This window comes from Pseudomonas sp. R3-41 (genome assembly GCF_054161485.1).
The window spans coordinates 1,262,943-1,378,285 of the sequence record NZ_CP096421.1; the positions used below are offsets into that span (position 1 = coordinate 1,262,943).

The 115,343-nt window shown below is 61.3% G+C and carries 99 protein-coding genes, 1 other RNA gene and 1 pseudogene (2 of these 101 cut by a window edge); 58 read left to right on the plus strand and 43 right to left on the minus strand.

All coding sequences use genetic code 11. The features are described from left to right. A protein-coding gene (gene norR, locus M1D99_RS05725) for a nitric oxide reductase transcriptional regulator NorR (RefSeq protein ID WP_458131497.1) crosses the window boundary here: on the minus strand, positions 1–1,351 show its 5' portion. The gene continues 206 nt to the left of window position 1, outside the view; 1,351 of the gene's 1,557 nt are visible here — the first part of the coding sequence; its start codon is at positions 1,349–1,351; its stop codon lies off the left edge, out of view. Positions 1,352–1,503: 152 nt separating this feature from the next. On the opposite strand from norR, the gene hmpA reads away from it, so the two are divergent. From hmpA to M1D99_RS05765, 8 genes and pseudogenes are all read left to right on the plus strand, one after another. Then, the gene (gene hmpA, locus M1D99_RS05730) at positions 1,504–2,685 is read left to right on the plus strand and encodes an NO-inducible flavohemoprotein (RefSeq protein WP_434574397.1); all 1,182 of its coding nucleotides are present in this window, start codon (positions 1,504–1,506) and stop codon (positions 2,683–2,685) included. 450 nt (positions 2,686–3,135) lie between these two features. Then, complete coding sequence (locus tag M1D99_RS05735; protein WP_186705087.1) at positions 3,136–3,645, plus strand: disulfide bond formation protein B; 510 nt, start codon at positions 3,136–3,138, stop codon at positions 3,643–3,645. 776 nt (positions 3,646–4,421) lie between these two features. Further along, entirely contained in the window at positions 4,422–5,369 is a 948-nt protein-coding gene (gene cyoA / locus M1D99_RS05740) for a ubiquinol oxidase subunit II (protein ID WP_186705089.1), read from the plus strand. 3 nt (positions 5,370–5,372) lie between these two features. Continuing rightward, positions 5,373–7,403 (plus strand): cytochrome o ubiquinol oxidase subunit I, encoded by a 2,031-nt coding sequence (cyoB, locus tag M1D99_RS05745; protein WP_053187161.1) that lies wholly within the window; start codon positions 5,373–5,375, stop codon positions 7,401–7,403. A 3-nt stretch (positions 7,404–7,406) separates the two neighbouring features. Beyond that, the gene (locus tag M1D99_RS05750) at positions 7,407–8,033 is read left to right on the plus strand and encodes a cytochrome o ubiquinol oxidase subunit III (RefSeq protein ID WP_186705091.1); all 627 of its coding nucleotides are present in this window, start codon (positions 7,407–7,409) and stop codon (positions 8,031–8,033) included. Continuing rightward, on the plus strand, positions 8,034–8,369 hold the full coding sequence (gene cyoD / locus M1D99_RS05755) for a cytochrome o ubiquinol oxidase subunit IV (protein WP_186705092.1): 336 nt from the start codon (positions 8,034–8,036) through the stop codon (positions 8,367–8,369). 11 nt (positions 8,370–8,380) lie between these two features. Continuing rightward, positions 8,381–9,268 carry a heme o synthase gene (gene cyoE, locus M1D99_RS05760; protein ID WP_003178131.1) on the plus strand — a complete coding sequence of 296 codons (888 nt, stop codon included), beginning with the start codon at positions 8,381–8,383 and terminating at the stop codon, positions 9,266–9,268. 314 nt (positions 9,269–9,582) lie between these two features. Further along, positions 9,583–9,812 (plus strand): annotated as a pseudogene (locus M1D99_RS05765) (helix-turn-helix domain-containing protein). Positions 9,813–10,003: 191 nt separating this feature from the next. Here M1D99_RS05765 and M1D99_RS05770 read toward each other — a convergent pair. From M1D99_RS05770 to M1D99_RS05785, 4 genes are all read right to left on the minus strand, one after another. After that, a complete protein-coding gene (locus tag M1D99_RS05770) occupies positions 10,004–10,708 on the minus strand; it encodes a hypothetical protein (protein WP_411385587.1) in 705 nt (234 codons plus the stop codon). Positions 10,709–10,829: 121 nt separating this feature from the next. Beyond that, positions 10,830–11,573, minus strand: coding sequence for a DUF72 domain-containing protein (locus M1D99_RS05775; RefSeq protein WP_434574399.1), 744 nt, complete (start codon positions 11,571–11,573; stop codon positions 10,830–10,832). A 79-nt stretch (positions 11,574–11,652) separates the two neighbouring features. Continuing rightward, entirely contained in the window at positions 11,653–12,666 is a 1,014-nt protein-coding gene (locus M1D99_RS05780) for a sensor domain-containing diguanylate cyclase (RefSeq protein ID WP_250965157.1), read from the minus strand. Positions 12,667–12,910: 244 nt separating this feature from the next. Next, on the minus strand, positions 12,911–13,813 hold the full coding sequence (locus M1D99_RS05785) for a LysR family transcriptional regulator (protein ID WP_458131498.1): 903 nt from the start codon (positions 13,811–13,813) through the stop codon (positions 12,911–12,913). Positions 13,814–13,911: 98 nt separating this feature from the next. Here M1D99_RS05785 and M1D99_RS05790 point away from each other — a divergent pair, with 98 nt between their 5' ends. Continuing rightward, positions 13,912–15,087 (plus strand): acetylornithine/succinylornithine family transaminase, encoded by a 1,176-nt coding sequence (locus M1D99_RS05790; RefSeq protein ID WP_458131499.1) that lies wholly within the window; start codon positions 13,912–13,914, stop codon positions 15,085–15,087. A gap of 153 nt (positions 15,088–15,240) precedes the next feature. Then, the gene (locus M1D99_RS05795) at positions 15,241–15,975 is read left to right on the plus strand and encodes an OmpA family protein (protein ID WP_458131500.1); all 735 of its coding nucleotides are present in this window, start codon (positions 15,241–15,243) and stop codon (positions 15,973–15,975) included. A gap of 238 nt (positions 15,976–16,213) precedes the next feature. Here the strand turns inward: M1D99_RS05795 and ehuA are convergent, their stop codons facing one another. The 4 genes from ehuA to ehuB all read right to left on the minus strand — a co-directional run bounded on the left by ehuA (position 16,214) and on the right by ehuB (position 19,326). Then, positions 16,214–17,083 (minus strand): ectoine/hydroxyectoine ABC transporter ATP-binding protein EhuA, encoded by an 870-nt coding sequence (gene ehuA, locus M1D99_RS05800; protein WP_458131501.1) that lies wholly within the window; start codon positions 17,081–17,083, stop codon positions 16,214–16,216. Beyond that, positions 17,083–17,739 carry an ectoine/hydroxyectoine ABC transporter permease subunit EhuD gene (gene ehuD / locus M1D99_RS05805; protein ID WP_250965161.1) on the minus strand — a complete coding sequence of 219 codons (657 nt, stop codon included), beginning with the start codon at positions 17,737–17,739 and terminating at the stop codon, positions 17,083–17,085. The genes ehuA and ehuD overlap by 1 nt, the downstream gene beginning before the upstream one ends. Then, positions 17,736–18,395: an ectoine/hydroxyectoine ABC transporter permease subunit EhuC gene (ehuC, locus tag M1D99_RS05810; RefSeq protein ID WP_458131502.1), complete on the minus strand. Its 660-nt coding sequence runs from the start codon at positions 18,393–18,395 to the stop codon at positions 17,736–17,738. Before ehuC ends, ehuD begins: the two co-directional genes overlap by 4 nt. Positions 18,396–18,468: 73 nt before the next feature. Next, entirely contained in the window at positions 18,469–19,326 is an 858-nt protein-coding gene (gene ehuB, locus M1D99_RS05815; RefSeq protein ID WP_458131503.1) for an ectoine/hydroxyectoine ABC transporter substrate-binding protein EhuB, read from the minus strand. A 290-nt stretch (positions 19,327–19,616) separates the two neighbouring features. On the opposite strand from ehuB, the gene ehuR reads away from it, so the two are divergent. The 8 genes from ehuR (at position 19,617) to M1D99_RS05855 (ending at position 29,385) form a co-directional block, all read left to right on the plus strand. Further along, the gene (ehuR, locus tag M1D99_RS05820; protein WP_434574405.1) at positions 19,617–21,011 is read left to right on the plus strand and encodes a MocR-like ectoine utilization transcription factor EhuR; all 1,395 of its coding nucleotides are present in this window, start codon (positions 19,617–19,619) and stop codon (positions 21,009–21,011) included. A gap of 363 nt (positions 21,012–21,374) precedes the next feature. Further along, positions 21,375–22,346, plus strand: a complete 972-nt coding sequence (gene eutB / locus M1D99_RS05825; protein ID WP_458131504.1) for a hydroxyectoine utilization dehydratase EutB — start codon at positions 21,375–21,377, stop codon at positions 22,344–22,346. Between the two features lie 22 nt (positions 22,347–22,368). Continuing rightward, entirely contained in the window at positions 22,369–23,361 is a 993-nt protein-coding gene (locus tag M1D99_RS05830; RefSeq protein ID WP_458131505.1) for a cyclodeaminase, read from the plus strand. A gap of 39 nt (positions 23,362–23,400) precedes the next feature. Next, complete coding sequence (gene doeA, locus M1D99_RS05835) at positions 23,401–24,591, plus strand: ectoine hydrolase DoeA (protein ID WP_458131506.1); 1,191 nt, start codon at positions 23,401–23,403, stop codon at positions 24,589–24,591. Positions 24,592–24,594: 3 nt separating this feature from the next. Then, entirely contained in the window at positions 24,595–25,596 is a 1,002-nt protein-coding gene (gene doeB, locus M1D99_RS05840; RefSeq protein WP_458131507.1) for a N(2)-acetyl-L-2,4-diaminobutanoate deacetylase DoeB, read from the plus strand. A gap of 309 nt (positions 25,597–25,905) precedes the next feature. After that, positions 25,906–26,385: an Lrp/AsnC family transcriptional regulator gene (locus M1D99_RS05845; protein WP_434574409.1), complete on the plus strand. Its 480-nt coding sequence runs from the start codon at positions 25,906–25,908 to the stop codon at positions 26,383–26,385. A gap of 130 nt (positions 26,386–26,515) precedes the next feature. Continuing rightward, positions 26,516–28,003, plus strand: a complete 1,488-nt coding sequence (locus M1D99_RS05850; protein ID WP_434574410.1) for an NAD-dependent succinate-semialdehyde dehydrogenase — start codon at positions 26,516–26,518, stop codon at positions 28,001–28,003. Next, positions 28,000–29,385, plus strand: a complete 1,386-nt coding sequence (locus tag M1D99_RS05855; protein ID WP_434574411.1) for an aspartate aminotransferase family protein — start codon at positions 28,000–28,002, stop codon at positions 29,383–29,385. The genes M1D99_RS05850 and M1D99_RS05855 overlap by 4 nt, the downstream gene beginning before the upstream one ends. Before the next feature lie 245 nt (positions 29,386–29,630). On the opposite strand, the gene M1D99_RS05860 is transcribed toward M1D99_RS05855, so the two are convergent. Then, a complete protein-coding gene (locus M1D99_RS05860; RefSeq protein ID WP_434574412.1) occupies positions 29,631–30,068 on the minus strand; it encodes a Z-ring associated ZapG family protein in 438 nt (145 codons plus the stop codon). A gap of 148 nt (positions 30,069–30,216) precedes the next feature. Between M1D99_RS05860 and M1D99_RS05865 the strand changes: the two genes are divergently transcribed. The 3 genes from M1D99_RS05865 (at position 30,217) to zapE (ending at position 33,422) form a co-directional block, all read left to right on the plus strand. Beyond that, positions 30,217–30,846: an alpha/beta hydrolase gene (locus tag M1D99_RS05865; protein ID WP_053124997.1), complete on the plus strand. Its 630-nt coding sequence runs from the start codon at positions 30,217–30,219 to the stop codon at positions 30,844–30,846. A 24-nt stretch (positions 30,847–30,870) separates the two neighbouring features. Then, the gene (locus M1D99_RS05870; protein ID WP_434574413.1) at positions 30,871–32,226 is read left to right on the plus strand and encodes a tryptophan--tRNA ligase; all 1,356 of its coding nucleotides are present in this window, start codon (positions 30,871–30,873) and stop codon (positions 32,224–32,226) included. 101 nt (positions 32,227–32,327) lie between these two features. Beyond that, the gene (gene zapE / locus M1D99_RS05875; RefSeq protein WP_186705116.1) at positions 32,328–33,422 is read left to right on the plus strand and encodes a cell division protein ZapE; all 1,095 of its coding nucleotides are present in this window, start codon (positions 32,328–32,330) and stop codon (positions 33,420–33,422) included. A gap of 213 nt (positions 33,423–33,635) precedes the next feature. Here zapE and M1D99_RS05880 read toward each other — a convergent pair whose 3' ends face one another. The 5 genes from M1D99_RS05880 to M1D99_RS05900 form a co-directional block, all read right to left on the minus strand. Continuing rightward, positions 33,636–34,625: an asparaginase gene (locus tag M1D99_RS05880; protein WP_458131508.1), complete on the minus strand. Its 990-nt coding sequence runs from the start codon at positions 34,623–34,625 to the stop codon at positions 33,636–33,638. A 76-nt stretch (positions 34,626–34,701) separates the two neighbouring features. Further along, complete coding sequence (locus M1D99_RS05885; protein ID WP_458131509.1) at positions 34,702–35,919, minus strand: hypothetical protein; 1,218 nt, start codon at positions 35,917–35,919, stop codon at positions 34,702–34,704. 15 nt (positions 35,920–35,934) lie between these two features. Next, positions 35,935–36,822 carry a nitrilase family protein gene (locus M1D99_RS05890; RefSeq protein ID WP_434574416.1) on the minus strand — a complete coding sequence of 296 codons (888 nt, stop codon included), beginning with the start codon at positions 36,820–36,822 and terminating at the stop codon, positions 35,935–35,937. A 186-nt stretch (positions 36,823–37,008) separates the two neighbouring features. Continuing rightward, positions 37,009–38,955 carry a flavin monoamine oxidase family protein gene (locus M1D99_RS05895; protein ID WP_434574417.1) on the minus strand — a complete coding sequence of 649 codons (1,947 nt, stop codon included), beginning with the start codon at positions 38,953–38,955 and terminating at the stop codon, positions 37,009–37,011. Positions 38,956–39,159: 204 nt separating this feature from the next. Next, positions 39,160–40,056 (minus strand): GlxA family transcriptional regulator, encoded by an 897-nt coding sequence (locus M1D99_RS05900; RefSeq protein ID WP_186705196.1) that lies wholly within the window; start codon positions 40,054–40,056, stop codon positions 39,160–39,162. 244 nt (positions 40,057–40,300) lie between these two features. Between M1D99_RS05900 and M1D99_RS05905 the strand changes: the two genes are divergently transcribed. Continuing rightward, positions 40,301–41,437 (plus strand): acyl-CoA dehydrogenase family protein, encoded by a 1,137-nt coding sequence (locus tag M1D99_RS05905; RefSeq protein WP_434574418.1) that lies wholly within the window; start codon positions 40,301–40,303, stop codon positions 41,435–41,437. Positions 41,438–41,553: 116 nt separating this feature from the next. Here M1D99_RS05905 and M1D99_RS05910 read toward each other — a convergent pair whose 3' ends face one another. Then, complete coding sequence (locus M1D99_RS05910; protein WP_458131510.1) at positions 41,554–42,594, minus strand: NADP(H)-dependent aldo-keto reductase; 1,041 nt, start codon at positions 42,592–42,594, stop codon at positions 41,554–41,556. A gap of 245 nt (positions 42,595–42,839) precedes the next feature. On the opposite strand from M1D99_RS05910, the gene rplM reads away from it, so the two are divergent. The 7 genes from rplM (at position 42,840) to M1D99_RS05945 (ending at position 47,717) form a co-directional block, all read left to right on the plus strand. Continuing rightward, positions 42,840–43,268, plus strand: a complete 429-nt coding sequence (gene rplM, locus M1D99_RS05915; protein WP_003205365.1) for a 50S ribosomal protein L13 — start codon at positions 42,840–42,842, stop codon at positions 43,266–43,268. 14 nt (positions 43,269–43,282) lie between these two features. After that, positions 43,283–43,675, plus strand: a complete 393-nt coding sequence (gene rpsI / locus M1D99_RS05920) for a 30S ribosomal protein S9 (protein WP_003205364.1) — start codon at positions 43,283–43,285, stop codon at positions 43,673–43,675. A gap of 256 nt (positions 43,676–43,931) precedes the next feature. After that, positions 43,932–44,525: a ubiquinol-cytochrome c reductase iron-sulfur subunit gene (gene petA / locus M1D99_RS05925; RefSeq protein ID WP_039591565.1), complete on the plus strand. Its 594-nt coding sequence runs from the start codon at positions 43,932–43,934 to the stop codon at positions 44,523–44,525. Continuing rightward, entirely contained in the window at positions 44,525–45,736 is a 1,212-nt protein-coding gene (locus tag M1D99_RS05930) for a cytochrome b (protein WP_186705118.1), read from the plus strand. The genes petA and M1D99_RS05930 overlap by 1 nt, the downstream gene beginning before the upstream one ends. Further along, positions 45,736–46,518 carry a cytochrome c1 gene (locus tag M1D99_RS05935; RefSeq protein ID WP_186729579.1) on the plus strand — a complete coding sequence of 261 codons (783 nt, stop codon included), beginning with the start codon at positions 45,736–45,738 and terminating at the stop codon, positions 46,516–46,518. The genes M1D99_RS05930 and M1D99_RS05935 overlap by 1 nt, the downstream gene beginning before the upstream one ends. A gap of 151 nt (positions 46,519–46,669) precedes the next feature. Continuing rightward, positions 46,670–47,287, plus strand: a complete 618-nt coding sequence (locus M1D99_RS05940; protein ID WP_003178195.1) for a glutathione S-transferase N-terminal domain-containing protein — start codon at positions 46,670–46,672, stop codon at positions 47,285–47,287. A 16-nt stretch (positions 47,288–47,303) separates the two neighbouring features. Beyond that, the gene (locus M1D99_RS05945; protein WP_053124982.1) at positions 47,304–47,717 is read left to right on the plus strand and encodes a ClpXP protease specificity-enhancing factor; all 414 of its coding nucleotides are present in this window, start codon (positions 47,304–47,306) and stop codon (positions 47,715–47,717) included. A 1,437-nt stretch (positions 47,718–49,154) separates the two neighbouring features. Here M1D99_RS05945 and M1D99_RS05950 read toward each other — a convergent pair. The 4 genes from M1D99_RS05950 to M1D99_RS05965 form a co-directional block, all read right to left on the minus strand. Continuing rightward, positions 49,155–49,733 carry a BON domain-containing protein gene (locus tag M1D99_RS05950; RefSeq protein ID WP_030139689.1) on the minus strand — a complete coding sequence of 193 codons (579 nt, stop codon included), beginning with the start codon at positions 49,731–49,733 and terminating at the stop codon, positions 49,155–49,157. Continuing rightward, positions 49,730–50,323, minus strand: coding sequence for a phosphoheptose isomerase (locus M1D99_RS05955; protein ID WP_007928463.1), 594 nt, complete (start codon positions 50,321–50,323; stop codon positions 49,730–49,732). The genes M1D99_RS05950 and M1D99_RS05955 overlap by 4 nt, the downstream gene beginning before the upstream one ends. Before the next feature lie 102 nt (positions 50,324–50,425). Next, positions 50,426–50,788, minus strand: a complete 363-nt coding sequence (locus M1D99_RS05960) for a YraN family protein (protein WP_186705120.1) — start codon at positions 50,786–50,788, stop codon at positions 50,426–50,428. Further along, a complete protein-coding gene (locus tag M1D99_RS05965) occupies positions 50,788–52,599 on the minus strand; it encodes a penicillin-binding protein activator (protein WP_186705121.1) in 1,812 nt (603 codons plus the stop codon). The genes M1D99_RS05960 and M1D99_RS05965 overlap by 1 nt, the downstream gene beginning before the upstream one ends. A 355-nt stretch (positions 52,600–52,954) precedes the next feature. Here M1D99_RS05965 and rsmI point away from each other — a divergent pair, with 355 nt between their 5' ends. The 18 genes from rsmI to lpxC all read left to right on the plus strand — a co-directional run bounded on the left by rsmI (position 52,955) and on the right by lpxC (position 72,431). Then, on the plus strand, positions 52,955–53,860 hold the full coding sequence (gene rsmI, locus M1D99_RS05970) for a 16S rRNA (cytidine(1402)-2'-O)-methyltransferase (protein WP_434574419.1): 906 nt from the start codon (positions 52,955–52,957) through the stop codon (positions 53,858–53,860). Between the two features lie 74 nt (positions 53,861–53,934). Continuing rightward, positions 53,935–54,288, plus strand: an RNA gene (rnpB, locus tag M1D99_RS05975) — RNase P RNA component class A. 308 nt (positions 54,289–54,596) lie between these two features. Further along, complete coding sequence (mraZ, locus tag M1D99_RS05980) at positions 54,597–55,052, plus strand: division/cell wall cluster transcriptional repressor MraZ (RefSeq protein ID WP_003205355.1); 456 nt, start codon at positions 54,597–54,599, stop codon at positions 55,050–55,052. Then, the gene (gene rsmH / locus M1D99_RS05985; RefSeq protein ID WP_434574420.1) at positions 55,049–55,996 is read left to right on the plus strand and encodes a 16S rRNA (cytosine(1402)-N(4))-methyltransferase RsmH; all 948 of its coding nucleotides are present in this window, start codon (positions 55,049–55,051) and stop codon (positions 55,994–55,996) included. Before mraZ ends, rsmH begins: the two co-directional genes overlap by 4 nt. Next, positions 55,993–56,286 carry a cell division protein FtsL gene (gene ftsL / locus M1D99_RS05990; RefSeq protein WP_003178214.1) on the plus strand — a complete coding sequence of 98 codons (294 nt, stop codon included), beginning with the start codon at positions 55,993–55,995 and terminating at the stop codon, positions 56,284–56,286. The genes rsmH and ftsL overlap by 4 nt, the downstream gene beginning before the upstream one ends. Further along, on the plus strand, positions 56,286–58,025 hold the full coding sequence (locus M1D99_RS05995; protein ID WP_434576361.1) for a peptidoglycan D,D-transpeptidase FtsI family protein: 1,740 nt from the start codon (positions 56,286–56,288) through the stop codon (positions 58,023–58,025). Before ftsL ends, M1D99_RS05995 begins: the two co-directional genes overlap by 1 nt. Next, on the plus strand, positions 58,025–59,488 hold the full coding sequence (locus M1D99_RS06000; RefSeq protein ID WP_434574421.1) for a UDP-N-acetylmuramoyl-L-alanyl-D-glutamate--2,6-diaminopimelate ligase: 1,464 nt from the start codon (positions 58,025–58,027) through the stop codon (positions 59,486–59,488). Before M1D99_RS05995 ends, M1D99_RS06000 begins: the two co-directional genes overlap by 1 nt. Further along, positions 59,481–60,848 (plus strand): UDP-N-acetylmuramoyl-tripeptide--D-alanyl-D-alanine ligase, encoded by a 1,368-nt coding sequence (locus tag M1D99_RS06005; RefSeq protein ID WP_434574422.1) that lies wholly within the window; start codon positions 59,481–59,483, stop codon positions 60,846–60,848. Before M1D99_RS06000 ends, M1D99_RS06005 begins: the two co-directional genes overlap by 8 nt. Continuing rightward, positions 60,848–61,930 carry a phospho-N-acetylmuramoyl-pentapeptide-transferase gene (gene mraY / locus M1D99_RS06010; protein WP_063324484.1) on the plus strand — a complete coding sequence of 361 codons (1,083 nt, stop codon included), beginning with the start codon at positions 60,848–60,850 and terminating at the stop codon, positions 61,928–61,930. The genes M1D99_RS06005 and mraY overlap by 1 nt, the downstream gene beginning before the upstream one ends. 5 nt (positions 61,931–61,935) lie before the next feature. After that, complete coding sequence (gene murD, locus M1D99_RS06015) at positions 61,936–63,282, plus strand: UDP-N-acetylmuramoyl-L-alanine--D-glutamate ligase (RefSeq protein WP_458131511.1); 1,347 nt, start codon at positions 61,936–61,938, stop codon at positions 63,280–63,282. Next, positions 63,279–64,496, plus strand: coding sequence for a putative lipid II flippase FtsW (gene ftsW, locus M1D99_RS06020; RefSeq protein ID WP_411385565.1), 1,218 nt, complete (start codon positions 63,279–63,281; stop codon positions 64,494–64,496). Before murD ends, ftsW begins: the two co-directional genes overlap by 4 nt. Then, positions 64,486–65,556 carry an undecaprenyldiphospho-muramoylpentapeptide beta-N-acetylglucosaminyltransferase gene (gene murG, locus M1D99_RS06025; RefSeq protein WP_186705126.1) on the plus strand — a complete coding sequence of 357 codons (1,071 nt, stop codon included), beginning with the start codon at positions 64,486–64,488 and terminating at the stop codon, positions 65,554–65,556. Before ftsW ends, murG begins: the two co-directional genes overlap by 11 nt. After that, entirely contained in the window at positions 65,549–67,009 is a 1,461-nt protein-coding gene (murC, locus tag M1D99_RS06030) for a UDP-N-acetylmuramate--L-alanine ligase (RefSeq protein ID WP_053124957.1), read from the plus strand. The genes murG and murC overlap by 8 nt, the downstream gene beginning before the upstream one ends. Beyond that, positions 67,006–67,971 carry a D-alanine--D-alanine ligase gene (locus tag M1D99_RS06035; RefSeq protein ID WP_053124955.1) on the plus strand — a complete coding sequence of 322 codons (966 nt, stop codon included), beginning with the start codon at positions 67,006–67,008 and terminating at the stop codon, positions 67,969–67,971. The genes murC and M1D99_RS06035 overlap by 4 nt, the downstream gene beginning before the upstream one ends. Before the next feature lie 3 nt (positions 67,972–67,974). Beyond that, on the plus strand, positions 67,975–68,841 hold the full coding sequence (locus M1D99_RS06040; protein WP_186705128.1) for a cell division protein FtsQ/DivIB: 867 nt from the start codon (positions 67,975–67,977) through the stop codon (positions 68,839–68,841). 15 nt (positions 68,842–68,856) lie between these two features. Beyond that, positions 68,857–70,116, plus strand: a complete 1,260-nt coding sequence (gene ftsA, locus M1D99_RS06045) for a cell division protein FtsA (protein ID WP_003205342.1) — start codon at positions 68,857–68,859, stop codon at positions 70,114–70,116. Positions 70,117–70,213: 97 nt separating this feature from the next. Further along, entirely contained in the window at positions 70,214–71,407 is a 1,194-nt protein-coding gene (ftsZ, locus tag M1D99_RS06050) for a cell division protein FtsZ (protein WP_042729563.1), read from the plus strand. A 112-nt stretch (positions 71,408–71,519) separates the two neighbouring features. Further along, positions 71,520–72,431 carry a UDP-3-O-acyl-N-acetylglucosamine deacetylase gene (lpxC, locus tag M1D99_RS06055; protein ID WP_095106092.1) on the plus strand — a complete coding sequence of 304 codons (912 nt, stop codon included), beginning with the start codon at positions 71,520–71,522 and terminating at the stop codon, positions 72,429–72,431. Between the two features lie 427 nt (positions 72,432–72,858). Here lpxC and M1D99_RS06060 read toward each other — a convergent pair whose 3' ends face one another. The 5 genes from M1D99_RS06060 to M1D99_RS06080 form a co-directional block, all read right to left on the minus strand. After that, positions 72,859–74,352, minus strand: coding sequence for a sensor domain-containing diguanylate cyclase (locus M1D99_RS06060; RefSeq protein ID WP_411387552.1), 1,494 nt, complete (start codon positions 74,350–74,352; stop codon positions 72,859–72,861). A gap of 230 nt (positions 74,353–74,582) precedes the next feature. After that, positions 74,583–75,950, minus strand: coding sequence for a heavy metal sensor histidine kinase (locus tag M1D99_RS06065; protein WP_458131512.1), 1,368 nt, complete (start codon positions 75,948–75,950; stop codon positions 74,583–74,585). Next, on the minus strand, positions 75,937–76,620 hold the full coding sequence (locus M1D99_RS06070) for a heavy metal response regulator transcription factor (RefSeq protein WP_186705131.1): 684 nt from the start codon (positions 76,618–76,620) through the stop codon (positions 75,937–75,939). Before M1D99_RS06070 ends, M1D99_RS06065 begins: the two co-directional genes overlap by 14 nt. Positions 76,621–76,629: 9 nt before the next feature. Next, positions 76,630–79,746 carry a multidrug efflux RND transporter permease subunit gene (locus M1D99_RS06075; RefSeq protein ID WP_458131513.1) on the minus strand — a complete coding sequence of 1,039 codons (3,117 nt, stop codon included), beginning with the start codon at positions 79,744–79,746 and terminating at the stop codon, positions 76,630–76,632. Then, a complete protein-coding gene (locus tag M1D99_RS06080; protein ID WP_458131514.1) occupies positions 79,743–80,900 on the minus strand; it encodes an efflux RND transporter periplasmic adaptor subunit in 1,158 nt (385 codons plus the stop codon). The genes M1D99_RS06075 and M1D99_RS06080 overlap by 4 nt, the downstream gene beginning before the upstream one ends. A gap of 467 nt (positions 80,901–81,367) precedes the next feature. Here M1D99_RS06080 and M1D99_RS06085 point away from each other — a divergent pair, with 467 nt between their 5' ends. After that, a complete protein-coding gene (locus M1D99_RS06085) occupies positions 81,368–81,625 on the plus strand; it encodes a hypothetical protein (RefSeq protein WP_186705134.1) in 258 nt (85 codons plus the stop codon). A 28-nt stretch (positions 81,626–81,653) separates the two neighbouring features. Here M1D99_RS06085 and M1D99_RS06090 read toward each other — a convergent pair whose 3' ends face one another. Further along, complete coding sequence (locus tag M1D99_RS06090) at positions 81,654–82,622, minus strand: LysR family transcriptional regulator (protein ID WP_458131515.1); 969 nt, start codon at positions 82,620–82,622, stop codon at positions 81,654–81,656. A gap of 351 nt (positions 82,623–82,973) precedes the next feature. Between M1D99_RS06090 and M1D99_RS06095 the strand changes: the two genes are divergently transcribed. The 4 genes from M1D99_RS06095 to M1D99_RS06110 are packed head-to-tail and all read left to right on the plus strand — an operon-like array spanning position 82,974 to position 87,828. After that, the gene (locus tag M1D99_RS06095) at positions 82,974–84,551 is read left to right on the plus strand and encodes an efflux transporter outer membrane subunit (RefSeq protein ID WP_434574427.1); all 1,578 of its coding nucleotides are present in this window, start codon (positions 82,974–82,976) and stop codon (positions 84,549–84,551) included. 11 nt (positions 84,552–84,562) lie between these two features. Next, complete coding sequence (locus tag M1D99_RS06100; RefSeq protein WP_458132117.1) at positions 84,563–86,764, plus strand: FUSC family protein; 2,202 nt, start codon at positions 84,563–84,565, stop codon at positions 86,762–86,764. Beyond that, positions 86,754–86,954 carry a DUF1656 domain-containing protein gene (locus tag M1D99_RS06105; protein ID WP_250962872.1) on the plus strand — a complete coding sequence of 67 codons (201 nt, stop codon included), beginning with the start codon at positions 86,754–86,756 and terminating at the stop codon, positions 86,952–86,954. The genes M1D99_RS06100 and M1D99_RS06105 overlap by 11 nt, the downstream gene beginning before the upstream one ends. Positions 86,955–86,964: 10 nt before the next feature. Further along, a complete protein-coding gene (locus M1D99_RS06110; RefSeq protein ID WP_458131516.1) occupies positions 86,965–87,828 on the plus strand; it encodes an efflux RND transporter periplasmic adaptor subunit in 864 nt (287 codons plus the stop codon). Positions 87,829–88,162: 334 nt separating this feature from the next. On the opposite strand, the gene M1D99_RS06115 is transcribed toward M1D99_RS06110, so the two are convergent. The 15 genes from M1D99_RS06115 to yaaA all read right to left on the minus strand — a co-directional run bounded on the left by M1D99_RS06115 (position 88,163) and on the right by yaaA (position 107,901). Continuing rightward, the gene (locus M1D99_RS06115; protein ID WP_434574429.1) at positions 88,163–88,987 is read right to left on the minus strand and encodes an SDR family oxidoreductase; all 825 of its coding nucleotides are present in this window, start codon (positions 88,985–88,987) and stop codon (positions 88,163–88,165) included. Between the two features lie 33 nt (positions 88,988–89,020). After that, complete coding sequence (locus M1D99_RS06120; RefSeq protein WP_434574430.1) at positions 89,021–89,485, minus strand: multidrug transporter; 465 nt, start codon at positions 89,483–89,485, stop codon at positions 89,021–89,023. A gap of 173 nt (positions 89,486–89,658) precedes the next feature. Further along, entirely contained in the window at positions 89,659–91,110 is a 1,452-nt protein-coding gene (locus M1D99_RS06125) for a mannose-1-phosphate guanylyltransferase/mannose-6-phosphate isomerase (RefSeq protein WP_186705139.1), read from the minus strand. A gap of 217 nt (positions 91,111–91,327) precedes the next feature. Further along, positions 91,328–91,993 carry an alginate O-acetyltransferase AlgF gene (locus M1D99_RS06130; protein WP_458131517.1) on the minus strand — a complete coding sequence of 222 codons (666 nt, stop codon included), beginning with the start codon at positions 91,991–91,993 and terminating at the stop codon, positions 91,328–91,330. A gap of 14 nt (positions 91,994–92,007) precedes the next feature. After that, entirely contained in the window at positions 92,008–93,183 is a 1,176-nt protein-coding gene (locus tag M1D99_RS06135; RefSeq protein ID WP_186705141.1) for an alginate O-acetyltransferase, read from the minus strand. Between the two features lie 11 nt (positions 93,184–93,194). Beyond that, positions 93,195–94,760 carry an MBOAT family O-acyltransferase gene (locus M1D99_RS06140; RefSeq protein ID WP_458131518.1) on the minus strand — a complete coding sequence of 522 codons (1,566 nt, stop codon included), beginning with the start codon at positions 94,758–94,760 and terminating at the stop codon, positions 93,195–93,197. A 221-nt stretch (positions 94,761–94,981) separates the two neighbouring features. Further along, positions 94,982–96,118 (minus strand): mannuronate-specific alginate lyase, encoded by a 1,137-nt coding sequence (locus M1D99_RS06145; protein ID WP_458131519.1) that lies wholly within the window; start codon positions 96,116–96,118, stop codon positions 94,982–94,984. An 11-nt stretch (positions 96,119–96,129) separates the two neighbouring features. Next, positions 96,130–97,581 (minus strand): alginate O-acetyltransferase, encoded by a 1,452-nt coding sequence (locus M1D99_RS06150; protein ID WP_186705144.1) that lies wholly within the window; start codon positions 97,579–97,581, stop codon positions 96,130–96,132. A gap of 11 nt (positions 97,582–97,592) precedes the next feature. Next, positions 97,593–99,185, minus strand: a complete 1,593-nt coding sequence (gene algG / locus M1D99_RS06155) for a mannuronan 5-epimerase AlgG (RefSeq protein WP_434574432.1) — start codon at positions 99,183–99,185, stop codon at positions 97,593–97,595. Between the two features lie 26 nt (positions 99,186–99,211). Continuing rightward, complete coding sequence (locus M1D99_RS06160; RefSeq protein ID WP_411387551.1) at positions 99,212–100,702, minus strand: alginate export family protein; 1,491 nt, start codon at positions 100,700–100,702, stop codon at positions 99,212–99,214. A 5-nt stretch (positions 100,703–100,707) separates the two neighbouring features. After that, positions 100,708–102,192, minus strand: coding sequence for an alginate biosynthesis TPR repeat lipoprotein AlgK (algK, locus tag M1D99_RS06165; protein ID WP_458131520.1), 1,485 nt, complete (start codon positions 102,190–102,192; stop codon positions 100,708–100,710). A gap of 15 nt (positions 102,193–102,207) precedes the next feature. Then, positions 102,208–103,377: a PilZ domain-containing protein gene (locus M1D99_RS06170; protein ID WP_434574434.1), complete on the minus strand. Its 1,170-nt coding sequence runs from the start codon at positions 103,375–103,377 to the stop codon at positions 102,208–102,210. A gap of 35 nt (positions 103,378–103,412) precedes the next feature. Further along, positions 103,413–104,894, minus strand: a complete 1,482-nt coding sequence (gene alg8 / locus M1D99_RS06175) for a mannuronan synthase (RefSeq protein ID WP_411385554.1) — start codon at positions 104,892–104,894, stop codon at positions 103,413–103,415. Positions 104,895–104,994: 100 nt separating this feature from the next. Continuing rightward, the gene (locus M1D99_RS06180) at positions 104,995–106,311 is read right to left on the minus strand and encodes a nucleotide sugar dehydrogenase (RefSeq protein WP_053124910.1); all 1,317 of its coding nucleotides are present in this window, start codon (positions 106,309–106,311) and stop codon (positions 104,995–104,997) included. Positions 106,312–107,121: 810 nt separating this feature from the next. After that, on the minus strand, positions 107,122–107,901 hold the full coding sequence (yaaA, locus tag M1D99_RS06185; protein WP_186705148.1) for a peroxide stress protein YaaA: 780 nt from the start codon (positions 107,899–107,901) through the stop codon (positions 107,122–107,124). A gap of 299 nt (positions 107,902–108,200) precedes the next feature. On the opposite strand from yaaA, the gene M1D99_RS06190 reads away from it, so the two are divergent. The 6 genes from M1D99_RS06190 (at position 108,201) to M1D99_RS06215 (ending at position 113,532) form a co-directional block, all read left to right on the plus strand. After that, positions 108,201–109,325, plus strand: a complete 1,125-nt coding sequence (locus M1D99_RS06190) for a polysaccharide deacetylase family protein (RefSeq protein WP_250962857.1) — start codon at positions 108,201–108,203, stop codon at positions 109,323–109,325. A 335-nt stretch (positions 109,326–109,660) separates the two neighbouring features. After that, positions 109,661–111,055: a PhoH family protein gene (locus M1D99_RS06195; protein WP_186705150.1), complete on the plus strand. Its 1,395-nt coding sequence runs from the start codon at positions 109,661–109,663 to the stop codon at positions 111,053–111,055. Positions 111,056–111,322: 267 nt separating this feature from the next. Then, complete coding sequence (moaC, locus tag M1D99_RS06200) at positions 111,323–111,796, plus strand: cyclic pyranopterin monophosphate synthase MoaC (RefSeq protein WP_434574436.1); 474 nt, start codon at positions 111,323–111,325, stop codon at positions 111,794–111,796. Beyond that, positions 111,793–112,035, plus strand: coding sequence for a molybdopterin converting factor subunit 1 (moaD, locus tag M1D99_RS06205; protein WP_186705151.1), 243 nt, complete (start codon positions 111,793–111,795; stop codon positions 112,033–112,035). The genes moaC and moaD overlap by 4 nt, the downstream gene beginning before the upstream one ends. Before the next feature lie 3 nt (positions 112,036–112,038). Then, positions 112,039–112,491 carry a molybdopterin synthase catalytic subunit MoaE gene (gene moaE / locus M1D99_RS06210; protein WP_053124900.1) on the plus strand — a complete coding sequence of 151 codons (453 nt, stop codon included), beginning with the start codon at positions 112,039–112,041 and terminating at the stop codon, positions 112,489–112,491. A gap of 264 nt (positions 112,492–112,755) precedes the next feature. Further along, positions 112,756–113,532, plus strand: coding sequence for an ABC transporter substrate-binding protein (locus M1D99_RS06215; RefSeq protein WP_434574437.1), 777 nt, complete (start codon positions 112,756–112,758; stop codon positions 113,530–113,532). Positions 113,533–113,657: 125 nt separating this feature from the next. Here M1D99_RS06215 and M1D99_RS06220 read toward each other — a convergent pair whose 3' ends face one another. After that, complete coding sequence (locus tag M1D99_RS06220) at positions 113,658–114,284, minus strand: helix-turn-helix transcriptional regulator (protein ID WP_053187036.1); 627 nt, start codon at positions 114,282–114,284, stop codon at positions 113,658–113,660. An 87-nt stretch (positions 114,285–114,371) separates the two neighbouring features. Continuing rightward, a protein-coding gene (locus M1D99_RS06225; RefSeq protein ID WP_458131521.1) for an NAD(P)/FAD-dependent oxidoreductase crosses the window boundary here: on the minus strand, positions 114,372–115,343 show its 3' portion. 156 nt of this gene lie beyond the right edge of the window; 972 of the gene's 1,128 nt are visible here — the last part of the coding sequence; its start codon lies off the right edge, out of view — the gene reads right to left on this strand; the stop codon is at positions 114,372–114,374.

The window sequence follows — 115,343 nt, forward strand, 5'->3', positions numbered from 1 at the left end:
CCACAGGGACGTGGGGCAAATCCAGGTCCTGGGCGCTGAGGCTGAGGATTTTCGGGCGCGCCGGGTAGCGACCCAAGGCCTTCAGGGCGCTACGGCCGATCAGGTGTTCCAGTTCGCGCACGTTGCCCGGCCAGTCGTAGGCCAGCAATGCGGCCTGGGCGTCGCTGGTCAGGCGCAGGCTGCCCAGGCCCATGCGCGAACGATTCTGTTCGAGGAAGAAGCCGCTGAGCAGCAGCACGTCCCGCCCACGCTCACGCAGCGCCGGCACCTGCAAGGGATACACGCTCAAGCGATGATAGAAGTCGGCCCGGTAACGGCCGTTGCGCACTTCTTCGGCGAGGTCGCGATTGGTGGCGGCGATCAGGCGAACATCGACCCGGTGCTCCTTATCCGAACCCAGGCGCTGCAGTTGGCCGCTTTGCAACACCCGCAGCAACTTGGCCTGGACAGTCAGGGACAGCTCACCCACCTCGTCGAGGAACAGGGTGCCGCCGTCGGCTAGTTCAAACTTGCCGCGGCGGTCGTTCATGGCCCCAGTGAAGGCGCCCCGGACATGGCCGAAGAGTTCGCTTTCCACCAGCGTATCCGGCAGGGCGGCGCAGTTGAGGCTGACCAGTGGCTGGCCGGCGCGTTTCGACGCGGCGTGGATGGCCTGGGCGACCAGTTCCTTGCCCACACCGGTTTCGCCGGTGATCAATACCGTCAGGTCGCTGCCGCCCACCAGCGTGATCTCTTCCACCAGGCGCTTGTGGGCCTTGCTCTGGCCGACCATGTCGCGGTGTTGCTGGCCGCTGGCCTGGCGATAGACCTCGGCGCGGCGATGTTCGTCCTCGGCTTTCAAGGCCAGGCGCTCGATGCGCTCGGCGGCGCTGACCGTGGCGGCGGCGAGGCTGGCGAAGGCTTGCAGGGCACCGAGGTCGATGGGTTCGAAGCGCTCCGGGTCCAGCGAATCCAGGGTCAGCAGGCCCCAGGGGCGCTCGTCGATGAACAGTGGGCAACCCATGCAGTCATGAACTTCCAGATGCTTGGCCAGCCCCTCGACCAGCCCGTCGTAGGGATCGGGCAGGTCACTGTCAGCGGCGAAGCGGGTGGGGTGCGGGTTGGCCAGCAGCGCTTCGAAGCGCGGGTGTTCGCTGACCCGGAATCGCCGGCCCAGTGTATCGGTACTCAAGCCATCCACGGCGAGCGGCACCAGGCAATCTCCGTCCAGACGCAACAACGCCGCCGCATCGCAGGGCAGCAGGGCGCGCAGGGTGCCGAGCAGGCGCCGATAACGTTCACCTTCAGGCAGTTCACGGGACAGGTCGGCCACCAGCGGCAGCAGGGAGGTCAGCAGGGCGGTTGCGGTCATAATGACTCCGTGTAGTCGAAACGACTATAAGGTGAGCCGTGTCGATATGACTACATTGTTTTTAACTTGTTGATATTAAAGATAAAAAAATATGGCACGGAAACTGATATGACATAAGCAACTGTTATCGATCATACGCCAGGAGTCACCCTATGCTCAGTCGAGAAGAACGCGCCATCATTCGCTCCACCGTGCCCTTGCTGGAAAGCGGTGGGGAGGCGCTGATCACTCACTTCTATCGCATGATGCTGTCCGAGTACCCTCAGGTCCGCCCGCTGTTCAACCAGGCTCACCAGGCCAGCGGCGACCAACCACGTGCCTTGGCCAACGGTGTATTGATGTATGCGCGGCACATCGACCAGCTTGACCAATTGGGCGACCTGGTGGCGAAAATCGTCAACAAGCACGTTGCCCTGCAGATCCTGCCGCAACATTACCCGATTGTCGGTGCGTGCCTGCTGCGGGCGATTGCTGAGGTGCTGGGCGAAGAAATCGCCACCCCCGAAGTGATCGCGGCATGGGGCGCTGCCTACAATCAGTTGGCCGATATCCTGATCGGCGCCGAAGCCGACATGTACGACAAGAAGGCCGAGGCGCTGGGCGGCTGGCGTGGCGAGCGCGAGTTCATCCTGGCGGCCAAGGTCCAGGAAAGCGCGGAAATCACCTCGTTCTACTTCGAGCCGGCGGACAAGGGCCCGATCCTGATGGCCGAGCCGGGCCAGTACATCGGCATGAAGCTCGTGCTCGATGGCGAGGAAGTGCGCCGCAACTATTCGCTGTCGGCCCTGGCGGACAATGGCCAGTACCGGATCAGTGTCAAGCGTGAGCCAGGCGGGCGGGTGTCGAACTTCCTGCATCATCATTTTGAGGTTGGCAGTCGTATCCAGTTGTTCCCGCCGTCCGGGGATTTCTACCTGAGTGCCAGCGAAAAACCGTTGGTGCTGATCAGCGGCGGCGTTGGTATTACCCCGACCCTGGCCATGTTGCAGGCAGCACTGCAAACCGAGCGTCCGGTGCATTTCATTCACTGCGCACGCAACGGCCGCGTCCATGCCTTCCGTGACTGGATCGACGATTTGGCCAAGCGGCATCCGCAACTCAAGCGTTTTTACTGCTACGACGAAGACGACGGGGTAAGCCCGGCGGCGGACAAGGTGGGGCTGTTGAGCCAGGAGCAACTGGCGCAATGGCTACCGGAGCAGCGTGACCTGGACGCCTATTTCCTTGGGCCGAAGGGCTTCATGGGCGCCGTCAAGCGCCACCTCAAGGCCCTGGGCGTGCCCGACCGGCAGAGCCGCTACGAATTCTTCGGCCCGGCGGCGGCGCTGGAATAAGGTCGCGGCAAGCCGGGAGACCGGGTTGCCTTCATCGCGAGCAGGCTCGCTCCCACAAGGGATTTGCACAGGTCTGACGGCCAGCACAGATCCAGGGTGGGAGCGAGCCTGCTCGCGAAGGCGGTAGTACAGCCAGCTTATTCACTGACTGACCCACCGCCATCGCGAGCAAGCTCAGCTCCCACAGGGATTTGTGATGAGTACGATATCTGTGAACAACCCGCAAACCCATGTGGGAGCCGAGCTTGCTCGCGATGGCGGCCGCAGCTCCACCCCTGTCCAACTGACCCGCATTAATCCCCGCTTAACTTTCTTGCGCTCTATTCCCTTCAATTGTCGACGCCCGCTGCTCGTTCACTGTCATGGTCAGCGTGTAGACTTCGGTACGTCCGATCGCGCGCCGGGTGTTGCGAGGCTGCGCGTCGATCCATACAGACAAAGGGAAACGCAATGAGTGAGGAAATGATGCGGCTGGGCCGCGAGCGGCGCTATCTGGTGCTGCTGGGGCTGATCTGCCTGGCACTGATCGGTGGTGCGCTGTACATGCAGGTGGCCCTCGGCGAGGCGCCGTGCCCGCTGTGTATCCTGCAACGCTATGCGTTGTTGCTGATCGCGATTTTCGCCTTCATCGGCGCCGCCATGCGCACCCGCCGCAGCCTGACGATCTTCGAAGGCCTGGTGGTGCTCTGCGCCCTGGCCGGGGCCGGTGTAGCCGGGCATCACGTGTACACCCAGTTCTTCCCCGCGGTCAGTTGCGGTATCGATGTCTTGCAACCGATTGTCGATGACCTGCCGCTGGCGAAGATCTTTCCGCTGGGGTTCCAGGTCGACGGTTTTTGCTCCACGCCCTACCCACCGATCCTGGGCCTGTCCCTGGCGCAATGGGCACTGGTGGCCTTCGTGTTGACGGTGGTGCTGGTGCCATTGCTGGTGTCGCGTAACCGCAAAACGCTTCGCTGAAACGCCTCAATGAAACGCCCCGGTTTCTCCCTTGGAGAGCCGGGGCGTTTTTCGTTTCACCCCCGAGCCGGAGCGTCCTTGATCCGAGGCAAGAATGACCTGCGACAACGTGCGACACGTTGTCACATATCTTGCGACGCTCAGCCTTTCCGACGGCGATTAAACGCTTATTCCTGTAACAAAAAAACGTCTGGTTTCGCAGCCAGCGTCTCGCTTGTAGCAGGCATTTTTAACAGCGCAGCGTCAGGCGCCCCAGGCCCCTGAAAATGGGCGCTTGCCGGGCAAAAAAGCCCTTGCGAATCGGTCCAAGCTGTCTAAATCGGGCGTAGTAGACCTACGTTTTTTGGGGTTCTTGTTGAGAATTAATTTCGATAAGATGCTGGCCCGTTGCAATATCAGCAAGAGATTGTTGCCGGATCGGATAAAAATTATTTCGGGATGAGACATGGTCTACAGCGCGTCACCTCACTACAATCGCCCGCACCGATTTTCCGACCCGGCTCAAGCTTGAGCACGAGAGTGGTCGAAGGGCGCCAGCGCCCCATGCGACCCCAGGTGTCGGTGCCTCCAACTATCCGCACCAAATGGAATTGGGCTTGAACTAGGCCTTTTGACCAACGAATAAGAACTCACTGCTGGCCCAGGATGTGTCGAACAGCCGCTGACGTTCGACGGGCAGCCCTTATTCAATCCAAGAAAATGCCAACCCTTGGCAGGGTGAAGTGTTGGCGATCAAAACCCAACTGCATTGCGCAAGCTGCTTTAGAGGTCGTGAGATGAGTAAAAACAGGTACCCCCGATTACTAGGCTTGTTGCCGCTGCTCGGCACGTTGCTGCTGGGAGGCTGCAACATGACCTTGCTCGATCCCAAGGGCCAGGTCGGCCTGGATGAACGAAACCTGATCATCACCGCCACGCTGCTGATGTTGCTGGTCGTTGTGCCGGTTATCGTCATGACTTTCCTGTTCGCCTGGAAGTACCGCGCAACCAACACCCAGGCCACCTACACGCCGAAATGGTCGCATTCGACCAAGATCGAAGTGGCGGTGTGGACCATTCCGGTGCTGATCATCATTGCCCTGGGTTATGTCACCTACAAGTCGACCCACGCCCTGGACCCTTATCGTCCGCTTGAATCCGACGTCAAGCCGATCACCATCGAAGTGGTCTCGATGGACTGGAAGTGGCTGTTCATCTATCCGGAACAAGGCATCGCCACGGTCAACAAGATCGTGTTCCCGGCCCACACGCCGATCAACTTCAAGGTCACCTCCGACACCGTGATGAACTCGTTCTTCATCCCGGGCCTGGGCGGCCAGATCTATGCGATGGCCGGCATGCAGACCAAGCTGCACCTGATCGCCAACCAGAACACCGAACTTGAAGGTATCTCCGCCAACTACAGCGGCGCGGGTTTCACCGGCATGAAGTTCAAAGCGACCGCCACCACCCAGGAAGAATTCGACGCCTGGGTCAACGAAGTGAAGAAGGCACCTAAACAGCTTGAAAAAGCTGAATACGAAGCCCTTTCCAAGCCGAGCCAGAACAACCCAGTCGAACTCTACTCGTCGGTTACGCCGAACCTGTTCCAGACCATCATCGACAAGTATGAAGGGATGAATCCGGGCAAGCCGATGCACCACGAGAAGAAAGACAAGGAAGTGGCTCACAACATGGAAGGGATGGACATGAGCTCGCATTCAGCTGCCGGGGCAGAGGAGTAAACGATGTTAGGTAAATTAAGTTGGGAAGCGATCCCGTTCCACGAGCCGATTGTCATGGTGACCCTCGCCATCATCGCGCTCGGTGGTCTGGCATTGTTCGCCGGTATCACTTATTTCAAGAAGTGGACCTACCTGTGGACAGAGTGGCTGACCTCGGTCGATCACAAGAAAATCGGCGTGATGTACATCATCGTCGCCATGGTCATGCTGCTGCGCGGTTTTGCCGACGCCATCATGATGCGTACCCAGTTGGCCATGGCCACCGAGGGTTCGCCTGGCTACCTGCCGCCTGAACACTATGACCAGATCTTCACCGCCCACGGTGTGATCATGATCATCTTCATGGCGATGCCATTCTTCACCGGCCTGATGAACCTTGCAGTGCCGCTGCAGATCGGCGCGCGCGACGTTGCCTATCCGTTCCTGAACTCCCTCAGCTTCTGGCTGTTGGTGTCCGGCGTGGTGCTGATCAACGTATCGCTGGGTGTTGGCGAATTCGCCAAGACCGGTTGGGTTGCCTATCCACCGTTGTCGGGGCTGCAATACAGTCCGGGCGTGGGGGTGGATTACTACATCTGGGCGCTACAGCTATCCGGGTTGGGGACAACGCTGACGGGGGTCAACTTCCTGGCCACCGTGCTGAAGATGCGTACCCCAGGCATGAAGCTGATGGACATGCCGATCTTCACCTGGACCTGTACCTGGGCCAACGTGCTGATCGTCGCTTCGTTCCCGATCCTCACCGCTACCCTGGCACTGCTGACGCTTGACCGCTACATGGATTTCCACATTTTCACCAATGAACTGGGTGGAAATCCGATGATGTACGTCAACCTGTTCTGGGCCTGGGGTCACCCCGAGGTGTACATCCTGATCCTGCCGGCGTTCGGTATTTTCTCCGAAGTCATCTCGACCTTCTCCGGCAAGAAACTGTTTGGCCACCACTCGATGATCTACGCTTCCGGCGCGATCTCGGTACTGGGCTTCATGGTCTGGCTGCACCACTTCTTCACCATGGGCTCGGGGGCCAGCGTCAACGCCTTCTTCGGCCTGGCGACGATGCTGATCTCGATCCCGACGGGTGTGAAGCTGTTCAACTGGCTGTTCACCATCTACCAGGGCCGCCTGCGTTTCACCAGCCACGTGCTGTGGACCCTGGGCTTCATGGTGACCTTCGCCATCGGCGGCATGACCGGCGTACTGCTGGCCATCCCGGGTGCGGACTTCGTGTTGCACAACAGCCTGTTCGTGATCGCGCACTTCCATAACGTGATCATCGGCGGCGCCGTGTTCGGCTACATCGCAGGCTTTGCGTTCTACTTCCCGAAAGCGTTCGGCTTCAAGCTGCACGAAGGTTGGGGCAAGGCAGCGTTCTGGTTCTGGATCTCGGGCTTCTTCGTCGCGTTCATGCCGCTCTATGCACTGGGCTTCATGGGCATGACCCGTCGCCTGAACGCCACCACCAACCCTGAGTGGGTGCCGTACCTGTACGTCGCCATGTTCGGCGCGGTGATGATCGCGGTCGGTATCGCCTGCCAGTTGATCCAGCTGTACGTCAGCGTGCGTGATCGCAAGAAGCCGGAAAACATGTGCGAACACGGTGACCCGTGGAATGCCCATACCCTGGAATGGTCGACTTCGTCGCCACCACCGTTCTACAACTTTGCCGTGCTGCCGAAAGCGGAAACCATCGACCCGTTCACCGAAGCCAAGGAAGCCGGTACCGCGTACCAGGTTCCGGCCAAGTACGAGCCGATCCACATGCCCAACAACACCGCCACCGGTGTGGTCATGGGTGCGCTGTTGACTGTGTTCGGTTTCGCGATGATCTGGCACATCTGGTGGCTGGCCATCGCCAGCCTGGTCGGCACCGTGGCGTATTTCGTGATCCATGCCGCCCGTGACGATCAGGGCTACATGGTGCCGGTGGATGTCATCGAACGCATCGAAGCCGAGCAGCACAAGCGACTGGTCGCGGCCGGGAAAGTCCCCGCCACCGCCACCCGTGTTGAAACCTCGTTGGAACAGGCTTAAACCATGTCGAACTTAGTGACCAATGTTGGACACGCCCATGGTCATGACCATGGGCACGATGACCATCACCACGACTCGGGCGAGATGACCGTATTCGGTTTCTGGCTCTACCTGATGACCGACTGCATTCTGTTTGCGTCGATCTTCGCGGTGTACGCGGTGCTGGTTAACAACGTCGCCGGTGGCCCGTCGGGCCACGAAATCTTCGAACTGCCTTATGTACTGGGCGAAACCGCGCTGCTGCTGTTCAGTTCGATCACCTACGGCTTCGCCATGCTGGCGTTGTTCAAGGGCAAGAAAACCCAGGTCCTGGGCTGGTTGGCCATGACGTTCCTGCTGGGCGCCGGCTTTATCGCCATGGAGATCAACGAGTTCCATATCCTGATCGCCGAAGGCTACGGCCCTAGCCGCAGCGGCTTCCTGTCCGGGTTCTTCACCCTGGTCGGCACCCACGGCCTGCACGTGACCAGCGGCCTGATCTGGATGGCGATCATGATGTACCAGGTCCAGAAAAACGGCCTGACCGCCACCAACAAGACGCGCCTGAGCTGCCTGAGCCTGTTCTGGCACTTCCTGGACGTAGTGTGGATCTGCGTATTCACCGTTGTTTATCTGATGGGGACCCTGTAAATGGCTAACGCACATTCCCATGATGGCCATGACGCCGGCCACGGCAGCGTCAAGTCCTACGCCATCGGTTTCATCCTGTCGGTGATCCTGACCGTCATTCCGTTCGGCCTGGTGATGTACCCGTCGCTGCCCAAGACCCTGACCCTGTGGATCATCCTGATCTTCGCCGTGGTCCAGGTACTGGTGCACCTGGTGTACTTCCTGCACCTGGACCGCTCCGCTGCCCAACGTAACAACGTGGTCGCGTTTGTGTTTGCCGCGATCGTGATTGTCCTGCTGGTCGGCCTGTCGTTGTGGATCATGTTCAGCATCCACACCAACATGATGGCGCACTGAGGAAAGTCCGGATGTCACTGAAGCACTTTATCCAAATCACCAAGCCGGGGATCATTTTCGGTAACGTGCTTTCTGTGGCGGGCGGGTTCTTCCTGGCCTCGAAAGGGCATGTCGATCTGGCCATCTTCCTGGCGGCGATGATCGGCACTTCCCTGGTGGTGGCGTCCGGTTGCGTGTTCAACAACTGCATCGACCGCGACATCGACATCAAGATGGAACGCACCAAGAACCGGGCGCTGGTCCAAGGCCTGATTCCGGTGCAACTGGCCCTGGCCTTCGCCACGGTGCTGGGCGTGGCCGGCGTGGCGCTGCTGTACTGGGTGGCCAATCCGCTGGCGGCGTTGTTCGCGGTGATCGGTTTTGTCATCTACGTCGGCCTCTACAGCCTGTACCTCAAGCGCAAGTCGGTCCACGGCACGCTGGTGGGCAGCCTGTCGGGGGCGATGCCGCCGGTGATCGGCTATGTCGCGGTCAGCAACAGTTTCGACATGGCGGCGCTGACGCTGCTGGTGATGTTCAGCTTGTGGCAGATGCCGCATTCCTACGCCATCGCGATCTTCCGCTTCAACGACTACCTGGCAGCCTCGATTCCGGTGTTGCCGGTCAAGCGCGGCATCCGCGTGGCCAAGAAGCACATCCTGCTCTACATCCTGGCCTTCCTGGTGGCGACCTTGATGCTGACCTTCAGCGGCTACGCCGGCATGAGCTACCTCGCCGTCGCCGCTGCCATGGGCATGTACTGGCTGTACATGGCCTGGACCGGCTACAAGGCGGTGGACGATACGGTCTGGGCACGCAAGCTGTTCGTGTTCTCGATCTTCACCATCACCGCCCTGAGCGTCATGATGTCCCTGGATTTCAAGGTGCCGAGTGAGTTGTTGCTGACTTACGCGCCTTAAGCGCCAGAGCTGCAAAAAAAGCCCCGCCTTCGAGAGAAGCGCGGGGCTTTTTCTTGGGTGTTATTTCGGCTGACGAAGTTCCTGTGGGAGCGGGCTTGCTCGCGAAAGCGGTGGGTCAGTGGAGCTGATGTTGACTGACACGGCGCCTTCGCGAGCAAGCCCGCTCCCACAAGGATTGCTGCGTATCCATTATTGCTTTATGAATGCTGGTCCGCGCAGGATGTTCGCTAAGGGAGAGTTGGGGGAGCCGATCTCCGATCGAGAGAAAATATCCGGCGCGCCATAGAAGCTGAGTTGAAAGTACGAAGTACCTTATGAAAAAGCGCGATCTGTTTGCCGAGATGATGCAAGGCGTCGAGGAGATGGCCGCTCACCGCGAGGGCAAGATCACGCTTAAGCCGTCTTCGCCAAGAGCATCAGGACCAGCCCGGGCACCCTTGGAAACTGGGAGCAGGAAAAGTCCAAGCCTAATGCCCAGGCGGCTTTGTTGATCAAATTGGTCGAGAAGTTTCCGGATATGGTCGAGCGGCTTGGTGCTGTTTGAATCGCCGAAAGCTACGAAAAATCCCCGCCTTCGAGAGAAGTGCGGGGCTTTTTCTTGGGCGTTATTTCCGCTGACGATGTTCCTGTGGGAGCGGGCTTGCTCGCGAAAGCGGTGGGTCAGTTAAGTTGAAGTTGGCTGACCGGACGCATTCGCGAGCAAGCCCGCTCCCACAGGGGAAACTCAACCTGGGCTTATTGCTGGGCGATGCTGTAGCCGTCGAACGCTTTCTGCTGTTGCAGCGCGGTGACGATGCTTTTGCGGGTGACCGGTTGTTCAGTGCCGTCGTTGTCCAGGAAGGTTTCGCTTTCCAGCTCGGCTTCGTCGCCTTCGCCGACGAAGTTGAAACCCAGGAACTCGAAGGCTTCGCGGTCCACGTTCGGCTTGGAGCGCGGCGTGCGCAGGGGCAGGGTGACGCTGATGCCGTCCTTGCTGATAACAAACACTTCGGCTTCCTTCTTGGGCCGCGAGGCCTTGCCCTTGCTGCCGCTCGGGTTGCTGATGGCCTGGTGAGTCTGGTTCAGCACTTTCAGGGCCAGGCCGTAGACCAGCTCCTGGAACGACGGGTCGTCTTTGTAGCTGGAAAGAATGCGGCTGATCGGGAAGCGGCTGCCCAGGTCTTCCAAGGCTGCAAAATCCGCAGCCTCAGCGTCCTTGAGCTGCTTGAGCTGACCCATCAACTCGTAGGCCTTGTCGTCATCGAACGCATCGTGGGCCTGGCGAATGGCGTTGCGCAGTTCGCGGATCTGGTCGCTTTCGCGGTTCGACTGGAACGCATCGAGGACCATTTCGCTGATGGTCTTGGCCTGGGGCAGATGCTGTGAAAGATTGATGGAGTTTTCGTATTCCGCTTTGGACGACAGGGTGACTACGGATTCAGCGGTGTTGGAATCGGACATTGAAATTTCACTACTTCTGTTAGCGGGATGTGGCGAGAAAGGCATTGAGCTTTTTTCCGGCCGCCTAATCTATTGGACGCGGGCGGTGTTGTCACGGTCGGAGCGGTGGCCGGTACGTATTTCATTCGCGCATCAGTTCCATCAGCCGCAATGCGTCCGGCGTTGCGGCGCCGCTGGCGGTGTTGTCGAAGATGCACCAGGTCGGCGTATCCGCAGCGCTCTTCAACTGTTGCGCGAGCTGCTTCAGCCAAGTCTCCTCATAAGGGGAATAGTAGATTCGCGGCGAGCCATGCAAACGGTAATAACGAATGCCAGGCCAGCCTGCCGGTAGATCGCCCCCCGATAAGGGGGACGGATCGGCAGCAACACGACCGATCCGCTCGTTCTCCAGCATCGCCATGGCCTGCGGCGCGAGCCAGCTCGGGTGTCGGGGTTCGAGAACCGCGGGGCCCTGATACCGATCCCGCAAAGCCTCGAAGAAGCGCTCGGCTTGGCTGTTGTCGAAGGCCAGTGATGGCGGCAATTGGATCAACAGGCAACCCAGTTTTTCGCCCAACTGTGAACACTGCCCAAGGAACTCATCCACAAGCCCCTCGCAATCGTGCAGTCGTCGATCGTGAGTGATCTGCTTTGGCACCTTGACCGAGAAGCGAAAGTCCGGCCCCACGCTGTCCGCCCACTTGGCGTAAGTGGCGGGACGATGTGGGCGATAGAACGAACTATTGATCTCCACCGCCGGGAAGCGTGCGCTGTAGCGCTGCAAATGGCTGCCTTCATCGGGAAACGCCGGCCAATGTGCCCTGGGCAACGACCAGCCGGCACAGCCCAGGAAAAGGTTAGGAGAGCAGGGGAGTCGAGTCGGCAACGTGGGAGACCTATCGCGGGGGGGATAAAGCTATGACCGCGACAAACGCCTCATGGATTCATTCCTGGCAATTGCGGCTTCAGTTGCAGATCACGTTTTTGCCGGCCATCTTGGAGCGATACAGCGCCTGGTCCGCCCGATCCATCAGTACCTCTTGCGTCTCGTCGTCGAGCCGCTGCACCACACCAAAGCTCATGGTGATCGGGAAGTCGCCCACCGGGAGCAGGTCGGACAGGCCTCGGCGAATGGTTTCAGCCATCAGGACCGCATCGGCCAACGACGTGTTTGGCAAGATCATGATGAATTCATCGCCGCCCCAGCGCACCAACAGGTCACCGTCGCGCTCGCAGCGTTTGACCGCCTGCACCACCTGCACCAGCGCTGCGTCTCCAAAGGCGTGGCCGTAGCGGTCATTGATGTCCTTGAAGTCGTCGACGTCCATGGCGATCAGCGACAACGGTTCGCGAAAGCGCTGGGCACGCTCACAGGCCAGTGGCAGCGCCTGCTCCAGGCGATAGCGGTTGGCGACCAGGGTCAAGGCGTCGGTTTCGGCGAGCCTGCGGTTTTCGTCGAGTTGGATCTGCAGTTGATGGTTGACTCGAGACAACTCGCGAGTGCGCTCTTCGATGATCGCTTCCAGGGATTTGTTACGCCGTTCGAGTTGCTCGAACAGGCGTTTCTTGTCGTCGATGCTGCGATGGGCACCGATCATTCGAGCGACGCTGCCGTCGGGGTTGCGAGCAATCACGTAACCGCGGTCTTCGATCCAGATATAGGAGCCGTCATGGGCCCGGCAGCGGTATTCGGCTTGGTATTTCGGCGACCGTTGTTCCAGGTAATCGTCGAACAGGGCCATCACCTGGGGATAATCCTCTGGATGGATCACGCTTTCCCAGGTCAGCACGGTATTGCTCAGGGAATGGGGCGTATAGCCGAGCATGGTGTACCAGCCGGGGTTGCGATAGACGAACCCGGTATTGGCGTTCCAGTCCCAGATGCCGTCGCTGACCAGCTCCATGATGGTGTGCAGCACGCTTTCGTCCAGATCGGACAAATCGAACCGCAGCAAATCGATCTTCGAGGCGTCGTCCATCGTTGTTCCCTCAATCAGCCCTGATATCAAAATGCTCTTCAGGGGAGAAGAGTAGCCGATGGGGCTCGGCGTCACTAGCGGGCAGCGCTTCGGGTGAACGCCTGAACTGTGGCGAGAGAGCTTGCTCCCGCTGGGCCGGTCCGACGCTTCGGGCGAAGCAGCCCCAAAGCAGGGCTGCTTCGCGCCCCAGCGGGAGCGAGCTCCCTCGCCACGGGATTTATCCAACACTTATCGAGCACGCCCATCAGGGTTTGCCCCATTTCTCCAGCGCAAACTCGACAAAACTGCGCAGCTTCGGCAAACGGTAGCGATCCTGGGCGTACGCCAGGCTCATTGGCCGATGGGGCAGCTGATAATCCTGCAGCAGCGCCACCAGATCCCCTTCCTGTAGATCCTTTGCCACCAGCGCGTCGGGCAGCATCACCACACCCATGCCGGCCAACGCGGCGCGGTGCAGGCCCGAGGAGCTGTTGATCAGCATCGGCCCGGTCACCGGCACCTTGATTTCGCCTTCTGGCCCGTTGATAGGCCAGAGGTCCTGGGCGAAGCGCCATTCGTCAGCGGCAGAATAGGCAAACGACAGGCAGTCGTGCTGTTGCAGGTCATCGGGTTGTCGTGGCGTGCCTCGCCGTGCCAGATAAGCCGGGGACGCGCAGATGGTCAAGGTGTAGTCCACCAGGGGGCGGGCGATCAGCTTGGGATCGACTGGACCCAGGCGGACGGCGACGTCGAAACCGTGGTCGAGCAGGTCGAGTCGCTGGTTGGTCAAGACCACGTCGAGCTTGACCTGTGGGTAGCGCTGGCTGAATTCGGCCAGGGCTGGCGCCAGGAGCTCCGTGCCGAAGGTCAGCGGCGCGGTGATGCGCAAGGTGCCGGTGGGGTCGCCCTGGGTCTGCTCCGCCAGGCGCTCGGAGTCGGCGACCAGCCCGATGACTTCCAGGCAGCGTTGATAGTAGGTCGCGCCGAACTCGGTCAGGCGCTGGCGCCGCGTCGTACGATTGATCAGGCGCACGCCGAGGCGCTGCTCCAATGCGCGAAGGTGATTACCCACCATGGTGGTGGACATCTCGCAGGCCTGGGCCGCCGCCGTCAGGCTGCCGGCTTCCACGACTTTCACGTAAACGGTCATTGCCTGGAACAGGTCCATTATCAAGCTCAGCTTTTAAATGATTGAAGTAAAGCGATGTTTATCCATTGAGGGTGGCTAACCATACTGGAAAAAACCACCCGATGGAGTTTGATGCCATGACCGCTGCCTGCCTGATGACCACTTACCAACCCCTGCCGTTGAATTTCACCCATGGCTTGGGGACGCGCCTGTGGGACCAGGACGGCCGCGAATACCTCGATGCGGTGGCGGGCGTGGCGGTGACCAATGTCGGCCACTCCCATCCGCGGCTGGTTGCCGCCATTAGCGAGCAGGCCGGCCTGCTGTTACACACGTCCAACCTGTACAGCATCGACTGGCAGCAGCGCCTGGCGCAAAAACTCACCCGGCTGTCCGGCCTGGAGCGAGCGTTTTTCAACAACTCGGGCGCCGAGGCCAACGAAACCGCGCTGAAACTGGCGCGCCTCTATGGCTGGCACAAGGGCATCGAGCAGCCGTTGGTGGTGGTCATGGACAACGCGTTCCATGGGCGCACCTTGGGCACTATGTCCGCCAGTGACGGTCCGTCCGTGCGGCTGGGCTACAACCGCTTGCCGGGGGACTTCATCAAGGTGCCGTTCGGCGATCTCGCGGTGCTGGAACAAATCCAGCAGGTTCACGCCGAGCGCATCGTCGCGGTGCTGGTGGAGCCGATCCAGGGCGAAAGCGGCGTGCAACTCGCCCCGCCGGGTTACCTCAAGGCCTTGCGGCAGCTGTGCAGCCGGCGCGCCTGGCTGCTGATGCTCGACGAGATCCAGACCGGCATCGGTCGTACCGGCCAATGGTTTGCGTTCCAGCACGAGGGCATCGTGCCGGACGTCATGACCCTGGCCAAAGGCCTGGGCAACGGCGTGCCCATCGGTGCCTGCCTGGCGCGGGGCAAAGCCGCCGAGCTGTTTACCCCGGGCAGTCATGGCAGCACGTTCGGTGGCAATCCATTGGCCTGTCGGGTCGGCTGCACGGTGCTGGACATCATCGAGGAACAAGCCCTGGTGGCTAACGCCAGGCAGCAGGGCGAACAATTGCTGGGTCGGCTGCGGGCCGAACTGGCGGACAACCCGAACGTATTGGCGATTCGCGGCCAAGGCTTGATGATCGGCATCGAACTCAAGCAACCGGTCCGCGACCTGACCCTTCGTGCTGCCCAGGACCACGGCCTGCTGATCAATGTCACCCGGGGCCAGACCATTCGCCTGCTGCCGCCGCTGACGATCGATGGGCGCGAAGTGGAGATGATTGTCAGGGGCGTGAGCCGCTGTCTGGCGCAAGGTTGAGGATACTTCGCCCGGACGACGGATTCTTATCCAGCAGCCGGGCGAAGCGCAACGCAGCGGGACGGAATTTTTAACGGTTGTCGCGTTCCAACGCCTGCCAGAGTCGATTGCCTACACTTTGGCAACCAGACTGAAAATCCCAGGAGCATCTTCATGTTCACCTCGCGTCGCTTGATCGTTGTCGCTACTACTGTGGCCTTGTTGTCCGGCTGTGCGTCGCCCAACCCCTATGACAACCAGGGCCAGGCCTCTACCGAATCGTCGGGCATGAGCAAAACCGCCAAGTACGGCGGCCTCGGTGCACTGGCGGGGGCGTTGGCCGGTGCGGCCATCGGTCACGATAACCGTGGCAAGGGCGCCTTGATCGGCGCGGCGGTGGTGGGGGCTTCCGCGGCCGGCTACGGCTACTACGCCGACCAGCAGGAAAAGAAACTGCGCGCCAGCATGGCCAATACCGGTGTTGAAGTGCAGCGCCAGGGCGACCAGATCAAGCTGATCATGCCGGGCAACATCACCTTCGCCACCGACTCGGCGAACATCGCGTCCAGCTTCTACCAGCCGCTGAACAACCTGGCCAACTCCCTCAAGGAGTTCAACCAGAACCAGATCGAAATCGTCGGTTACACCGACAGCACCGGCAGCCGCCAGCACAACATGGACCTGTCCCAGCGACGCGCCCAGAGCGTGGCGACCTACCTGACGTCCCAGGGCGTGAGCGGTGCCAACCTGTCGGCCCGTGGCGCCGGCCCGGACAACCCGGTGGCGAGCAACGGCGACGTCAATGGCCGCGCGCAGAACCGTCGGGTCGAGGTCAATCTCAAGGCGATTCCTGGGCAGCAGTACCAGGCGCCGCAGCAGCAGGGCCAGACTTACCAGCAGTACCCGTAACGGCTGGGCGGCAAATGAAACGGGGGCTCTGGAAACAGGGCCCCCGTTTTTTTGTAGTTGTCAGTTTCTATCCGCCTGATGCCGCCACTTTTGGCGAGGGGATTTGTGGGAGCAAAGCTTGCTCGCGAAACAGGCGCCTCGATTTTTCTGAAAGACCGCATCGCTTTCATCGCGGGCAAGCCTTGCTCCCACAAGTCTCCTGGCCACAAAGGTGTTCACTTGAGTGATGGGGAGGGCCTCAATTCGCCTCTTTCACCGCACTCAAGAACGCACACGTACGCTCCTGCTGCGGATTTTCGAAGATCTGCGCCGGTGTGCCCTGCTCATGAATCTGGCCCTTGTAGAAAAAACAGACCCGATCAGCGAACTCCCGCGCAAACCCCATCTGGTGGGTCACCATCAGCATCGTCAGGTTGTGTTCGGCCCCCAGCTTGCGAATCACATTCAGCACCTCGCCGCACAACTCCGGATCCAGCGCCGAAGTCACCTCGTCAAACAACATCACCTTGGGCCGCATCGCCAGCGCCCGGGCAATTGCCACCCGCTGTTGCTGGCCGCCGGACAACTGCGACGGGTAATGGTCGAGCTTATTGCCCAGCCCCACCAGTTCCAGCAGGTCGGCGGCGCGCTCCCGGGCTTCCTCCGGGTTCATGCCCAGCACCTGCACCGGCGCCTCGATCACGTTCTGCAGCGCGGTCATGTGGGGGAACAGGTTGAAGCTCTGGAACACCATGCCGATCTTGCCGCGCACCCGGCGGATGTGCCGGTCGTTGGCCGGCACCAGTACGCCGTTGCGGTTGGGCATGTGGGTCAGCGAGTCGTCCTCGACGCGGATCTGGCCCTGGTCGATGCCTTCCAGGGTCATCAACACCCGCAGCAGCGTGGACTTGCCCGAGCCGCTGGGGCCGATGATCGCGACTTTTTCACCGGGCGCGACATCCAGGTTCAGATGGTCGAGTACCGTGAAGCTGCCATAGCTTTTGGTCACGTCCTGGAAACTCACAATCGGCCGGGACGGTGTCGGAATTTGCATGGCCGGGGCCTCCTGCTGTGACGCCAGCGTGCTGCGCCGGGACAAATCGGTGGGCGTGGACAGGGGTAAAGTCATTAGCGTAGCTCCATGCGCGTTTCAAGGCGCCGTACCAGATAAGCCAAGGCGAGGCTCAGGGCGAGGAAGAACAGGCCGACCAGGGTGATGGGTTCCAGGTAACGGAAATGCTCGGAACCGATGTTCTTGGCCTGCTGCATGATTTCCACCACGGTGATCGCCGACAGCACCGGCGTGTCCTTGAGCATCGCCACCAGGTAGTTGCCCAGGGGCGGCACGATCGGTCGCAGCGCCTGGGGCAGGATGATGTTGCGGTAGGCGTCGTACGGCGCGATGTTCAACGCCGTCACCGCTTCCCACTGCGCCCGTGGCACCGCGTCGAGGCCACTGCGATAGACCTCGGCGATGTAGCAGGCATAGTGCAGGCCGATGCCGAGGATGCCGACTTGCATGGCCGTCAGGCTCAAGCCGTAGTTGGGCAGCACGTAGTAGAGGAAATACACCTGGATCAGCAGCGGCGTGCTGCGGATGAACTCGATCACCGCCGTGGCCGGCCACGACAGCCAGAACTTGCGACTGCGCCGGCCAATCGCCAGGAACAGCCCCAGCACGATTGCGATCAGGAAACCGATCAGGGTAATGCCCACGGTATTGAGGGAGGCGCGCAGCAGGTCCGGGAGGATCAGTGCGGCGTAGGACCAGTCGAACAGCGTCATGACAGACCTCCACGCATCCGGCCCCGGCTCAGCCGTCGCTCGACGTTGCGCATGCCGAAGTTGATGGCTTGGGCGAGAATGAAATACAGCACCAGCGCCAGGCTGAAGACCTCCAGGGTCTGGAACGTCGCCTGATCCAACTGGCGCGCCCGGAAGCTCAGGTCGGACAAGGTGATCAGCGACACCAGCGAGGTGTTCTTCAGCAGCTCGATCAACAAGTTGGTGCCCGGTGGAATCGCCGCCAGCAACGCCTGGGGCAAGATGATTCGCTTGAAGCGGGCGAAGCCGCTGAAATTCAACGCCGTGCAGGCTTCGTATTGGCCCTTGGCGACCGAGCTGATGGCGCCGCGCATCACTTCGGCCCCGTAGGCGCCGATGTGCAGGCCCAGGCCGACGATGGCCACGGCGTAGGGGCTCAGCTCCACATTGAAGGGCGGCAGCGGCAGCACGAAGAACAGCCAGAACAACTGCACCAGCAGCGACGTGCCTCGGAACACTTCGATGTAGGTAATCGAAAACCAGCGCAACGCGCGCCACGGCGACAGCCGTCCGAGGGCCGCGAGTACCGCCGCGACAATTGCCAGCAGCGAGCCGAAGAACGTTACCTGGAGCGTAACCCAGGCCCCTTGAATCAATAACGGAAGTAATTCGCCCATGGTTCAACCCGATATCCGATGAAGCAGGGAACAGGCATCACGCTCTGCGCGTCATGCCCGTTTCGGCGTGCCATTAGGGCTGAGCGCAAAGCTCGGCCGCGGTCTTGCTGGTGACGTTGGATTTGTCGAAACCGAATGGCGCGACGGCCTTGAGGTGTTCCTCCGAACCCAGCCACTTCTTCAGCTCGGCATTGACCGCGTCGCGCAGGTCTTTGTCTTCGGGGCGGAAGGCCAGCGCACCGTAGCCGATGTGGGACGGATCGTCCTTGAATTCGGTCATCGCCTCTACTTTGTCGCCACCCTTGCTGGCCAGGCCCTTCATGGTCAGTTGGGTGCCGACGGCCGCGTCGGCGCGACCGGCGCGCACGGCTTGCAACTGCGCGGTGGTGTCGGGGACCTGGAGGATCTGATCGTCCTTGACCCCGGAGTCGCGGGCATAGGCCAGGTTCACCGTGCCGGCCATGATGGCCAGCTTCACGTCCGGTTGCTTGGCGATGTCTTCATAGCTGTGGAGTTTTTTCGGGTTGCCCTTGGCCACGAGCAAGGCGTCGGGCAATTGATACTGCGGATCGGTGAACAACACTTGCTTGCAGCGCGCCGGGGTGATGTACATGCCGGCGGCAATCACATCGAAGCGACCTGCGCGCAGGCCAGGGATTAGCGAGCCCCATTCGGTGAGCACGCCATTGACCTGCTTGATGCCCATCCTGGCGAAAATGATCTTGGCGATCTCCGGCGACTCACCGGTGACGGTGCCGTCGGTTTCGGTGAAGGCGAATGGGGTTTCGTTGGCGTAGCCGATCCGGATGCTGCTGTTGCTTTTGACGGTATCCAAGGTGGCCGCTTGAACGCTGCCGGCCAGGCCCAGTGCGGCACAAGTCAACAAGAGTCGGCGCAAGGGTGTGAAAGTGCTGGGAAGAAAATTGCTCATCGATAAAATCTCCTGTTTCTTGTGGATCCGTCAGCGGACGGTTCTGTGTTAGGAGGCAGTGTGACAAGAGCAAAGCGTACAGCGGCGGATCCGGGCGGGGCCTGGAAGCGGTAACGGCGCCGGTACAGGTCGATCCGGCTTTTTATCGGGGCAATGAACCCGCCTGGAGGACGACCTTGGACCGAGCATACAAAAGCCCCGACGCGGATTGTATTGCACTAGGACAATTGCTTTGCCGCCATGGCCGCGCAATGCTGTGCGCCCCCGTTCTCACGCCGGTTGCAGCCGTTATGGATAAGTGGAAATCAGCCTTGGACCTCGCCCGCAGCGGTGAATCCAAATACAAGATCCTGGTGCAGGCCATCGCCGACGATATCGAACAGGGCGCCTTGGCCAACGACCAGCGCCTGCCGCCGCAGCGGCAGGTGGCCGACGCCATGGGCATCAGCGTGCAGACCGTCACCAATGCTTACAAGGAGCTTGAACGCCAAGGGCTGGTCCGTTGCGAAGTAGGGCGCGGCAGTTTTGTTTCGCGGCGCATGAGCGACCGGGTCGCCACCTACATACTCGACAGCCCCGAGCGGGCGCTGGTGGATTTTTCCATCACTCGCATCCTCCACACTCGCGAGCACGACCAGGCCTGGCGGGATACCTGCGCGGCGCTGAGCACTGAAGAGGACCAGCCGTGGATTCACGCGTTTCGGCCCATCGCCGGTTTCGAGTCCCATCGCGAAGCGGCGGCGCAGTGGATTGGCCGGCAAGGGCTGAAAGTCGACCGTAACGATGTGCTGATCACCAACGGCGCGGCCCATGGGATCTTCCTGGCGCTCGCTTCCCTGGCGGGCCCCGACGATGTGGTGCTCTGCGAAGGCTTGACCGACCACGGCGTGATCGGCAATTCCCAGGTGTTGGGCTTCACCCTCAAGGGCCTGGAGATGGATCGCCATGGCATCGATCCCGAACATTTCGAAGACATGTGCAGCAACGAGCGCATCACGGCGCTGGTGTGCACACCGAACCTGAACAACCCCACCACCAGCCTGATGCCCGACGCCCGGCGCCGGGAAATCGCCGAGATCGCCCGGCGCTTCGGTGTGCACATTATCGAGGATGATGTATACGGTCCGCTGCTGGACGAACGCCGCGCGCCGCCCATCAGTCACTATCTGCCGGAGTTGTCGTTCTACTGCACGAGCATGACCAAGTCGGTGCTCACGGGGTTGCGCATCGGTTACCTGGTGGTGCCCAAGCGCCTGGCACTGCGCACCGAGAGCATTTTGCGGGTGAACAGCTGGATGGCCACGCCGATGGTCTCGGAGATCGCCGCACGCTGGATCCGCGACGGGCGCGCCGATTCGTTGCTGCATCTGCAAAGGCGCCTGTTGGCCGGACGCCAGGCGATGGTCAGCGAGTACATGGGCGAACATGTATTGGCCCAGCATCCCCATGCCTTGAACGCCTGGATCGGCATCCCGCCCCACTGGGAAGTGGACAGCCTGGTGCGGGCGCTGCGCCACAAGCACATCGCCGTCACTTCCCCCGACCCGTTCACCGTACGCGGCACTCCCCGGCCGCGCGCGGTGCGAGTGTGTGTCGGCGCCGAATGCAGCGATGAAGAAATGCGCCATGCGCTGATCGGCATGCGCGAGATCTTCAACCAGTATCCGCAGATTCATGATTTCTAAACGCCGAATGTGTGAGCGACTCATCCCTTTTTGTGGGAGCGGGCTTGCTCGCGAAAGCGGTCTGCCCGTCACATCAATGCTGGATGTGCCGCCGCCTTCGCGAGCAAGCCCGCTCCCACAGGGGATTTGCGGCGGTCGCTGGATTTGTGTTTGCCCCCCCAAAAATGTGGGAGCGAGCTTGCTCGCGAAGGCGGTGTGACAGCCAGCAGGGAGGTTAACTGTGAGGGCCTCATCGCGAGCAAGCTCGCTCCCACAGGGGATTTGTGGCGGGGGCAAGTAATCGATTTAAATTGCCCTAGTACATTCATCACCACAATCCAGCCCTCTTAGACTGCGCCCAACACATCTGCTCGGGACGCAGTCATGACAGGGTTGCAGCTTCAGGACATTTACCTCGCCCGCCAGCGCATTGAGTCGCAGGTCAGGCGCACGCCCATGGAGCATTCCCCGAGCCTGTCGCGACGGATCGGCGTGCCCGTATACCTCAAGCTGGAAGCCCTGCAAATCACCGGCAGCTTCAAGCTGCGCGGGGCGAGCAATGCCGTCGCGCAACTCAGTTCCGAGCAGAAGGCCCAGGGCGTGGTCACCGCGTCGACCGGTAATCATGGCCGGGCGCTCGCCCACGCGGCCTCGCAGCAGGGCGTCCGGGCGATTGTCTGCCTGTCGAACCTGGTACCGGCCAACAAGGTGCAGGCGATTCGCGATTTGGGCGCCGAGGTGTGCATCGTCGGCCAGTCCCAGGACGATGCCCAGCGCGAAGCCGAGCGCATCGCCCGAGAGCAGGGGGCAACGTTTTTACCGCCCTTCGATCACCCAGCGATCATCGCCGGCCAGGGCACCCTCGGCCTGGAGATCCTCGAGCAGCAGCCGGACGTGGCCCAGGTCCTGGTGCCGTTATCCGGCGGCGGCCTGTTCGCCGGGGTTGCCCTGGCCCTCAAAGGTGCCAACCCCGCGATCCAGGTCCACGGCATCAGCATGGCCCGTGGTGCGGCGATGCACGCCAGCCTCGCCGCCGGACAACCGGTGGACATCGAAGAGTTGCCGACCCTGGCCGACTCCCTCGGGGGCGGCATCGGCCCGGACAACCGCTACACCTTCGCCATGACCCGGCAATTGCGCGATGACCTGCACCTGCTCTCGGAAGCCTCCATCGCCAATGCCATCCGCCACGCCTATCACCACGAACGCCTGGTGCTCGAAGGCGCCGCCGTGGTGGGCATCGCGGCGCTGCTCGACGGCCTGGTCGAGCCGCGCGGCCCCATCGTCCTGGTGGTCAGCGGGCGCAACGTCGACATCGAACAACATGCCCGCGTGATCGCTGGTGCCAATGCCTGATAACTGTTAACGGAGCCCTGTCATGAGTGACGTCACCCTATTGAGCGAAGCCGACTTGCGCAGTTGCGTGGCCCTCGACCTGGCCAGCATCGACGCTGTCGAGCAGGCCTTCGTGCTCCTGGCCACCGCCGCCGTGGCGATGCCGCCGATCCTGCGATTGGACATTCCCGAGCACAACGGCGAAGTGGATGTGAAGACCGCTTACCTGCCGGGCCTGGAACGCTTCGCCATCAAGGTCAGCCCGGGTTTTTTCGATAACCCCAAGCTCGGCCTGCCCAGCCTCAACGGCATGATGATGCTGCTCTCGGCGCGCACCGGCTTGCTGGAAGCGTTGTTGCTGGACAACGGTTACCTCACCGCCGTGCGCACCGCAGCGGCCGGGGCAGTGGCGGCGCGTTGCCTGTCTCGCGAGGAAAGCCGCAGCGTCGCGCTGATCGGTGCCGGCGAGCAGGCGGCGTTGCAGCTTCAGGCACTGCGCCTGGTGCGGCCCATCGACGAGGTGCGGGTCTGGGCGCGCGATGCGCAAAAGGCCAAGGCGTTCAGCCAAGACTTGGCGCGTGACAGCGGACTGGCCGTCACGCCTTGCGCCTCCATTGACGCTGCCCTGGAAGGCGTGGACATCGCCATCACCTGCACCCCCAGTCGCGAGCCGCTGATCGAAGCCCGCCATTTGCACCCTGGCTTGCACATCACGGCGATGGGGTCGGACGCGGAGCACAAGAACGAAATTTCCCCGCAAGCCCTGGCGGCCATCGATTGCTATGTCGCCGATCGCCTGAGCCAGACCCGCGTACTCGGCGAACTGCACCACGCCCTGGCGGCCGGCACCGTACGCGATGACCTGGCGCTTCTTGAGTTGGGACGAGTATTGGCAGGGCAACGGCAGGGGCGCTCCGATGCGGCGCAAGTGACGCTTTGCGACCTGACCGGCACCGGCGCCCAGGACACCGCCATCGCCAACCTGGCGTTCGAGCGGGCGAGGGCGGCGGGCAAGGGCTTTGCGTTCGGTCGCTAGATCATTTTCTTCATGAGTTATTGAACAGAGGGCAGGTGGATGTCAGAGATCGTCGTCAATCTTCCGTTTAAACGGGAGGAATACGCCCAGCGCCTGGCGAAGGTTCGCGCGGCCATGCAGGCCCAGGGCCTGGAGCTGCTGCTGGTCACCGATCCGTCGAACATGGCTTGGCTCACCGGCTATGACGGTTGGTCGTTCTATGTGCACCAGTGCGTGCTGCTGGCGCTGGAGGGCGAGCCCGTGTGGTTCGGTCGCGGCCAGGATGCCAACGGTGCCAAGCGCACGGTGTTCATGCAGGCCGACAACATCGTCGGCTACCCGGACATCTACGTGCAGTCCCGCGAGCGCCATCCCATGGACTACCTGTCCCGGGAGGTAATCATCGCCCGTGGCTGGGGGGCGCTGAGCATCGGCGTGGAGATGGACAACTATTACTTCAGCGCCGCCGCGTACCTGTCGCTGCAAAAGCACTTGCCCGACGCGACGCTGGTAGACGCGGTGGGCCTGGTGAACTGGCAGCGCGCGGTCAAGTCGCCCCAGGAAATCGCCTACATGCGCATCGCCGCGCGCATCGTCGAGAACATGCACGGCCGGATCCTCGAACGCATCGAACCGGGCATGCGCAAGAACGAACTGGTGGCCGAGATTTACAGCAGCGGCATCCTCGGTGCCGATGGTCATGGCGGCGATTACCCGGCCATCGTGCCGCTGTTGCCCACCGGCGCCGATGCCAGCGCACCGCACCTGACCTGGGACGATTCGCCGTTCGAACGGGGCGCCGGGACCTTTTTTGAAATCGCCGGTTGCTACAAGCGTTACCACTGCCCGTTGTCGCGGACGATTTACCTGGGCAAGCCGCCCCGACATTTCCTCGACGGTGAAAAAGCCGTGGTCGAAGGCATCGCCGCCGGCCTGGACGCGGCCAAGCCGGGCAACATCACCGGGGACATCGCCGTGGCGTTTTTCAAGGTGCTGGAGAAGTTCGGCATCCACAAGGACAGCCGTTGCGGCTACCCCATCGGCATCAGTTATCCGCCGGATTGGGGCGAGCGCACCATGAGCCTGCGCCCTGGCGACAACAGCGTGTTGCAACCGGGCATGACCTTCCACTTCATGCCGGGGCTGTGGATGGACGATTGGGGCCTGGAAATCACCGAGAGCATTTTGATCACCGAGACCGGCGTCGAGACGCTGTGCAACGTGCCTCGTCAATTGTTTGTGAAGGATTGAGCCATGCCCGACTTGCCCAACAATCCCATCAGCGCCACGATCGACTTCAGCCGCGAGGGCGTGCAGCACGGCTTTCTCAAACTGCCGTATTCGCGGGACGATTCGGCCTGGGGCGCGGTGATGATCCCCATCACCGTGATCCAGCGCGGTAGCGGCCCGACGGCGCTGCTCAGCGGTGGCAACCACGGTGATGAATACGAAGGCCCGGTGGCCTTGAGCAAACTGGCCCAGCAGTTGACCGCCGAGGACGTCAGCGGGCGAGTGATCATCGTGCCGTTCATGAATACCCCGGCGTTCCATGCCGGGCGCCGCACTTCACCCATCGACAAGGGCAACCTGAACCGCAGTTTTCCCGGCCGGCCGGACGGCACCGTCACCGAGAAAATCGCCGACTATTTCAATCGCACGTTGTTGCCGTTGGCGGACATTGTCCTGGACATTCACTCCGGTGGCCGGACCCTGGATTTCCTGCCGTTCGCCGCCTGCCACGTCTTGCCGGACAAACAGCAACAGGCCCGCTGCGAGGCCGGGATGCTGGCGTTCAACGCGCCGTATTGCATGCGCATGTTGGAGCTGGACGCCGGGGCGATGTACGACACGGCGGCCGAATCCCAGGGCAAGGTGTTTGTCACTACCGAACTGGGCGGCGGCGGTTCATCAACCGCCCGCAGCGTGGCGATTGCCGAGCGCGGGGTGCGCAACCTGCTGATCCACGCCGGCATCCTGCGGGGCACGATCGAGCTGCAGCCGTCGCTGGTGCTCGACATGCCGGACGCCAGTTGTTTCATCGCCAGCGAACACAACGGTTTGCTGGAAATGTGCCGTGATCTTGGTGAAAACGTCACCCAGGGTGAGGTGGTGGCGCGTATCCATGACACCACCCGCAGCGGCGTCGCCCCGGTCGAATACCGCGCCGCCCGCAGCGGCCTGCTGGTGGCCCGGCACTTTCCCGGGTTGGTGCAGTGTGGCGATACGTTGGTAGTGATTGCGGATGTGTTGGCTTGATAACAGCCAGCCACAAATTTCCTGTGTACATATAAAACCTGTGGGAGCGAGCCTGCTCGCGATGGCGGTATAACAGATGATAGAGGTGCTGAATGTAATGGCCTCATCGCGAGCAGGCTCGCTCCCACAGGGATTTACGGTGATTGCAGGTTGGTGATTCGCCACAGATAAATGTGGGAGCGGGCTTGCTCGCGAACGCGGTGTGACATGCAATGGATATGTTGAGTTTGATGGCCTCTTCGCGAGCAAGCCCGCTCCCACAAAGGCCTGCGTTGAGTCTGAGTTTTTAACCACCCGGAGCCCGGCCCCATGCACAAACTCGATCGCTACGACCTCAAGATCCTGCAGATCCTCGCCGAGGATGGGCGCATCACCAAGTCGAGCCTGGCCGAGGCCATCAACCTGTCGGTGACGCCGGCCTGGGAGCGGGTGCGCAAGCTGGAAGCGGCGGGCTTGATCATCGGTTACCGGGCGCAGATCGATTGGGGCGCGGTGTTCAAGCGCCAGCAGGTGCTGGTGGAGATCACTCTGGCCCGGCACACCGCCCAGGATATGCGTCGTTTCGAGCAACGCATGATCGCCGCGCCGGAAGTGGCATTCTGTTACGCCACCGGTGGCGGTGTGGATTACCTGGCGATGATCCAGGCACCGGACGTTGATGCCTACCAGCGTTTCGTCGATCAACTGCTGCTCGAAGACCTCGGCATCGAACGCTACTTCACCTACATCGTCACCAAGACCATCAAGACTGCCGGTGCCTTGCCGGCGGAGTTGGCGTCCTCTTCCTGAGCACCGCAGAAAACACTGTCCAGCAGGTCGTTTCCAGAAAAAAGCCAAGGTCTGACCACGCGCAAACACCCGAAAGCCCAAGCGCCGCTGCCCTAGCATGGATTCACGCACACGCTCTGGAGTGAACGTCATGCCTTACCAACATCCGCTGCTGTTCAAAGCGCTTTGCTACATCGATGGCCATTGGGTCCACAGCGACAGTGGCCAAAGCATCGCGGTGCACAACCCTGCCACCCGCACGGTTATCGGCCATGTGCCGATGCTCGATCAGCCACAGATCGTCGCGGCGGTGGACGCGGCGCATCGCGCCTTCCCGGCGTGGCGCGAGCAGAGCCTGGAGACGCGCGGCGCGATCCTGCGGCGCTGGGCAGCGTTGATCACCGAACACAGCGATGACCTCGCACACATCCTCAGCCTGGAGCAGGGCAAACCGTTGGCCGAGTCCCGTGGCGAAATCGTCTATGCCGCCAGCTTCATCCCTTGGTTCGCCGAGGAAGCCCGGCGCCTTTACGGCCAGAACATCCCCAGCCATATCCCGAATGCGCACCTGGGCACCATCAAGGAGCCGGTGGGCGTCTGCGCGCTGCTCACGCCGTGGAATTTCCCTTCGGCGATGATTACCCGCAAGGCCGCCGCGGCCCTGGCTGCCGGCTGCACGGTGGTGATCAAGCCCGCCCACGAAACGCCGTACTCAGCGTTGGCCCTGGCGCAATTGGCCGAGGAAGCGGGCTTTCCCGCCGGGGTCTTCAACGTAGTCTTGGGCGAGCCGCAAATGGCCATGGAAACCCTGGTCAAGGACCGTCGTGTACGCTCGGTGAGTTTCACTGGCTCGACCCGGGTCGGCAAGCTGGTGCTGCAAGCGGCGGCCCATGACGTGAAGAAAGTCGCGCTGGAACTGGGCGGCAACGCGCCGTTCATTGTCTGCGCCGATGCCGACCTGACGCTGGCGGTGAAAGTCGCTGTGGAAGCGAAGTTCCAGACCTCGGGCCAGGATTGCTGCGCGGCCAACCGAATCATGGTGCAACGCCCGGTGTACCCAGCGTTCCTCAGTCGTTTCGCCGCAGCGGTGCGTGCCTTGCGCGTCGGGCCGGCCATGGTCGGTCAACAGGAACAGGACGTGGATGTCGGGCCGTTGATGCACCAGGCGGCGTTCGATGCGACCGCTGATCGTGTCGCCGATGCCCTGGCGCTAGGCGCTCAGCGCCTGGTGGGGGGCGAGGCCCACGCCTTGGGCGGGTTGTTCTATCAACCGACCGTGCTGGCCGATGTCACGCCGCAGATGCGCATCTACCGTGAAGAAAACTTCGCGCCCATTGCCGGGGTGATGCCGTTCGACACCCTGGACGAAGCCATCGAAATGGCCAACGACACCGAATACGGACTGGCGGCCTATATTTGTTCGAACCGCCTGGACGTCATCTATCCGCTGATTCGCCGTCTCGACCACGCCATGGTCGCGGTCAACGGCGTCAAGTTCACCGGCCACCCGATCCCCTTCGGTGGCATGAAAGCCTCCGGCCTTGGTCGTGAGGGTGGCAGCGAGGGCTTCGAGCCCTTTGTCGAAACCAAATATTTTTGCCTGCACCATCAAGGCCAGTTCCCAGGAGAGTCCGCATGAGCCAAGAATTCAACACGCTGTTCGAACAAGACCGTGCGCATTTCATGCACCCCTCGACCCACGCCCATGACCACGCCAGCGGCGCGCTCAAGGGCCGGATCATCAAGAGCGCGTCGGGCGTTCGCATTCGCGACCATGAGGGCCGTGAGTTCATCGACGCCTTTGCCGGGCTCTACTGCGTGAACATCGGCTACGGCCGCACGGAGGTGGCTGACGCCATCTATAAGCAGGCCAAGGAACTGGCCTACTACCACACCTACGTCGGCCACTCGAGCGAGGCGATCATCGAACTGTCCCGTCGCATCATGGACTGGGCGCCGGAAGGGATGAAGAAGGTTTACTACGGATTGTCCGGCTCCGATGCCAACGAGACCCAAGTCAAGTTGGTGCGCTACTACAACAACGTGCTGGGCCGGCCGCTGAAGAAAAAGATCATCTCGCGGGACCGTGGCTACCATGGTTCGGGCATCATGACCGGCAGCCTGACGGGGCTGGCGACCTTCCACCAGCATTTCGACCTGCCGGTGGAAGGGGTCAAGCACACCGTGTGCCCGCACTGGTATCGCAAGGCCCCGGTGGGCATGGACGAAGCGGCATTCGTGCGCTATTGCGCCGATGAGCTGGAGAAGATGATTCTCGCCGAAGGCCCGGACACCGTGGCGGCGTTCATCGGTGAACCGCTGATGGGCACCGGCGGCATCATTGTCCCGCCCGCCGGTTACTGGGATGCGATCCAGGCCGTGTTGAAGAAGTACGACGTGCTGTTGATTGCCGACGAGGTGGTCTGCGCGTTTGGTCGCCTGGGGTCGAAGATGGGCAGCCAGCGCTACGGCATGAAGCCGGACCTGATCACCACCGCCAAGGGGCTGACCAGCGCCTATGCGCCATTGTCGGCGGTGATCATCGGCGAAAAGGTCTGGAGCGTGATTGAAAAGGCCTCCCAGGCCGAAGGCGCCATGGGCCATGGCTGGACCTATTCCGGGCATCCGATCTGCGCAGCGGCGGCGTTGGCCAACCTCGACATCCTCGAACGGGAAAACCTCACGGCCAATGCCGAGGATGTTGGCGGCTACTTGAACTGTCGGTTGCGTGAAACGCTGGAAGGTCATCCGCTGGTGGGGGAGGTTCGCGGCGACGGCATGCTGGCCGCCGTGGAGTTCATGGCCGACCGCGAACAGCGCACGGCGTTCGACCCGGCACTCAAAGTCGGCCCGAAGGTCTCGGCTGCCTGCCTGGAGCGCGGCATGATCGCCCGCGCCATGCCCCACGGCGACATCCTGGGCTTCGCCCCACCGCTGATCCTGACCCGGGAGGATGCGGACCTGATCGTCGACATCACCAAAGGGGCTATCGACCAGGTGGCAGAAGAGGTGTTGGCTTAACTGAGATGCCTCAGTACACCGATCCCTGTGGCGAGGGAGCTTGCTCCCGCTGGGCCGCGAAGCGGCCCCAAAACCAGGCAACTCGGTGTGCCAGGAAAATCGAGTTCGCTGCTATAGGGCTGCTCCGCAGCCCAGCGGGAGCAAGCTCCCTCGCCACGGGAGATCAAATTGAAATAGGGAATTGGAACCAATAAAAAGCCCGCCTGATCATGGGATCGGGCGGGCTTTTGGGTGTCGCTTGGAAATTACTTCTTCAAACCGTAATGCTCATCGAGCATGCCGGGCGAATTCGGGGCCTTTGGCGCGTAGTCCCGTGGCGGTTCCTGGATCCCTTTGGGTGGGGTCAGGCGTTCCCGTGGCGTCTGTGCCGTATCGGCTTGCAGGGCAGCCAGCAGGCGCTGGCGAGTCTGCTCGTCCAGGGCCAGGCGATTGGCACCCTCGGACAAATGATCCTGGACTTCCTGGTAGCTCTGGGTGAGTTTTTTCACCAGAGAGGCGGTGCTGTTGAAGTGGGTGACCACTTCATTCTGATAACTGTCGAAACGTTCCTGGATGTCGTCCAGCTGACGTTGGGTGCTGTTGGGCACCGCGTTGGGCAGCAGGCGGGCAAGCAGGAATCCAATGGCGACACCGGCAACCAGGGCAAGAGTCGGCAACAACCAAACTAAGAGCGAGTGTTCCACGAGTCCTTCCTCTATAAACGGCTTTGCTTTACGTTAACGGCTCGGACCTGCGCTGTATACCGCGAAGAACATCGCAATCATGCCAGGCACAGACTTTTAGCTAGACGAGTCGACCCCATTCGGGGTCACGGAGTTCTTTCCCTTGCTTATGCGCGAAACCCCTGTAGTCATCGATGGCCCCGTGGGCCAACTGGAAGCCTTGTACCTGGACAACGAGGCCCCCCGTGGCCTGGCGCTGATCTGCCACCCGAACCCGGTGCAGGGCGGGACCATGCTCAACAAAGTGGTCTCGACCCTGCAACGCACCGCCCGGGACGCCGGGCTGGTTACGTTGCGTTTCAATTATCGTGGCGTGGGCGCCAGTGCCGGCACTCATGACATGGGCACTGGTGAAGTGGACGACGCCCAGGCGGTCGCCCAATGGCTGCGGGAAAAATACCCGCAATTGCCCCTGACCCTGTTCGGCTTTTCCTTCGGCGGATTCGTCGCCGCCAGCCTGGGCGGGCGCCTGGAAGCCCAGGGACAACCGGTCAAGCACTTGTTCATGGTGGCCCCGGCGGTGATGCGCCTGGATGAGCAGTCGCCTTTGCCGACCGGTGGCGAATTGACCGTGATCCAGCCGGAAACCGACGAAGTGGTCGATCCGCAGCTGGTTTACGCATGGTCCGACACGCTCCAACGTCCCCATGAGCTGCTGAAAGTGGCAGAATGCGGACACTTTTTTCATGGCAAGCTGACTGATCTCAAGGATCTGATCCTGCCGCGCCTCTCGAATTGACAGCAGTCTGACAAGCGATAACCCATGACGACGCGTACCCGTATCCTGACCGGCATCACCACCACCGGCACCCCACACCTGGGCAACTATGCCGGCGCCATCCGTCCGGCGATCCTCGCCAGCCGCGACAGCAACGCCGATTCGTTCTACTTCCTGGCCGACTACCACGCCCTGATCAAGTGCGATGACCCGCTGCGTATCCAGCGTTCGCGCCTGGAAATCGCCGCTACCTGGCTGGCCGGCGGCCTGGACGTGGACCGCGTGACGTTCTATCGCCAGTCCGACATTCCCGAGATCCCGGAGCTGACCTGGCTGCTGACCTGCGTCGCCGCCAAGGGCCTGCTCAACCGCGCCCACGCCTACAAGGCCTCGGTGGACAAGAACGTCGAGGCCGGCGAAGACCCGGACGCCGGCGTCACCATGGGCCTCTACAGCTACCCGATCCTCATGGCCGCCGACATCCTGATGTTCAACGCCCACAAGGTGCCGGTCGGTCGCGACCAGATCCAGCACGTGGAGATGGCCCGGGACATCGGCCAGCGCTTCAATCATCTGTTCGGCCAGGGCAAGGAATTCTTCACCATGCCCGAGGCGCTGATCGAAGAAAGCGTCGCCACATTGCCGGGCCTCGATGGCCGCAAGATGTCCAAGAGCTACGACAACACCATTCCGTTGTTCAGCAGCGCCAAGGACATGAAGGACGCGATCTCGCGAATCGTCACCGACTCCCGCGCCCCGGGCGAAGCCAAGGACCCGGACAATTCGCACCTGTTCACCCTGTTCCAGGCTTTCGCCACTGCCGAGCAGTCCGCCGAGTTCCGCAGCGAACTGTTGCAGGGCCTGGGTTGGGGCGAAGCGAAGAACCGCCTGTTCCAGTTGCTCGACAGCGAGCTGGGTGAGGCCCGCGAGCGTTATCACCAGTTCATCGAACGTCCATCGGACCTCGAAGACATCCTGCAACTGGGCGCGAGCAAGGCCCGGGCCGTGGCAACGCCGTTCCTCAATGAACTGCGCGAGGCCGTTGGCTTGCGGTCCTTCGTCAGCCAGGTCCAGGTGGCCACCCAGACCAAAAAGAAAGCGGCCAAGGCGGCACGTTTCGTCAGCTTCCGCGAGGAGGACGGCAGTTTCCGTTTCCGCCTGCTTTCCGCCGAGGGTGAGCAACTGTTGCTCTCGAACAATTTTGCCGACGGCAAGACCGCAGGGCAGGTGACCAAGCAATTGCAGGCCGGCCAACCCCTGGACGTACGCAGCGACGAGCTGAGTTTCAGCGTCTGGCTCGAAGGCGAATGCGTGGCGAATAGCGCAGCGTTCACCGACAGTGCCGCCCGGGACGCGGCCATTGATGCCTTGCGCATTGCCCTGACGCCTGCCCAGGACTGATCCGGCACGTCACCCGACCATCGGCCCGAATAAGGGCCGATTGCCATTCTTCTGGGCCATCGCTACAGTGACGGCCCGTTTTTGTTGCCTTGCTAACGAATATGACGCCCCTAGAACGATATCAAGCTGATCTGAAACGCCCGGAGTTCTTCCACGACGCAGCCCAGGAAACGGCGGTGCGGCATTTGCAGCGCCTGTACGACGACCTGGTCGCGGCCTCGAACAACAAGCCGGGCCTGTTGGGCAAACTGTTCGGCAAAAAAGACCAGGCGCCCGTCAAGGGCCTGTACTTCTGGGGCGGCGTTGGCCGTGGCAAGACCTACCTGGTGGATACCTTCTTCGAAGCGCTGCCGTTCAAGGAAAAGACACGCACGCACTTCCACCGCTTCATGAAGCGCGTGCACGAGGAAATGAAGACCCTGGGTGGCGAAAAGAACCCGCTGACCATCATCGCCAAGCGTTTTTCCGACGAGACCCGGGTGATCTGCTTCGATGAGTTCTTCGTTTCCGACATCACCGACGCGATGATCCTCGGCACCTTGATGGAAGAGCTGTTCAAGAACGGCGTGACCCTGGTCGCCACCTCGAACATCGTGCCGGACGGCCTGTACAAGGACGGTCTGCAACGAGCGCGTTTCCTGCCGGCCATCGCGCTGATCAAGGAACACACCGAAATCGTCAACGTCGACAGCGGCGTCGACTACCGCCTGCGCCACCTCGAACAAGCGGAGCTGTTCCACTTCCCGTTGGATGCGGCCGCCGAAGAAAGCCTGCGCAAGAGCTTCCGCGCCCTGACACCGGAATGCACCCAAGCGGTCGAAAACGACGAGCTGATCATCGAAAATCGCAAGATCCGCGCCATTCGCACCTGCGACGACGTCGCCTGGTTCGACTTCCGCGAACTGTGCGATGGCCCACGCAGCCAGAACGATTACATCGAACTGGGCAAGATCTTCCACGCTGTGTTGCTCAGCGGCGTCGAGCAGATGAGCGTCACCACCGACGACATCGCCCGTCGCTTCATCAACATGGTCGACGAGTTCTACGACCGTAACGTGAAGCTGATCATTTCGGCTGAAGTCGAACTCAAGGACCTCTACACCGGCGGTCGCCTGACCTTCGAATTCCAGCGGACCCTGAGTCGCTTGCTGGAGATGCAGTCCCACGAATTCCTGGCGCGGGCGCATAAGCCTTAGAAAATTCGGAACACCAAAAAAAGGCCTGCGATTGCAGGCCTTTTTATTTATTGATTCCCCACCGGACCCTGTGGGAGCTTGCTCGCGATAGCGTCCTGCCAGCCAACGTCCATGCTGCTGAACCACCGCCATCGCGAGCAAGCTCGCTCCCACAGTGGATCGGTGCCAGCCTCCGAGCTAACGCCGCAATGAATCGGTAAATTCTCAAAGCTACTAAAACCGGATGTCCTCTTTCAGATAACGAGCCAAATCATCCTGTCGCTGGCAGCCAATCAGCAGCCACAGGAGAATCCTGGCTTTGCGTGGGCAGAAAAAGCCAGCCATCGATGCGCCTCTGCGAATCAAATCCATCTCGCCACCCTTGAACCCGTAAGTTGAACGAGCCGTGGATCCTGAGCCGCAGCGAGTTGCAATAATGACCGGGATTCTTTTGGCAATGACATCAACCAACGCTGTCCAGCTTTCAGAAAGATGTCCTGCACCGAAACCAGCGATCACTAACCCGTCGTAGCCCAGCGTGACAATGTTTTCCAACAACTGGGTGTCGGCAGACAGTGACGCTTGTAGCAAGGCAACTTTCTGTGTCGTTTGCTTCGGTAACGGCAAAACGTTGCGTCGCAGCGTGGGATGAGAGTAGTGAACGCTGCTTTCCAATAACAGACCGTTTGGGCCCACAATGGGCGACGAAAAAGCCTGCATTGCCATCGCATCGGTTTTGCGAACAGCCTGCGCCGAATGAATCTGCCCGTTCATGACCACTTGGACGCCACGCTGCCGGCTGCTCCTGGCCAGGCCAACCCGGCAGGCGTCCAACAGATTTCCCGGCCCATCGGCGCCTGCCTGGGTTGCCGAGCGCATTGCTCCCGTCAGAACCAATGGTTCGTCGTGGTCCCACAGCAGGTCGAAAAAAACCGCAGTTTCTTCCAACGTATCCGTACCTTGTGTGATGACAATACCCACCGCACCTTGCTCGATCTGATCGTTCGCCCAGCAGAGAACGCTCAATAAAAACTCGAAATCCAATGAAGCGCTGGGCAACATCCCCAGTGTTTCAACAGTAATGCGTGCCAGCTTCTTCAGTTCCGGCACCGAAGCCAGCAGGGTTGCGCCACTGATGGTCGGGACCACTCCTTCTCCTGCAGCCCGGGCCTGCATGCTTACGGTGCCGCCGAGTGACGCGATGGCCAGTTTGGGCAAGTCCATGTGGATCACCTCGCTTTTTAATAGGAATTGGCTGTACGCGCCTCAGGGGCGGCAATACAGCCATGGGATGGAAGGCTCAGCTGATCATCAGAAATCCGATAAACGGAACGACTAGCAGGGTGCTGATGGCCATGGACAGGACATTGGCGATGTAGGCATGCATGTCAGCGGGTAACCGTTTGGCAATTGCGCACGCCAGCGGCGGCGCAATCAATGCGCCCAGCAAAGCGCTTGAAGCAATGACCAGCCAACTGCCGCCGTAGGTCAAAACCGCCGCCGGTACGACGGATACCAACGGTATGTAGGTGGGGTACCACCCGCGTAGTATCCATTGTCGACGCCAGATGATCACGCCCAGAGCCGAGGTCAATGCTTGGGCACCGATCAGTTGAAGGAGCAAGCCCGAGCCGTAGGCAGGGCTCATAGGGTTCAAGCTATAAGCCAGTAATGCACCCACTATCAGCCCGAGGCTGGCCCACTCATTGCCGAAAAACGGCGCCTCCGAAAAGTCCGCCAAGACCCGGCGTAAGCTCCAGACGACACCGTAGTCAGGTTTCTTCGTGAGGGTGAGGGCTGGTTGTGGTTCTGATTCCGATGACTCTGCTTGAGCCTGCGACTGCATAAGGCTTGGCACGTAGCGACAGAGCAGGAAGGCAATGACGCTGGCGACAGCCATTCCCGAGACATTGCCAATCACGACGGGCAAGCCGAGCGGATTGCAGACGTAGTTGACGATCAATAGACATGCAGGGGTAACCAGCAGGGCACCCATGATTGCGCCATTTATCGCGATCTTCCAGCCGCCGCCAAACATCAGCACCATCGCCGCTGGCAATGAAACGAAAGCCGCAAATGTGGGCTGCCAAGTCGTGGCTGTCACTGTCCAGCCCCACAAAAGGTTACTCAGCAAGAGCCCCAGCAATGAGCTGGTGACCAGCCACGGCCACAGGCCGCTGCCATAGCAGATGGAAAAACCTTGCCAGGCTTTTCCGGTCCAATTGGCCCGGTACGCCAGGTAGGCCCCGGCTAGTAATCCAATAGAGGCGAACTCATGTTTGTAAAAGGCAACCTCGCTGATATCGCCCAATACCCAGCGTAACCAGGCAGTGGGCTGTGGCAGGTTCGATACCATGTGGCTGTAGTCTGGCCAATGGGCAGGCCAGGAAGCGCTGTGGGTGAATGAAAGCCAGATGACCAGCATTATCGTGCCGAGCATCAGCAAAACGATGGCAACGTCCAGTAGTGATCTTGCAGTCTGCTGGGGTTGTTCGAGCTTTTCGCTTGCAGTTTCCATCGGGTCGCTCTCTTATCAACGTGGCAGACAAGGGTGCTGGGTATAACCGAGCATCTGATCGTATAGGTCAGATCGACGATCGCGGTGTAGATCATTCAAGTCGTTCCAGATGGCCGCGCTACGGGAGCTGGTCAGGTCGATATCGGCAAACAGGACTTCTTGCTGGTCAGCGGAAGCTACCGCGCCAATCGGCCAACCGTTGGTGCCCGCGATTAGCGAACAGCCTAGGTAGCGAGCACCTCGCTCTTCCCCTATGCGACTTGCCGCTGCGATAAATACATTGTTCACGTGAGCGGCTGTCATCGTCAGGTAGGACGCCATGCATTTGCCGGCATCATCAAACAGAGGCGGTGGCGTCCAGACCCAATTGTTCAAGCTGCATATGATGTCTGCGCCTTGCTGGCTGAGAATTCGCGGCACTTCCGGAAACCAGATGTCCCAACAGATCAACAACCCGATGCGACCTATAGCTGTTTCAAACACTGGAAAGCCCAAATCACCTGGCGTGAACCAGAGTTTTTCCAGATTCCACAGATGTGCCTTTCGGTATTTGCCGATGAAGCCGTCAGGCCCCACCAAGACGCCAGTGTTGAAGAGCCGCATGCCTTCGCGCTCCGTCAAACCGGCTACCAGGTAGATCTGGTGCTGGCGGGCGAAGTCCATCCAGGCCTGCACGCTTTGCCCGTCGGGGATCGACTCGGCGTGTTCAAACGCATCCTGTCGGTTGTGGAAGAAATAGCCAGTATTCGATAGTTCGGGCAGGACGATGAGATTGGCACCGCCGTCGACCGCTTTCTGCGCCAGTGCAAGGCTGCGATGCAGATTGGTTTCTCGATTGGTGATGCCTACCTGTGGGTCGAATTGCACGACGGCGACACGAACAGGGCTGGTTGGCTCGCTCATTGGGGTAACCTCTTTTTATTGTTATTCACGCTGTGTAGTGGCGTGTATATGAGAGGCTAAACAGGCAGGGGTGTAAGTCGGCCGTTTCCGTACAGGTTGTAGGCAGCTTCTGAAGATGAGTAATTGAAAGGATTGGTGAATCGGCAGCGCCATGCACAAACGTGCATGGCGCTAAGCGGACCAGGATCAGGTTCCAAGCTTATAGTGCGGGTAGTCGTTCAGGGAGAATCCGCCATTGAAGATCGCAGCGGTTTTGTCGCAGATGTGGATGACGGCATCGACGGCGCCTCGAAAGCAAGGTTCTGTCCAGCCGGCGTCCACGGAAAACGATTCTCCGGAAAAATACAGGCCCGAATGATGGCCAAAATCCCTGTTGTACTTCATCAGGCTCACAGCGTCGTAGTAGGTACCTGGTCGGTATAACTTTGCACAACCCAGCGAGTTTTTATCGGTTATCCACCGTTGGACCACGGCTTGGTCGAGTCCGATGTAGGGCGAAATCCTCTCTTGGATATTGGTACATTTCATGAGTATTCGATCCAGCTCCCTGGCGCACTTGCTGACAAGCTCCTTGTCGCTGAATGACGCGAGTTTGGTGGCATCGTCTTCCCACGTATAGCTCAGCAGAATGCAGTCGTAGCTGTAGTGGTCGTTGTAGCGATAGGTGTAGACGTCGTGAATGAAGCTGTCGGTGACGATGGCCTGTGGAATTTTGCTGTTTTTCGAAAGAAATGACTTTTTCAATGGCGCAAAGACTTTGCAACTGGTCTCCCAATGAGCGGTTTTATAGGCATTGATTGTCTCGAAGGGAAGCATTTTGGGGGTGAAGTTTTCAAGCTCGATACGAGTTTCAATCAGCCACGAGGGCAGCGTCATGATGACTGAGTCGAAATCCTCGAAACGGTGTTGGGTCTGTTCGGGCTGGCTGTATTTCCACTCGAAGTGGACGCGCGTCTTTTGGTTGGCCAGTTTTACCAGTTTTGTTACGGATGAATCTGTAAGCAGACCGTCGTTTCCTTCGAGGCAGTGTTCATAAAAAGACTTTCGAGTTTCATCGGTTTTCATGAATAACAGGCACTCGTTCAGCGCCCCTAGCCCGATGTAGCGGGGGCTGTCGAAAATCAGGCCCTTGGAGTCAAACACGGCTTCGCTATGCAGGTAGGGCGAAGCGAGCGGGTCCCCCGTCGAATCCACCCGACCATGAATCAGCTGCAGGTGGCTGCTGAATCCGAAGATGGCGGTACGCAGGGGATAAAGCGAGCAGACGTCATAGAAGGCACCCCAGCTGCCATCGCCTATGCCGATCGCATAGAAAATCGCGGACTCTTCCAGGGACATTCCCATCCCGCCAAAGTCCCCCGGTGAGCGTTCATTCCAGGTTTTTAAGGCCGGCATAGTCACCAAGTCGCGAAACGAAACGCCCTCGTACCTTGAAACAATAGCGGCCCACATGGTTTCCCACCCATCGCTGGCGTAAACCTCCGCGACGTGTCGAGTCATACGGTCGGCAAAGGTTTTCCACTTGGAATAGACCTTTTGCAATTCTCTGCCGGGAGGTGGTGTATGGCCGTCTTCATTTTTCCAGATTTGCATTTGCGGAGTCGATTCGCCGCCAATGCTACCCTCGCGCAGGTAAATACCCGTCGAGCGGACCCATTGGCTTCCTGGATTGGCGAAGTCCGAAGTCGATAAATCAAACGTTTTTGCGTAATAAGCCAACATCGACCGCCCTTCTGTCGGCGGCTCACCCGTCCGGTTAAAGAAAGGCATGCGCATCGCGCCCATCTCAAAGGGGGTATGGCTCGCGGTGGAGTGTTTGCTTCCGGGTACGGTCAGGTGCCTGCCGCCTATGCGCCTGGATTGCTCTATTAAGGTTATATGGGTGAATCCGCAACGATAAAGCTCTCTGGCGGCAGTCAATCCGGTGATGCCGGCGCCTATGATGCAAATTCTGTGTTGTGGATCAGTGGCCTTGGCGATGCCATTTTTCTGCTCGACCAACGCCCTGTAGTCGAAGCATAAATCGGGTGGGTTTGGAAAGCGAGCCGCCCATTTTCTGCCACCCGAACGCTTAGTCCGAGCGATTTCCCTAGCTGCGGAGGCGGGGTAGTCATAGCTTGATCCGATGGTCATTGTTGCTCTTCCCTGATGATGTTGTTCAGGGAGTGATGTTGCGGTGTTCACACGGCAGTGTATGTGAGCGAAATCCAGTGCTTAGGCGCTCCGCGTTCCGCTTTTTATGTAGGAATGTGCAAGAAGGTCGGCCTTGCGTCGTGCGCACGATCAAAGGCAGCGAGCAAGCTCGCTCCCACAGTGGATCGTTGCCAAACCCTCGGCCTACGCCGCCTGCTGAAACTGCTGCCGATACTGGTTTGGCGACAAGTCGGTGTGTTGCCGGAACAGCCGCGCAAAAAAACTCGCATCGTCGTAGCCGACTTCGTAGCTGATGGTCTTGATGCTCTTGCGGCTGCCGGAGAGCAGGCCCTTGGCGGTTTCGATCCGCAGCCGTTGCAGATAATGCAGCGGTTTGTCGCCCGTGGCGGTCTGGAAGCGGCGCATGAAGTTGCGGATGCTCATGCCATGCTCCCGGGCAACGTCCTCAAAGCGGAACTTATCGGCGAAGTGCTCTTCGAGCCATTGCTGGATCTGCAGGATGATCACGTCCTGGTGCAGTTTCTGCCCGCCGAAGCCGATCCGTCCTGGCGAATAGCTGCGTTGCACTTCATACAGGATGTCCCTCGCCACGGCCTGGGCCACGTTGGCGCCGCAGAAGCGTTCGATGAGGTAGATGTAGAGGTCGCAGGCTGAGGTCGTGCCGCCAGCGCAGAACAGGTTGTCGGCGTCGGTCAGGTGCTTGTCCTGGTTCAGGTGCACCTGGGGGAAGCGCTCCTTGAAGGCATTGAAGAAGCGCCAGTAAGTGGTGGCTTCCTTGCCGTCGAGCAGCCCGGCCTCGGCCAGCCAGAACACCCCGGTGGCTTCGCCGCAGAGGACTGCGCCGCGAGCGTGTTGTTCGCGCAGCCAGGGCAAGACCTGGGGATAACGTTGGCAGAGGCCGGCGAAATCATCCCAGAAGGCCGGCAGGATGATGACGTCGGTATTTTCCAGGCCACCGTCCACCGGCATGATCACATCGCTGAAACTGTTCACCGGTTTGCCATCGGGACTGACCAGCCGGGTTTCAAACGCCGGCGTCAGGCCGTGGCCCAGTTGTTTGCCATAGCGCAGGCTGGCCAGGTGGAAAAAATCCTTGGCTTGCATGAGGGTAGAGGCGAAGACCCGGTCGACTGCCAGGATGCTGACGCGCCGCAAGGGCGTGGAGGCGTGCATAGACATAATTCATCTTTATTTTTATAGGGGAAAGTGGTCAACAGACGGCTGGATCGTCTTATTTTTTGTCGGATGTGTCCAGTGTCCTGTCGTACGTCGCAGGCTTAGGCTCTGTCGGATAACCACGCCCAACAATAACCAAAGGTGCGCCATGATCCCAAGAACCCTGTTCAGTCCCGAGCACGAATTGTTTCGCGACAGCGTACGAACCTTCCTCGAAAAAGAAGCCGTGCCGTACCACAGTCAGTGGGAAAAACAGGGGCATGTCGACCGTCAACTCTGGAACAAAGCGGGGGAGGCGGGCATGTTGTGCTCGCACCTGCCAGAGGCCTATGGCGGCCTCGACGCGGATTTCCTCTACAGCACCGTGGTGATCGAGGAGATCGGCCGCCTGGGGCTGACGGGGATCGGCTTCTCGCTGCATTCCGACATCGTCGCGCCGTACATCCTGCATTACGGCAGCGAAGCGCTGAAACACAAGTACCTGCCGAAACTGGTGTCTGGCGAAATGGTCACGGCCATCGCCATGACCGAGCCGGGCGCCGGTTCCGACCTGCAAGGGGTGAAGACCACGGCGGTGTTCGACGGGGATGAATACGTCATCAACGGCTCGAAGACATTCATCACCAATGGCTTCCTGGCGGACCTGGTGATTGTGGTCGCCAAGACCGACCCCAAGGCCGGCGCCAAGGGCACCAGCCTGTTCCTGGTGGAGGCGGGCACCCCGGGCTTTGAGAAGGGCAAGCGCCTGGAGAAAGTCGGCATGAAGGCCCAGGACACGTCGGAACTGTTCTTCCAGGATGTCCGCGTGCCGAAGGAAAACCTGCTGGGGCAGGCCGGAATGGGCTTTGCCTACCTGATGCAAGAGCTGCCCCAGGAACGCCTGACCGTCGCCATCGGCGGCCTGGCTTCGGCCGAAGCGGCGCTGCAATGGACCCTGGACTACACCCGTGATCGCAAGGCGTTCGGCAAATCCATCGCCGACTTCCAGAACACCCGTTTCAAGCTCGCGGAAATGGCCACCGAAATCCAGATTGGCCGGGTCTTCGTCGACCGCTGCCTGGAGTTGCACCTGCAAGGCAAGTTGGACGTGCCGACGGCGGCGATGGCCAAGTACTGGGGCACCGACCTGCAATGCAAGGTGCTCGACGAGTGCGTGCAGCTGCATGGCGGCTACGGCTTCATGTGGGAATACCCGATTGCCCGGGCGTGGGCGGATGCGCGGGTGCAGCGGATCTATGCCGGGACCAATGAAATCATGAAGGAGATCATTGCGCGGTCGCTTTGATCATGGGGTGAATTCAAGATTGCTTTCGCGAGCAAGCCCGCTCCCACATAGGATTTGTGTCGATCACAAATCCTATGTGGGAGCGGGCTTGCTCGCGAAGGCTTTTTACTTGGCGATCAGGGCGCCGGGTTCGGCTGATCCTTGTGAATCGCCTCGATCCCCGCCAGCACTTCATCCGACAGCTTCAGATCGAAGCTGGCGATGTTGCTGTCCAACTGCTCCAGCGTGGTGGCGCCAATGATGTTGCTGGTCACGAACGGCTGCTGGGTGACGAACGCCAGGGCCATCTGCGCCGGGTCCAGGCCATGTTCACGGGCCAGGGCGACATAACGGCTGCAGGCGGCCTCCGATTGCGGGTTGAAGTAACGCATGAAGCGGCTGTAAAGGGTCAGGCGGCCCTTGGCGGGCCGTGCGCCGTTTTCGTATTTGCCCGACAGGAAGCCGAACGCCAGTGGCGAATAAGCCAGCAGGCCGCATTGTTCGCGAATGGCGATTTCCGACAGGCCGATCTCGAAGCTGCGGTTGAGCAGGTTGTACGGGTTCTGGATCGACACCGCCCGCGGCCAGCCACGGGCCTCGGCCAGGGCGAGGAATTTCATGGTGCCCCAAGGCGTTTCGTTGGACAGGCCGATGTGGCGGATCTTGCCGGCGCGGACCTGCTCGTCCAGGGCTTCGAGGGTTTCCTCCAGCGGGGTGAACGTTTCGTCGGTCTTGTGCTGGTAGCCCAGTTGACCAAAGAAATTGGTGCTGCGCTCGGGCCAATGCAGCTGGTAGAGATCGATCCAGTCGGTCTGCAGGCGCTTGAGGCTGGCGTCCACCGCTTCGACGATGTGGCGGCGGTTGTGCTTGAGGTTCTTGTCGCGGATGTAGTCGATGGTGTTGCCGGGGCCGGCGATCTTGCTCGCCAGGATCCAGTCGGCACGGTCGCCACGGCTCTTGAAGTAATTGCCGATGTAGCGCTCGGTGGTGGCGTAGGTCTCGGCCTTCGGTGGCACCGGGTACATTTCGGCGGTGTCGATGAAATTGATGCCGGCACCCTTGGCGCGTTCGATCTGGGCGAAGGCCTCTGCCTCGCTGTTCTGCTCACCCCAGGTCATGGTGCCGAGGCACAGGGCGCTGACATTCAGATCGGTACGGCCTAGCTGGCGATAGTCCATCGGGAACTCCTTGGGCAAAACAATCATAAAAGCAGGTTGAAATATTTTTCGCAATCTGCATAATTGCGCACCTCTTTCTGCAGTGGAAGTGATGCGCCGCCGCCGAAGAATCTTGCCGTTGAACGGACGCGCCGACCCGAGCCCCCGAAAGCGTCTGTATCCGGCTGCCTTTGACTTGTCAAAGTACGCACTATTCAGTAAGATCCGCCGTCTAATTTACAGGGCGGCCCCTGAGGCTATAAAGAATGAAAACTTTTACTGCTAAACCGGAAACAGTAAAGCGCGACTGGTTTGTCGTCGACGCTGCTGGTCAGACCCTGGGTCGTCTGGCCACCGAAATCGCGAGCCGTCTGCGTGGCAAGCACAAGCCTGAGTACACCCCTCACGTTGACACCGGTGACTACATCGTCGTGATCAACGCTGAGCAAGTACGTGTTACTGGCGCTAAAACCACTGACAAAATGTACTACTCCCACTCCGGTTTTCCTGGCGGCATCAAGTCGATCAACTTCGAAAAGCTGATCGCCAAAGCCCCTGAGCGCGTGATCGAGACCGCGGTTAAAGGCATGCTGCCTAAGAACCCACTGGGTCGCGACATGTATCGTAAGCTGAAGGTTTATGCGGGCGCTGCTCACCCTCATACTGCTCAGCAGCCCCAAGAACTGAAGTTTTAACGGAATAGTTCATTATGTCGGCGACTCAAAATTACGGCACTGGCCGTCGCAAGACTGCAACCGCACGCGTTTTCCTGCGTCCGGGCACTGGTAACATCTCCATCAACAACCGCTCCCTGGATAACTTCTTCGGCCGCGAGACTGCCCGCATGGTAGTTCGTCAGCCGCTGGAACTGACCGAGACCGTCGAAAAATTCGACATCTACGTCACTGTTATCGGTGGTGGTGTAAGTGGTCAAGCTGGCGCAATCCGCCACGGCATCACTCGCGCCCTGATGGATTACGACGAGACTCTGCGTGGTGCTCTGCGCAAAGCCGGCTTCGTAACTCGCGATGCTCGCGAAGTTGAACGTAAGAAAGTCGGTCTGCGTAAAGCGCGTAAGCGTCCGCAGTACTCGAAGCGTTAATTTCGCTTCCGCTTTCAAAAGGCGCCCAGTTCCTCACGGAGCTGGGCGTTTTTTTATGGGCAAAAGAATTGCTCTGTGACAACTTGCCACATTCGTAGAGCCCCTATACTACAAGGCTTGGCGGTTTGGCCGCTTGGTAATTACCTTGTCAGAATTGGGGCTTTTCATTACCATTCGGCAAAATTTTTATAAGTTCAGATTTTTACTTAGTAGACGCCTGATCTAACAGGCCACAAAGCTGATGGGAGAGGACTGAATGAGCAATGACGGCGTGAATGCAGGCCGGCGTCGCTTCCTGGTAGCAGCCACATCCGTGGTGGGTGCTGCAGGAGCGGTGGGGGCTGCGGTCCCGTTCGTGGGGTCATGGTTTCCCAGCGCCAAGGCGAAAGCCGCAGGTGCACCGGTGAAAGTGAATGTCAGCAAGATCGAGCCAGGCCAGCAGATGATTGCTGAGTGGCGCGGCCAGCCGGTGTTCATCGTCCGCCGTACAGAGGAAATCCTGGGGAATCTGAAAAAGATCGAGGGTCAGTTGTCCGACCCGTCCTCCAAGAACTCGGTCCAACCGGAATACGTCAACCCTGAAACGCGTTCGATCAAGCCAGAGGTTCTGCTGCTGATCGGTATCTGCACGCACCTGGGTTGCTCGCCAACGTTCCGTCCTGAAGTGGCCCCTGCCGATCTCGGCAAGGACTGGGTCGGTGGCTATTTCTGCCCATGCCACGGCTCCCACTACGACCTGGCCGGTCGCGTCTACAAATCGCAGCCTGCACCTCTGAACCTGCCAGTTCCCCCGCATTCCTATGAGACCGATGACATCATTGTCGTTGGCGTCGATACGGAGAAAGCGTGATGAGCAAACTTATGGATTGGGTTGATGCGCGCTTTCCCGCGACCAAAATGTGGGAAGACCATCTCAGCAAGTACTACGCCCCGAAGAACTTCAACTTCTTCTACTTCTTCGGCTCCCTGGCGCTGCTCGTTCTGGTCAACCAGATCGTCACCGGTGTCTGGCTGACCATGAGCTACACCCCGTCGGCGGAAGAAGCGTTCGCCTCCGTCGAATACATCATGCGCGACGTCGAGTACGGCTCGATCCTGCGTCTGCTGCACTCCACCGGCGCTTCGGCGTTCTTCATCGTGGTCTACCTGCACATGTTCCGTGGCTTGCTCTACGGTTCGTACCAGAAGCCTCGTGAGCTGGTGTGGGTCTTCGGCATGCTGATCTACCTGGCGCTGATGGCCGAGGCCTTCATGGGCTACCTGCTGCCGTGGGGCCAGATGTCCTACTGGGGTGCCCAGGTGATCATCTCGCTGTTCGGTGCGATCCCGGTCATCGGCGACGACCTGACCCAATGGATCCGTGGTGACTACCTGATCTCGGGCATCACCTTGAACCGCTTTTTCGCCTTGCATGTCGTGGCCCTGCCGATCGTGATCCTCGGCCTGGTGGTGCTGCACATCCTCGCGCTGCACGAAGTCGGTTCGAACAACCCGGATGGCGTGGATATCAAGAAGCACAAGGACGAGAACGGCGTACCGCTGGATGGCATCGCCTTCCACCCGTACTACACCGTGAAAGACATCGTCGGCGTGGTGGTCTTCCTGTTCATCTTCTGCTCCATCGTGTTCTTCTTCCCGGAAATGGGCGGTTACTTCCTCGAGAAGCCGAACTTCGAGCAGGCGAACGCGTTCAAGACCCCTGAGCACATTGCCCCGGTCTGGTACTTCACGCCGTTCTACGCGATTCTGCGGGCGATCCCGGACAAGCTGCTGGGTGTTATCGCCATGGGCGCGGCCATCGCCGTGCTGTTCGTCCTGCCGTGGCTGGACCGCAGTCCCGTCAAGTCGATGCGCTATAAAGGCTGGCTGAGCAAGATCTGGCTCGTGGTGTTCTGCGTCTCGTTCGTGATCCTGGGCGTGCTGGGTGTACTGGCTCCGACACCGGGCCGGACGCTGCTGTCGCAGGTCTGCACCTTCCTGTATTTCGCCTACTTCATTTTGATGCCGTTCTACACCAGGCTCGAGAAGACCAAACCGGTTCCGGAAAGGGTGACTGGCTGATGAAAAAGCTATTTGCTGTACTGATTCTTGCTGCTATGCCTGTACTGTCCTTCGCGGCTGAACACGGTGGTCCGGAGCTCGAAAAAGTCGACATCGACGTTTCCGACAAAGCGGCCATGCAGGACGGCGCCCGTACGTTCGCCAACTACTGCATGGGTTGCCACAGTGCCAAGTTCCAGCGCTACGAGCGTGTTGCCGATGACCTGGGCATCCCTCATGAGCTGATGCTCGAGAAGCTGGTGTTCACCGGTGCCAAGCTGGGTGATCACATGAACATCGGCATGCAGCCGGCGGACGCCAAGACCTGGTTCGGCGCCGCACCGCCGGACCTGACCCTGGTTGCCCGTGTGCGTGGCACCGACTGGCTTTACGGCTACCTGCGCTCGTTCTACGAAGATCCTTCGCGTCCATGGGGCGTGAACAACAAGGTCTTCCCGAACGTCGGCATGCCTAACGTTCTGGTCGGCCTCCAGGGTCGCCAGGTGGTAGGCTGCAAACAGGTCCAGATCGTTGAAGACGGTAAAAAGCAATTCGATCCGCTGACCGGCTCCGCGTTGACTCACGAAGCTTGCGACCAGCTGACCGTATTGCCGAACACCGGCAGCCTGACCCCGGAGCAGTTTGACGAGAAGGTCAAGAACCTCGTGACCTTCCTGGCCTACTCGGCCAACCCGGTGAAGCTGGAACATCAGCGCATTGGTACCTATGTATTGCTGTACCTGGCGTTCTTCTTCGTATTCGCTTACCTGCTCAAGCGTGAATACTGGAAAGACGTGCATTGATAAAGCTGTAAGCCATTGCTGTTAATCGTGCGCGCCCAAGGGCGTCTCTGAAAATGTAACTAGCCTGGCCAGCCAGGTGTTACGGGAGGCGCCCTCTGGGCGCGCTCGCTTTTCCGTTTTTCGATAATTTCAACAAGCGAGGAGGATCGCCATGGGCGTGACCAATCGGTTGGCCTGTTACTCCGACCCCGCCGACCACTATTCCCACCGGGTACGCATCGTACTGGCAGAGAAGGGTGTCAGCGCCGAGATCATTTACGTCGAAGCGGGCCGTCAGCCGCCGAAGCTGATCGAGGTGAACCCTTACGGCAGCCTGCCCACCTTGGTCGATCGTGACCTGGCGTTGTGGGAGTCGACTGTGGTGATGGAATATTTGGATGAGCGTTATCCGCATCCACCTTTACTGCCGGTTTATCCTGTCGCGCGTGCCAACAGCCGTTTGCTGATCCATCGCATCCAGCGTGACTGGTGCGGGTTGGTGGACTTGATCCTGGATTCCCGGACCAAGGAGCCGGCGCGGGTCGTGGCGCGCAAGGAATTGCGTGAAAGCCTGACAGGCGTATCGCCGCTGTTCGTCGACAAGCCGTTTTTCCTCAGTGAGGAACAAAGTCTGGTGGATTGCTGCCTATTGCCCATACTCTGGCGTTTGCCGATTCTGGGTATCGAACTGCCGCGGCCTGCCAAGCCGCTGCTTGATTATATGGAGCGCCAATTTGCGCGTGAGGCATTCCAGGCGAGTCTGTCTGGTGTCGAACGCGACATGCGCTAAGGCTTAGGGAGCCGCTATGAACTCCAGTCGACCTTATCTGGTCCGCGCGCTCTATGAGTGGATTGTGGACAACGATTGCACCCCGCACATGCTGGTCAATGCCGAGTTTCCGTCGGTGCAGGTGCCGCAAGGTTTTGCCAATGACGGGCAGATTGTCCTGAACGTGTCGCCAGCCGCCGTGCGTCATTTGCACATGGATAACGACGCTGTCAGTTTCGAAGGGCGCTTCGGTGGTGTGCCGCATACCCTGTACGTGCCTGTTGCTGCGATCCTGGGCATTTATGCCCGGGAGAATGGCCAGGGCATGGTGTTCGAGCTGGAAGCGCCGCTGGACGGTGAGGAAGAGTTCGAGCCGGATGATGATTTGCCGCCACCGGATGACGAGCCGCCGCGTCCTAGCGGGCGGCCGAGTTTGAAAGTGGTGAAGTAGGTTGTAGATAAGTGCCAGTCACTGATCGTGTGAGAGTCTGCAACTTGGTTAAGAAAATGCCTGTGTCGTGAGATGCGGGCATTTTTTTGTGTCGTGGTTTTGTGTGTATATCCGTTTCTGCGGTAACGCGTGCTTATGGTTCCGCTCTTACAACCATCCCTTTCAAGGTCCTGTGGGAGCGGGCTTGCTCGCGAAGAGGCCGGCAAGCCCAGTATCCATTCGACTGAACCACCGCCATCGCGAGCAGGCTCGCTCCCACATCCAACCTCCAGTGAACACAAAATTCATATCCAACACAGAACCCCTGTGGGAGCGAGCCTGCTCGCGAAGAGGCAGGCAAGCCCAGCATCCATTTGACTGAACCATCGCCATCGCGAGCAGGCTCGCTCCCACATCCGACCTCCAGTGAACACAAAATTCATATCCAACACAGAGCCCCTGTGGGAGCGGGCTTGCTCGCGAATAGGCCGGCAAGCCCAGCATCCATTTGACTGAACCATCGCCATCGCGAGCAGGCTCGCTCCCACATCCGACCTCCAGTGAACACAAAATTCATATCCAACACAGAACCCCCTGTGGGAGCGAGCCTGCTCGCGAAGAGGCCGGCAAGCCCCGCATCCATTTGACTGAACCACCGCCATCGCGAGCAGGCTCGCTCCCACATTCAACCTCCAGTGAACACAAAATTCATATCCAACACAGAACCCCTGTGGGAGCGAGCCTGCTCGCGAAGAGGCCGGCAAGCCCAGTATCCATTCGACTGAACCACCGCCATCGCGAGCAGGCTCGCTCCCACATCCAACCTCCAGTGAACACAAAATTCATATCCAACACAGAACCCCTGTGGGAGCGGGCTTGCTCGCGAAGAGGCCGGCAAGCCCAGCATCCATTTGACTGAATCACCGCCATCGCGAGCAGGCTCGCTCCCACCTTCAATCTCCAGTGAACACAAAATTCATATTCAACACAGAACCCCTGTGGGAGCGGGCTTGCTCGCGAAGAGGCCGGCAAGCCCAGCATCCATTTGACTGAACCATCGCCATCGCGAGCAGGCTCGCTCCCACATCCGACCTCCAGTGAACACAAAATTCATATCCAACACAGAACCCCTGTGCGAGCCTGCTCGCGATGAGGTCAGTAAACCCTACATCCATGTGACTGAGTTACCGCCTTCGCGGCGGCCCGCGGAGCAATGCCATCGTTCAGGCATGCCGAGCCTAGGCGAGGCGCCGAGTGGTGGGGCAGAAGCGCTTTGGTTACTTTCGACTGGGCCGGCTTCCGGGCTTTTCGAAAGTGACCCGCCGTCAGGGCGGAACCCTAAGCGGCCGTTATCGCAGCAATGGATATACACACCGACCAACCAGCCCCAAAACGAAGCCATAAAAAAACGGCGCCTTCCTTTCCAGGAAAAGCGCCGTTCGTGTACCAGCATCTATATCAGTCAATGTACTCAAACAACTTCACAATCTTCTGCACCCCGGACACACCCTGCACCAGATTGGTCGCCTGCGCCGCTTCCTGCTTGGTCAGCAACCCCAGCAGATACACGATGCCATTCTCAGTCACAACCTTGATGCGCGAACCAGGAATGCTGGCGTCGGTCAGCATCTGCGTCTTGATCTTGGTGGTCAGCCAGGCATCGTTCTGGCGCGCCAGCAGCGAAGACGGCTGCAGAACCTGAAGCTCGTTATGCACGGTCTTGACCCGCTGCACAGCGCTGGCTTCCTGTTCGGCCTTGGCCTTGAGGTCGGCGCGTGGGGTCTGGCCGGCCAGCAAGACGACACCGTTGAAGCTGGTGACGACGATGTGCGAGTTGTTGTCCAGGTCCGGATCGGCCTTGGCGATGTTCACGCCGACCTTGGTTTCAATCAGGGAGTCGTCGATCTTGCTGCCGAAGGTGCGGGTGCCGCGGTCATCTTCAATCGGCTTTTCCCGGCTGGCGTTAACCACCGATGTGCAGCCGCTGATGCCGAGGCACAGGGTCAGGGCCAGAAGGCCTAGGCGATTAGGGGTCATTCTTCACTCCCGAACAGTTGGCTGTCGATCAAGTCGCAAAGGCAGTGGATCGCCAGCAGGTGGACTTCCTGGATACGTGCGGTGACATTGGCCGGTACGCGGATCTCGACGTCTTCGGGCAATAGCAGTGACGCCATGCCGCCGCCGTCACGACCGGTCAATGCTACGACAATCATTTCGCGATCATGTGCGGCCTGGATCGCTTGAATAATGTTGGCCGAGTTGCCGCTGGTGGAAATCGCCAGCAGGACATCGCCGGGTTGGCCCAGGGCGCGGATCTGTTTGGAGAAGACTTCGTTGTAGCTGTAGTCGTTGGCGATCGAGGTAATCGTCGAGCTGTCGGTGGTCAGGGCGATTGCCGGCAGGCTCGGGCGTTCGCGCTCGAAGCGGTTGAGCAGTTCCGAGGAGAAGTGCTGGGCGTCGCCGGCCGAGCCGCCGTTGCCGCACGAAAGCATCTTGCCCTCGTTGAGCAAGGCGTTGACCATCACTTGGCTGGCTTGCTCGATGTGCGGTGCAAGTACGTCCATCGCCTGTTGCTTGGTGTCGATACTGGCCTGAAAAAGCTGGCGAATTCGCGATTGCATGTCCATCTGTGTGACCTTAAGTAGCGCGACTTATCGGCACAAACATGTGCGGCGCGCAAAGCAAAGAGCAAAAAAGTTAGGTGAAGGTGTCCGGCTCGGCATGGGCGCTCAACTGTCGAAGGCGTTCTGCAGCCAGTTCAACTGGTCGGCGTTACTGTCGATGGCAACCACGTCGAAGCGGCAGGGATGATCGGCCCAGCGAGACTCGCGTTGCAGGAAGTACTGCGCGGCGAAAATCAACTTTTGGCGCTTGCGCCCGTCAATGCTGTCGAGCGCGCCACCCCATTGGGTATTTTTTCTATAGCGGACTTCGACGAATACTACTGTATCGCCGTCAAGCATGACCAGATCAAGCTCGCCACGTTTACACAACCAGTTCTGCGCCAGCAGCCGCAGGCCGTGTTGCTCGAGATGCGCGAGGGCCTGGCCCTCGGCATCCCGTCCGCTTTGCTGGCGTGATCGGTCAGGCATTAGCGCTGGGTGTCCGGCAGGCGCTGCACCTGGCCATTGACGAACTCGGCCCAGGGCAGTTGACGCTGTACGCGCTGGGTGGGAGATACGGCCAGGCTGCCCGACAGGCCTTCGATGCGGCTGTCCGGCAACGTCTTGAGCTGGCCCAGGCGCGGCGCCAGGCGATAGGCGTCCGCCCCCATCGCGTACAACCGACCCAGGCTGCCACCCGCCTGGGGCCACTGCGCGGTGACCTGCTTGCGCAACGGGTCATTGGCGTCGAGCAGCCAGGGGGTTTCACAGAAGCGGATGCCGCTCATGTCGTTGTACTGGTTCTGGTCGCCGCTGGCGCTGAACACCGAGGACGTTGCGTAGACCGGCACGTCGCCGGCGTACTGGAAGTTCAGGGTCGGCTTGATCTGCTGGGCCTGCTGCGGTGTCGAGGCAAGGAAGATGAACTCGATGTCCTGGCGACGGGACGGCTGGGCCGCGACCGTGGTGCCGACGGTGTTTTGCAGGCTCTTGGCGCGACCTTCGCTCTGACGCAACTGGAACATGTCGGCGATCTGCTGGGCCAGTTGGACCGGCTGGTCGACACGTTCGATGGCGACGATGGTGCCGCCGTTGGCCTGCCAGTCCTGGCTGAAGGCCTTGAGCACGCGATCGCCCCATTCGCCCTTCGGTACCATGACGGCGGCGCGGTGCAGGCCATCGGCACGGGCGCGGCGGGACACTTCGCGGGCTTCATCCTCAGGCGCCAGGCCGAACTGGAACAGTTGCGGTGGCCCTTGTTCGCCTTCGCTGTAGTTCAGTGCCAGGGTGGTGATCGGCAATTGCGGGCGGGTGCTGATCTGCTTGACCAGCGGTTTTTCCAGCGGGCCGATGACCAGTTGCACGCCGTCGGCCTGGGCCTTGCGATAGAACTCGTCCATGGAGGTCAGGCTGGCGCTGTCATAGAATTGGATGCTTGGCGGCGTCTGCCCGGCCTGCTGGGCCTGGTAGTGGGCAGCCATGAAGCCCTCGCGCAAGGCCTTGGCAACCGCGGCCAACTGGCCATTCTGTGGCAGCAGCAGGGCGATCTTGCTCAGTGGCTGGCTGGCCAGTTCCTTGAGCTTGACCAGGGGTGTCGGCAGTTGGAGGGCGGCAGGGTGCTTCGGGTTCTGTTCGCGCCAGTGGTCGATGGCCGCCTGCTGCTGTTCCAGGGTCCCAGCGGTCTTGACGACTTGGGCCAGGCTCAGCCAGCCGCCGAGGTCGTCGGCGGAGGTGGGCTGCAACTGGTCGGTGGGCAGCGAGGCGATCAGCGACCAGATGGTTTCGTGGTTTTTCGCCGCGGCGTCGTTCTCCAGCAGGGGCGCAATGAAAATGCGCTCCTTGGCGGCGGCCAGGGTCTGGCCATCGGCCTCGAGGGCGCGGGCACGGACGGTGCCGGTGCGGACCTGCTGCTCCACCGGCATTTCGCTCAGGTGTTGCAGGCTTGGATGGCTCAGGGCGGTCAGCGCAGCCTTGGGCTGGTTGCGGGTCATTGCCAGTTCAGCCGACAGCGTGCTGGCGAAAATCTGCTGGCCGGGCTTGAGTTGCTCCATCGGCACTTGTTGCAGGATCTGTGCGGACTGGCCGGCATTGCCCTGGCGGTAGGCCAGGTCTGCGGCGCTCAGGCGCAGCAGGGCGGCTTTTTCCGGGTTTTTGCTTTGGGTGGCCTGTTCGAGCAGTTGCTCGATACTGGCATCCGGGGTCCGTGGGAGTTCGCCAAGGCTGGACGAGGGCGAGCTGGCGCAAGCCGCCAGGAGGGCAGCGAGGCAGAGGGCGGAGAGCAGCCGCAGGCAAGCGATCATGTAAGTGTTCCTGATACGAGATCAAATTAGCGTCGAATTGTACCCAAGCACTGGCCGGGGCGCGATGTTAGTGGCGTGAATCGATCAATTTAGGTATTTCAAAGAGTGCGGCGCAGCACAAAAGACAGGCATTGACCCTTTGTGGCGAGGGAGCTTGCTCCCGCTGGGCTGCGTAGCAGCCCCAAAAAACATTCAACACGCTACCTCAGGATGTGGCTGCAGATTTTTACGGCTGCTGCGCAGCCGAGCGGGAGCAAGCTCCCTCGCCACAAAGGCTGGTGCAACCTTCCAAAGGCCGGCATTGCTTCGGGTTACCCGTTACCGCGAACAGCCGAGACCGCCGCTACACGCTACAATGGCGGTTTTTACCGATCATGAGGTGCGCGTTTTGACTGCTCCAGGTGCTTTGAATTCCGCTGCCGGCTCGCTTTATGTGGTGGCGACGCCCATCGGCAACCTGGACGATATCAGTGCCCGGGCGCTGAAAATCCTGCAGGAGGTCGCACTGATCGCGGCTGAAGACACGCGCCACTCCCAGCGCCTGCTGCAGCATTTCGGCATTTCCACGCCGTTGGCGGCCTGTCATGAGCACAATGAGCGGGACGAAGGCAGTCGTTTTATTACTCGGCTGTTGGCGGGCGATAACGTGGCGTTGATTTCCGATGCCGGTACGCCGCTGATTTCCGATCCCGGCTATCATCTGGTGCGCCAGGCCCGGGCGGCCGGCATCAGTGTGGTGCCTGTACCGGGAGCTTGCGCATTGATCGCGGCGCTGTCGGCGGCAGGCCTGCCGTCGGACCGTTTCATTTTCGAAGGTTTCCTGCCGGCCAAAGCCGTTGGGCGACGGGCGCGCCTGGAGGCTATAAAGGAGGAGCCGCGCACGCTGATCTTCTATGAGGCGCCGCACCGCATCCTCGAATGCCTGCAAGACATGGAGCTGGTGTTCGGCCCTGAGCGCCAGGCGCTGTTGGCCCGTGAGTTGACCAAGACCTTTGAAACCCTCAAGGGCCTGCCCTTGGCCGAGTTGCGCGCCTTCGTCGAAAGCGACAGCAACCAGCAGCGCGGTGAGTGCGTCGTGCTGGTGGCAGGCTGGACGCCGCCGCAAAGCGAGGACGCCGTCAGCAGCGAGGCGATGCGCGTCCTGAGCCTGCTGCTGGAGGAAATGCCCCTCAAGCGCGCCGCGGCGCTGGCGGCGCAGATCACCGGCGAGCGCAAGAATGTGCTGTACCAGGTCGCACTGGAAAAACAGAAAGACCAGTGAAACCGGGACACGGTGCTGGCTCGGGGCTTTTAGCGCTTGTTCTTCAAGCGCTCTACCGTTAACCTTCGCGGCGGAGAGTCGATCGGACAGTCGCTGCCCTCTATGAAAATTAGAGGGGGGAGGAAAGTCCGGGCTCCATAGGGCGAAGTGCCAGGTAATGCCTGGGAGGCGTGAGCCTACGGAAAGTGCCACAGAAAATAACCGCCTAAGCGTTTCGGCGCCGGTAAGGGTGAAAAGGTGCGGTAAGAGCGCACCGCACGGCTGGCAACAGTTCGTGGCTAGGTAAACCCCACTTGGAGCAAGACCAAATAGGGTCCCAAGGCGTGGCCCGCGCTGGGACCGGGTAGGTTGCTAAAGATGTCCAGTGATGGCCATCGTAGACGAATGACTGTTCAAGACAGAACCCGGCTTACAGATCGACTCTCCACCTTTTCCCTTCCTGCCGGAATCACTGGCAGACGCAGTTCCTAATACCAAAAAAATCTTACTCTTAACAAATCACTTTAACTTGTGCGCGCAGTCCCCTGTGCTGCTTCAGGTTAGGGCGATTTTTCCTACGTCAGATTCTTGTTACCCCTCCTGAAACGCTCCTAAATCTCCGATCTATAAGGCTTTTCCTTCATTGCGCGCCTTGACGGTGCGGTGGGCGCATTCCTATAGTGTGCGCAAGTGGCGGAAAGTGGCATGAAGTGGGTTTTTTTGAAGGTAAAACGCCAAAAAGTGGAGAAACGCAGACGTGTTTCGCGGAGCTAACGCTATCAGTCTCGATGCAAAAGGCCGGCTAGCCATGCCTAGCCGGTATCGTGACGAGCTCGTTTCGCGAAGTTCGGGGCAGTTAATCGTCACGATCGACGCCGTTGACCCATGTTTGTGCGTTTACCCTCTGGATGAGTGGGAAATCATCGAAACCAAACTGCGCGCATTGCCTTCGCTGCGTGAAGAAAACCGCCGACTGCAACGCTTGCTGATCGGTAATGCCGTCGACCTCGAGCTCGATGGCAGCGGTCGTTTCCTGGTGCCGCCGCGCCTGCGCGAGTACGCCAAGCTGGATAAGCGCGCGATGCTGGTGGGCCAACTGAACAAGTTCCAGCTGTGGGACGAAGATGCCTGGAATGCGGTTTCTGCCGCTGACCTCGCTGCTATTCAACAACCGGGCGCCATGCCTGATGAACTGCGTGATTTGATCCTGTGACTATTGATAGCGGCTTTAACCACATCACCGTACTGCTTGACGAAGCCGTCGAGGCTCTCGCCGTACGTCCTGATGGCTGTTATCTGGACGGCACGTTCGGGCGTGGCGGACACAGTCGGCTGATTCTCAGCCAGCTCGGTCCGGACGGCCGGTTGCTGGGGTTCGACAAGGATCCTCAAGCGATTGCCACCGGGCAAGCGCTGGCGGCCGAAGACGGCCGCTTTGTCGTTGTGCAGCGCAGCTTTGCCGAGCTGGGCGCCGAAGTCGCCGAGCGTGGCCTGGCCGGCAAGGTCAGTGGCGTGCTGCTTGACCTGGGCGTGTCGTCGCCGCAACTGGACGACCCGGAACGCGGCTTCAGTTTCCTCAATGACGGTCCGTTGGACATGCGCATGGACCCGTCCCGTGGGATCAGCGCCGCCGAATTCGTCAATACCGCGCCAGTGGAAGAAATCGCCCGTGTCTTCAAGGAATACGGCGAAGAGCGTTTCTCCGGCCGCATGGCCCGCGCCGTGGTCGAGCGCCGCGACATCAAGCCCTTCGAGCGTACCGGCGACCTGGCCGAAGTGCTGAAAGTGGCCAACCCGGCCTGGGAAAAGGGCAAGAACCCGGCGACCCGTGCTTTCCAGGGCTTGCGCATCCACGTGAACAACGAGCTGGGCGACCTGGAAGTCGGTCTCGAAGCGGCGCTTGAAGCGCTGGAGATCGGTGGTCGGCTGGTGGTGATCAGCTTCCATTCCCTGGAAGACCGCATCGTCAAGCTGTTCATGCGCAAGCTCACCAAAGGCGAAGCCGATAACCTGCCGCGCAACCTGCCGGTGCGTTTCGAAGCCTTCGTGCCGAAAATCAAGATCCATGGCAAAGCGCAGTTCGCCTCCGACGCCGAACTCAAGGCCAACCCACGTGCCCGTAGCGCCGTCATGCGTGTCGCGGAGAAGTTGCGGTGAGCAAGCTCTTCGCCAAGCCCCTGCCTGGCGGCAGCTTTTTCATGCTGCTGCTGTTTATAGGCGTGCTCGTGTCGGCCATCGCCGTATCCTATAGCGCGCACTGGAACCGGCAGTTGCTCAACACCCTCTACAACGAGCTGAGTGTGCGCGACAAGGCGCAGGCCGAGTGGGGCCGGTTGATCCTGGAGCAAAGCACCTGGACCGCCCATAGCCGTATCGAAGTACTGGCCACCGAACAGCTGAAAATGCGCATTCCCGGCGCCGCCGAAGTGCAAATGGTGGCGCCATGATGAAACTCGAAGGGGCGCTGTTCCCGTGGCGGTTTCGTCTGGTCCTGGGCTTGCTCGGGATCATGGTGGCGGCGATTTCGTGGCGCATCATCGACCTGCAGGTCATCGACCGTGACTTCCTCAAGGGGCAGGGCGACGCTCGCAGTGTGCGTCATATTCCAATTCCGGCGCACCGTGGCCTGATCACCGACCGCAACGGCGAACCCCTGGCCGTGAGTACCCCGGTGACCACCTTGTGGGCCAACGCCAAGGAAATGCAGCAAGCCAAGGAAAAATGGCCGGCCTTGGCCGCCGCCCTCGGGCAGGACCCGAAGGCCCTGGCCGAGCGTCTTGAAGCCCAAGCCAATAAAGAATTCATCTATCTGGTGCGCGGATTGACGCCCGAGCAAGGCCAGAGTGTGCTCGACCTGAAAGTGCCCGGTGTCTACGGCATCGAAGAATTCCGGCGTTTCTACCCGGCCGGTGAAGTCACCGCCCACATGGTCGGGTTTACCGACATCGATGATCGAGGGCGCGAAGGGGTCGAACTGGCCTATGACGAATGGCTTGCCGGGGTCGCCGGCAAACGCCAGGTTATCAAGGACCGGCGCGGCAGGCTGATCAAGGATGTCCAAGTCACCAAAAACGCCAAGGCCGGCAAGCCCTTGGCGTTGTCCATTGACCTGCGCCTGCAATACCTGGCCAACCGCGAGCTGCGCAACGCCATCGTCGAGAACGGTGCCAAGGCCGGCAGCCTGGTGATCATGGACGTTAAGACCGGCGAGATCCTGGCGATGGTCAACCAGCCGACCTACAACCCGAACAACCGCCGCAACCTGCAACCGGCGATGATGCGCAACCGCGCGATGATCGACGTGTTCGAGCCGGGTTCGACCATGAAAGCCGTGTCCATGGCCGCCGCCCTGGAAACCGGGCGCTGGAAGCCAAGCGACACCGTCGAGGTCTACCCGGGCACTCTGCAGATCGGCAAGTACACCATCCGTGACGTGTCCAAGACTGAAGGCCCGGTGCTCGACCTGACCGGCATCCTGATCAACTCCAGTAACGTCGGCATGAGCAAGATCGCCTTCGATATCGGCGGCGAGACGATTTATCGCCTGGCCCAGAAAATCGGCCTCGGCCAGGACACCGGCCTGGGCTTTCCGGGCGAGCGTGTCGGCAACCTGCCGAACTACCGTGACTGGCGCAAGGCTGAGACCGCCACGTTGTCCTATGGCTACGGCGTTTCCGTGACCGCGATCCAGTTGGTCCACGCGTTTTCCGCGCTGGCGAACAACGGGCGCATGGCACCGCTGACCCTGATCAAGACCGACAAGCCACCGCAGGCCACCCAGGTGATCCCGGAAAACGTCGCCAAGACCATGCAGGGCATGCTGCAACAGGTGATCGAGGCGCCGCGTGGTGTCTACCGCGCCCAGGTGCCGGCCTATCACGTGGCAGGCAAGTCGGGTACGGCCCGCAAAACCTCCGTGGGCACCAAAGGCTACGCCGAGAATTCCTACCGTTCGCTGTTTGCCGGCTTCGGCCCGATGAGCGACCCACGCTACGCCATCGTCGTGGTCATCGACGAACCGAGCAAGGCAGGCTATTTCGGTGGCCTGGTCTCGGCGCCGGTGTTCAGCAAAGTGATGTCCGGCACCCTGCGCCTGATGAACATTACCCCGGATAACCTGCCGCCGACCCAGCAGGCCAATACCGCACCGGTCATTCCCTTGAAAGCCGAAGGAGGGCGTGGCTGATGTCCCTGAGCCTGAACAAGATTTTTGCCCACGCCGGTCACGATCTGCTGATTCGTGAGTTGGCCCTGGACAGCCGCAATGTACGTGCCGGGGACTTGTTCCTGGCGGTGCCGGGTGGCCGTGTCGATGGTCGCGACCATATCGCCGACGCCCTGAAGCGCGGCGCGGCTGCCGTGGCGTACGAAGTGCAAGGCGCGACCGTGCTGCCGATCACTGACGTGCCGCTGATTCCGGTGAAGGGCCTGGCGGCGCAACTGTCGGACATCGCCGGGCGGTTTTATGGCGACCCGAGCCGCCACCTGAACCTGGTGGGCGTGACCGGCACCAACGGCAAGACCAGCGTGACCCAACTGGTGGCCCAGGCCTTGGACCTGCTCGGCCAGCATTGCGGCATTGTCGGCACCTTGGGCAACGGTTTTCATGGCGCGCTGGAAAGCGGCCTGCACACCACGCCGAACCCGATTGCCGTGCAAGCGACCCTGGCGGACTTGAAGAAGGCCGGTGCCAAGGCCGTTGCGATGGAGGTCTCGTCCCATGGCCTGGACCAGGGTCGTGTGACGGCGCTGGCGTTCGACGTCGCGGTGTTGACCAACCTGTCCCGCGACCACCTGGACTACCACGGCACCATGCAGGCCTACGGCGAAGCCAAGGCCAAGCTGTTCGCCTGGAATGATTTGAAATGCCGGGTCATCAATCTCGACGACGAGTTCGGCCGGCAACTGGCCGCCGACAAGCGCGAGTCCCGGTTGATCACCTATAGCCTGGAAGATACCAGCGCCTACCTTTGTATACGCCAGGCGCAGTTCGACGATGAAGGCGTGCGCGCCACGCTGGTCACGCCCCAGGGCGAGCACCATCTGCGCAGCACCTTGCTCGGCCGCTTCAACCTGAGCAACGTATTGGCGGCCATTGGCGCCTTGCTCGGCCTGGACTACGCGCTGGACGAAATCCTCAAGGTGTTGCCAAGACTTGAAGGGCCGGCCGGGCGCATGCAGCGCCTCGGCGGCGGGGCTCAACCGTTGGTGGTTGTCGATTACGCCCACACTCCCGACGCGTTGGAAAAAGTCCTCACGGCCTTGCGTCCTCACGCCAAGGGCCGGCTGCTGTGCCTGTTCGGCTGCGGCGGCGATCGCGATCGCGGCAAACGCCCGTTGATGGCAGAAGTGGTGGAGCGTCTGGCGGACGGCGTGCTGGTCACCGATGACAACCCGCGCAGCGAAGACCCGCTGCGGATCTTCGATGACATCCGCGCCGGTTTTACCGCCGTGGATAACGTCACCTTCGTCGCCGGTCGCGGCCAGGCCATTGCCCAGTTGATCGCCAGCGCCTCGGCGGACGATGTCATCGTCCTGGCCGGCAAGGGCCATGAGGACTATCAGGAAATCAACGGCGAACGCCATGGGTTCTCCGATCTGGTGGAAGCCGATCACGCCCTGACCGCGTGGGAGGTGGCCCATGCTTAAGGCCCTGAAACTCAGCGAACTGACCAACGCCCTGAATGCGCGCCTCATTTCTGCGGACGCCACCTTCAGCGGCGTGAGCATTGACAGCCGGGCGATCGCGCCGGGGCAATTGTTCGTCGCCTTGGCCGGGCCGCGTTTTGATGGCCACGATTACTTGAACGAGGTCGCGGGCAAAGGCGCGGTCGCCGCATTGGTCGAGCGGGAAGTGAGCAACAGCACGTTGCCGCAATTGCTCGTCAGCGACACTCGCCAGGCCCTGGGCCAGCTCGGTGCGCTGAACCGCGCAGCGTATGGCAACCCGGTCGCGGCCATTACCGGTTCCAGCGGCAAGACCACGGTCAAGGAAATGCTTGCCAGCATCCTGCGCACTCGTGGTGCGGTGCTGGCGACCCGTGGCAACCTGAACAACGACCTCGGTGTGCCGCTGACCTTGCTGGAACTGGCGCCGGAACACAGCGCCGCCGTCATCGAACTGGGGGCTTCGCGGCTCGGCGAGATCGCCTACACCGTGGCCATGACCAAGCCCCACGTGGCGGTGCTCAACAACGCCGGGACCGCCCACGTCGGCGAGTTCGGCGGCCCGGAAAAAATCGTCGAGGCCAAGGGCGAGATCATCGAAGGGCTGGATGCCAATGGCGTCGCCGTGCTGAATCTCGACGACAAGGCCTTCGAAATCTGGAAGACCCGGGCGGGGGAGCGCAAGGTGCTGACCTTTGCCCTGAGCAACCTCGCCGCGAATTTCTACGCCAGCGACCTGGACCGTGATGCCCGCGGTTGCCCGGCCTTCAACCTGCACAGCCCCGACGGTGCCGAGCGGGTCCAATTGAACCTGCTGGGCACCCATAACGTTGCCAACGCCCTGGCCGCCGCGGCTGCCGCCCATGCCCTGGGCGTGTCGCTGCCGGGCATCGTTGCCGGACTGAACGCCGTGCAGCCGGTCAAGGGGCGCTCTGTCGCGCAACTGGCCAGCAACGGCATGCGCGTGATCGATGACACCTATAACGCCAACCCGTCGTCCATGTGCGCGGCGGTGGATATCCTCGCCGGTTTCTCCGGCCGTACCGTGCTGGTGCTGGGGGATATCGGCGAGTTGGGCGAATGGGCGCAACAGGGACATCACGATGTCGGTGCCTATGCGCGCGGCAAGGTCGATGCGCTGTATGCGGTCGGTCCGATGATGGCCCATGCGGTCGCTGCGTTTGGCGAGCACGCACGGCATTTCACTACTCAAGCCGAATTGATCCAGGCCCTGGGCGCCGAGCAGGACCCGAACACCACCTTATTGATCAAGGGTTCACGCAGCGCAGCGATGGAAAACATCGTCGCGGCGCTGTGCGGCACCACCACGGAGAAACATTAATGCTGCTGCTGCTAGCGGAGTACCTGCAACAGTTCCACAAAGGCTTCGCGGTCTTCCAGTACCTGACCCTGCGCGGGATCCTGGGTGTGCTGACCGCGTTGTCGTTGTCGCTGTTCCTGGGCCCGTGGATGATCCGCACCCTGCAGAACCTGCAGATCGGCCAGTCGGTCCGTAACGACGGTCCGCAATCGCACCTGTCCAAATCCGGTACCCCGACCATGGGGGGCGCGCTGATCCTGTCGTCCATCGGTATCAGCACTTTGCTCTGGGCCGACCTGGCGAACCGCTACGTCTGGGTCGTGCTGCTGGTGACGCTGTTCTTCGGCGCCATCGGTTGGGTCGACGACTATCGCAAGGTCATCGAGAAGAACTCCCGTGGGCTGCCAAGCCGCTGGAAATATTTCTGGCAATCGGTGTTCGGCCTCGGCGCGGCGATCTTCCTTTATATGACCGCCGCCTCGCCGGTGGAAACCACCCTGATCCTGCCGATGCTCAAGGACTACAGCATTCCGCTGGGCGCTGGCTTCATCGTGCTGACCTACCTGGTGATCGTCGGTTCGAGCAACGCGGTCAACCTCACTGACGGCCTCGACGGCCTGGCGATCATGCCGACGGTCATGGTCGGCGGCGCCCTGGGAATCTTCTGCTACCTGTCGGGTAACGTGAAGTTCGCCGAATACCTGCTGATCCCGTATGTGCCGGGCGCGGGTGAATTGATTGTGTTCTGCGGTGCGCTGATCGGTGCCGGCCTGGGCTTCCTGTGGTTCAACACCTACCCGGCGCAAGTCTTCATGGGCGACGTCGGCGCGCTGGCGCTGGGCGCGGCCCTGGGCACCATCGCCGTGATCGTTCGCCAGGAAATCGTCCTGTTCATCATGGGCGGTGTGTTCGTGATGGAGACCCTGTCAGTCGTCATTCAGGTGGCCTCCTTTAAATTGACCGGCCGCCGCGTATTCCGCATGGCGCCGATCCACCACCACTTTGAACTCAAGGGCTGGCCCGAGCCACGCGTGATCGTCCGTTTCTGGATCATCACCGTGATCCTGGTGCTGGTCGGCCTTGCCACCCTGAAGCTGAGGTAGAACGAGTGTCCCTGATCGCTTCTGACCACTTCCGCATCGTTGTCGGCCTCGGCAAGAGCGGCATGTCCCTGGTTCGCTTCCTGGCGAACCGGGGCGTGTCGTTTGCCGTGGCCGATACGCGGGAAAATCCGCCTGAGCTGGCCACGCTGCGCCGTGACTATCCCCAGGTGGACGTGCGTTGTGGCGAGCTGGATGTCGAATTCCTGTGCCGTGCCGATGAGCTCTACGTGAGCCCCGGCCTGGCCCTGGCGACCCCAGCCCTGCAGGCTGCCGCCGCCCGTGGTGTGAAATTGTCCGGCGACATCGAGCTATTCGCGCGCAACGCCAAGGCGCCGATCGTTGCCATCAGCGGTTCCAATGCCAAGAGCACCGTCACCACCTTGGTCGGTGAGATGGCTGCGGCGGCCGGCAAGCGCGTCGCCGTAGGCGGCAACCTGGGTACCCCGGCGCTGGACCTGCTCAGCGACGAGGTCGAGCTGTACGTGATGGAGCTGTCGAGCTTCCAGCTCGAGACCACCGACCACCTGGGCGCCGAAGTGGCCACCGTGCTCAACGTCAGTGAAGACCACATGGACCGCTACAGCGGCCTGCCGGCTTATCACCTGGCCAAGCACCGGATCTTCCGTGGTGCCCGGCAAGTGGTGTTCAATCGCCAGGATGCCCTGACCCGTCCGTTGCTGGGCGAGGGCATGCCGTGCTGGTCGTTCGGCCTGGGCGTGCCGGACTTCAAAGGCTTCGGGCTGCGTGAAGAGAATGGCGAGAAATACCTGGCCTTCGAATTCCAGAACCTGATGCCGGTGCGCGAACTGAAGATTCGTGGCGCCCACAACCAGGCCAATGCCCTGGCCGCGCTGGCCCTGGGGCATGCGGTCGGCCTGCCGTTCGACGCCATGCTCTCGGCCCTGCGCACCTTCGCCGGCCTTGAGCACCGCTGCCAGTGGGTACGCGATCTCGATGGCGTGGCCTGGTACAACGACTCCAAGGCCACCAACGTCGGTGCCGCGCTCGCGGCCATCGAAGGCCTGGGCGCGGACATCGACGGCAAGCTCGTGCTGATCGCCGGCGGCGACGGCAAGGGTGCCGATTTCAAGGACCTGCGCGACCCCGTTGCCGCCAACTGCCGCGCCGTGGTGCTGATGGGCCGTGATCGCGAATTGATCGCCCAGGCCCTCGGCGATGCCGTGCCGCTGGTGCGCGTCGCTTCGCTGGGCGAGGCGGTGCAGCAATGCCGCGCCCTTGCTCAACCGGGCGATGCAGTCCTGTTGTCGCCGGCCTGCGCCAGTTTCGACATGTTCAAGAACTACGAAGAGCGTGGGCAGTTGTTCGCCCAGGCCGCGGAGGACTTGGCATGAACCTGATGAACATCATCAAGCCGTATCCGTCGCCGCTGATCACCGGTCGTGGCATCGATCTGGATTTCCCGATGCTCGCCGGTTGCCTGGCCTTGCTGGGCCTGGGCCTGGTCATGATCACCTCCGCGTCGTCGGAAGTGGCCGCCGTGCAGTCGGGCAACACCCTTTACCACATGATCCGCCACCTGATTTACCTGGTGATCGGCCTGGGCGCGTGCATCGTCACCATGATGGTGCCGATCGCCACCTGGCAACGCCTGGGCTGGATGATGTTGCTCGGTGCCTTCGGCCTGTTGGTGATGGTGCTCTTGCCGGGTATTGGCCGCGAGGTCAACGGCTCGATGCGCTGGATCGGCTTCAGCTTCTTCAACGTCCAGCCTTCGGAGATCGCCAAGGTCTTCGTGGTGATCTACCTCGCCGGTTACCTGGTGCGTCGCCAGAAGGAAGTGCGCGAGAGCTGGATGGGGTTCTTCAAGCCGTTCATCGTGTTGCTGCCGATGGCCGGCCTGCTGCTGATGGAGCCGGACTTCGGCGCCACGGTGGTGATGATGGGCGCGGCGGCGGCGATGCTGTTCCTCGGCGGCGTCGGGCTGTTCCGTTTCACTTTGATGGTCGCGCTGGCGGTGGCGGCGGTGACGGTGCTGGTGCAGGCGCAACCGTATCGGATGGCGCGCCTGATCACCTTTACCGATCCGTGGGCCGACCAGTTCGGTTCCGGCTATCAATTGACCCAGGCGCTGATTGCCTTCGGTCGCGGCGAGTGGCTGGGCGTGGGCCTGGGCAACAGCGTGCAGAAGCAGTTCTACCTGCCGGAAGCCCACACCGACTTCGTGTTCTCGGTCCTGGCCGAAGAACTGGGGATGGTGGGTTCCCTGTGCACCGTCGCCCTGTTCGTGTTCGTCTGCGTGCGTGGCATGTACATCGGCTTGTGGGCGGAAAAGGCCAAACAGTTCTTCGCCGCCTATGTGGCGTATGGCTTGTCGTTCCTGTGGATCGGCCAGTTTTTGATCAACATCGGCGTGAACGTCGGCCTGTTGCCGACCAAAGGCCTGACGCTGCCGTTCCTCAGTTACGGCGGCAGTTCCCTGGTGATCTGCTGTGCCTGTCTCGGCCTGTTGCTGCGCATCGAATGGGAGAGTCGAACCCACCTGGGCAGCGAAGAGATGGAATTCCAGGAGAGCGACTTCGCCGAGGAGCCGACTCATGGGCGCTAACGTGCTGATCATGGCGGGCGGTACCGGCGGGCACGTATTCCCGGCGCTGGCCTGTGCCCGGGAGTTCCAGGCACGCGGCTACACCGTGCACTGGCTGGGCACGCCACGGGGCATCGAGAACGAACTGGTGCCCGGCGCCGGCCTCGAACTGCACCGGATCGACGCCAGCGGCCTGCGGGGCAAGGGCAAGCTGTCGTTGCTCAAGGCACCGCTGATGCTGCTCAAGTCGGTCTGGCAGGCGCGGGCAATCATTCGTCGGCTGCGGCCGGTGTGCGTGGTCGGGTTCGGCGGTTATGTGACCGGGCCGGGCGGCGTTGCGGCAAAACTGGCCGGTGTGCCGGTGATCGTCCACGAGCAGAACGCCGTGGCCGGTACCGCCAATCGGTTACTGGTGCCGTTGGCCGCCCGGGTCTGTGAAGCCTTTCCCGACACCTTTACCCTGTCGGGCAGCCGTCGCACCACCGGCAATCCGGTGCGTACCGAGCTGTTCCTCGAAACACCGCGCCCGGCCCTGGCCGGACGCAAGGCGCGTTTGCTGGTCCTGGGTGGAAGCCTGGGGGCGGAACCGTTGAACAAATTGCTGCCCGAAGCCCTGTCGCAGGTCGCCCCCGAACTGCGCCCGGAAGTGTTTCACCAGGCCGGCAAAAACCACGATGAAGTGACCGCCGAGCGCTACCGCGCCGCCGGCGTCGAGGCGCAAGTGCAGCCTTTCATCAAAGACATGGCCCAAGCCTATGGCTGGGCCGACCTGGTGGTCTGCCGCGCAGGCGCGTTGACCATCAGTGAACTGGCTGCCGCCGGTCTGCCCTCGATGCTGGTGCCTTTGCCCCACGCCATCGACGATCACCAGACCCGTAACGCCGATTATTTGGCCCGTGAAGGCGCTGCCTTCCTGATGCCGCAAAGAACGACTGGCGCCGCGGATCTTGCCGCCCGCCTGACAGAGGTTTTGATGCAGCCGCAACGACTTGAAGACATGGCCCGCGCCGCGCGCCGCCTGGCCAAACCCGATGCCACGGCCCAAGTGGTCGATACCTGCCTGGAGGTGGCCCATGGTTGAGAATCGCAAAGCCATGCCGCAACCGGAAATGCGCCGTATTCGCCGCATCCACTTCGTCGGTATCGGCGGCGTGGGCATGTGCGGGATCGCCGAGGTGCTGCTGAACCTGGGTTACCAGGTCTCGGGCTCCGACCTGAAGGCCTCCCCGGTCACCGAGCGCCTGGAATCCTTCGGTGCGCAGATTTTTATCGGCCACCGTGCCGAGAACGCCGCCAACGCCGACGTGCTGGTGGTGTCCAGCGCCGTGAACACTTCCAACCCGGAAGTCGCCACTGCCCTGGAACGCCGTATTCCGGTGGTGCCACGGGCCGAGATGCTCGCCGAGCTGATGCGCTATCGCCACGGCATCGCCGTCGCCGGTACCCACGGCAAGACCACCACCACCAGCCTGATCGCCTCGGTGTTCGCGGCCGGTGGCCTGGACCCGACGTTCGTGATCGGTGGCCGCCTGAATGCCGCGGGCACCAATGCCCAGCTGGGCACCAGCCGCTACCTGATCGCCGAAGCCGACGAGAGCGATGCGAGCTTCCTGCACTTGCAACCGCTGGTGGCCGTGGTGACCAACATCGACGCCGACCACATGGCGACCTACGACGGCGACTTCAACAAGCTGAAGAAAACCTTCGTGGAGTTTTTGCACAACCTGCCGTTCTACGGTCTGGCGGTGGTGTGCCTGGACGATCCGGTGGTGCGTGAGATCCTGCCGCTGATCAAGCGTCCGACCGTGACCTACGGTTTTGGCGAAGACGCCGACGTACGCGCCATCAACGTGCGCCAGCAGGGCATGCAGACGTTCTTCACCGTGTTGCGTCCTGATCGCGAGCCGTTGGACGTGTCGGTGAACATGCCTGGCAACCACAACGTGCTCAACGCCTTGGCCACTATCTGCATCGCCACCGACGAAGGTGTCAGCGATGAAGCCATCGTCCAGGGCCTGTCCGGGTTCCAGGGTGTGGGCCGACGCTTCCAGGTCTACGGCGAATTGCCGGTGGACGGCGGCAACGTGATGCTGGTGGACGACTACGGCCACCACCCGACCGAAGTCGCGGCGGTGATCAAGGCCGTGCGCGGTGGCTGGCCGGAGCGGCGCCTGGTGATGGTCTACCAGCCGCACCGCTACAGCCGCACCCGCGACCTGTATGACGATTTCGTCCAGGTGCTGGCCGACGCCAACGTGCTGCTGTTGATGGAAGTCTACCCGGCCGGTGAAGAGCCGATCCCGGGGGCCGACAGCCGCCAGCTGTGCCACAGCATTCGCCAGCGTGGCCAGTTGGACCCGATCTACATCGAACGCGGCGTGGACCTCGCACCGCTGGTCAAGCCGCTGCTGCGCGCCGGCGACATCCTGCTGTGCCAGGGTGCCGGCGACATCGGTGGCCTGGCCCCGAAACTGTTGAACAGTCCGTTATTCGCCGGAGCCATCGTGGCGTCCAGCGAGGGGAAACTGAAATGACTGCTGCCTACGCCAACCTGGTCTCGACCCTCGATCCGAAAGCCTTCGGCCGCGTTGCCGTGCTGTTCGGTGGCAAGAGCGCCGAGCGCGAGGTCTCCCTCAAGTCCGGCAACGCCGTGCTGCAAGCCTTGCAAAGTGCCGGCGTCGACGCCTTCGGCATCGATGTGGGCGACGATTTCCTGCAGCGCCTGCTCAGCGAAAAGATCGACCGCGCCTTCATCATTCTCCACGGTCGCGGCGGTGAAGACGGCAGCATGCAAGGCCTGCTCGAATGCCTGGGCATTCCCTACACCGGCAGCGGCATCCTCGCGTCCGCCCTGGCGATGGACAAGCTGCGCACCAAGCAGGTCTGGCACAGCCTCGGCATTCCAACGCCGCGTCATGCCGTGCTGGCGTCCGAGGCCGATTGTATTTCGGCGGCCACGGAACTGGGCTTCCCTTTGATCGTCAAACCGGCCCATGAAGGTTCAAGTATCGGCATGGCGAAAGTGAATTCGCTGCCTGAGTTGACCGCAGCCTGGAAGGACGCCAGTTCCTACGATTCGCAAGTGTTGGTCGAACAGTGGATCACCGGTCCCGAGTTCACCATCGCCACCCTGCGTGACCAGGTGTTGCCCCCGATTGCGCTGGGCACGCCCCACACGTTCTACGACTACGACGCCAAGTACATCGCCAACGATACCCAGTACCGCATTCCCTGCGGGCTGGATGCGGCCAAGGAAAAACAACTGATGGACCTCACGGCCAAGGCCTGTGAGGCGCTGGGTATCGCCGGTTGGGGCCGGGCGGACGTGATGCAGGACGCCGATGGACAGTTCTGGTTCCTGGAAGTCAACACCGCCCCTGGCATGACCGATCACAGCCTGGTGCCGATGGCCGCCCGCGCCGCCGGCCTGGATTTCCAGCAACTGGTGCTCTCGATCCTGGCCGCCAGTGTCGGCCAACAAGAGCCAAGAGGTTAAGCCATGCAAGGCGCATCGCTTCGTCATCAGCCATCCGCACCCGGTCGCAAGCCGGTGCCGCGGGGTGCCAGCCGAATGGTGGCCAAAGAGCCGATGTCGGCGCGCTTGCCGAAAGCCAATTTTGGCTTTCTCAAGAGCCTGTTCTGGCCAGTGATGCTGGTTGCGCTGGGGTTCGGTACGTATGAAGGCGCGCAACGGTTGTTGCCGTATGCCGATCGGCCAATCGCGCGGATCAACGTCCAGGGCGACCTGAGCTACATCAGCCAGCAGGCGGTGCAGCAGCGGATCGCCCCGTTCGTCGCGTCGAGCTTCTTCACCATCGACCTGGCGGGCATGCGCACGGAGCTGGAGCAGATGCCCTGGATCGCCCACGCCGAAGTCCGGCGGGTGTGGCCCGACCAGGTGTCGATTCGCCTGGAAGAACAGCTGCCGGTGGCCCGTTGGGGCGACGAGTCGCTGTTGAACAACCAGGGCCAGGCGTTTACGCCGCGGGAACTGGCCAACTATGAACATTTGCCGCAACTGTTCGGTCCACAGCGGGCCCAGCAGCAAGTCATGCAGCAATACCAGGTGTTGAGCCAGATGTTGCGGCCGTTGGGCTTCTCCATCGCGCGCCTGGAATTGCGTGAGCGCGGCAGTTGGTTCCTGACCACTGGCGCGGGCAGCTCGGGGCCGGGCATCGAGCTGTTGCTCGGTCGCGGCAACCTGGTGGAAAAGATGCGCCGCTTCATCGCCATCTATGACAAGACGCTCAAAGAACAGATTACGAACATTGCGCGCATCGATCTGCGCTACGCCAACGGCCTGGCCGTTGGCTGGCGGGAACCTGTAGCGCCGACGACGGCCGAACCCGCCGTCGCGAAGAATTAAGAAGAGGCAGGACCCATGGCAAACGTGCAAAGCGGGAAAATGATCGTCGGTCTCGATATCGGCACTTCCAAGGTGGTGGCGCTGGTAGGCGAAGTCGCGGACGACGGCACGCTGGTCATCGTCGGGATCGGTACACACCCGTCCCGCGGCTTGAAGAAAGGCGTGGTGGTGAACATCGAGTCCACCGTGCAATCGATCCAGCGCGCCATCGAAGAGGCGCAACTGATGGCCGGTTGCCGGATCCACTCGGCGTTCGTCGGCGTGGCGGGCAATCACATCCGCAGCCTGAACTCCCACGGCATCGTGGCGATTCGTGATCGCGAAGTCAGCTCCGCCGACCTCGAGCGCGTGCTCGACGCGGCCCAGGCCGTGGCGATCCCGGCCGACCAGCGTGTGCTGCACACCCTGCCGCAGGATTACGTGATCGATAACCAGGAAGGCGTGCGCGAGCCCCTGGGCATGTCCGGCGTGCGCCTGGAAGCCAAGGTCCACGTGGTGACCTGTGCGGTGAACGCCGCGCAGAACATCGAGAAATGCGTACGTCGCTGCGGCCTGGAAATCGACGACATCATCCTCGAGCAACTGGCCTCGGCCTACTCGGTGCTGACCGACGACGAGAAAGAGCTGGGCGTGTGCCTGGTGGACATCGGCGGCGGCACCACCGACATCGCGATCTTCACCGAAGGCGCGATCCGCCACACGGCCGTGATCCCGATTGCCGGCGACCAGGTGACCAACGACATCGCCATGGCGTTGCGCACCCCGACCCAGTACGCCGAGGAAATCAAGATCCGCTACGCCTGTGCCCTGGCGAAACTGGCCGGTGCCGGTGAAACCATCAAGGTGCCAAGCGTCGGCGACCGTCCACCGCGCGAACTGTCGCGCCAGGCCCTGGCCGAAGTGGTCGAGCCGCGTTACGACGAGCTGTTCACGCTGATCCAGGCCGAACTGCGTCGCAGTGGCTACGAAGACCTGATCCCGGCCGGCATCGTGCTGACCGGCGGTACCTCGAAGATGGAAGGCGCGGTCGAGCTGGCCGAGGAGATTTTCCACATGCCGGTGCGCCTGGGCGTGCCCCATGGCGTCAAGGGCCTGGATGACGTGGTCCGCAACCCGATCTATTCCACCGGCGTGGGCCTGTTGATGTACGGCCTGCAAAAACAGTCCGACGGGATCTCGTTCTCGGGCATTGGCAGTCGCGACAGCTACAGCAGCGACGAGCCGAAGGCACCGCTGTTCGAGCGTCTCCAGGCTTGGGTCAAGGGCAACTTTTAACAGTTTCAAAGCTTCACGCGGCAGGTTTCAGGCTTGGCGCTGGAAGACGCAGCAAACGCAGTAGGCGAAAAAACTAGAGAATGAAAGGAGAGGGAACATGTTCGAACTCGTAGACAACATCCCCGCTAGCCCGGTTATCAAAGTAATCGGTGTCGGCGGTGGCGGCGGCAACGCTGTCAACCACATGGTCAAGAGCAACATCGAAGGCGTCGAGTTCATCTGCGCCAACACCGATGCTCAAGCGCTGAAAAACATCGGCGCGCGGACCATCCTGCAACTGGGTACCGGCGTGACCAAGGGCCTGGGTGCCGGCGCGAATCCCGAGGTTGGCCGTCAGGCTGCCCTGGAAGACCGCGAGCGCATCGCTGAAGTCCTGGCCGGCACCAACATGGTGTTCATCACCACGGGCATGGGCGGTGGTACCGGTACCGGTGCTGCGCCGATCATTGCCGAAGTGGCCAAGGAAATGGGTATCCTCACCGTTGCGGTGGTGACCCGTCCGTTCCCGTTCGAAGGCCGCAAGCGCATGCAGATCGCCGATGAAGGCATCCGCGCGCTGAGCGAAAGCGTCGACTCGTTGATCACCATCCCCAACGAGAAGCTGCTGACCATCCTGGGTAAAGACGCAAGCCTCTTGTCGGCTTTCGCCAAGGCCGATGACGTGTTGGCCGGTGCCGTTCGCGGTATTTCCGACATCATCAAGCGTCCAGGCATGATCAACGTCGACTTCGCCGACGTACGCACCGTGATGTCCGAAATGGGCATGGCGATGATGGGCACTGGCTGCGCCAGCGGTCCGAACCGTGCGCGCGAAGCCACCGAAGCGGCCATCCGCAACCCGTTGCTCGAAGACGTCAACCTGCAGGGCGCTCGTGGCATCCTGGTGAACATCACCGCCGGTCCGGACTTGTCCTTGGGCGAGTACTCCGACGTGGGTAGCATCATCGAGGCGTTCGCTTCCGACCACGCGATGGTCAAGGTCGGCACCGTGATCGATCCAGACATGCGTGACGAGCTGCACGTGACCGTGGTTGCCACTGGCCTGGGCGCGAAAATCGAGAAACCGATGAAGGTGATCGACAACACCGTGCAGACCGCCATGGCCTCCCAGCCACAGCAGCAAGCCCCCGTTCGTCAGGAACAGCCTGCGGTGAACTACCGTGACCTGGACCGTCCGACCGTCATGCGCAACCAGGCCCAGGCCGGTGCTGCGACTGCCGCGAAGATGAATCCGCAAGACGATCTGGATTACCTGGACATCCCAGCTTTCCTGCGTCGTCAGGCCGATTGATGAAATGTATCAGGGGGATACGGGTGATTGGTGTTCAGCAAAGGTCTGGTCTGCTATTATCGCCAGCCTTTGTTGATACCAGTTCGCAATTTGCGCTGAAGCGGCCCATGCCATGATTAAACAACGCACCCTGAAGAATATTATCCGTGCCACAGGTGTCGGTCTGCACTCCGGCGAGAAGGTCTACCTGACCCTCAAGCCCGCGCCTGTCGACACCGGCATCGTGTTTTGTCGTGCCGACCTCGACCCTGTGGTGCAGATTCCTGCTCGCGCGGAAAACGTTGGTGAAACCACTATGTCGACCACACTGGTCAACGGTGACGTCAAAGTGGACACGGTGGAGCATTTGCTCTCGGCCATGGCTGGCCTGGGCATCGATAACGCCTACGTCGAGCTCTCCGCGTCCGAAGTCCCGATCATGGATGGCAGCGCCGGACCCTTTGTATTCCTGATTCAATCGGCTGGCCTGGAAGAGCAGGACGCAGCCAAGAAGTTCATCCGCATCCTGCGGGAAGTGACAGTGGAAGACGGCGACAAGCGCGCCACTTTCGTCCCTTTCGAGGGTTTCAAGGTGAGCTTCGAGATCGATTTCGATCACCCGGTTTTCCGTGACCGCACCCAGAGTGCAAGCGTGGATTTTTCCAGCACTTCGTTTGTAAAAGAAGTCAGCCGCGCCCGTACCTTTGGTTTCATGAGTGATATCGAGTACCTGCGCAAGCACAACCTCGCACTCGGCGGCAGTGTTGAAAACGCGATCGTGGTCGATTCCGATGGTGTATTGAACGAAGACGGTCTTCGCTATGAAGACGAATTCGTCAAGCACAAGATCCTCGATGCAATCGGCGACCTCTACCTGCTGGGCAATAGCTTGATTGGTGAGTTCAAGGGCTTCAAGTCCGGCCACGCACTGAACAACCAGCTGCTGCGCAAGTTGATTGAGCAGAAAGATGCTTGGGAAGTCGTGACGTTCGAAGACGCCAGCACCGCACCAATTTCTTACATGCGTCCTGTCGCGGCCGTGTAAGCAAAAAACCTCTCTAGTTTTTGAAGGCTGCCTTTGGGTGGCCTTTTTTTATGGTCGCGTTTTGGGTGTGTATATCCATTTCTTCGGCAACGGCTGCTTAGGGTTCCGCCCTTACGGCGGGTCACTTTGGGAAGAGCCGTGTTCCTCCTGTAGGAGCGAGCCTGCTCGCGAAGGGGCCGGTATATCCAACATCACCGCAAACTTACACACCGCCATCGCGAGCAAGCTCGCTCCCACAGTGTTTACCGTTGATCAATCTGTGGCGTGATGGCTGGGAAGCTTTTGTGGCGAGGGAGCTTGCTCCCGCTTGAGTGCGCAGCGCTCATCGCTTTTTTGGGGCCGCTGCGCGACCCAGCGGGAGCAAGCTCCCTCGCCACAGGACCGTGCCGCTCCCAAAACCCTTGTGGGTATCCAACATCACCGGACATCACATCGCACAAACCACACGATTTCGCCCACTGGCCTTCGCCTGGTACAGCGCCTTATCCGCAGCGAACAAAAGTTGCGAAAGCTCACCATATGGCCCATTCAGCCAAGTAGCGATGCCAATACTTACCGTCATGGGTGCTCCCCCCTCGGACACCGGCGGTAATTGTTCAACCGCGTCGCGAATGTTCTGGGCCATGGTAAAGGCGCCCGCAGTGGTGGTCTCCGGCAGAATCACCGAGAACTCTTCACCGCCATAACGCGCCGCCAGGTCGGCGGGGCGTCGCACATGCTGGCCGATCAACTGCGCCAAGGCCCGCAGGGCCTCGTCACCCTGTTGATGACCATGGCGATCGTTGAACGCCTTGAAGTGATCGGCATCGATCATCAACACAGACAACGGTTGACCCGAACGTTGCGCACGCAACCACTCCTGCTGCAACGTTTCGTCCAGGGTTCGCCGGTTGGCCAGGCCTGTGAGGGCGTCGGTAGAGGCCAGTTGTGCCAGTTCCCGTTCGGCATTGTGGCGGCGGCGCAATTCCCGGCGCAGCAGCCAGGTGAGCCAGAGCAAACCGATGCACAGCGCACCGGTGGCGCCACTGACCAGCAATGCCGTGCGCTGCCAGGACGCGAAGACCTCTCGGGAGGAGAGCGCTACCACGACGATCAGTGGCAGGTTGCCTACCTGGGAAAAGGTGTATAGGCGCTGTGTCTGATCGACACTGGATATGCTGGTAAAACTGCCGTTGCCCTCGCGCAGGATACGTACGAAATTCGGTCGGTTGCTGAAGTCCTTGCCAATCATGTCGTCAGCCAGGGGCGGTTCCTGGGCCAGCAGGATTCCATCGCGGCTGACCAGGTTGACCGTCCCATGGCCGATGTTCAGGCTCTTGAACAACTGGCTGAAGTAGTTCAGGCGCATCGCGGCTTCGGCCACGCCCATGAACTCGCCCTGGTCATCGCTCAGTCGATAGCTGAAGCTGATGCGCCAATCCTTGGTGGCACTCCTGGAACGGAACGGGCGGCTGATCATCATGTCCGGAGTCGGGTTTTGGACATGGGACTGGAAATACTCCCGGTCGGCGTAGTTGCCTTTGCGCGGTTCGACCGAGGCGGAGTCGGCGATCACATCGCCCCGCTTGTCGAGCAGCAGGATGTCGCCTTTATAGGGAACGGTGGTGGCGCGGTCGAACAGGGCCAGGTGGCGGATCGTTGGCGAAACGTCTTTCAGGTCGTCGCGTTTTGCCGTGGCGATCAAGCCTTGTAGCGACAGGTCGTAGAGTTCGACGTTGCGCAGCACGTCGGCATCGATCAGTTGCACGATATTGTTCGCCGCGCGTGTGGCCGCCTGCTGGGCCGTTGCGTGTTCGCGAATCAACAGGAACGTCACGATACTCAGGATGGCAATGACAACCAGCGAGCTGGCCAGTACGAGTACCCGTTCCGAACGTATCGAAGACGGGGTGTTGCCGGGTGTCGCACTGCGCGCGCTCATGGTTCCGATGTCTGCATTGTCATAGGGTTGGGATCCGTCCCAAAGGATTGCAAACCGGCAAATGCACCAGATGCTGGCCTTTTGCTGATTGTGCTTGGATCGATGAGAGCGGGCAATCAGTGTTTGCGCAATAACTCGGTAGGAGCTGCCGAAGGCTGCGATCTATTGATTTTGGTCGAGTTGGCTTTCGCCCAGCATTCAGATGGAAAAGATCGAACCTTTAAGCGGTGTCAGGCAGGCAAGCGGATCCCGAACGTGTTGGCGCCCTGGTCGCTGTGCACAAAAACATCGCCACCATGCATCAGTGCGATGGCCTTGACGATGGCCAGCCCCAGCCCATGGTTGGCGCCGCTGTTGCTGCGCGAGGCATCGACGCGATAGAAGCGTTCGAACAGGCGCGGCAGGTGTTCGCCGGCAATCGGGTCGCCGGGGTTGGTGACGGCGAGGCAGATCTGCTCGCCAAGGGCTTCGATGCGCACATCGATCACTTGACCGGGCGCCGTGTGCTGGACGGCGTTGCTCAACAGGTTGATCAGCGCCCGGCGCAGGTGGGCGATCTCGATGTTGGCCTGGGCATCGCCGCTGACCCGGACCTGGACTTGGGCATCTTCCAGAATGAAGTCCAGGTAATCGAGGGTGGTTGCCACCTCGCTGGCCAGGGAGGTGCTGGTCAACTTGGTGGCCTTGCTACCCTGGTCGGCGCTGGCCAGGAACAGCATGTCGTTGATGATCGAGCGCAGCCGCTCCAACTCCTCGAGATTCGATTGCAGCACTTCGAAGTAATGTTCGGCCGAGCGACCACGGGTCAGCGCCACCTGGGTCTGGCCGATCAGGTTGGTCAAGGGCGAGCGCAGTTCATGGGCGACGTCGGCGTTGAACGACTCCAGCCGTGAGTAAGCCTGTTCGACCCGGTCCAGAGTGGCGTTGAAGGAGCTGACGAACTGGTTCAGTTCCGGCGGCAAGGGCGACAGTTGCAAGCGCCCGGACAGGCGGGGCGGGGTCAGGCGTTGGGCTTCATCGGAAAGCTTGATCAGCGGCTTTAGGCCGATGCGCGCGACCCAGTAGCCCAGCAACGAAGCCAGGAGCACGCCGACAAATGCCAGGCTCACCAGAGCCATCAACAGGCGATGCTGGGTCTGGTAGAAGGTCTCGGTGTCGATGCCAATCATGAAGCGCAGCGGCGGGCGTTGGTCCTTGGCCGGGAACTGGCTCACCAGGACTTTCATCGGATAGTGTCGATGGGGCAACGTCAGGTCGCGTTTACCCAGGGGACCTTGGGCAAAGGTGCGGATCTGCCCATCGGGATCGCCGTACTCAAAGCGCGGATCGTCACTGACGATCCAGAAATGGATGCGTTTGTCTTCTTCACCGAGCAACCGCAGCTTGTTGTTGATCTTCACCCAATGTTCAGGCGTGCCGTAGCGGCCAACGGTGGACTCCAGGACACTGTAGCGTGCATCGAGCTCGGCTTCGGGCAACAGGCCCAGGCCCTTGGCGACCTGTTGGTACAAGGCGCCACCGATCAACAGGAACACCAATGCCGCCACCAGCGTGAACAGGCCGCTGAGGCGCAGGGCGATGCTGTCAGGCAATTTCATTGCCGCGATTCTCCAGCACATAACCCATGCCGCGAATGGTGTGCAGCAACTTCTGCTCGAATGGCCCGTCGAGCTTGGCCCGCAAGCGTTTGATTGCCACTTCCACCACGTTGGCGTCACTGTCGAAGTTGATGTCCCAGACCATTTCGGCAATGGCGGTTTTCGAGAGGATTTCACCCTGGCGGCGGGCCAGGACGCTGAGCAGGGAGAACTCCTTGGCCGTCAGGTCCAGGCGCTGGCCGGCGCGTGTGGCCTTGCGGCTGATCAGATCGATCCACAGGTCGGCGATGCTCACCTGCACCGGTTCATGGCCGCCACTGCGGCGGGTCAGGGCTTGCAGGCGGGCCACCAGTTCCAGGAACGAAAAGGGCTTGCCCAGGTAGTCGTCGGCGCCGTCGCGCAGCCCCTTGATGCGGTCCTCGACCCGTTCCCGGGCGGTGAGCATGATCACCGGCGTCTGCTTGCGGGCGCGCAAGGCCCGGAGCACGCCGAAGCCGTCCAGGCCCGGCAGCATCACGTCGAGCACGATCACCGCATAGTCGGTTTCCAGGGCCAGGTGCAGCCCCTCGATGCCGTCCGGCGCCACGTCCACGGTGTAGCCCTGTTCGGTCAGGCCGCGGTGCAGGTAGTCCGCGGTTTTTTCTTCGTCTTCGATGATCAGAACGCGCATGGCTCCGCCTCAGTGGTCTGTGCTTGCCAGCGCCGCCGTCGGCGCCGACCCTGGCTGGTGGGCGGGCCGATGGAACAGGCGCTCGAGCCACAAGTATATGACCGGTGTGGTGAACAGCGTCAGCGCCTGGCTCACCAGCAGGCCGCCCACCACCGCGATGCCCAGGGGCTGGCGCAGTTCCGCGCCGGCGCCGTAGCCGAGCATCAGCGGCAGCGCACCGAGCAGGGCGGCCAGGGTGGTCATCATGATCGGACGGAAGCGTGTCAGGCACGCCTGGAAAATCGCCTCCTGGGGCGCCAGCCCTCTGTTGCGTTGGGCGTCGAGGGCGAAGTCGATCATCAGGATGCCGTTCTTCTTGACGATCCCGATCAGCAGCACCAGCCCGATCAGCGCCATGATCGAAAAGTCCTGGCCCAGCAGCCAGAGCATGATCAGCGCGCCGAGGCCGGCCGAGGGCAGGGTAGAGATGATCGTCAACGGGTGTACGAAACTCTCGTAGAGCACGCCGAGGATGATGTAGACGGCCACCAGCGCGGCGAGGATCAGCCATGGCTGGCTCGCCAGCGAACTTTGGAAAGCCTGGGCCGCGCCCTGGAAATTACCGGTGATGGCGGCGGGCATGCCGATTTCGTTTTTTGCCTGGTCGAGCAGGCGCACCGCGTCTCCCAGGGCCACGCCGGGCGCCAGGTTGAACGACAGGTTGGCGGCCGGGAACATGCCGTCGTGGGCAATGGACAGCGGGCCGTTGCTCGGCGCATCGAAGCGGGCCAGGGCCGAGAGCGGCACCATTTCCCCGCTCAAGGGCGAGCGCAGGTAGAAATATGCCAGGCTTTCGGCCTTGCCCCGCTGCGCGGTGTCGAGCTCCAGAATCACGTTGTACTGGTTGGTCTCGGTCTGGAATTCATTGATCTGCCGCTGGCCGAAGGCGTCGTACAGGGCTTGGTCGACATCGGTGGCGGTGAGGCCGAAACGCGCCGCCGCGCTGCGGTCGATGTTGATGTGGGTAATGCTGCCGCCCAGTTGCAGGTCGTTGGAGATGTCGCGGAACGCCGAGTTGCCGCGCAGCTTGTCGGTGAGTTTTTGCGTCCAGGCGTTGAGGCTCGGCCCGTCGTTGCTCTTGAGCACGTATTGGTACTGGGCGCGACTGGGGCCGGAGCTGAGGTTGATGTCCTGCCCGGCCCTGAGGTACAGCACCACGCCAGGGATTTTCAACAATTGCGGGCGGATCCGGTCGATGAAGCCACTGGCCGACACGTCACGCTCGCCCCGGGGCTTGAGGGCGATCCAGAAGCGGCCGTTGGCGATGGTCTGGTTGTTGCCCGAGACACCGACGGAGTGGGAGAAGGTCTGCACCGCCGGGTCGGCGGCGACGATCTCGGCCAGGGCCTTGTGCTTGGCCACCATGTCCGGGAACGACACATCGGCGGCGGCTTCGCTGGTGCCCAGCACCAGGCCGGTGTCCTGTACCGGGAAGAAGCCCTTGGGAATGAACACATAGCCGACCACTGCCAGTGCGAGGGTCAGGCCGAACACGCCGATCATCAGTTTTTGATGGGCGAGGGCCCGACGCAGGCCGCGCTCGTACCAGCCCAGCAGGCGTTCGCCGAACCCAGGTGCGCCGTGGGCGTGGTGCACCGGGGCACGCATGAACAGCGCGGCCAGGGTCGGCGCCAATGTGAGGGACACCACCACCGAAATCAGGATGGTCGAGGTGGCGGTCAGGGCAAACTCCTTGAACAGACGCCCGACCACGCCGCCCATGAACAGCAGCGGAATGAACGCGGCGATCAGCGAGAAACTGATGGAAACCACGGTGAAGCCAATCTCGCCGGCCCCCTTGATCGCCGCCTCGCGCATGCCATCGCCGGCCTCCAGGTGCCGGTGGATGTTCTCCACCACCACAATCGCATCGTCCACCACGAACCCCACCGAGATGACGATCGCCACCAGGGTCAGGTTGTTCAAGCTGAACCCCATCACGTACATCAGGGCGAAACTGGCGATCAGCGACACCCCCAGCACCGCCGAGACGATCAACGTCGCCGAGAGCTGGCGCAGGAACAACGCCATTACCGCCACCACCAGCAGCACCGCGATCAGCAAGGTGATCTCCACTTCATGCAACGAGGCGCGGATGGTCTGGGTGCGGTCGATCAACACTTTGACCTGCACCGCGGCGGGCAACATCGCTTGCAAGGTGGGCAGGGCCGCCTGGATGCGGTCGACGGTCTCGACGATGTTCGCCCCCGGCTGCCGAAAGATCACCAGGTTGACCCCCGGCTCGTTGTCGGACCAGGCCTGGACGTAGGCGTTTTCCGAGCCGTTGACGACCTTGGCGATGTCCTTGAGCTGTACCGGTGCCCCGTCCCGGTAGGACACGATCAGCTCACCGTACTCCGCAGGCTTGAACAACTGGTCGTTGGTGGACAGGGTGGAAATGCTCGAATCGCCGTACAGGGCGCCCTTGGCCAGGTTGAGGCTGGCCTGCTGGAGCGCCAGACGGATGTCCGCCAGGGTCAGGCCGATGGCGGCGAGCCGGTCAGCCGAGGCCTGGACGCGGATCGCCGGACGCTGTTGGCCGGTGATGTAGATTTGTCCGACGCCGTCGATCTGGCTGATCTGGCGGGCGAGCAGGGTTTCGACGTAGTCGCTCAGTTCGGTGCCGGGCATCAGGCTGGAGCTGATGCTGAGGATCAGCACCGGGCTGTCGGCGGGGTTGACCTTGCGCCAGGTCGGCAGGTTCGGCATGTCGTTGGGCAATTTGCCGGCGGCGGTGTTGATGGCGGCCTGGACTTCCTGGGCGGCGGTGTCGATGCTTTTATCGAGGCTGAATTGCAGGATCAGGTTGGTCGAGCCCAAGGCACTGCTGGACGTCATTTGGGTGATGCCGGGAATGGCGCTGAATTGCACTTCCAGCGGCGTCGCCACCGACGACGCCATGGTTTCGGGGCTGGCCCCGGGCAACTGGGCATTGACCTGGATGGTCGGGAACTCCGCCTCCGGCAACGGCGCGACGGGCAGGCGAGGAAAGGCGATTACCCCCAGCAATACCAGGGCAAATGTCAGCAGTACCGTGGCGATGGGGTGGTCGATGCACCACGCCGAAACCGAGCCGCGGCCCTTCATGGTTGCGGCTCCACAGTCTTGGCCAGGGCGGGCGGATCACTGAGCACCTGGATGTGGCTGCCCGGCTTGAGCCGTGACTGGCCGTCGCTCACCAGTTGGTCGCCGGCGTTGACTCCCTTGATGATGTGCAGGTCGCTGTCCTGGTAAACCATCGTCACCGGCACGCTCTCGACCTTGTCGCCCTTGATCCGGTACACGAAGTGTTGCTCGAGGCCACGCTGGACCACGGTGGGCGGCACCACCAGGGCGTCCTTGTCGATGGCCGTCTGGATTTTCAGCGTCACCAGTTGCCCAGGCCACAGTCGTTGCGCGGCGTTGTTGAATTCGGCCTTGGCCCGCAGGGTTCCGGTGTTGGCGTTGATCTGGTTATCGATGAGGCTCAGGCGCCCCTCGCCGAGCAGTTCCCCGGTGGCGCCATCGGCACCGATGTAAGCCTTGACCAAGGCTTGCTCAGGGGCGGCGATCAACCGTTGCAAGGTCGGCAGCATTTGTTGGGGCAGGGAGAACTCCACCGCGATCGGGTCGATCTGGGTCACCGTGAACAGGCCTTCGGCATCGCTGGTGCGCAGGAAGTTGCCTTCGTCTACGTTGCGAATGCCGACGCGCCCGCTCACCGAGGAGCGGATCTGGGTGTAGGACAGTTGCACCTGTGCCGAGTCGATGGCCGCCTGGTTGCCCTGGGCGGTCGCCTTGAGCTGGTTGACCAGGGCCTGTTGCTGGTCATAGGTCTGCTTCGAGACGCCGTCATCGACGCTCAGCAACTTGTAGCGCTTGAGGTTGACCTGGGCCACCGCCAGCTGCGCCTGGCTCTCGCCGAGCTGGGCCCGGGCCTGGTCGAGGCTGGCGCGGATCGAGCGGTCGTCGATGGTCGCCAGCAGGTCACCCTTCTTGACCAGTTGCCCTTCCTTGACCAGAAGCCGGGTGAGGATGCCGTCGATCTGCGGCCGGATCACCACGCTGTGCAGCGACAGGACCGTGCCGATGCCGCTGGCAAAGCGCGGCACATCCTTTTGCACCACGCTGACGGCCCGTACCGGAACGGCGGCGGGGGCGCCGGGCTTGGCGGCCACGGGCTTGAGCGCATACCAGAGGACGAGGGCCGCCAGGGCGACCAACAGCATGACAAGCAGGACAGTTTTCTTCTGGGTGCGCATGGATATGAAGGGCCGGTTCGGGACGCAGGAGTTTGAGCTTTCTTATATAGCGTTGCGAGCCGGTCAGGAAGGTGACGGCTAACTGACAGGCGTGTCAGTTTTGGCCTGGATTGCTGTCGGACGAATGGATGTTGGGCTTGCTGGCCCCATCGCGAGCAAGCTCGGCTCCCACAGTGGCTCTGTGTTGGATATCAGTTTCGTGCCCACTGAAGATTGAATGTGGGAGCGAGCCTGCTCGTGATGGCGGTGGTTCGTGTTGGATGAAACTGGCCTGCGCGCCGGGATATCGGGCAGGTATACTGCCGCCTTTCGCGGCTTGCCTACCGAGCCCGGCATACTGAATTGTGGCGAGGGAGCTTGCTCCCGCTGGGCTGCGAAGCGGCCCCATCCCTGTGAGCGCTTCGCACTCAAGCGGGAGCAAGCTCCCTCGCCACGGGTTTGTTGTCCTACTCAAGTGAATAATTCAAATGACTTCCTCAATACCATCGCCCGCGGACGAACGCTCGCAAGGCGAACCGTCTGGCCAGACGGACAGCGATGTTTCCAGCAGCGAGGACGTGAAAGCGGCGATCCCCGCCTTCAAATTCCCGTTCAAACCCGGTGAACTGGCTGCGGCCAAGGGCGCCGGCCAGCAGCCGTGGTACAAGAATGGCGCAAAGAATGGCCACACCAAGACTCCGGGCGCCGCGCCTCCTGGAACGCGCCGTTCAATGGGCAAGCGCTGAAGTCATCCTTCGAGCACGGGGCACGACTTCAGTTCGCGACCAGTGTGCCCGCCAGGCTGCCACTCAATTCATAAGCCGTCAGTTCAGCCTGGTGCGCCGCGAGGATTTCCGGCAACGAGCCGCGCAGGTATTCGACCCAGGTCTTGATCTTCGCGTCCAGGTATTGGCGCGACGGGTAGATGGCGTAGAGGTTCAGTTCCTGGGAGCGGTAGTTGGGCATGACCCGCACCAGCGTGCCGTTGCGCAAGCCTTCGATGGCGGCGTACACCGGCAGCACCCCCACGCCCATGCCACTGGTGATCGCGGTTTTCATCGCATCGGCGGAATTCACCAGGAACGGTGAGCTGTTGATGGTGACCATCTCTTGGCCTTCCGGGCCGTCGAACACCCATTTTTCCAGCGGGATGACCGGGCTGACCAGGCGCAGGCAGGCGTGGTTGAGCAGGTCGCTGGGCTTTTGCGGGCAGCCGCTGGCTTTCACGTAGGCGGGCGACGCGCAGACGATGCTGTAGGTGATTCCCAGGCGTTGGGAAACGAAGCCCGAATCCGGCAGTTCGCTGGCGAGCACGATGGAGACGTCGTAGCCCTCGTCGAGGATGTCCGGCACGCGGTTGGCCAGGGTCAGGTCGAAGGTCACGTCCGGATGAGTCTTGCGGTAGCGGGCGATGGCGTCGATCACGAAATGCTGGCCGATGCCGGTCATGGTGTGAACCTTCAACTGCCCGGCCGGCCGCGCATGGGCGTCGCTGGCCTCGGCTTCCGCTTCTTCGACATACGCCAGGATCTGCTCGCAACGCAGCAAGTAGCGTTTACCCGCCTCGGTCAACGCAATGCGTCGGGTGGTGCGGTTGAGCAGACGGGTTTGCAGGTGGGCTTCCAGGTTGGAAACCGCACGCGAGACGTTGGCTGTGGTGGTATCCAATTGCGCGGCGGCGGCGGTGAAACTGCCGGCTTCGGCCACACAGCTGAACGCGCGCATGTTTTGCAAGGTGTCCATGGAGGGCTCTCTTGGGAGGTGGCAAATTGTGACATGAAGTTACAGAGATGCGGGACCCGACTAATGGATTATCGCGTTAACGGTAACAAAGATTCGCAGAAAGGTCGGCTTATCGCCGGGGAGGGCGATGCCTAGAATTGCCGCCAATCCTGGGTCACTGACTCCTGTGGAAGCGAACTTTGTGGGAGCCGAGCTTGCTCGCGATGAACGATGACGCGGTCCTGTGGTTAAACCGTGTCGTCCCCATCGCGAGCAAGCTCGGCTCCCACAAAAGCTTGCTCCCACAGGTCTTGTGTCCACAGGCAAGCACTCTCATCCCATCGTTGTGCCCCTCTCAGGAATTTTGCGCCAGTGCCGCGTTGCATCAGCAGAGAGCTGAAGACTCTCAGTGTTTGGGTTCTGACATTAACCATCAGCGGTTGCATCGGCACAGGCGGCATTGCGCCACACGGCCAGGTAGTGCGGGCCAACCAACTGGCAACCGATGCCGGCATCCGCGAGGCCGCCCGCGATGCCCGCTGGCCCGCCGGCCAATGGTGGCAAGCCTACGGTGATCGGCAATTGGATCGCTGGATCGACCTGGCGGTGCAGGGCAGCCCGAGCCTGGCCATGGCGGCCGCCCGGGTGCGCCAGGCCAAGGCCGTGGCCGGTGTTGCCGAGGCCGCCGAGTCGCTGCAGATCAATGGCCAGGCGATCCTCAAGCGCCATGACTGGCCTACCGATCAGTTCTACGGCCCGGGCGAGTTGGCCGACACCACGACCTGGGACAACAAGGCTTCCCTGGGCTTGAGCTATGCCCTGGACCTGTGGGGTCGTGAGCGTAATGCCAGTGAACGGGCGGTTGATCTGGCCCACGTAAGCGTCGCTGAAGCACGACAGGCGCAACTGGAGTTGCAGAACAACATCGTGCGCGCCTACATCCAGTTTTCACTGCACTATGCCCAGCGCGATATCGTCGCCGCGACGCTTCATCAACAACAGCAGATTCTCGCTCTGGCGCAAAAGCGTCTGGACGGCGGCATCGGTACCCAGTTTGAAGTCAGCCAGGCCCAGGCGCCCCTGCCCGAGACCCATCGCCAACTCGACGCCCTCGACGAAGCCATCGCCTTGAGCCGCAATCAGTTGGCGGCGCTGGCAGGCAAGGGGCCGGGCGCAGGCGCGCCGTTGCAACGCCCGACCCTGGCCCTCGGCGCGCCCTTGAAGCTGCCGTCGGCCTTGCCCGCCGAACTGCTTGGCCAGCGGCCGGATGTGGTGGCCGGGCGTTGGCAAGTGGCGGCCCAGGCCCGGGGCATCGATGTGGCCCGGGCCGGTTTTTATCCCAACGTCGATCTGGTGGGGAGCCTCGGCTACATGGCCACCGGGGGTGGGGCGCTGGAGTTCTTGACGGGTAAGAAGCTCACCTACAACGTCGGGCCGGCGATCACCTTGCCGATCTTCGACGGCGGGCGCTTGCGTTCGCAGTTGGGCGAGGCGGCCGCCGGTTTTGACATCGCCGTGGCGCACTACAACCAGACACTGGTGAACGCCCTCAAGGGCATTTCCGATCAGTTGATCCGCCGCCAGTCCCTGGACAAGCAACAGGTCTTCGCGGCTGAATCGGTGGCTGCGGCCCAGCGCACCTACGACATCGCAAGGGTGGCGTTCCAGCGCGGGCTCACCGACTACCTCAACGTGCTCAACGCTCAAAGCCTGTTATTCAAACAGCAACAGGTGCAACAGCAGGTGCAGGCGGCCCGGTTGAGTGCCCATGCCGACTTGGTGACGGCGCTGGGTGGCGGGCTTGAGGCCGGCAACGACAGTCCTGACTCGGGCCATACCCTGTGGCGAGGGAGCTTGCTCCCGCTGGGCTGCGCAGCAGCCCCTCCAATCGCGCCGCAAAGTGGGTGCTGCGCACCCAAGCGGGAGCAAGCTCCCTCGCCACAATGCTGAGTCGTTCTATTGTGATGTCTTTATTCGCCCCTGCCCGCTGGCTGTACCGTCTCGAATGGCGCCGTGGTTTCTTCGACTGGGCCCGCAGCGACGGGGTGACCTGGGTCTATATCTTCAAGGTCCTGTTGGCCGCGTTCCTGACCTTGTGGCTGGCGATGCGCCTGGAATTGCCACAACCACGCACGGCCATGATCACCGTGTTCATCGTCATGCAACCCCAGAGCGGGCAGGTGTTCGCCAAGAGTTTCTATCGTTTCCTCGGCACCCTGGCCGGCTCGGCGGTGATGGTGGCGTTGATCGCCTTGTTTGCCCAGAACACTGAGCCATTCCTCGTTTGCCTGGCGATCTGGGTCGGCCTTTGTTCGGCGGGGGCGGCGCGTTATCGCAACTTCCGCGCCTATGGTTTCGTGCTGGCCGGTTACACCGCGGCGATGATCGGCCTGCCGGCCCTGGCCCATCCGGAAGGTGCATTCATGGCGGCGGTCTGGCGGGTGCTGGAGATTTCCCTGGGGATTCTTTGCGCCACCCTGGTCAGTGCCGCGATCCTGCCGCAAACCGCCAGTGCCGCCATGCGCAATGCCTTGTACCAGCGCTTCGGGGTGTTCGCCCTGTTTGTCACCGACGGCCTGCGTGGACGCAGCCAGCGAGAGGCGTTCGAGGCGCGCAACGTGAGCTTCATTGCCGAGGCCGTGGGCCTGGAAAGCCTGCGCAGTGTGACTGTGTTCGAAGACCCGCACATGCGCCGGCGCAACGGTCGGCTCAGTCGCTTGAACAGCGAGTTCATGGGTATCACCACTCGCTTCAACGCCTTGCACCAGTTGCTTGAGCGCTTGCGCAGCAGCGCGGCGGGTCATGTCGTCAATGCCATCAAGCCTGGTTTGCAAACCCTGGCCGAACGGTTGGACGGTTTCAGTGGCCGGGCCCTGACCGACGCCGATGCGGCCCGTCTGTCGGCGACGCTGGCCGAGTACAAGGCCGATTTGCCGGCCCAGGTGCGGCGGCTGCGGACGGTTTTCCAGGACACCGCGCCGAGCGACGGGCAACTACTGGATTTCCACACCGCCTATGAACTGCTGTATCGCTTCGTCGACGACCTGCATGGCTACGCTCAGACCCACGCGTCCCTGGCCGAGCATCGCCATGACCGTGAACGCTGGGACGAGCCGTTCGTGCCGCAGACCAACTGGCTGGCCGCCACGGCGTCGGGGGTTCGCGCTGCTTTCATCCTGTTGTTGCTGGGCAGCTACTGGGTCGCCACCGCCTGGCCGAGCGGCGCAACCATGACGATGATCGCCGCCGCCACCGTGGGCTTGTCGGCCGCGACGCCGAACCCCAAGCGCATGGCCTTCCAGATGGCCTGCGGCACGTTGGCCGGGGCGTTGATCGGCTTCGTCGAAATGTTCTTCGTCTTCCCGTTGATCGATGGTTTCCCATTGCTCTGCGTGATGCTGGCACCGGTGATCATGCTGGGCTCGTTCCTCAGTTCGCGTCCCCAATACGCCGGGGTCGGGCTGGGGCTACTGATCTTTTTCTGCACCGGCTCGGTGCCGGACAACCTGACGGTCTACAACCCTTACGCCTTCATCAACGATTACATCGCGATGATCCTCGGCATGCTGGTGTGCGCCGCGGCCGGGGCGATTATTCTGCCGCCCAACAGCCGCTGGCTGTGGCGTCGGCTGGAACAGGACCTGCGCGAGCAGGTGGTGTTTGCCATCAGTGGCAAACTCAAGGGCCTGGCCTCGGGTTTCGAGAGCCGTACCCGCGACTTGCTGCATCAGGCCTACGGGCTGGCGGCGGGGCAGCCTGGGGTGCAACGGGACTTGCTGCGCTGGATGTTCGTGGTGCTGGAAGTCGGCCACGCGATCATCGAGCTGCGCAAGGAACAGGCGATTTTACCGGTGCATCCGGCGTATGCCGAAAGCCAGCCGTGGCGCCAGGCGATCCGGGTGATGGGGCGGGCGCTGGTGCGGCTGTTCCGCCAACCGAACCCGAGCAATCTGGAGCGTGCCCTGGTGGCGGTGGACCACGCCATTGGCCGTGTGCAGGCCACCGACGAACCCTTCGCCCCGCATTTCGACACCTCGGCCCTGCGTCGGGTGAAAAGCTACCTGCATTTCATCCGCACCTCGCTGCTGGACCCGCAATCGCCGTTGGCCGGCTATGTCATACCGCCTGCCACGCTTCCCCAGGAACCTGAACATGCCCCGTGAGATCGCCTTCCATGGCGTGTACATGCCCACCATGACCCTGATGTTTTTCATCGCCGCCGGCCTGGCCTGGGCCTTGGACCGTTTCCTGTCGGGGGTGGATTTGTACCGCTTCTTCTGGCACCCGGCGTTGTTGCGCCTGAGTCTGTTCACTTGTCTGTTCGGCGCGCTGGCGCTGACGGTCTACCGTTGAGATCGATGCGATGAAAAAGTTCTTCAGCCTGCTGGCGACGCTGCTGGTGCTGGGTCTGGCCTTGTGGATTGGCCGTACGCTGTGGGTCCATTACATGAACACGCCCTGGACCCGCGATGGCCGGGTGCGGGCCGACATCATCAACGTGGCCGCCGATGTCAGCGGCGAGGTGGTCGAGGTGCCGGTGGGCGACAACCAGTGGGTGAAAAAGGGTGATCTGCTGATGCGCATCGACCCCGAGCATTACCGCATCGCGGTGAAGCAGGCGCGCTCCCTGGTGGCGTCGCGCAAGGCCACCTGGGAAATGCGCAAGGTCAACGCCCATCGGCGTGCCGACCTGGACAGCCTGGTGATCTCCCGGGAAAACCGCGACGACGCCAGCAACATCGCCGACTCGGCCCTGGCCGATTACCAGCAGGCCCAGGCGCAATTGGAAGCCGCCGAATTGAACCTGTCCCGTACCGAGGTTCGCGCAGCGGTGGACGGCTACGTCACCAACCTCAACGTCCACCGTGGCGACTATGCGCGCATCGGCGAGGCGAAGATGGCCGTGGTGGACATGCATTCGTTCTGGGTCTATGGCTTCTTCGAAGAGACCAAGTTGCCCAAGGTGCGGGTCGGCGATTCGGCGCAGTTACAGTTGATGAGCGGAGAGGTGCTCAAGGGGCATGTGGACAGCATCTCCCGTGGTATCTACGACCGCGACAACCCCGAAAGCCGCGAGCTGATCGCCGATGTCAACCCGACCTTCAACTGGGTGCGCCTGGCCCAGCGGGTGCCGGTGCGCATTCATCTGGATGAGGTGCCGGACGGCGTGCTGCTGGCGGCGGGGATGACCTGCACGGTGGTGGTTGAACCCCGCGACAAGCGTTGAGACCAGTGGATTGCTTGTGGGTGATGGTGAGTTTGTTGCACACCAGAAAAACCTGTGGGAGCGAGCTTGCTCGCGAAAGCGGTGGTTAAGCTTGCACTGATGTTGGCTGTGCCGGCGCCTTCGCGAGCGAGCCCGCTCCCACTTTTTTCCGGTTGCACCCGGAACTCTCGTTCACCCGTGGCGAGGGAGCTTGCTCCCGCTGGGTGGCGAAGCCACCCCAAAACAGGCATTGCGGTGCGACGGATTAACCGTGCCAGCCGGGTTACGACTGCTGCGCAGCCGAGCGGGAGCAAGCTCCCTCGCCACAACAGCCAAAAAGCCAGGTTTGCGATGATTACAGCGATTTGCCCAACCCAAACCGCTTCATCAACCCCTTCTCCAGCAACCCTTTTGGCAACAAACCGGCCATCATGGGCAACGCCCGGCTGCCATTGCCCAGTCGCAGCAGGCGGGGCGGCTTGGGTTGTTGTACGGCCTTGAGCAGCGCGGCGGCGAATTCGTGGGCCGGGGTCGGGTTGTCCTGGGAGGCCTTGGCCCGGGCGCGGATGCCCTCGCGCAGGGGCCACCAGGGCGATTGTTCGCTGATCAATTGTTCGGCTTCGTGGCCGGCATTCTTGGCGAAGCTGGAGGCGATCGCGCCAGGCTGGACCTCCATCACGCGGATGCCGAACGGCGCCAGTTCCATGCGCAAGGCATCGCTCAGGGCATGCACAGCCGCCTTCGAGGCGCAGTAGGCGCCGGCAAACGGCGTGACCAACACCCCGGACACGCTGCCAATGTTCACCACCAGCCCCCGGGCCCGACGCAATACCGGAAACAGCGCCCGGGTGACCCCGACGATGGCGAACACGTTGGTTTCGAACTGACGTTGCATGGCCGGCACGCCGCCATCCAGCAGTGGGCCCATGGCGCCGTAGCCGGCATTGTTGACCAGCACATCCAGGCCACCCTGCTGCTGGTTGATCCGTTCGCTCAACAGCTCCAGCGCCTGGCCATCGTTGACGTCCAGTTGCACGGCGGTGAACCCGGCCGTGGCGAGCGTCGCCACGTCCTCAGCCTTGCGCGCCGTGGCCCAGACCTGATAACCCGCGGCCTTGAAGGCGTCGGCGAGGGCGCGGCCAATGCCGCTGGAACATCCGGTGATCAACGCAACAGGCATGGCGCGTTCCTTGTGCAAAAAGTGGGGAGGCAATCAGTTGGAGAAGCTGCCGTGCAAGCGCTCGGCGCGAAACTCCAGGGTTTGTGGGCGATAACCTGGACGCAGGGGCGGCAGGGGCAGGCAATCCTGCCAGTCGGCGCCGGCCTGCAATTCGCCAGGGCCACGGTAGCGTGGTGCGTCGTAGGGACTGTCGGCCAGGTTGATGGTGTCACCAGGTGCATAGGCCGCGACCCGCCAGCGCAGTTCGAGCAGCGGCACGTCGTTGTTGTTCTTCAGGGTCAGAGACAGCGGCCGGTCGGCGGGGCACAGTCCGGGGGCATAGCTGATGCGCAATTCCAGGCGCTCCAGTTGCCGGGTCTCGCGACTTTCCTGCCAGAGCACCCACACGGCGACCAGTCCCAGCCCGATGAACGCCGCCAGGGAGACCGGCAAGGCCTTGGCCGGGTAGCGCAACAGCAGGATGAGCCAGGTGATGACCAGCAAGACGCCGATAAGCATGGTGGAAGCCTCCGTTACCGTAGGCACATCCTACCGAAGGGCGCGGGCAATGTTGAAGCAATGATGCCCGGCCATGACTTACTTGCAAAAAAAAGCCCCCACCCAACCCACTGCGGATAGGGGACGCAGTGGGCTGGATGGGGGCTTCTTGTACGGCTGATCGTTGCTGCGGGTTACTGTGCGATGGTCTTCACCGACACGCCACGTTCGATCGGGGTGGAGCGACCGTAGATATCCTCGAAACGCTCGATGTCGTCTTCGCCCAGGTAGCTGCCGGACTGCACTTCGATGATTTCCAGCGGGATCTTGCCCGGGTTGCGCAGGCGGTGCACCGACGCGATCGGGATGTAGGTCGACTGGTTTTCGCAAAGCAGGAACACGTTCTCGTCGCAGGTCACCTCGGCGGTGCCACTGACCACGATCCAGTGTTCGGCGCGGTGGTGGTGCATCTGCAGCGACAGGCACGCACCCGGCTTGACCGAGATGTGCTTGACCTGGAAGCGCCCGCCCATGTCCACCGAGTCATAGGAACCCCACGGACGATAGACTTCGCAGTGGTTCTGAGTCTCGGTACGGCCCTGTGCGTTGAGGGTGTTGACCATCTGTTTCACGCCTTGGACCTTGTCCTTGTGGGCGATCATCATGGCGTCCTTGGTTTCGACCACCACGATGTTTTCCAGGCCGATCACCGACACCAGTTTGCCGTTGCCGTGGATCATGCAGTTGCGGCTGTCCTGGACGACGACGTCGCCCTTGGTGACGTTGCCATTGGCGTCTTTCTCGTTGACTTCCCACAGCGACGCCCAGCAGCCGACATCGCTCCAGCCGGCCGACAGCGGTACGACGCAGGCACGCTGGGTCTTTTCCATCACGGCGTAGTCGATGGAGTTGTCCGGGCAGCAGGCGAAGGTGGCTTCGTCGAAGGTGATGGTATCGGCGGTCTGCTCACTGCGCTCCAGGGTCAGCAGGCAGGTGTCATAGATGTCCGGATCGTGTTTTTTCAGCTCTTCGAGGAAACGGCTGGCGCGGAACAGGAACATGCCGCTGTTCCAGAAATAACCGCCGGCCTCGACGAACTCGGTGGCACGCTTGACGTCGGGTTTTTCGACGAAGTGCGAGACGCGGCTCACGCCCTCGGGCAGCAGCGCATCGTTGGTCGACTTGATGTAGCCGTAGCCGGTTTCCGGTTTGGTGGCCGGTACGCCGAACAGCACCATTTCGCCACGCTCGGCGGCCACGGTGGCCAGGGCCAGGGCGCGTTGCAGGGCTTTCTGGTCGTCGATCACGTGGTCGGCCGGCAGCACCAGCATCAGCTCGTCGCGGCCTTCGTTGACCAGCATCATCGCGGTCAGCGCCACGGCCGGTGCGGTGTTGCGGCCGAACGGTTCCATCAGGATGCGCTGGGTTTCGAGCTTACGGGCGCTCAGTTGCTCGTTGACGATGAAACGGTGGTCTTTGTTGCAGACCACGATCGGCGTGTCCATGCCTTCGAACACCAGGCGCTCGAGGGTCTGCTGGAACAGGGTGTGTTCACCGGTCAAGGCCAGGAACTGTTTAGGGAATTGCTTGCGCGAAAGCGGCCAAAGACGTGAGCCACTACCACCTGACAAGATCACCGGAATCATGTTTGTTACTCCTTGAAGCGAAATGGTTGTTAGAGCTACTGCGTTCTGTCGTTTCACTCTCTTGTTGTTGTTCCGTACCCGATTGACACCCCGATTCAGGGTGGGAGCGGGCTTGCTCGCGAAAGCGGTGGTTCAGCCAACATCAATGTTGAATGTGAGACCGTATTCGCGAGCAAGCCCGCTCCCACAGGGGTACAGCGTCAATCAGGTGAATTCATCAGCGGGTCGACACTGGGCGTTTCACCCACACTGGCGACAGGCTGCTGCCTGAACCGGTGACGTACAGCACGGCCGCTTCGCCGCGCTCCAGGGCCACGGGCTTGACGTCGCCGACTTTCTTGTCGCCTTCGAACAGGGCCAGGGACACTTTCACTGGGTTGATTTCACGTTCGCCACGGCCCTTGGCGGCCACGTTCGGCACCACTTCGGTCTTGCCGTCGGCGGTCTTGAGGGTCAGTGCCTTGTCGCTGAGGTTCTGTACGCGGACCAGGGACTTCTGTTTGTTCTTGAACGGTGGCTCTTCGATCAGTTGCGGCTGGCCGCTGGCGTTGTTGACCAGGGTGTAATAGTGATCGGAGGCCAGTTTCACCGGCACGGACTGGCTGCCGACCTTGGCGCTGTAGTCGCCACCGGGCATGAAGCTGAAGTCGCTGCTGGCCAGGGGAGCTACGTCGCTGATGTTGGTGCTGCCGACGGTGGCGCTGACTTCGGCGTTGCTGGCGTTGTACACCCGCACGAAGCTCGAGCCTTTTGGCGCGACCGGACCGTAGAGGGCCGAGTCACCGGCGAAGGCCGAGAAGGAAAGGGCGCTCATGCTGGCGACCAGGGCAACAGCCTTGAAGGAGCGAGCAGCGAGACGGCGAGGAGTAGTGTTGAAAGTCATGGTGGACCTCTCTTTCAGTTTTGCGCCCGGTCGGGCGTCTCGGATTGTGTGTTAGCAGCTACGTTCTGTTGGCGGGCGCCGGCCTGCTTGAGCTCGGCGACCCACTGCGGATCGGCGTCGCCGATCTCGTTGTTCACGGGCAGATAACGTTCAGGGAACTCCCAGATCAGCACCTGTGGCGGGCTGTTCTTGAAAGCATCGCTCTTGAGGTAGCTGAGCATCGGCAGAATCGGCCCATGGCCGTCTTCGGCGTAGTTGACGACGTCGCTGTGCAGGGCTTGCTTGAGCGCACCGACGAAATTCCAGTTGGGGTTGGCGCTGTAGCTGGTGCCGATCAGGGCTACGGGCACCTGGGCATCGGCGAACAGTGCGTCATCGCTGGCCGGCTGGTCGTCGGCTTCGCGGGTGTTGCGCTTGACGAGCGGCTCCTGGGCCGGCATCAGGTTTTCGAACAGCGGGTCCAGCGGCAGGAACTGACGCAGGTCGCCTTTATGAATGACTTTCTCTGCCGGTTCAGTGACGAAACGCTGGGGTTCGCCATTGAGTGGTGTGCGTTCGGCAATGGCTTTGGCCAGATGTTCCGCAGCAATTTGCGCGCCTTCCGGTGTCCAGTGGGTGTCGGTGCGCAGGAACACTTGCTGGCCGCTTTGCTTGGCCTGCTGCAGCGGGGCGAGCAGGTCAGGGGCGACGATCTTGTCCGCTGCCACGCGGGCATGGAAGTCCTGGTACAGGTTGGCGTGAATGCTCGAAGGCTTCACTTCACCCAGGTGCTCGGGGTACAGCCGCGCCTTGGCCGGCACGATCGCCATGACGAGGGTGATGCCTTGCTCCTTGAGCTTCTGGCGCACGCCTTCGATCAGCGCGTAGTTGCCTTGCAGGTTCTGGTCTTCGTTGACGATCGGGTTGAACTCTTCGTCGCTGTACAGCCACTGGTCGCGGCCCAGGACCACGCCTTTGCGGCCCTCGTTGAACAGCTTGTAATCCAGCGCGGCCCAGATGTTGGTGCCCAGGCGCTTGATCGGAAACTCTTCGTCGTAGTGCGTTTCCACGGCCTTGGCCCAGCGCCCGTTGAGCACGGTCGCGTCGGGGTTGGTGCTGAAGCCGAAGAAGCTGCGCATCGACCACAGGCCCAGCGCTGTCAAAATCAGCATGAACAGTGCGATGTAAAAGATGCGTAATGAGCGGGTCATGTTCAGATCCCTCAGAACTGGAAGTAAAGGAACGGCGAGAAGCTTTGCGCCGAGAGTTTGAGAATCGAGGCAATGAACAGCAGCAGCACCAGGGCGCGCATCACGTAGCGTGACCAGTCCACGGTCCAGTAGGCCGGTTGCACTTGGGCCTCGACGCCGACGGTGTAGCCCGGCTCGTGGGTCGCCGCTGGGTTGTCACCCGGCACGGCCCTGATCATTCCCGGTTGCGCGGTGGCCGGGCCGTTGGCTTCGGTATTGACCTCAGGCTTGGTCTTGACCGGTGGACGGTTGGTGTAGAAGTCCCGCAGGCCGAAGAAGGCGAGGGTGGCGTAGGCCACTACCAGCGTGGCGATCTGCAGGCCGGTGAGGTTGGCGCGGGTCAGTTCCGACAGCGACCAGTCGCCGAAGCTGAACATCGCGCTGTACATGCGACCGGCCACGTGCAGGTTTTCGGCGCGGAAGATCACCCAGCCCATCACCACCAGCAGGAAGGTCAGCGCCCAACGAATCGGGTTGATGCTGCGTGGGTTGGTGTCGATGCCTACCGCTTTTTCGATGGCCAGCCACATGCCGTGCCAGGCACCCCAGATCACGTAGGTGATGTTCGCGCCGTGCCACAGACCACCGAGCAGCATGGTCAGGAACAGGTTGCGATAGGTCATCAGCGTGCCTTTGCGGTTACCGCCCAGGGTGATGTAGAGGTAGTCGCGCAGCCAGGTCGACAAACTGATGTGCCAGCGGCGCCAGAACTCGGTGATCGACTGGCTGATGTAGGGCTGCTTGAAGTTTTCCATGAAACGGAAACCCATCATCAGGCCCAGGCCGATGGCCATGTCGCTGTAGCCGGAGAAGTCGAAGTACAGCTGTGCGGTGTAGGCCAGGGCGCCGAGCCAGGCATCGCCCGTGGTCGGGTTCTGCAAGGCGAAGCAATGGTCGGCCACCACCGCCAGGGTGTCGGCGATGAACACTTTCTTGATGAAGCCCTGCATGAAGCGGGTGCAGCCTTCGGAGAACTTGTCCAGCGTGTGGGTGCGGTTGTTGAACTGGTCGGCCAGGTCGCGGAAACGCAACACGGGGCCGGCGATCAGGTGCGGGAAGATCGCCACGAATGCCGCGAAGTCGATCAGGTTGCGAGTCGCCGGTGTGTCACCGCGATAGACGTCGATGATGTAGCTGATGGACTCGAAGATGTAGAACGAGATCCCGATCGGCAACAGCACGTGGGTCAGGATGAACGGGTCCAGACCAAAGCCGGTGATGATCGCATTGAGGCTGTCCACGCCGAAGTTGGCGTATTTGAAATAGCCCAGGATCGCCAAGTCCACGCCCACGCCGAGCAACAGCCAGCGCTGGGCCGGTTTGGTGCGCACGCCGGCGGCGCCGACTTTCAGGCCGATCCAGTAGTTCCACAGGGTCACGCCGGCGAACAGCGCGAGGAAGTCCACGCGCCACCAGGCATAGAACACGTAGCTGGCGATCAGCAGCAGCAGGTTGCGATAGCGTTGCCCGCTCAAGTAGTACAAGCCGAGAAAGATCGGCAGGAACAGGAACAGGAACACGTTGGATGAAAATACCATCCCGATCTCTCCATGTTGAATCAACAGTCAAGGGCCAGAGCCCCCCCAAACCCCCCCATGAAAACCGGGGGGCGTATACAGTTCATGTCTGACACTGCCCCTGTGGGAGCGGGCTTGCTCGCGAAGGCGGTGTATCAGTCGACATCATTGTTGGATGTCAGACCGATTCGCGAGCAAGCCCGCTCCCACAATGGGTTTGCCGCCAGGCAAGGGGTACGGTGTCAGCTCCCTTTCTCGCCTTTCTCCCGCGAAGGGTCATACACCCGGGTCAAGTCCCCGCCGAGGCGGAAGGTCTTGAACGGTTGCATTTCGTGCTTGCGTTCCAGCACGTCCTCCGAGCAGGTGTAGAGGCTGCAGAACGGTTCGAGCCAGGCGAATTTCGAATCGACCTTCAGGTCCTTCATGTCCTGCTCTTCGCCGTTCTTCTCTTCGAAGATGTCCGGGTCTTTCACCCCGGCCAGCACCCGGTCGCCCAGGCGCTTGAGCGCACCGTTGTTTTCCTGGCGCAGGTCGACGCCGTTGACCTGGGCGAAACTGGCGATCATCGCCAATGGCGGCAGGGCGTAGTTGTGGTAGGACAGGGCCCGTTGCTTGCGCTTGAGTTCGTTGGGCAAATAGCCTTCGGCGTCGACTTGATTGACGCCGACCTTGTATTCCTTGACGGCCCAATCGAACAGGTCGCGGCGGTTGGTTGCCACGGAGGTGGCCATCACCGACCAGGCAGCCCAGTAGGAATGGTTGTTGATCTTGTCCAGCGGCAGGTTGTCCCAATCGCTGACCACCTGGTCGGCCATCCGACTGAACCAGCCTTCGATCAATTGCGCCTGCTCCGGGTGATTGGCCAGCGGACGGGACTCGGAGAACTTCAGGCGCACATAGGCCGAAGCCATGCTGCCCAACGCCCATTTGCGCATGGACTTGCCAGTGTGGTTGAAGTCCTTGGACATCAACGCATCGGCCTGGGCCCAGGCGGTCAGCCAGTTCAGCGTGCATTCCAGTTGCTCGGGGCGGCCGTCACGCATGAACTGCATCACTTGCTTGCTGACGCCACGCTCGATCTTGGTGATGTCGGCGGTGCTGTCGCGGAAGGCTTTTTCCGATTGCACGTTCAGCGTTGCGCGGGCCTTGTCGGAGCCCTCGTACTTGCTGCGAAATTGCAGGGAACCGGTGTAGGGCGTCGGCGTGGCGTCGCAGCCTTTGGCCGCTTCGCCGGTCTTGACCTTCTCGATCGGTGCGAAGTAACCCTGTGGCGGGCGCAGCGGGGCCGCCGCCTGCGTGGCCCCGGCGAACATCGCCAGGGTCAGCAGGGAGGGCGCCAGCAGCGTTTTCAACGTTCGGGTGCGCGTGGTACTGGTCATGAGACGAGACCTCATTGTCCGATTTGAGCCGTTTGTTGACCGGCTTGCGGAGATGCGTTGCGTTTGCAGACTTTCGCTTCCACTTGCAGTGGCTCCTTGCCGGCTTCAGGCCCCTGGACCTCTAGAGCCAAGAGGTTCTGGGAGGCCCAGTCCTCGTCGGTACGCAATTGGAAGGCGAAACGTCCGTCGGTGTCGGAGGTATTCGGTTTTTCGATCTTGATGTCCTCGTGGCGCCCATTCATGTACCAGAGGGTGGCTTGCAAGGTTTTCACCGAGGTGTCGGCGAAGCGGATGTCGACCTGGTGGCTGCCGTTACGCAGATCCATGTTCTGGCTGTTGACCATCAATTCGTTCTTGCCCGGCTTGAGCTTGGCCTTGCTGCTCATCAGGGCCGGCTTGCCTTCGCAACCGTTGTTGTCCAGCAGCGCCATCATCTGGCGGTAGATGGTTTCCTGGTCCAGGCGATACAGCGGCGAGAATTCCCAGATGAGAATCTTCGGCGGGTTCTTCTGGAACTCTTCGCTGCCCAGGTACTGGATCATCGCGCCCTCGAAACCACCGCCGGGGAAGGCGACGTTGAGGATGTCGGCGCCGATGGCTTCTTCCAGGAAACCGGCAAAATTGTAGTTCTTGCCGCTGTGACTGGTGCCCACGAGGGTGATCTGCGGGTTGCCGGAATCGCCGAACAGGTCGCCGTCGCCGGCCTCGCCCTTGGGTTCGGTGGTGAACTGGTCCATGTACTGGATCGCGTAGCTGGTGCCGCACAGCTGCCCGGCCATGTTGTGCAGGGTGCCGGTCTTGCCCATGCGGCCGGACTTCTTGGTCTCGAACTCACGCTTGGGGATGTCGGCGAAGGCCGGGATCTGCTTGACCTTCTCGGCCACGACCTTGGCGGTGCGCTGGGCGCCGTATGGGGTCCAGTGCTGGTCGCCACGGAAATAGAAATCGTGGGCCGGCAGGGTTTCGGGCAGGTTTTCGTTGGTCAGCGGCGACAGGTCCGGCACCACATAACCCATCTGGGCGAAACGGCCGAGCATGGATTTGTAGTTGGCCAGGGCTTTCTCATAGTCGAAAGCGGCTTTTTCCTGCGGGTTGAGCTTGTTGCGGTTCACCAGGCCCCGGGTCGGCTGGTAGACGAGCACCAGCTCGACGCCTTTGGCCTTGAACGCATCGTGCAACTGCTGCAGGCGCTTGTAGCCGGCCGGCGTGGTGTTGAATTCGGTGCGCAGGTCTTCCTGGGTCCGGAACAGCCAATCGCCCTGGGCTTGTACCAGCGTGGTGAAGTTCTGCTGGTAGCGCGTGGTGTAGTTCTTCGCGTCATGGGCCGCCGGGCACAGGTTGCAGCACGGTTCGGCGGTGAAGCTCGGTGCCTTGACTTCATCGGCGCGCGCGCCACTTGCAGCGGCGAGAATGCCGGCAGTCAGGGCGGACAGGCCCAAAAGTTTGATCATCTGTGGGTTCATAAAGGTCATCCTCAGTCCCGCATTTCGGTCTGGCGTTCGACAGGGTCGATCAGCACGGCTTTCTGCTGGCGCACCAACAGGTCGAGAATTTCATCCTGGCGCTCGCCAAGGATCCCCGTGAAGCTGATGCCGCTGGATTTGGTCGGCGCGAGCATGGACACGCGGTACAGCTCAACGCTCAAGGGCGAGTCAATGGACAATGGGCCGCTGCCATTGGCGGCGAGTTCGCCACCCACCACGATCAATGACACTTCGGTATCGAACGGGTCGAGCTTGATGTCCCGGTCGGTGTCCGACAGGTCTTTGATGTGGCCGTAGAGACCGGTCAGGCCGTTGGCCATGGACACGTTTTCGTAGAGGCGGATGTTCACGCTGTTACGAATCCGGATGCCGTGGCGGCGGTTGCTGATCACTTTGTTGCCCCACAGCAGGTTGTCACCACTCTCGTACAGCGTGATGCCGTCGGTGTGGTTCTTGTAGATCTCGTTGTAAGCGATCAGGTTGTTCACGCTGTTACGGTCGATCACCAGGCCCGAGAGTTTGTTGTCATAGCTGCGGTTGTTGAAAATGAAACTGTCGTTGACCTCACGGGAAATAATGATCCCGTGCTTTTTCTTGGTCCCGTAGACGGTGTTGTCGGCAATGATCAGCCGATGGGAACGGTCGTGGGGGTCGATGCCGTAGACGATGTTGTCCTTGTAGGTATTGCCCTTGACCACGAAGTCGTTGGTTTCGTAGCAGTAGAAGCCGTACCACATGTCCGAGAACTCGGAACCGATGATCCAACCGGTCGGTTCCGGGCGCTTGAGGACCTTGGCCATGTTCGGCGTGTACTGGGAAATACTCACCCCGTACGACTTACTGTTGGCGTAGCCGAAACTGGCCATCTTGCTGTTGACGATGTAGGTCTCGGTGCCGCCCCAGGACAGCAGGAACGGACGGAATTCATTGGGCGAGCGGAACGTGGCAGGGCCGTTTTCCTTTTCGCGCCAGCCGGTGACCTTGGTGTCGCGGATGAACATCCGGCCATCGTTGATCAGGAATGCGCCGCCCTCCTGGGACAGGCGCAATTCCTGGGTTTGCTTGTCGATCTCAAGGATGCCTTTCTCGCCGACCACAATCGGAATCCTGGCCAGGAATACGCCTGGCGAGGTTTCGCTGAGGTACTGCTTGGGCACCTTTTTGACCAGGTCCTTGAGGTTCATGTAGCCATCGTCGATGAAGATGGCCTGTGGGATGCCGCGCTGGCGCACCACCCACTCGGCCATCTTGTTGTCGCCGCCGATGAAGTCCTTCAAGGCGTTTTCCTGCATCATCCGGCGCACGCTGATCTTGCCGGGCTTGCTGCGCACGATCTTGGCCGCGACCGCTTCGGGCGTATAGCCTTTGAGGTCGGGCAGGGTCGGCGCGGCCAGCTCCAGCGGTGCGGTCGGCGCGCTGCTGACGGTGTAGGTCTTGGCTTGTTGCAGTTCCTTGGCCACGTTGCCCGGCTTGACCACCGGTTCAACGTTGGCGAACGCCGGCGAGCCGGCCAGCAGCATCGCTGCGACCAACAGGCTGATCGAACCTTTCATCGCCTGGCTGTTCCTGAGGTAGCGGTTCATATCGGGCACTCCCATGGCCATTCGCATCAGAAGCGCCAGATCACGTCGACAAAGGCGCGATGCATGTACGAATCGACCTCTTTGCCGTAGGCGTCGCCTGGCTTGAACACGCCGCCACGAAAGCGCACCAGCGCCGACGGCTCATCAATGGACTGACTCAGCGCGGCCGGCAGCAGGCCTTGCTTGAAGTACTTGGTAACGACGAGGTCGACTTCCTGGCCCAGGTCCTTGTCGCCATCACGCAGCGGCAGGGTCGAGGTGGACAGGATCGCGCCGGTCACGTCGTCGGTGTTGTTTTCCACGGCGTTGATGCCGTTGCTGCCCACCGGCTTGTTGCCGTCCACGCGCCAGAACTTGTGGTACACAAGGCTTGCGTCGTATTCGTCACGCAATTGCCAGGAACCGAACAGGCTGGCGCTCTGGGTGTTGGCCATTTCGCCGCGGAACGCTTCGCCGAAACGGTGCACGCGCGAGCGGGTGCCGGTGAAGTTCGAGCGGTTGCTTTGCAGGCCGTTCTGCTCGTAGTCCTCGCTGGCGCGGGCATAGGCCGCACCGACTTGCCATTGCGGGTCCAGACGCAGACGGATACCCAGGTCGGTGGCCCAGCCGTCGACGTCATCGCTGTGCTTGGCTTCTGTTGGGCGCGTGCCGTCGGCGTTGAGCGGGTTGACGGTGTCGCGGTCGCCGGTCATGCCGGTGAGGCTCGCCCAGTAGTTGACGGTGTTGGTGTTGCGCCAGTTGTAGGCGTCGCTGTTGGCTTCCAGGCCCAGCCAGGTCAAGTCACCGTTCTCGGTCTTGTCCAGGGTGTCGGTGGCTTCGCCCGGGGTCGGGTAATCGAGGCTGCCGCTGTCATGGGAGTGGTGGGCACGGATCCCGGCCCACTGGCCTGGCATCCACTGGTAGCCCACGTCGCCGTAGACGTGCATGCGGTCCTTGTCCTTGGGGGACAGTTCCTTGAGGTCGGTGCGGTATTCGCTGAACCGTTCGGCCACGCCGAGGTTGGCCCGCAGCAAGGTGGTGTCGAAGGTCCAGTTCAGGGCTTCGATGTTGGTGTCGCGCCATTGGCCGTCGTCGTTGCGCAGGCGCTGGCGACCGAACTTCAACTGCTCGCCCGGGTAAGGGGTCAGGCCACGGTAGCCGATCCAGAACTCGCGCATGGCCAGGTAGCTTTTCTTGGCTTCGCGATCACCGCTGTCGGTTTGCTGGGTGTTGCCATCGGACTGCTGCAGGGTGTCGGTCTCGATGATGTCGCTGGACGTCACGGCCTGGGCCATGGCGTAGGCGCTCCAGGCGCCGCTTTCGCTTTCGCCGTAGACCCATGGACGCAGGTCCAGGCCGACACCGTTGACGTCGCCACCGCTCTGGGTGCCGAGGTCACGGTCGTCTTCGGACTGGCCGGTGATCTTCACTTCCAGGCCGAAGTTCTTGGTGTCAGTCAGGGCCGCCAGGGTCGGGCTGGACCACAACAGGGCAAACGACAGGCCAATACCAGCCTGTACAAAAGGATTGAGCTTCAAAAGCTTCATAGAGGTTCCTCGCCGTCATCTTCTTTTAGGGCTTGCAGTTCAAGCGTATCGGGGCTCATTGCGCCGCGAATGGCCTGCTCTTGTTGTAGCAGGCGTTGCGCTTGTGCAAGTTGTTCCGGCGGTAATTGTGCTTCGAGGGTTTGGGCAAGCTCGGTGGCTTGCGGGGTGTTCTGCGCCTTGGCCAACTGGCTGAACACATACGCGTTGACCGGGTTGGGCTTGGTGCCCTTGCCCTGGGAGAACAGCTGGGCAATGGCGTAGTCGGCGCTGTTCTGGCCGTTGCGGGCGGCCTTGAGCAGGTGGTCCAGGGCTTTTTGCGAGTACACCTGGCCCAGGTAACCGCGGCGATAAATCTGGCCGAGGTAATAGTCGGCGGCCACTTCACGGCCCACGGCTTTCTGGAAATGCGCCTCGGCGACCTTGGCATCGGCCGGGACCCACTTGCCTTCGTAGTACAGCTTGCCCAGCAACAGATCAGCGCGCGACTGGTCGGCGGCGCGGCCGTTTTCCAGGTACTGCATCATCTTGTCGACGTCACCCAGTTCCGGGAAGTCGTAGAGCAGTTGCGCCAGGCTGACCCAGGCAGCGGGGTAGCCAGGGGCGATGCCTTCGAGCAGCGATTGGGCGGTCTTTTCATCGGTCTTGCCCAGGCTGGCATCGGCCAGGACGCGGGCGACGCTGTCCACGCGCTGGGCGGAAACGACGCCACGGGCGTGGCCGTCCTGCATTTGCTTGAGCAGCGCGGCCTGCTGTTCCGGCTGGCCGCGTTTCTGATAGACGGTGGCCAGTTCGACGTAGCAGATGTCCGTGGTCGCCAGCGCGGCCTTGCAGACTTTCTCGACTTCATCCAAGTGCTGGTCGTAGGTGCCTTGGGTGCGGTAGAGCAGGATTTGCGCCAGGCCCGCTTCCGGATAACCGGCGCTGCGCCATTGACTGATCTGCTGCTGGGCGTTGACGTTCGGGAAGCTGTGGGGATATTGCAGGTACAGCATCGCCAGCGGGATCAGGGTGTTGCCTTCGCCGTTGGCGAAGGCTTTCTTCAACAGGCCTTCGGCTTCGTGTTTTTCCGCTTCGGTGGAACCGGGCTTGGCCACCAGCAGGCGACCCAGGCGCGCCTGGGCCCGCGGCGAGATGTCGGCCGCGGCGCGGTAAGTCGCCTCGGCTTTTTTCATCTGTTCGGGATCGCGGCTGTCCACCTGGATATCGGCCAGGCCTACTTGGGCTTCGCTGTAGCCCAGGTCGGCCAGTTGCTGGTAGTTCTGCTGCGCCAGCGCCGTGTCGCCGCGCTTGAGGGCTTCGTTGGCCAGGCGTTGATCGGGCAGGCCGGCGCAACCGGCCAGGCTGACGGCCAGTGCCAAGGCACACAGTGTTCCCATCTGGGAACGAGCTTGCGGCATATCATCCTGACCGCGTGGATCCTTTCGCGAGCAGGCTCGCTCCCACAGGGTCTGTGGGCTGTTCAGGATTTTTATAATGGTCACGGGCATATCCTCGACTTAAATACCGACGGCCATGGCTTTGTCGATCAGCCAGTTCAGGTTCGGGCCACGGTCGCTGGTGACTTCTACCGGACGGCCGGCCAGCGCGCTGTCCAGGGGTTCGTCAGGCTGGATCAGCACACGGATATCGGAGGACAGGTCGGCACTTTTCAGGCTGGTGCTGCTGACGATCTTGCCGGTACGGGTGGTGTCTTCGCCGGCGACCTGGAAGCTGACCGGCGTGCCTGGGCGCACGTCGCCGAACTGGCGATAGGAGAAACGCGCTTCGACGTTGGCCTCAGTGCCCCGTGGAACCAGTTGGAAGATCACGTCGCCCTTGCTGGCGTACTGACCGTTGGCAACCAGTTGTTGGGCCACGATGCAGTCGCACGGCGACGTCAGGGTGCCGGTCATTTGCTTGCCGAACAGCTCTTCGACTTTGGACGGCTGCAATTGGTTGTCGTCCAGGTGACCCTTGAGCACATCGAGCATGCTGGTGCTGAAGGTCGCCAGTGGGGCGCCCTTGGCGGCCACGCCGTCGGCCTTGACCAGGCTCTGCACAGTGCCGTCGCGCGGCATGGTGATCGCCATGCCCGGTACGTTCACCAGGCCTGCCTGGGCGTGGCTGACGAAGTACATGCCATACACCGACTTGAAGATGAACCCGAACGCCGCCAGGCCAACGATGAAGATCCCGAGGCTGAAGGTCACGGCGCGCAGGCGACCGAAGGCGCTCATGCCGCCGTTGTCGTCTTTCTGCTTGCGAGCCTTGGTGAAGTTGTCGCGCTGCAGGGTCGCCAGCACGTCGCCGACGCCGACGATGTCGCCGGCCAGGTGCGAGGTGATGATGTGACGCAGTGTCGAGATGTCCCGCGGCTCCAGGTTCTGGAATTGGCAACCGGTACGGCCGGTCTCGCGGTCGTAGGAGCGGATCTGCAATTCCACGTCCATGGCCAGGCCAAGGTTGTCGATGACGAATTGCAGGCGAGCCTTGTAGGTCTCGCCAATCTTGAGCGGCAGCTGGCCGGCGTTGAAGCACAGCCCGCCGGCGGACAGGTCCAGGACCTTGACTTCCATGGGCGTGCGGTCGGGACCGAAGAAGCGCAGCTTGGCCGGGATTTTGACCCGGGCGTGTTGGCGCTGGGCTTCGGATTCATGCACTACGTTGACATTCACGGCGGTGTTCATAGGGGCGATTTCCTAGTTAATTCATTCAAGTCCGGTCAGACCATCGTCAGCAGCACGGCGACAAAAATGCTGCCGGCGGAGAAGGTCATGGTCCGAGACGACCAAGTGTTGAACCAACGTTGAAAGCTGGCGAGATCACGGGTCAGGTGGGTGGGCTGGCGAGTCCAGGACTGCTGGTCGAGGCGGAAGAACACGTAGATCTTCACCAGGGCACCGACGATCTGGTTGTAATAGAGAATCGCCGGGTAGGCAGGGCCGATCTTGTGTCCGGAGCACGACAGCAGCAGGGTCAGCAGGAACCGGGTGATGCCGATCCACAGCAGGTACACCAGGATGAACGCGGTGCCGTACTTGAAGCTGGCGATCAAGGCCACGGTCAGGCCCAGCAGCGAGGTCCACATCGACACCCGTTGGTCGAACAGCACCACCGAGGTGAACAGGCCCAGACGCCGCATGCCCAGGCCCAAAGCCCGGGAGTTCTGCCGCAGGTTGTTGCCGTACCAGCGGAACATCAGCTTGCGGCTGGCCTTGATGAAGCTCTTCTCCGGCGGATGCTCGACGGTGTTGATCGCCGCATCGGGCACGTAGAAGGTGTCGTAGCCCAGGCGCATCAGGCTGAACCAGCTCGACTTGTCATCGCCGGTCAGGAACTTGAAGCGGCCCAGGCGCCAGTGTTGCAGCGAGTCGCTTTCCACATCGGCGATGAAGTCCGGGTTGGTGACCACGGTGGCGCGGAATACCGACATGCGCCCGGTCATGGTGAGCACGCGCTTGGACAACGCCATGGAGCACATGTTGATGTGCCGCTGGGCGAAGCGCAGCTTGTGCCACTCGCTCATGATGTAGCCGCCGCGCACTTCGCAGAACTCGTTGGTGGTCAAGCCGCCGACATTGCCGAACAGTTGGAACCACGGCACGGTCTTGCGCACGACGCCTTCGGCGAGCACGGTGTCGCCGTCGATCACCGCCACCACGGCGCGGTCGTCCGGCAAGTGACGGGAGATGGCGCGGAAGCCGAAGGCCAGGCCGTCGCGCTTGCCGGTGCCGGGAATGCGCACGAAGTCCAGCTTGACCCGCGCTGGCGGGTTCATGCGGGCCCAGAGGCTCTTGACCAGCAGTTCATCGGACATTTCCACGATGGAGCAGACCACGGTGGTGGGCAGCCCGCAGTCGATGGCCTCGCGAATAACCGAGCTATAGACCTGGGCCGTAGTCAGCGCGTCGATCCGGAAGCTGGTGACCATCAGGTACACATGGGACGGATCCGCCGCCTTGCCCAGCTTGCGGACCTTGCGGCGCAGGTGCGGGTAGACGATGTACAGGAAGATCATGCCGCGCACGAAATGCGTCGCTCCCATGGAGTAACGCCAGATGCCCACGGCGCCGATCAGGAAGATGAAATCCTTGGATTCGGAGTCGAACGTGGACGTGGGCAGCGCCATGGCGATGCCCATCAATAAACTCATGTAAAACAGCCAACCGGCGGCCTGAAGCAGGCCGTGCTTTAGCCTGTGCATAATCTGCATCCGTCTCTATCTCGGGCGGGCCTTGTGGGCGGCCCGATGGGTTAAGGCAGGCGAAAGGCCGGCCAGGGCATGCCCCGGCCGGCAAACAGACTTACCAGCAGATGCCTTCGGTCCGGCCACTCGGGTTGGTGGCCTTGGACATGAAGCCGACCAGGTCGATGACCTGCTTGCCTTCCGGTACGTTTTCGGTCAGCGCGCGGAACTTCTCGTCGCGGTTGCCCAGGATGATGATGTCGGAGCTGTCGATCACCGAGTCGAAGTCGGCGTTGAGCAAGGACGAGACGTGAGGAATCTTCGACTCGATGTAGTCCTTGTTCGCACCGTGGACGCGGGCGTATTCGACGTTGCTGTCGTAGATCTTCAGGTCGAAGCCCTTGCCGATCAGCATTTCCGCCAGTTCTACCAACGGGCTTTCACGCAGGTCGTCGGTGCCGGCCTTGAAGCTCAGGCCCAGCAGCGCGACTTTGCGCTTGTCGTGGCTGGAAACGATGTCGAAGGCGTTCTGCACTTGGGATTCGTTACTGCGCATCAACGAGTTGAGCAGCGGTGCTTCCACGTCCAGGGCGCCGGCGCGGTAGGTCAGGGCACGAACGTCCTTGGGCAGGCAGGAGCCGCCGAAGGCGAAGCCTGGACGCATGTAGTACTGGGACAGGTTCAGGGTCTTGTCCTGGCAGACCACGTCCATCACTTCACGACCATCGACGCCGACGGCCTTGGCGATGTTGCCGATCTCGTTGGCAAAGGTCACCTTGGTGGCGTGCCACACGTTGCAGGTGTACTTGATCATCTCGGCAACGGCGATGTCCTTGCGGATGATCGGCGCGTCGAGTTCTTCGTACAGCGACTGCAGAACGTCGCCGGAAGCGGTGTCGAACTCACCGATCACGGTCATTGGCGGCTGGTCGTAGTCCTTGATCGCGGTGCTTTCGCGCAGGAATTCAGGGTTGACCGCGACACCGAAATCGACGCCGGCTTTCTTGCCGGAGCAGTCTTCCAGGATTGGGATGACAACGTTTGCCACCGTGCCCGGCAATACGGTGCTGCGAACCACGATGGTGTGGCGGGTGGTCTTGTCACGCAGGACAAAACCGATCTCGCGGCACACGGCCTCGATGTAGTTCAGTTCCAGGTCACCGTTCTTTTTGCTGGGTGTGCCGACGCAAATCATCGACAAGTCAGTATCACGAATGGCTTCGGCGAAGTTGGTTGTACCGCGCAGTCGGCCTGTTTGAATGCCTTGCGCCAATAGCTCGCCAAGACCAGGTTCAACGATCGGCGATTTGCCCGCGTTGATCATGTCGATTTTGTCTTTGGCGACATCTACGCCAACTACATCATGGCCCCGTGCAGACAGGCAACCGGCACATACTGCACCGACGTAACCCAAACCAAATATGCTAATGCGCATCGCATTTACCTCTGTTTTTCACGCCATTAAATGGCCGGAGTTAATAGTGTTCAGCGGTCATCGTGCACTCGGAAGTGTGGAATGCAGGCGCCACAGTGCCGTGTGCAGGCATACTAAGTTCCGAGTGTCTAAATAATTGCACTCAAGTTGTGCGCAAAGCGGCCTAGTTGTTATGACCTGCCCTGTTATGCAGCCAGTCCTCGTTGTCGGGAACGCTCGTGCAAAGGTCCTTCACTTCCAATCCCTGGCGAAAAGCCCACAAAATCAGAAGCTTGTGTGCTCGGGTGAGCACGTTATAGGGGCGCAGCCTTGGCCTTGTAGGGGATAGTAATGGTGCGTTATCTCCCATCCTTTAAGGGTGGATCCAATTAGACGACCGTTTCGCTAAGTTGTCGTGACAACTTGGTTAATCCGTTCGACGTCCTGTGTAAGTTATCTCCTACAGATCTGCGAAGAATCGTTACGGGTGGTATGAGCCGTGCAATTTCACATAGTTCCGATCCGCTCATCGCGATTTTCGAAATTTTTCGAAATATTATCGAAGATGGCACTGCTCTCAAGATGATGGCACTCGCCGTTTTGGCCTTTATAAATGGGGAGTTAATGAGCTGAGATATTTTTGTGCCACTACCGATGAAAAAAAACGGTGCCACTACGCAAAAAACTGACGAGTGTCGAGTGAAAGAAAAGTTAGCGGGGGAGTGGGGCGATTTATTGACGCCATGAAACTGACGAAACAGGCGAGGAACTAAGATGACAGATCGGGGCTTGATCGAAGCCCCCGATCAGAGAGCGATATAAGGTGATGCCTTATTCGGGGGCGTGATCGCGCAGGAAGACCAATTTGTTCTGGCTCGATTGCTCGGGGTTGAAACGATAGCCTTGCACGTCGAATTGGCGGAGTGCCGCAGGGTCGTTGATCCGTTCCTCGATCACGAAACGACTCATCAGGCCCCGGGCTTTCTTGGCGTAGAAGCTGATGATTTTGTACTGGCCGTTTTTCAGGTCGCGGAATTCGGTATCGATGACGCGCGCTTTCAGTGCGCTGCGCTTGACCGCCGAGAAATACTCATTGGAAGCCAGGTTCAGCAGTATGTCGTCGCCCTGGTCGGCCAAGGCTTCGTTCAGCCATTCGCTGATACGCGTGCCCCAGAAGGCATACAGGTCCTTGCCCCGGGTGTTGGCCAGCTTCGTGCCCATCTCCAGGCGATAGGGTTGCATCAGGTCCAGTGGCCGCAACAGGCCATAGAGGCCGGAGAGCATGCGCAAGTGTTGCTGGGCATAGTCGAAATCGGCTTCGCCAAGGCTTTGCGCATCGAGGCCGGTGTACACGTCACCCTTGAAAGCCAGCAGCGCCTGCTTGGCGTTGGCCGGGGTGAACGCCGGTGTCCAGCTGCCGAATCGCGCGGCATTGAGGCCGCCGATCTTGTCGGAGACGTGCATCAGCTCGCTGATCTGTGCCGGCGAGAATTCGCGTAGCTGTTGGATCAGTTCCTGGGAGTGATCCAGGTACTGCGGCTGAGTGAAACGCGCGGTGGCCGGCGGTGTTTCGTAATCGAGGGTCTTGGCGGGGGAAATCACCATCAGCATGCAATCGTCTCCTTGAAGGTGCGGCGATTCTAGGGGGTTGTCCGGGTGGACTCCAGCTATTGGGGTGATAGGTGATGGATGGGCGTGTTTGGATGGTTGCTCTCCTGGGCAGGCGCTTTTGTGGCGAGGGAGCTTGCTCCCGCTCGGTTGCGCAGCGACCGCAAAAATTCTGGGGCCGCTTCGCAGCCCAGCGGGAGCAAGCTCCCTCGCCACAAGGGCTTGTCCGCCAAGTTTGCGCAAGGGGGACACGTCAGGATCAGCTATCATGCCGCGCGGGTTTCGTTATGGAGACATCCCTTTTGCGCATCGCCCTTCTGTTATCGGCCTGGTTGTTGAGCCTGGGTGCCAGTGCCGCGCCCAACGACGTCGCCACCCTGGACCGCAGCACCTGGCCGGAACAACTTACCAGCCCGACGCTGTTCGACGTGGCCTCGCGGGCCGAGATCCTGATGTTCGCCCGGGGCCTGCTGGATATCGATGCCATGGATGAAATCGCGCTCAAGCAGTACTTGGGGTTGCGCACGGTCAACATGGCTGCGGTCGACGCGCTTCGCGCACGGCTGTGGCAGCGGCTGCTGGCCAATTACAACTTTGCCCAGCGCAGTTGCGATCAGGATGCTTCTTTCTGTTATTTGGTCGAGGACATGGCCACCCTGCGCGAAGAGGCTCGCAGGTTCCATCTGGATGACAACTCCTACTACATCAAATGGGCGGCGCCGAGCCAGATTTTCCATACCCAATATCGCGATGAACTGCTGCGTAAAGCCGCGCTTTTTCCGCAAACCAGCAGTGAAGTCGCTCGTTTTGGCGACTACGAGCGCAATGGCGAGAACATGAACGATCGGCTGTTCCTGCTGACCTTCGACAGCGCCGCCAACGTGGTGCCGGACAACACCCCGTGGCTGACCGATTACCTGCGCAAAGCCAACATGAACGGCACTTTTTTCGTGCTGGGCAAGGACATCCAGGCGCGGCTGGAGGAACGCTCGGCCAACAGCCTCCAAATGTTGTATGCGGGGCAGTGCGTGGGTGTGCAGGGCTGGGAGTTTCGTTCCCACAGCCATTGGCAGGACTGGCAAGACTCGGTCCGGCGCAGTGTCGAGCTGGTAAAAGGCAAGTTGCCCGAGAATTACGTACCGCTGTTCCGTCCGCCCCAAGGCCAGCGTCGAGGCGATGCCGAAGGGTTTTTCCGGCAGCAGGGCCTGCAAGTGGCGCTGTGGGACATCGATCCCCAGGACAGCGGCAATCGGCTCAAGCCTGAGCAAAGCGCCCAGCGTGTACTGACCCTGATGCTGCTATGGCGTCACGGGGTGATCAATTTCAACGCCAAGCAGGATGGGGTGAAAACGGCAATGCCCTGGCTCATGGCGCAGACGGCGCAGAGCGGGATCGGTTGGGCGGACTGCCAGGAAGCGTTTCGCTGAAACCGGAAAAAGCCCGGAAACATTGGGGAGGGAGGAAAACCCGGGCCACATTCGTGACAACCGGACTTCCGACTTTAACGGCGCAATGACGGTACGCCAAGGGTTATTCGTCACTCTGAAAAATAAACTTCAAAAAAACGTCAAAGTGCTTTTTCCTGTCATGTGTTTTGGAGTATCAAGAAGTCAGACCGCCGAAACCTGCAACACAGGTGGCGTCTTCCAAGACCCAATTGTGTGCAGTTCACCTGAATCCTCGCGGGTGAATTCGGTGGCTACCTCGAGGCGCAGCACTGTCACGGTATTGCGTCGAATGGCCCCCACATAGGTGACCGAGTATGGATGACCACGGACGTAGCCCTTCCTCCAACCAGCCAATCCTCTATGTACTCGATACCAACGTATTGATCCACGATCCAAACGCGCTCCTGAACTTCGAAGAACACCACGTTGCCCTCCCGATGACCGTGCTTGAAGAGCTGGACAAGCTCAAGAGCGGGCACCACAGCGTTGCGGCCGAATGCCGGCAGGCGATCCGCCTGATCGACAAGACCCTGGGCGATGCATCCCCGGAAGATGTCGAACTCGGCGTGCCGATCCAGCGTGGAAAAAGTGGCCCCAAGGGCCTGCTCTCGATCCTGATGAGCAAGCGCACCGAACCCAACCTGGTGCTGCCTGAACACCTGAACGACAACATCATCATCAACCAGTTGATCGACCTGCACGCGCGCAACAAGGACCAGGCCGTGGTGTTGGTGACCAAAGACATCAACATGCGCCTCAAGGCACGCGCCTGCGGGATCGCGGCGGAGGACTACAGCACCGACCAACTGGTCGACGACGTTTCGCTCTTGCCCAATGGCTACCACAACATGACCGGTTCCTTCTGGGACCGTGTGAGCAAGGTCGAGACCCGCCAGGACCATGGCCGCACCTGGCACCAGGTGCAACTGATCGACAACCTGCCGGCGGTGCACATCAACGAATTCATCATCGACGAACAAGGCTTCGTCGGCTGGATCAAGGAAATCCAGGTCGACAAATTGCTGATCCTGGATTTGCACCAGGAACCGCTTTTGCATCAAGAGGCGTGGGGCCTCAAGCCTCGTGACATCTACCAGAGCCTGGCGCTGTTCGCCTTGCTCGATCCGGATATCCACCTGGTCAACCTGTCCGGCGCCGCCGGTTCCGGCAAGACCATCCTGGCCCTGGCCGCCGCTATCGAGCAGACCATGGTCAGCAAACGCTACCGGCGCATCATCGCCACCCGCAGCGTGCAGGGCCTGGACCAGGAGATCGGTTTCCTGCCCGGTACCGAAGCGGAGAAAATGGAGCCGTGGCTGGGGGCGATCACCGATAACCTCGAAGCCTTGCACATGGATGATGAAAGCACCCATGGCAGCGTCGACTACATCCTCAGCAAAGTGCCGTTGCAGTTCAAATCCCTCAACTACATTCGCGGGCGCAGCTTCCAGCAGAGCCTGATCCTGATCGACGAATGCCAGAACCTGACCCCGCACCAGATGAAAACCATCATCACCCGTGCCGGTGCCGGTTCCAAAGTGGTGTGCCTGGGTAACCTGGCGCAGATCGACACCCCGTACCTGTCCGCGACCAGCTCCGGGCTGACCTACCTGACCGAACGTTTCAAGGACTTCCCCAACGGGGTCCACATCACCCTGCAGGGCGTACCGCGCTCAATCCTGGCCGAATACGCCGAATCCCATCTGTAACTAATCATAAAAACCGGGCGACCTCACCGTCGTCCGGTTTTTTAATGCCTGACACATAACCCCCTTGTGGGAGCGGGCTTGCTCGCGAAGGCGGTGCACCAGTTGACCTATATGTTGCCTGACACACCGCCTTCGCGAGCAAGCCCGCTCCCACAGATGGGATTTGCAGTGTTTGGGAAATAACAGTCATCACAAGGTGCGACAATCAGCCCTGCCGGAATCTGACCCACGGGTTTACAATCGACGTTCCTGATCAGGAGTAACCCTGTGCTGACTCATCTCGATTCCCAAGGTCGCGCCAATATGGTTGACGTGACCGACAAGGCCGTGACTTTCCGTGAGGCCACGGCCGAAGCTTTTGTGCGCATGCTGCCCGACACGCTGCAGATGATCGTCAGCGGCGGTCATCCCAAGGGCGATGTATTCGCCGTTGCGCGCATTGCCGGCATCCAGGCGGCCAAGAAAACCAGTGACCTGATTCCGCTCTGCCACCCGTTGATGCTCACCAGCGTCAAGGTCGAACTCAATGCCGAAGGCGAGGATCGGGTGCGCATCGTCGCCCGCTGCAAACTGTCGGGACAGACCGGCGTGGAAATGGAAGCGCTCACCGCCGCCACCGTCGCTGCGCTGACCATCTATGACATGTGCAAGGCCGTCGACCGGGGCATGACCATCGAAGGCGTGCGGGTGCTGGAAAAGCTCGGCGGCAAGAGCGGCCATTTCCAGGCGGATGCGTCATGAACATCACCGTGAAGTTCTTTGCTCGCTACCGTGAAGCGCTAGGCGTGGACTCGGTAAAGGTGGAAGGCGATTTCGCCACGGTCGACGATGTGCGCGCATTGCTCGCCCAGCGGGACGGTGCCGAGGTGCTGAAAGAGCAAAACCTGATGTGCGCGCGCAATGAAGATCTGTGCCAGCTCGACGAACCATTGGCGGACGGTGACGAAGTTGCGTTCTTCCCCACCGTGACCGGAGGCTGAACCATGGCGATTCGTGTGCAGGTCGAACCGTTCGACCCGGGTGTTGAAGTCAACGCGATGCATGCGGCCAATGTCGGCGTGGGGGCGGTGGTGAGCTTTGTCGGCTACGTGCGCGACTTCAATGACGGCCTCGATGTGTCAGGGATGTTCCTGGAGCATTACCCGGGCATGACCGAAAAAGCCCTGGGCAAGATTGCCACCGAGGCCGAGCAGCGCTGGCCGTTGCTCAAGCTAGAGGTGTTGCACCGTATCGGGGCGCTGGAGCCGGGTGAGCCGATCGTTTTTGTCGGCGCCGCCAGTGCCCATCGCCAGGCGGCGTTCGACGCCTGCGCCTTTGTCATGGACTACCTCAAGACCCGCGCGCCGTTCTGGAAGAAGGAAAACACCGTCGACGGGCCGCGCTGGGTGGAAGGGCGGGACAGTGATCATGCGGCGGCGGATCGCTGGAAGCAGTGAGTAGCCTGAGAGTCCGCTATCGTCGGATCGCCGCCCGGAGCAGGCTCGCTCCCACATTTGATCTGTGTGGAACACAAATGTCGTGTATGACACGGATTCCCTGTGGGAGCGAGCCTGCTCGCGAAGGGGCCATCAGCCTCCCATCACATTCCCTGTTTCCCCCAATTGACGATATGTACATTAAAGTCCACTATGGATTTATAAGTACAAAACAGTCGCGCCCACCTTTCTCTGCCAAACCAACAACAACCGCGAGAGAACATCATGAGCAAACTCCCCCTCATCACCGGCCTGGCCTTGAGCCTGTTGGCCTCCAGCGGCCTGTTCGCCGCTGAGAAAACCCTGCGCATCGGCATCGAGGCGGCTTATCCGCCGTTTGCTTCCAAGACCTCGGAAGGCAAGATCGAAGGTTTCGATTACGACATCGGCAACGCCTTGTGCACCCAGATGCAGGTCAAGTGCGAGTGGATCGAGGGTGAGTTCGACGGGCTGATCCCGTCGCTCAAGGTGAAGAAGATCGACCTGGCGCTGTCGTCCATGACCATCACCGAAGAGCGCAAGAAGTCGGTGGATTTCACCCACAAGTACTATTTCACTTCATCGCGGCTGGTGATGAAGGAAGGCGCTGTGGTCGATGACCAGTACGCCAGCCTCAAGGGCAAGACCGTGGGCGTGCAACGGGCGACCACCACGGATCGCTACGCCACTGAAGTGCTCGAACCCAAGGGCGTGGTCGTCAAGCGCTACAGCAACAACGAAGAAATCTACATGGACCTGGCGTCCGGTCGCCTGGACGCGATTTTCGCCGACACCATCCCGCTGGAAGACTTCCTGTCGATGCCTCGTGGCAAGGGCTACGCGTTCGTCGGGCCGGAGCTCAAGGACCCGAAATACGTGGGAGAGGGCGCTGGTATCGCAGTGCGCAAAGGCAATACCCAGTTGGTGGCGGACTTGAACAAGGCCATCGATGGGATTCGGGCGAATGGGGAGTATCAGAAGATCCAGGCCAAGTATTTCAAGTCTGATATCTACGGCGACTGATCAATCGCCTTCGCGAGCAAGCCCGCTCCCACATGGATCTTCGTCGGACATAAATCTCGTGTTCAACGCAAATCCCTTGTGGGAGCGGGCTTGCTCGCGAAGGCGTCAGTAAGGCATCAAAGGTCTCAGCCCTTCAACTCCTTCAAATGCTTGTACACCGTCGCCCGCCCCATGTTCAGCACATTCGCCACATAGTTGGACGCACTCTTGCCCTTGAACGCGCCTTCGGCATGCAGCGCCAATACCAGCTCGCGTTTGTGGTCGCGGGTCAACAGGTTCAAGCTCAGTTGACGCTCGCGCATCCAGGCGTGCAGGAAGGTGTTGATCCGCTCCTGCCAGTCATCGCGAAACAGTGAATCCGGCTGGGGGATCAGCTTTCCCGGCGACAGGAACAGATCCAGCGCGGCCTTGGCATTCTCGAACAGCGAAATATTCAGGTTGATGCACAGCACCGCCAACGGACGACCCTGGGCATCGCGCAGGACGCTGCTGAGGCTGCGAATCTTCTGTCCGTCCCAATTCAGTTTTTCGTACGGCCCGATGTTCCGTTCGCTGACGTCCTCACTGAGCATGTCTTCCAGGGACGAGTCATCGCCAATTTCGCGCTTGGACAGGTTATTGGCGATGTAGTCGACTTTCTGGGTGCGCAGATCGTGCAGCACCACTTCGGCGTGGGGGTAGAACAGCGTGGCAATGGCATCGGCGATGGTGCGGAAGTTTTCCAGCGCCGGATCGGGTGGCGAAGCGGTCATGACAGGGCTCCAGGCAGCGTCAGCGCCCCGTGGAACAGGGGCGCGGGGAGTGTGCCGCAATCGTGGCGATGCGTCACCTCAGTTGGTTCACCCCAGGCGCTTGGGCGATAGCATGGCGCTGCTCAGGCCGAAACGGGCCAGGGCTTCGGGCAGCGGTTCGCCACGCACCAGCGCCGCGCTGGCCTGGCCCATGGCCGGTGACGTCTGGATGCCGTAGCCGCCCTGGGCTGCGACCCAGAACAGCCCGGGCACCTGTGGATCGAAACCGGACAGCAGATCACCGTCGTGGACGAAACTGCGCAACCCGGCCCAGGTGCGGGTCGGACGGCGAATGGTCAGGGTGGTGGCCTCTTCGATCTGGTAGATGCCCATGGCGATGTCCAGCTCCTCCGGCTGCACGTCGTGGGGTTCCACCGGGTCGGCGTTGGCCGGCGAGCCGAGGAACATGCCGGCGTCGGGCTTCATATAGAAGGATTCGTCGAGGCTCACCAGCATTGGCCAGTCGTGGATATCCACGCCCTCGGGGCCGGCGAAGATGAACGCCGCGCGGCGCTTGGGTTGCAGGCCCAGTTTGCGGGCGCCGGCCATTTCGGCCAGTTGATCGGCCCAGGCGCCGGCGGCATTGATCACGATGGGGGCGGTGAAGGTCTGGCTGGCGGTTTTCACCTGCCAAAGTCCTTGGTCATCGCGGCCCAGGCCCAACACTTCGCTGTCGGTGTGCACACTGCCGCCGCTGCGACGGATGCCACGCAGGTAGCCTTGGTGCAGGGCATCCGTATCGATGTCGCAGGCCGTGGGGTCATAGATCGCCCCGTGGACCTTTTCCCGCCGCAGGATCGGCAGCCTCACGCAAGCTTCGTCGGCGCTGAGCAGTTGCATCTGCGGCACCGTGGCCTTGGCGCTCAGGTATTGGTTGTTCAGCTCGGCGGGGTCACCGGTGAAGTCCACGGTCATTTCGCCCCGTGGGCTCAGCAGCGGGTGCTCGCAGAAACCGGCCGGTGGTGCGTCGAAAAAATCCCGGCTGGCCTGGGTTAGCGCCCGCACCTGAGGGGTGCCGTA

What these genes read in the sequence shown, in the direction of transcription:
- hmpA (WP_434574397.1), top strand. Translation starts at nt 1,504, where the DNA reads ATGCTCAGTCGAGAAGAACGCGCCATCATTCGCTCCACCGTGCCCTTG.
- M1D99_RS05735 (WP_186705087.1), top strand. Translation starts at nt 3,136, where the DNA reads ATGAGTGAGGAAATGATGCGGCTGGGCCGCGAGCGGCGCTATCTGGTG.
- cyoA (WP_186705089.1), top strand. Translation starts at nt 4,422, where the DNA reads ATGAGTAAAAACAGGTACCCCCGATTACTAGGCTTGTTGCCGCTGCTC.
- cyoB (WP_053187161.1), top strand. Translation starts at nt 5,373, where the DNA reads ATGTTAGGTAAATTAAGTTGGGAAGCGATCCCGTTCCACGAGCCGATT.
- M1D99_RS05750 (WP_186705091.1), top strand. Translation starts at nt 7,407, where the DNA reads ATGTCGAACTTAGTGACCAATGTTGGACACGCCCATGGTCATGACCAT.
- cyoD (WP_186705092.1), top strand. Translation starts at nt 8,034, where the DNA reads ATGGCTAACGCACATTCCCATGATGGCCATGACGCCGGCCACGGCAGC.
- cyoE (WP_003178131.1), top strand. Translation starts at nt 8,381, where the DNA reads ATGTCACTGAAGCACTTTATCCAAATCACCAAGCCGGGGATCATTTTC.
- M1D99_RS05770 (WP_411385587.1), bottom strand. Translation starts at nt 10,708, where the DNA reads ATGTCCGATTCCAACACCGCTGAATCCGTAGTCACCCTGTCGTCCAAA.
- M1D99_RS05780 (WP_250965157.1), bottom strand. Translation starts at nt 12,666, where the DNA reads ATGGACGACGCCTCGAAGATCGATTTGCTGCGGTTCGATTTGTCCGAT.
- M1D99_RS05785 (WP_458131498.1), bottom strand. Translation starts at nt 13,813, where the DNA reads ATGGACCTGTTCCAGGCAATGACCGTTTACGTGAAAGTCGTGGAAGCC.
- M1D99_RS05790 (WP_458131499.1), top strand. Translation starts at nt 13,912, where the DNA reads ATGACCGCTGCCTGCCTGATGACCACTTACCAACCCCTGCCGTTGAAT.
- M1D99_RS05795 (WP_458131500.1), top strand. Translation starts at nt 15,241, where the DNA reads ATGTTCACCTCGCGTCGCTTGATCGTTGTCGCTACTACTGTGGCCTTG.
- ehuA (WP_458131501.1), bottom strand. Translation starts at nt 17,083, where the DNA reads ATGACTTTACCCCTGTCCACGCCCACCGATTTGTCCCGGCGCAGCACG.
- ehuD (WP_250965161.1), bottom strand. Translation starts at nt 17,739, where the DNA reads ATGACGCTGTTCGACTGGTCCTACGCCGCACTGATCCTCCCGGACCTG.
- ehuC (WP_458131502.1), bottom strand. Translation starts at nt 18,395, where the DNA reads ATGGGCGAATTACTTCCGTTATTGATTCAAGGGGCCTGGGTTACGCTC.
- ehuB (WP_458131503.1), bottom strand. Translation starts at nt 19,326, where the DNA reads ATGAGCAATTTTCTTCCCAGCACTTTCACACCCTTGCGCCGACTCTTG.
- ehuR (WP_434574405.1), top strand. Translation starts at nt 19,617, where the DNA reads ATGGATAAGTGGAAATCAGCCTTGGACCTCGCCCGCAGCGGTGAATCC.
- eutB (WP_458131504.1), top strand. Translation starts at nt 21,375, where the DNA reads ATGACAGGGTTGCAGCTTCAGGACATTTACCTCGCCCGCCAGCGCATT.
- M1D99_RS05830 (WP_458131505.1), top strand. Translation starts at nt 22,369, where the DNA reads ATGAGTGACGTCACCCTATTGAGCGAAGCCGACTTGCGCAGTTGCGTG.
- doeA (WP_458131506.1), top strand. Translation starts at nt 23,401, where the DNA reads ATGTCAGAGATCGTCGTCAATCTTCCGTTTAAACGGGAGGAATACGCC.
- doeB (WP_458131507.1), top strand. Translation starts at nt 24,595, where the DNA reads ATGCCCGACTTGCCCAACAATCCCATCAGCGCCACGATCGACTTCAGC.
- M1D99_RS05845 (WP_434574409.1), top strand. Translation starts at nt 25,906, where the DNA reads ATGCACAAACTCGATCGCTACGACCTCAAGATCCTGCAGATCCTCGCC.
- M1D99_RS05850 (WP_434574410.1), top strand. Translation starts at nt 26,516, where the DNA reads ATGCCTTACCAACATCCGCTGCTGTTCAAAGCGCTTTGCTACATCGAT.
- M1D99_RS05855 (WP_434574411.1), top strand. Translation starts at nt 28,000, where the DNA reads ATGAGCCAAGAATTCAACACGCTGTTCGAACAAGACCGTGCGCATTTC.
- M1D99_RS05865 (WP_053124997.1), top strand. Translation starts at nt 30,217, where the DNA reads ATGCGCGAAACCCCTGTAGTCATCGATGGCCCCGTGGGCCAACTGGAA.
- M1D99_RS05870 (WP_434574413.1), top strand. Translation starts at nt 30,871, where the DNA reads ATGACGACGCGTACCCGTATCCTGACCGGCATCACCACCACCGGCACC.
- zapE (WP_186705116.1), top strand. Translation starts at nt 32,328, where the DNA reads ATGACGCCCCTAGAACGATATCAAGCTGATCTGAAACGCCCGGAGTTC.
- M1D99_RS05880 (WP_458131508.1), bottom strand. Translation starts at nt 34,625, where the DNA reads ATGGACTTGCCCAAACTGGCCATCGCGTCACTCGGCGGCACCGTAAGC.
- M1D99_RS05885 (WP_458131509.1), bottom strand. Translation starts at nt 35,919, where the DNA reads ATGGAAACTGCAAGCGAAAAGCTCGAACAACCCCAGCAGACTGCAAGA.
- M1D99_RS05890 (WP_434574416.1), bottom strand. Translation starts at nt 36,822, where the DNA reads ATGAGCGAGCCAACCAGCCCTGTTCGTGTCGCCGTCGTGCAATTCGAC.
- M1D99_RS05895 (WP_434574417.1), bottom strand. Translation starts at nt 38,955, where the DNA reads ATGACCATCGGATCAAGCTATGACTACCCCGCCTCCGCAGCTAGGGAA.
- M1D99_RS05905 (WP_434574418.1), top strand. Translation starts at nt 40,301, where the DNA reads ATGATCCCAAGAACCCTGTTCAGTCCCGAGCACGAATTGTTTCGCGAC.
- M1D99_RS05910 (WP_458131510.1), bottom strand. Translation starts at nt 42,594, where the DNA reads ATGGACTATCGCCAGCTAGGCCGTACCGATCTGAATGTCAGCGCCCTG.
- rplM (WP_003205365.1), top strand. Translation starts at nt 42,840, where the DNA reads ATGAAAACTTTTACTGCTAAACCGGAAACAGTAAAGCGCGACTGGTTT.
- rpsI (WP_003205364.1), top strand. Translation starts at nt 43,283, where the DNA reads ATGTCGGCGACTCAAAATTACGGCACTGGCCGTCGCAAGACTGCAACC.
- petA (WP_039591565.1), top strand. Translation starts at nt 43,932, where the DNA reads ATGAGCAATGACGGCGTGAATGCAGGCCGGCGTCGCTTCCTGGTAGCA.
- M1D99_RS05930 (WP_186705118.1), top strand. Translation starts at nt 44,525, where the DNA reads ATGAGCAAACTTATGGATTGGGTTGATGCGCGCTTTCCCGCGACCAAA.
- M1D99_RS05935 (WP_186729579.1), top strand. Translation starts at nt 45,736, where the DNA reads ATGAAAAAGCTATTTGCTGTACTGATTCTTGCTGCTATGCCTGTACTG.
- M1D99_RS05940 (WP_003178195.1), top strand. Translation starts at nt 46,670, where the DNA reads ATGGGCGTGACCAATCGGTTGGCCTGTTACTCCGACCCCGCCGACCAC.
- M1D99_RS05945 (WP_053124982.1), top strand. Translation starts at nt 47,304, where the DNA reads ATGAACTCCAGTCGACCTTATCTGGTCCGCGCGCTCTATGAGTGGATT.
- M1D99_RS05950 (WP_030139689.1), bottom strand. Translation starts at nt 49,733, where the DNA reads ATGACCCCTAATCGCCTAGGCCTTCTGGCCCTGACCCTGTGCCTCGGC.
- M1D99_RS05955 (WP_007928463.1), bottom strand. Translation starts at nt 50,323, where the DNA reads ATGGACATGCAATCGCGAATTCGCCAGCTTTTTCAGGCCAGTATCGAC.
- M1D99_RS05960 (WP_186705120.1), bottom strand. Translation starts at nt 50,788, where the DNA reads ATGCCTGACCGATCACGCCAGCAAAGCGGACGGGATGCCGAGGGCCAG.
- M1D99_RS05965 (WP_186705121.1), bottom strand. Translation starts at nt 52,599, where the DNA reads ATGATCGCTTGCCTGCGGCTGCTCTCCGCCCTCTGCCTCGCTGCCCTC.
- rsmI (WP_434574419.1), top strand. Translation starts at nt 52,955, where the DNA reads ATGGCGGTTTTTACCGATCATGAGGTGCGCGTTTTGACTGCTCCAGGT.
- M1D99_RS05995 (WP_434576361.1), top strand. Translation starts at nt 56,286, where the DNA reads ATGAAACTCGAAGGGGCGCTGTTCCCGTGGCGGTTTCGTCTGGTCCTG.
- M1D99_RS06000 (WP_434574421.1), top strand. Translation starts at nt 58,025, where the DNA reads ATGTCCCTGAGCCTGAACAAGATTTTTGCCCACGCCGGTCACGATCTG.
- M1D99_RS06005 (WP_434574422.1), top strand. Translation starts at nt 59,481, where the DNA reads ATGCTTAAGGCCCTGAAACTCAGCGAACTGACCAACGCCCTGAATGCG.
- mraY (WP_063324484.1), top strand. Translation starts at nt 60,848, where the DNA reads ATGCTGCTGCTGCTAGCGGAGTACCTGCAACAGTTCCACAAAGGCTTC.
- ftsW (WP_411385565.1), top strand. Translation starts at nt 63,279, where the DNA reads ATGAACCTGATGAACATCATCAAGCCGTATCCGTCGCCGCTGATCACC.
- murG (WP_186705126.1), top strand. Translation starts at nt 64,486, where the DNA reads ATGGGCGCTAACGTGCTGATCATGGCGGGCGGTACCGGCGGGCACGTA.
- murC (WP_053124957.1), top strand. Translation starts at nt 65,549, where the DNA reads ATGGTTGAGAATCGCAAAGCCATGCCGCAACCGGAAATGCGCCGTATT.
- M1D99_RS06035 (WP_053124955.1), top strand. Translation starts at nt 67,006, where the DNA reads ATGACTGCTGCCTACGCCAACCTGGTCTCGACCCTCGATCCGAAAGCC.
- M1D99_RS06040 (WP_186705128.1), top strand. Translation starts at nt 67,975, where the DNA reads ATGCAAGGCGCATCGCTTCGTCATCAGCCATCCGCACCCGGTCGCAAG.
- ftsA (WP_003205342.1), top strand. Translation starts at nt 68,857, where the DNA reads ATGGCAAACGTGCAAAGCGGGAAAATGATCGTCGGTCTCGATATCGGC.
- ftsZ (WP_042729563.1), top strand. Translation starts at nt 70,214, where the DNA reads ATGTTCGAACTCGTAGACAACATCCCCGCTAGCCCGGTTATCAAAGTA.
- lpxC (WP_095106092.1), top strand. Translation starts at nt 71,520, where the DNA reads ATGATTAAACAACGCACCCTGAAGAATATTATCCGTGCCACAGGTGTC.
- M1D99_RS06060 (WP_411387552.1), bottom strand. Translation starts at nt 74,352, where the DNA reads ATGAGCGCGCGCAGTGCGACACCCGGCAACACCCCGTCTTCGATACGT.
- M1D99_RS06065 (WP_458131512.1), bottom strand. Translation starts at nt 75,950, where the DNA reads ATGAAATTGCCTGACAGCATCGCCCTGCGCCTCAGCGGCCTGTTCACG.
- M1D99_RS06070 (WP_186705131.1), bottom strand. Translation starts at nt 76,620, where the DNA reads ATGCGCGTTCTGATCATCGAAGACGAAGAAAAAACCGCGGACTACCTG.
- M1D99_RS06075 (WP_458131513.1), bottom strand. Translation starts at nt 79,746, where the DNA reads ATGAAGGGCCGCGGCTCGGTTTCGGCGTGGTGCATCGACCACCCCATC.
- M1D99_RS06080 (WP_458131514.1), bottom strand. Translation starts at nt 80,900, where the DNA reads ATGCGCACCCAGAAGAAAACTGTCCTGCTTGTCATGCTGTTGGTCGCC.
- M1D99_RS06085 (WP_186705134.1), top strand. Translation starts at nt 81,368, where the DNA reads ATGACTTCCTCAATACCATCGCCCGCGGACGAACGCTCGCAAGGCGAA.
- M1D99_RS06090 (WP_458131515.1), bottom strand. Translation starts at nt 82,622, where the DNA reads ATGGACACCTTGCAAAACATGCGCGCGTTCAGCTGTGTGGCCGAAGCC.
- M1D99_RS06105 (WP_250962872.1), top strand. Translation starts at nt 86,754, where the DNA reads ATGCCCCGTGAGATCGCCTTCCATGGCGTGTACATGCCCACCATGACC.
- M1D99_RS06110 (WP_458131516.1), top strand. Translation starts at nt 86,965, where the DNA reads ATGAAAAAGTTCTTCAGCCTGCTGGCGACGCTGCTGGTGCTGGGTCTG.
- M1D99_RS06115 (WP_434574429.1), bottom strand. Translation starts at nt 88,987, where the DNA reads ATGCCTGTTGCGTTGATCACCGGATGTTCCAGCGGCATTGGCCGCGCC.
- M1D99_RS06120 (WP_434574430.1), bottom strand. Translation starts at nt 89,485, where the DNA reads ATGCTTATCGGCGTCTTGCTGGTCATCACCTGGCTCATCCTGCTGTTG.
- M1D99_RS06125 (WP_186705139.1), bottom strand. Translation starts at nt 91,110, where the DNA reads ATGATTCCGGTGATCTTGTCAGGTGGTAGTGGCTCACGTCTTTGGCCG.
- M1D99_RS06130 (WP_458131517.1), bottom strand. Translation starts at nt 91,993, where the DNA reads ATGACTTTCAACACTACTCCTCGCCGTCTCGCTGCTCGCTCCTTCAAG.
- M1D99_RS06135 (WP_186705141.1), bottom strand. Translation starts at nt 93,183, where the DNA reads ATGACCCGCTCATTACGCATCTTTTACATCGCACTGTTCATGCTGATT.
- M1D99_RS06140 (WP_458131518.1), bottom strand. Translation starts at nt 94,760, where the DNA reads ATGGTATTTTCATCCAACGTGTTCCTGTTCCTGTTCCTGCCGATCTTT.
- M1D99_RS06145 (WP_458131519.1), bottom strand. Translation starts at nt 96,118, where the DNA reads ATGACCAGTACCACGCGCACCCGAACGTTGAAAACGCTGCTGGCGCCC.
- M1D99_RS06150 (WP_186705144.1), bottom strand. Translation starts at nt 97,581, where the DNA reads ATGAACCCACAGATGATCAAACTTTTGGGCCTGTCCGCCCTGACTGCC.
- algG (WP_434574432.1), bottom strand. Translation starts at nt 99,185, where the DNA reads ATGAACCGCTACCTCAGGAACAGCCAGGCGATGAAAGGTTCGATCAGC.
- M1D99_RS06170 (WP_434574434.1), bottom strand. Translation starts at nt 103,377, where the DNA reads ATGAACACCGCCGTGAATGTCAACGTAGTGCATGAATCCGAAGCCCAG.
- alg8 (WP_411385554.1), bottom strand. Translation starts at nt 104,894, where the DNA reads ATGCACAGGCTAAAGCACGGCCTGCTTCAGGCCGCCGGTTGGCTGTTT.
- M1D99_RS06180 (WP_053124910.1), bottom strand. Translation starts at nt 106,311, where the DNA reads ATGCGCATTAGCATATTTGGTTTGGGTTACGTCGGTGCAGTATGTGCC.
- yaaA (WP_186705148.1), bottom strand. Translation starts at nt 107,901, where the DNA reads ATGCTGATGGTGATTTCCCCCGCCAAGACCCTCGATTACGAAACACCG.
- M1D99_RS06195 (WP_186705150.1), top strand. Translation starts at nt 109,661, where the DNA reads ATGGATGACCACGGACGTAGCCCTTCCTCCAACCAGCCAATCCTCTAT.
- moaD (WP_186705151.1), top strand. Translation starts at nt 111,793, where the DNA reads ATGAACATCACCGTGAAGTTCTTTGCTCGCTACCGTGAAGCGCTAGGC.
- moaE (WP_053124900.1), top strand. Translation starts at nt 112,039, where the DNA reads ATGGCGATTCGTGTGCAGGTCGAACCGTTCGACCCGGGTGTTGAAGTC.
- M1D99_RS06215 (WP_434574437.1), top strand. Translation starts at nt 112,756, where the DNA reads ATGAGCAAACTCCCCCTCATCACCGGCCTGGCCTTGAGCCTGTTGGCC.
- M1D99_RS06220 (WP_053187036.1), bottom strand. Translation starts at nt 114,284, where the DNA reads ATGACCGCTTCGCCACCCGATCCGGCGCTGGAAAACTTCCGCACCATC.